This window comes from Streptomyces sp. NPDC025833, assembly GCF_055558055.1.
Genome location: NZ_JBVHNF010000007.1, coordinates 1 through 111,590, shown reverse-complemented (window position 1 = coordinate 111,590; position 111,590 = coordinate 1). Strand labels below are relative to the sequence as shown.

The following is a 111,590-nucleotide window of genomic DNA, read 5'->3' as shown; positions in this document are numbered from 1 at the left end:
GTGCCGGGCCGTCGGCAGGTGCAGCCGCTGGGTGATCTCCTCGTGGGTGGCGCGGGTGGCCGTCGCGGTGAGGGCGATCCGCGGGACGTCCGGCCAGCGCTCACCGAGCACGGACAGGGTCAGGTAGTCGGGGCGGAAGTCGTGGCCCCACTGGGAGACGCAGTGCGCCTCGTCGATGGCGAAGACGGAGATCTTGCCGCGCGAGAGCAGCTCCTGCGTGCTGTCCAGGCGCAGCCGCTCCGGCGCCAGGTACAGGAGGTCGAGTTCGCCGGCCAGGAACTCGGCCTCGACCATGCGCCGCTCGTCGAAGTCCAGCGTGGAGTTGACGAAGCCGGCGCGGACGCCGAGCGCCCGCAGGGCGTCCACCTGGTCCTGCATGAGGGCGATCAGCGGCGAGATCACGACGCCCGTGCCGGGTCTGACCAGGGCCGGGATCTGGTAGCAGAGGGATTTGCCGCCGCCGGTCGGCATGAGGACGAGGGCGTCGCCGCCCGCCACGACATGCTCGATGATCGCCTGCTGCTCGCCCCGGAACGCCTCGTATCCGAAGACCCGGTGCAGTGTGGCCAGCGCCTCGCTGTCGGCCGTGCCCGGCCCCTCGGTCACCTGTGGCATTTCGCTGATCCCGCCCGTCGCGCCCATCGTCCTGTCCCCCGCCGGTCCCCCGTGTGCCGTCTCCCGACCGCTGCCTCCACCATAGGGGCCCGGACCGACAGCCCCGCAGTTGTCCACAGGTTCGCGCCCGCCTCCGGGGTCACTCCCGGTGACGCGGTGCGTGCTGTCGCGCGACGGCGGGCGGGCGTTCCGGCCGGCCCGGGCGCCCGCCACCTCGTCGTTCCGGGAACGTGCCGCTGCCCGGCCCCCCTCGGAGCGGGGGTGCCGGGCAGCGGCAGGTGTGAGGAACGTGTCAGCGCACGAACACTCCCGCCTGGCCCGCCAGGTCCAGGAAGTACTGCGGCGCCACACCGAGGACCAGGGTGACGGCCACGCCCATGCCGATCGCAATCATGGTCAGCGGCGACGGTACGGCGACGGTCGGGCCCTCCGGTTTCGGCTCGCTGAAGAACATCAGCACGATCACGCGGATGTAGAAGAACGCGGCGATGGCCGAGGAGATCACACCGACCACGACCAGCGGGACCGCGCCGCCGTCCGCCGCCGCCTTGAACACGGCGAACTTCCCGGCGAACCCGGAGGTCAGCGGGATGCCGGCGAAGGCCAGCAGGAACACCGCGAACACGGCCGCCACCAGCGGGGAGCGGCGCCCGAGACCGGCCCACTTGGAGAGGTGGGTCGCCTCGCCGCCCGCGTCGCGCACCAGTGTGACCACCGCGAACGCGCCGATCGTCACGAAGGAGTACCCCGCCAGGTAGAAGAGGACCGACGACACGCCGTCCTTCGACGTGGCGATGACACCCGCCAGGATGAATCCCGCGTGCGCGATGGACGAGTACGCCAGCAGCCGCTTGATGTCGGTCTGCGTGATGGCGACGATCGCGCCGCCCAGCATGGTGATGATCGCCACGGCCCACATGACCGGCCGCCAGTCCCAGCGCAGCCCGGGCAGGACGACGTACAGCAGGCGCAGCAGAGCGCCGAACGCGGCCACCTTCGTCGCGGCCGCCATGAAGCCGGTGACCGGGGTGGGAGCGCCCTGGTAGACGTCGGGGGTCCACATGTGGAACGGCACCGCGCCCACCTTGAACAGCAGGCCCATGACGAGCATGGCGGCGCCGATCAGCAGCAGCGCGTCGTTGCCCATGGTGTTGGCCAGGGCCGGGTCGACGTCGGTGACGGTGCCGTCGACGACCTGGGCGATGCGCGCGTACGACACCGAGCCCGCGTAGCCGTACAGCAGCGCGATGCCGAACAGGGTGAACGCCGAGGCGAACGCGCCCAGCAGGAAGTACTTGACCGCGGCCTCCTGCGACATGAGCCGCTTGCGGCGGGCCAGCGCGCACAGCAGGTACAGCGGGAGGGAGAGGACCTCCAGGGCGACGAACAGGGTCAGCAGGTCGTTGGCCGCGGGGAAGATCAGCATCCCGCCGACCGCGAAGAGGAGGAGCGGGAAGACCTCGGTGGTGGTGAAGCCGGCCTTCACGGCCGCCTTCTCGCTGTCGCTGCCCGGTACGGAGGCGGCCTGCGCGGCGAAGGAGTCGACGCGGTTGCCGTGCGCCACCGGGTCCAGGCGGCGTTCGGCGAAGGTGAACAGGCCGACCAGTCCGGCCAGCAGGATCGTGCCCTGGAGGAAGAGGGCCGGGCCGTCGACGGCGATCGCGCCCATGGCGGCGATGTGCGCCTTGGTGGTGCCGTACCCGTCGGCCGCGAGGGCGACGACCGCGGCGAACGCGGCGCACAGGGCGACGGCGGACACGAACACCTGCGCGTGGTAGCGGGACCTGCGCGGCAGGAACGCCTCGATCAGCACCCCGATCAGCGCCGCGCCGATGACGATCAGCGTCGGCGACAATTGTCCGTATTCGATCTTCGGCGCGTCGATCTTCGAGATCGGTTCGGCCGCGTTCGTCCACAGGCTGTGGACGGCTGGTGCGCTCACTTGGCCGCCTCCACCTCGGGCTTGGGGTCCGTCTTGTGTACGTCCGACATGGTCTGTTTGACCGCCGGGTTGACGATCTCCGTGACGGGCCTCGGATAGACGCCCAGGAAGACCAGCAGGACGATCAGCGGCGCGACGACGAGCACCTCGCGCACGCGGAGGTCGGGCATCGTGGAGACCTCCGGCTTCACCGGTCCCGTCATCGTCCGCTGGTACAGGACGAGGACGTAGAGCGCGGCGAGGACGATGCCGAGGGTCGCGATGATCCCGATCACCGGGTAGCGGGTGAACGTGCCGACCAGGACCAGGAACTCGCTGACGAACGGGGCGAGACCCGGCAGCGAGAGGGTGGCGAGGCCGCCGATCAGGAAGGTGCCGGCGAGCACCGGGGCGACCTTCTGCACGCCTCCGTAGTCGGCGATGAGCCGCGAGCCGCGCCGGGAGATGAGGAAGCCGGCGACCAGCATCAGCGCGGCGGTGGAGATGCCGTGGTTGACCATGTAGAGGGTGGCGCCGGACTGGCCCTGGCTGGTCATCGCGAAGATGCCCATGACGATGAAGCCGAAGTGCGAGATCGACGCGTAGGCCACCAGGCGCTTGATGTCCCGCTGGCCGACGGCGAGCAGCGCGCCGTAGATGATGCTGACGAGCGCCAGGACCAGGATGACGGGCGTCGCCCACTTGCTGGCCTCCGGGAAGAGCTGGAGGCAGAAGCGGAGCATCGCGAAGGTGCCCACCTTGTCGACGACCGCGGTGATCAGGACGGCGACCGGAGCCGTCGACTCCTGCATGGCGTTGGGCAGCCAGGTGTGCAGCGGCCACAGCGGCGCCTTCACCGCGAAGGCGAAGAAGAAGCCGAGGAACAGCCAGCGTTCGGTGCCGGTCGCCATGTGGAGGGAGCCGCTCGCGCGGGCCTGGGCGATCTCCTGGAGGCTGAAGTTCCCGGCCACCACGTACAGGCCGATCACGGCGGCCAGCATGATCAGGCCGCCGGCCAGGTTGTACAGGAGGAACTTCACCGCGGCGTACGACCGCTGCGTGGCGGCCGTCTCCTCGCCGTGCTCGTGGGCACGGTCCCCGAAGCCGCCGATGAGGAAGTACATCGGGATGAGCATGGCTTCGAAGAAGATGTAGAAGAGGAAGACGTCGGTCGCCTCGAACGAGATGATCACCATCGCCTCGACGGCGAGGATCAGCGCGAAGAAGCCCTGGGTGGGGCGCCAGCGGCGGCTGCCGGTCTCCAGCGGGTCGGCGTCGTGCCAGCCCGCGAGGATGATGAACGGCATCAGTACGGCGGTCAGCGCGATCAGCGCCACGGCGATGCCGTCGACGCCCAGCTCGTACCTGACGCCGAAGTCCGCGATCCAGGCGTGGGACTCGGTGAGCTGGTAGCGGGCACCCTCCGGGTCGAAGCGGACCAGCACGGTGATCGCCAGGACGAGCGTGGCGGCCGAGACGAGCAGCGCCAGCCACTTGGCGGCGGTGCGTCGCGCGGCCGGTACGGCGGCCGTGGCGACGGCCCCGAGCGCCGGGAGCACCGCCGTCGCTGTCAGCAGGGGAAAGGACATCGGTATCAGACCGCCCTCATCAGCAGGGTCGCGGCGACGAGGAGTGCCGCACCGCCGAACATCGAGACCGCGTAGGAGCGGGCGAAGCCGTTCTGGAGCCGGCGCAGCCGCCCGGAGAGGCCGCCGAAGCCGGCCGCCGTGCCGTTGACGACACCGTCCACCAGGGTGTGGTCGAGGTAGACCAGGGAGCGCGTCAGGTGCTCGCCGCCGCGCACCAGGACCACGTGGTTGAAGTCGTCCTGGAGCAGGTCGCGGCGGGCCGCGCGGGTGAGCAGGGAGCCGCGCGGGGCGACGGCCGGAACGGGCTTGCGGCCGTACTGGGCCCAGGCGATGGCGACGCCGACGACCAGGCAGACCATGGTGGCGCCGGTGACGGTGGTGGCGCTGAGCGGGGAGTCGCCCTCGCTGTGCCCGGTGACCGGCTCCAGCCAGTGCAGGAAGCGGTCGCCGATGCTGAAGAAGGCGCCGCCGAAGACGGAACCGACGGCCAGCACGATCATGGGGATCGTCATGACCTTCGGCGACTCGTGCGGGTGCGGCTCGCTGTGCTCGCCGCCGGTCTCGGCGGCGGGCTCGGCGCTCGGCGCCTGCGGGGAACGGGTGGGCCGGTCGCGCCAGCGCTCCTCCCCGAAGAACGTCATCAGCATCACGCGCGTCATGTAGAAGGCGGTGACGGCCGCGCCCAGCAGGGCCGCGCCGCCGAGGATCCAGCCCTCGGTGCCGCCCTTGGCGAACGCCGCCTCGATGATCTTGTCCTTGGAGAAGAACCCGGACAGGCCGGGGAAGCCGATGATGGCGAGGTAGCCGAGGCCGAAGGTGATGAACGTGACCGGCATGTACTTGCGCAGGCCGCCGTAGCGGCGCATGTCGACCTCGTCGTTCATGCCGTGCATCACGGAGCCGGCGCCGAGGAACAGCCCGGCCTTGAAGAAGCCGTGCGTCACCAGGTGCATGATCGCGAAGACGTAGCCGACGGGGCCGAGTCCGGCGGCGAGGACCATGTAGCCGATCTGCGACATGGTCGAGCCGGCCAGCGCCTTCTTGATGTCGTCCTTGGCGCAACCGACGATCGCACCGAACAGGAGCGTGACCGCGCCGACGACGGTGACGGCGAGCTGTGCGTCGGGGGCGGCGTTGAAGATCGCGCCGGAGCGGACGATCAGGTAGACGCCGGCGGTCACCATCGTCGCGGCGTGGATCAGGGCCGAGACCGGCGTCGGGCCCTCCATGGCGTCCCCGAGCCAGGACTGCAGCGGCACCTGGGCGGACTTGCCGCAGGCGGCGAGGAGCAGCATCAGGCCGATCGCGGTGAGCTTGCCCTCGGAGGCGTCACCGGTGGCGCCGAGGACCGGGCCGAAGGCGAAGGTGCCGAAGGTGGTGAACATCAGCATGATCGCGATGGACAGGCCCATGTCGCCGACGCGGTTGACGAGGAACGCCTTCTTGGCGGCGGTGGCCGCGCTGGGCTTGTGCTGCCAGAAGCCGATCAGCAGGTACGAGGCGAGGCCGACGCCCTCCCAGCCGACGTACAGCAGCAGGTAGTTGTCGGCGAGGACGAGCAGCAGCATCGCCGCGAGGAACAGGTTCAGGTAGCCGAAGAAGCGGCGGCGGCGCTCGTCGTGCGCCATGTACCCGACCGAGTACAGGTGGATGAGCGAGCCGACGCCCGTGATCAGCAGGACGAACGTCATCGACAGCTGGTCCAGCCGGAAGGCGACGTCCGCCTGGAACCCGCCGACCGGGATCCACGTCCACAGGTGCTGGGTGAGCGTGCGGTGCTCGGCGTTCCTGCCGAGCAGGTCGGCGAAGAGGATCAGGCCGAACACGAAGGAGGCGGTCGACAGCAGCGTGCCGATCCAGTGGCCGACGCGGTCCAGGCGCCGGCCGCCGACCAGGAGGACGGCCGCTCCGAGCAGGGGCGCCGCGATGAGCGGCGCGATCAGGTTCTCCACGATTCTTCCGACCCCTTACAGCTTCATCAGGCTGGCGTCGTCGACCGAGGCCGAGTGGCGGGCGCGGAACAGCGAGACGATGATCGCGAGGCCCACCACGACCTCCGCGGCGGCGACGACCATCGTGAAGAACGCGATGATCTGGCCGTCGAGGTTGCCGTGCATCCGGGAGAAGGTGACGAACGCGAGGTTGCAGGCGTTCAGCATCAGCTCGACGCACATGAAGACCACGATGGCGTTGCGCCGGACGAGGACGCCGGTCGCACCGATCGTGAACAGCAGGGCGGCGAGGTAGAGGTAGTTGACCGGGTTCACTTCGACGCCTCCTCGGGCCGCGTGGACGTCTTCGGTGCGACCGCCCCGCGCTCAAGGCGCTCCTCCGCGCGCTGCTCCAGCGCCCGCAGGTCGTTGAGCGCCTGAGTGGAGACGTCGCGGATCTGGCCGCGGTCGCGCAGCGTCTTGCTGACGGTCAGCTCGGACGGGGTGCCGTCGGGCAGCAGGCCCGCGACGTCCACGGCGTTGTGCCGGGCGTAGACACCGGGGGCGGGCAGCGGCGGGATGTGCTTGCCCTCGCGGATGCGCTGTTCGGCCAGCTCGCGCTGGGTCTTGGCGCGCTCGGTGCGCTCGCGGTGGGTGAGCACCATGGCGCCGACGGCGGCCGTGATGAGCAGGGCGCCGGTGATCTCGAAGGCGAAGACGTACTTCGTGAAGATGAGGGAGGCGAGGCCCTCCACGTTGCCGTTCGTGTTGGCCCGGCCGATGCCGTCGAAGTCCTTCAGGGAGGCGTTGGCGATGCCGGCGAACAGCAGGACGCCGAAGCCGACCCCGCACAGGAGGGCCAGCCAGCGCTGGCCCTTGATGGTCTCCTTCAGGGAGTCCGCGGCCGTGACGCCGACGAGCATCACCACGAACAGGAACAGCATCATGATCGCGCCGGTGTAGACGACGATCTGCACGATCCCGAGGAAGTAGGCGCCGTTGGCGAGGTAGAACACCGCCAGGACGATCATGGTCCCGGCGAGGCAGAGCGCGCTGTGCACGGCCCTCCGCATGAAGACGGTGCACAGGGCGCCGATCACCGCGATCGTGCCGAGCACCCAGAACTGGAACGCCTCACCGGTGGAGGTGGTGTAGGCGGCGAGTGGCGTCGTCATCGGCCGATCACCTTCTCCGAGGCCGGCTCGTCCTCGCCGGAGGTGGCGGCGGCCTCCTGCGGGGCCTCGCCCTTGGAGACGGCGACCTGCCGGACGGTGCCGGGCGCGGCCTGGGTCACCAGGCCGCGGTAGTAGTCCTGCTCGTCCGTCCCCGGGAAGATGGAGTGCGGCGTGTCGACCATGCCCTCTTCGAGGCCGGCGAGCAGTTGTTCCTTGGTGTAGATGAGGTTGGCGCGGCTGGAGTCGGCCAGCTCGAACTCGTTCGTCATCGTCAGCGCGCGCGTGGGGCACGCCTCGATGCACAGGCCGCACAGGATGCAGCGGGCGTAGTTGATCTGGTAGACGCGGCCGTACCGCTCGCCCGGCGAGTAGCGCTCCTCGTCGGTGTTGTCGGCGCCCTCCACGTAGATGGCGTCGGCGGGGCAGGCCCACGCGCACAGCTCGCAGCCGACGCACTTCTCCAGGCCGTCCGGATGGCGGTTGAGCTGGTGCCGTCCGTGGAACCGCGGAGCCGTGGTCTTCTTCTGCTCCGGGTACTGCTCGGTCAGCCGCTTCTTGAACATGGCCTTGAAGGTCACGCCGAAGCCGGCGACGGGGTTCTGGAAGCCGGGGTTGGTCTGCCCGGACTCCTGAGGCTCCTCAGCCATCGGACGCCTCCTTTCCATCCGTGGTTCCGTCACTGACAGTGTCCGGCCCGCCACTGACGATCAGCTCCCGCTCGCGGTGCGGGCGGCGCCTCGGCACCGGCGGCAGCTCCTGCCCGGGCAGCGGCGGTACGGGGAACCCGCCCGCCATCGGGTCGAAGGCGACCTCCTCGGCGGCGGGCCGCTCGGCCGTCCTCGCCTTCTCGCGGAACATGTCGGCGACGAAGGAGAGGAGCAGCAGGGCGAGGACGCCGCCGCCGACGTAGAGGGCGATGTCGGCGAAGTCGTAGTTCTCGTTGCGCAGGGCGCGGACGGTGGCGACCAGCATCAGCCAGGTCACGGACACCGGGATGAGGACCTTCCAGCCGAGCTTCATGAGCTGGTCGTAGCGGACGCGGGGGAGCGTGCCGCGCAGCCAGATGAAGAAGAACAGCAGGAGCTGCACCTTGACGACGAACCAGAGCAGCGGCCACCAGCCGTGGTTCGCGCCCGCCCAGAAGCCGCTGATCGGCCAGGGGGCGCGCCAGCCGCCGAGGAACAGGGTGGTCGAGACGGCCGAGACGGTCACCATGTTGACGTACTCGGCGAGCATGAACATCGCGAACTTGATGGACGAGTACTCGGTGTTGAAGCCGCCCACCAGGTCGCCCTCGGACTCCGGCATGTCGAAGGGGGCGCGGTTGGTCTCGCCGACCATCGTGACGATGTAGAGGATGAACGAGACCGGCAGCAGCAGGATGTACCAGCGGTCGTGCTGCTGCTCGACGATGGTGGACGTCGACATCGACCCCGAGTAGAGGAACACGGAGGCGAACGCGGCGCCCATGGCGATCTCGTAGGAGATCATCTGCGCGCAGGAGCGCAGGCCGCCGAGGAGCGGGTAGGTGGATCCGGAGCTCCAGCCCGCCAGCACGATGCCGTAGATGCCGACCGAGGCGACCGCGAGGATGAAGAGCATCGCGATCGGCAGGTCGGTGAGCTGCATCGCGGTGCGGGTGCCGAAGATCGAGACCTCGTTGCCGGCCGGTCCGAAGGGGATCACCGCGATCGCCATGAAGGCCGGGACGGCCGCGACGATCGGCGCGAGGACGTAGACCACCTTGTCCGCGCGCTTGACGACGAGGTCCTCCTTGAGCATGAGTTTCACGCCGTCGGCGAGCGACTGGAGCATGCCCCAGGGGCCGTGCCGGTTGGGGCCGACGCGCAACTGCATCCAGGCGACGACCTTGCGCTCCCAGACGATGGAGAACAGCACGGTCACCATCAGGAAGGCGAAGCAGAACACCGCCTTGACGACGACCAGCCACCAGGGGTCGTGGCCGAACATCGAGAGGTCTTCAGCGGCGAGGTACGTGCTCATGCCTCCACCTCCTTGGGGGCCTCTCCGGCGGGTGCCGGGCCGATGCGGACGAGGGAGCCGGGGCGCGCTCCGGTGTCGGAGGCGACGCCGGTGCCCGTGGAGTTCAGCGGGAGCCAGACGACGCGGTCGGGCATGTCGGTGATGTGGAGCGGCAGTTCGACCGTGCCGGCGGGGCCGGTGACGGTCAGCGGGTCGCCTTCCGCGACGCCCGCCTCGGCGGCCGTCGCGGCGGACACGCGCGCGCGTGCGGCGTGCCGGGTTCCGGCGAGCGCCTCGTCGCCGTCCTGGAGGACGCCCTGGTCGAGCAGGAGCCGGTGCCCGGCGAGCACGGCCTCGCCGACGGCGGGCCGGGGCAGGACGCCCGCGGTCTTTGCGGGCTGGGCGGCGCGGGGGCCGGACCAGGGTCCGAGCCGGTCGATCTCCGCGCGCGTGGTGCGCAGGTCCGGCAGGCCCAGGTGGGCGTCCATGGCGTCGGCGAGCATGTGGAGCACGCGGGTGTCGGCCGGGGCGAGCCGGCGGGTCATCTGGTCGGGCTTGAGCGCGGCCTCGAAGAAGCGCACCCGGCCCTCCCAGTTGAGGAAGGTGCCGGCCTTCTCGGCGACCGCGGCGACCGGCAGGACGACGTCGGCTCGTTCGGTGACCTCGCTGGGCCGCAGCTCCAGGGAGACCAGGAAGCCGACGTCGTCCAGGGCCGCACGCGCGCGTGCCGGATCGGGGAGGTCGGCGACCTCCACGCCGGCGACGACGAGCGCGGCGAGTTCACCGGTCGCGGCGGCCTCGACGATCTGGTGGGTGTCGCGGCCGTGGCGCAGCGGGAGTGCGGCCAGCCCCCAGACGGCGGCGACCTCCTCCCGCGCGCGCGGGTCGGTCGCCGGGCGGCCGCCCGGCAGCAGCGCGGGCAGGGCGCCCGCCTCGACGGCGCCGCGTTCCCCGGCCCGCCGGGGGATCCAGACCAGTTCGGCGCCGGTCGCGGTCGCGGCGCGCAGGGCGGCGGTGAGGCCGCCCGCCACGCCGGCCAGCCGCTCCCCCACGACGATGACCGCGCCCTCGGCGCGCAGGGCCTCGGCGGCGGCGGTGCCGGGCTCCTCCAGGCCGACGCCGCTCGCGAGGGCGTCCAGCCACTCGGTCTCGGTGCCCGGGGCGGCCGGCAGCAGGGTGCCGCCGGTCTTCTCCAGGCCGCGGGTGGCGTGGGTGGCCACCGCGAACACCCGCTGCTTGTGCTTGCGCCAGGCCTTGCGCAGCCGGAGGAAGACGCCGGGGGCCTCCTCCTCCGACTCGAAGCCGACCAGCAGGACGGTGGGCGCCTTCTCCAGGGCGGTGTACGTGACGCCCGTACCGTCGATGTCGCGGCCGTGGCCGGCCACCCGGGCCGCCAGGAAGTCGGCTTCCTCGGCGCTGTGCACGCGCGCGCGGAAGTCGATGTCGTTGGTGTCGAGCGCCACGCGCGCGAACTTGCTGTAGGCGTACGCGTCCTCGACGGTCAGCCGGCCGCCGATGAGGACGCCGGCCCGGGAGCGGGCGGCGGTCAGCCCGCGCGCGGCGGCCTGGAGCGCCTCGGGCCAGGACGCGGGTTCGAGGACGCCCTCGGCGTTGCGGACGAGCGGGCTGTCGAGGCGGTCCCGGCCCTGCGCGTACCGGAACGCGAAGCGCCCCTTGTCGCAGATCCACTCCTCGTTGACCTCGGGGTCGTTCGCGGCGAGCCGCCGCATGACCTTGCCGCGCCGGTGGTCGGTGCGGGTGGCGCAGCCGCCGGAGCAGTGCTCGCAGACCGACGGCGAGGAGACGAGGTCGAAGGGGCGGGAGCGGAACCGGTAGGCGGCCGAGGTGAGCGCGCCGACCGGGCAGATCTGGATGGTGTTGCCGGAGAAGTACGACTCGAACGGGTCGCCCTCGCCGGTGCCGACCTGCTGGAGCGCGCCCCGCTCGACCAGTTCGATCATCGGGTCGCCCGCGACCTGGTTGGAGAAGCGGGTGCAGCGGGCGCACAGCACGCAGCGCTCGCGGTCGAGCAGCACCTGTGTGGAGATCGCCACGGGCTTCTCGTAGGTGCGCTTCTTCCCTTCGAACCGGGACTCGGCGTTGCCGTGGGACATCGCCTGGTTCTGCAGCGGGCACTCGCCGCCCTTGTCGCAGACCGGGCAGTCCAGCGGGTGGTTGATGAGCAGCAGCTCCATCACACCGTGCTGGGCCTTCTCGGCGACCGGCGAGGTGAGCTGCGTCTTCACGACCATGCCGTCCGTGCACGTGATCGTGCAGGACGCCATCGGCTTGCGCTGGCCCTCGACCTCGACGATGCACTGGCGGCAGGCGCCGGCCGGGTCCAGGAGGGGGTGGTCGCAGAACCGCGGGATCTCGATGCCGAGCTGTTCGGCGGCCCGGATGACCAGGGTGCCCTTGGGCACGCTGATCTCGGCGCCGTCGATGGTCAGCGTGACGAGGTCCTCCGGCGGGACCGCCGCCTCTCCCCCTCCCGTGGGGGCGCTGGTGGTCACGGTCATGCGTTCACCTCCGGGCGATCCGCCCAGGCCGTCGACTTGGCCGGGTCGAAGGGGCAGCCCCGGCCCGTGATGTGCTGCTCGTACTCCTCGCGGAAGTACTTCAGCGAGGAGAAGATCGGGGATGCGGCGCCGTCACCGAGGGCGCAGAAGGACTTGCCGTTGATGTTGTCGGCGATGTCGGCGAGCTTGTCGAGGTCGGAGTGGACGCCCTTGCCGGCCTCGATGTCCCGCAGCAACTGCACCAGCCAGTACGTCCCTTCGCGGCAGGGCGTGCACTTGCCGCAGGACTCGTGGGCGTAGAACTCGGTCCAGCGGGTGACGGCCCGCACCACGCAGGTCGTCTCGTCGAAGCACTGCAGGGCCTTGGTGCCGAGCATGGAGCCGGCGGCGCCGACGCCCTCGTAGTCGAGGGGGACGTCGAGGTGCTCGTCGGTGAACATCGGGGTCGAGGAGCCGCCCGGCGTCCAGAACTTCAGCCGGTGGCCCGGCCGCATGCCGCCGCTCATGTCGAGGAGCTGGCGCAGGGTGATGCCGAGCGGTGCCTCGTACTGGCCGGGGCTGGCGACGTGGCCGCTGAGCGAGTAGAGCGTGAAGCCCGGGGACTTCTCGCTGCCCATCGACCTGAACCAGTCCTTGCCGTTGTTCAGGATGGCGGGAACCGACGCGATCGACTCGACGTTGTTCACCACGGTGGGGCAGGCGTAGAGCCCTTCGACGGCGGGGAAGGGGGGACGCAGCCGCGGTTGCCCGCGGCGGCCTTCGAGCGAGTCGAGCAGTGCGGTCTCCTCACCGCAGATGTACGCGCCCGCGCCCGCGTGCACGGTGAGCCGGAGGTCGAGCCCGCTGCCCAGGATGTTCTCGCCGAGGTAGCCGGCCGCGTAGGCCTCGCGCACGGCCTCGTGCAGCCGCCGCAGTACGGGGACGACCTCGCCACGCAGGTAGATGAAGGCGTGCGACGACCTGATGGCGTAGCACGCGATCACGATGCCCTCGATGAGGCTGTGCGGGTTCGCGAAGAGGAGCGGGATGTCCTTGCAGGTGCCCGGTTCCGATTCGTCGGCGTTGACCACCAGGTAGTGCGGTTTTCCATCACCCTGCGGAATGAACTGCCACTTCATTCCGGTGGGGAACCCCGCGCCGCCGCGGCCGCGCAGTCCGGAGTCCTTGACGTACGCGATCAGGTCGTCCGGCGACATGGCGAGCGCCTTGCGGAGGCCCTCGTACCCCTCGTGCCTGCGGTAGACGTCGAGCGACCAGGACCGGTCCTCGTCCCAGAAGGCCGACAGCACGGGTGCGAGCAGCTTCTCGGGGCTCGGGTCCTTGACCTCGGGTACCACGGTCATCACTCCCCCTCCTCGGCGGTGGGCCCTGCCGGGTGGGCGGGGTCGGAGGCCGATGTGTCCTGCGGCGCGTCATGGGAACTGAGGTGCTCGGCCGGCGACGGCTCGTGCACCCTGTCCTGCGGTCCCCCCTGCGGACCTCCGCGCGGATGGACCACGCGCGCGGGTGCGGCCTCTCCCTTCGCCAGGCGGAGGCCCACCAGCGACGCGGGTCCCGCACTGCCGCTCTCCTCGACGGCCCCGGGCCGCTCGTCGGGGAAGCCGGCCAGGATCCGCGCGGTCTCCTTGAACGTGCACAGCCGGGCACCGCGCGTGGGCTCCACGGGCCGTCCCGCGCGCAGGTCGTCGACCAGGCGCTTGGCGCTGGCCGGGGTCTGGTTGTCGAAGAACTCCCAGTTGACCATCACGACGGGCGCGAAGTCGCAGGCCGCGTTGCACTCGATGTGCTCCAGGGTGACCTTGCCGTCGCCGGTGGTCTCGCCGTTGCCGACGCCCAGGTGCTCCTGGAGGGTCTCGAAGATCGCGTCGCCGCCCATCACCGCGCACAGCGTGTTGGTGCAGACGCCGACCTGGTAGTCGCCGGAGGGCTTGCGCCGGTACATGGTGTAGAAGGTGGCGACCGCGGTGACCTCGGCCGTGGTCAGGTCCAGCATGTCCGCGCAGAACCGCATGCCGGTGCGCGTGACGTGGCCCTCCTCCGCCTGCACGAGGTGGAGCAGCGGCAGCAGGGCGGACCGGGAGTCGGGGTAGCGCGCGATCACCTCGCGCGCGTCCGCCTCCAGCCGGGCCCGGACGTCGTCCGGGTAGGCGGGCGCGGGCGGTTCGGGCATGCCCAGGCTGACGCCCCGCTCGGAAGAAGAGGTGGTCACCGGTCGACGCCTCCCATCACGGGGTCGATGGACGCGACGGCGACGATGACGTCGGCGACCTGGCCGCCCTCGCACATCGCCGCCATGGCCTGAAGGTTGGTGAAGGACGGGTCGCGGAAGTGGACCCGGTAGGGGCGGGTGCCGCCGTCGGACACGGCGTGCACGCCGAGTTCGCCCTTGGGGGACTCGACGGCCGCGTAGGCCTGTCCCGGCGGGACGCGGAAGCCCTCGGTGACCAGCTTGAAGTGGTGGATCAGGGCCTCCATGGAGGTGCCCATGATCTTCTTGATGTGGTCGAGGGAGTTGCCGAGTCCGTCCGGGCCGAGGGCGAGCTGGGCGGGCCAGGCGATCTTCTTGTCGGCGACCATGACGGGGCCGGGCTGGAGCCGGTCCAGGCACTGCTCGACGATCCTGAGGGACTGGCGCATCTCCTCCAGGCGGATGAGGAAGCGGCCGTAGGCGTCGCACGTGTCGGCGGTCGGGACGTCGAAGTCGTACGTCTCGTAGTCGCAGTACGGCTGCGTCTTGCGCAGGTCGTGCGGCAGGCCGGTGGAGCGCAGGATCGGGCCGGTGGCGCCGAGGGCCATGCAGCCGGCCAGGTCGAGGTAGCCGATGTCCTGCATGCGGGCCTTGAAGATGGGGTTCCCGGTGGCGAGCTTGTCGTACTCCGGGAGGTTCTTCTTCATCTTCTTCACGAACTCGCGGATCTGGTCCACCGCGCCGGGCGGCAGGTCCTGGGCGAGTCCGCCGGGCCGGATGTACGCGTGGTTCATGCGCAGGCCGGTGACCAGCTCGTAGATGTCGAGAATCATTTCACGATCGCGGAATCCGTAGATCATGATCGTGGTGGCGCCCAGCTCCATGCCGCCGGTGGCGATGCACACCAGGTGGGAGGACATCCGGTTCAGCTCCATCAGGAGCACCCGGATGATCTTGGCACGTTCGGTGAGCTGGTCCTCGATGCCGAGGAGCTTCTCGACGGCGAGGCAGTAGGCGGTCTCGTTGAAGAAGGACGTCAGGTAGTCCATGCGCGTCACGAACGTGGTCCCCTGCGTCCACGTGCGGTATTCGAGGTTCTTCTCGATGCCGGTGTGGAGGTAGCCGATGCCGCAGCGGGCCTCGGTGACCGTCTCGCCCTCGATCTCCAGGATCAGGCGGAGCACCCCGTGGGTGGAGGGGTGCTGGGGGCCCATGTTGACGACGATGCGTTCGTCGTCGGCGCGGGCCGCGGACTGGACGACCTCGTCCCAGTCCCCACCGGTGACCGTGTAGACGGTGCCCTCGGTGGTCTCGCGTGCGGACGCGGCCGACGCGGCGGATGCTGACTGCGTGCTCACGAGTACGACCTCCGCTGGTCCGGAGCCGGGATCTGGGCGCCCTTGTACTCGACGGCGATGCCGCCGAGGGGGTAGTCCTTGCGCTGCGGGTGGCCCTGCCAGTCGTCCGGCATCATGATCCGCGTCAGGGCCGGGTGTCCGTCGAAGAGGATCCCGAAGAAGTCGTAGGTCTCGCGTTCGTGCCAGTCGTTGGTCGGGTACACGGAGACCAGCGACGGGACGCGCGGGTCGCTGTCGGGGGCGCTGACCTCGAGCCGGATCAGCCGGTTGTGGGTGATCGAGCGCAGGTGGTAGACGGCGTGCAGTTCGCGGCCCTTGTCGTTCGGGTAGTGCACCCCGCTGACGCCGGTGCACAGCTCGAAGCGCAGGGCCGGGTCGTCGCGCAGGGTGCGGGCGACGGTGGGCAGGTGCTCGCGCTCGATGTGGAAGGTCAGCTCGTCGCGGTCGACGACCGTCTTCTCGATGGCGTTGCCGGGGACGAGTCCCTGCTCCTCCAGGGCGCCCTCCAGCTCGTCGGCGACCTCGTCGAACCAGCCGCCGTAGGGGCGGGCCGCCGGTCCCGGGAGGCGGACCGAGCGGACCAGGCCGCCGTAGCCGGAGGTGTCGCCGCCGTTCGCGGCGCCGAACATGCCGCGCTGGACGCGGATCTCCTCGCCTCCCTCGCCGCGCCGGCCGGGGAGGTTGGCGGCCGAGAGGTCCTTCTCGGGGTTCGCCCCGTTCACCGGGCCGTTCGCGCCGTTGGTGCCGTTCGCGCCGCTCACCGCAGCAGCCCCTTCATCTCGATCGTGGGCAGGGCCTTGAGCGCCGCCTCCTCCGCCTCGCGGGCCGCTTCCTCGGCGTTCACGCCGAGCTTGGAGGACTGGATCTTCTGGTGGAGCTTGAGGATCGCGTCCATGAGCATCTCGGGCCGGGGCGGGCAGCCGGGGAGGTAGATGTCGACCGGGACGATGTGGTCGACGCCCTGGACGATCGCGTAGTTGTTGAACATGCCGCCCGATGAGGCGCAGACGCCCATGGAGATCACCCACTTGGGGTTGGGCATCTGGTCGTAGACCTGCCGCAGGACGGGCGCCATCTTCTGGCTGACCCGGCCGGCGACGATCATCAGGTCGGCCTGGCGCGGCGAGCCGCGGAAGACCTCCATGCCGAAGCGGGCGAGGTCGTAGCGTCCGGCGCCGGTCGTCATCATCTCGATGGCGCAGCAGGCCAGGCCGAAGGTGGCCGGGAAGACGGACGCCTTGCGCACCCAGCCCGCGGCCTGCTCGACGGTGGTGAGCAGGAATCCGCTCGGCAGCTTTTCTTCGAGTCCCATGTCGTTAAAGGCCCCTCAGTCCCATTCCAGGCCGCCGCGCCGCCATACGTACGCGTACGCGACGAAGACGGTGAGCACGAAGAGCAGCATCTCCACGAGCCCGAAGATCCCCAGGGCGTCGAAGGTGACGGCCCAGGGGTAGAGGAAGACGATCTCGATGTCGAAGACGATGAAGAGCATCGCCGTCAGGTAGTACTTGATGGGGAAGCGCCCGCCGCCGGCCGGCGTGGGGGTCGGCTCGATGCCGCACTCGTAGGCCTCGAGCTTCGCGCGGTTGTACCGCTTCGGACCGATCAGCGTGGCCATGACCACGGAGAAGATCGCAAAGCCTGCCCCGAGCGCTCCCAGTACGAGGATGGGCGCATACGCGTTCACCGCTCCTCGCTCCTCTCAGTCGGCACTGACTGCTGGCGGTTGCACTGGGCTCACACCCGCCCCACCGGTCCCACGAGCCCCGCTCGTCCCGGGCGAAGATCGAGAACATGTGAAGCAGGTCACAAGCCCAACTGCCTCGCATCTTATGCCCGACACTCTGTGATCTGCGACACGGGGTATTCCACAAGCTTTGTGATCTCCACCACCTGACGAAGGATCATGAAGTCGGATGATGGGTGATCTTCACACCCGAAGCGTTCACTTGATCACCAGAAGTGACAATCTCGCCGGTCGTCGCAGGCCGGAGGGGTCGTCTCAATATCAAGAGACTTCCCGCGCATGCAAATTGGCCTTGGACCGGGTGTCCTGATAGTGGCCCCCGTTCACACATCGGGGGGACGCGCGCGACCGATGTGGACGGGTCCGGGGCGCGTGCGCGCGTTCACGAAGTCCTGGCGCGCGGGACGCCGCCGTTCCGGTAACCGTTCCGTGACCTCCGCCACACCCGTGCGAGGTCCAGGAGAACCGGGCTTGGCCAACCACCCCAACCGGTGGTAGGCGTGGGGCAATTCGGACGTAATGATCAAAGACCGTGATCAAGGGCTTGATCACGGTCGCCCGCAATGTCCGTTACGGCGTCAATAAAGAGCGACACGCCGGGATTCCGGGTCACGGTTCAACAACTGTGGCGCAGCACACGTTTCTTGAAGATGTGAAGGAGCCCCTGGTACCGGTTGTTCCCATGTCCCACACCGCTCACATACGCAGCCACCGGAAGCCCCGCCGCAACGCGCCGGCCCTCGCCGTGCGGGCCGGAGTTGCCGGTGGCGTCCTCGGCACCCTGGCCGTCGCCGGCGCGTCCGGCTCGGCCGACGCCGCCGAGCCGGTGACGCAGACCCTCGAACTGCCCACCCTGACGGCCGATCTGGCCGCCCAGGCGGCGCAGTCGGCCGACGCCACCGAGCAGGCCGCCGCGCACTACCAGCTGCAGGCCGAGCGTGACGCGGCCGCCGCGAAGGCCGCCAAGCAGGCGCAGGCGGACCTCGCCGCGGCCAAGAAGAAGGCCGCGGAGGCCAGGAAGAAGGCCCAGGAGGAGGCCCGCAAGGAGGCGGCGGCCCGCGCCTCGCGCGCCGCCGAGCGGGAAGCGCTCACCACCACGGCGCAGACCACCTCGACGACCACGACCACGTCGACGTCCTCGTCCGAGTCCTCGTCCTCGTCGGACTCCACTCCGGCGTCCACCCCCGCCTCCGACTCCACCGGCTCGTCCACGGCGACCGGTTCGGCCGCCGCGATCGTCAGCTTCGTGAAGGCGCAGATCGGCAAGGCGTACATCCCCGGCGCCACCGGCCCCTCCGCCTACGACTGCTCCGGCCTGACGCAGACCGCCTTCAAGCAGGTCGGCATCAGCCTGCCGCGCGTCTCCCAGGACCAGTCGACCGTCGGCACCCAGGTCTCGCTGAGCAACCTCCAGCCGGGCGACATCCTGTACTGGGGCAGCGCGGGCTCGGCGTACCACGTCGCGGTGTACGTCGGTGACGGCATGTTCGTGGGCGCGCAGAACTCGTCCACCGGTGTCGTGGAGCGTCCGCTGTCCTACGACCCGCCCACCGGCGCCGTGCGGGTGCTCTGAGCACTCCCCGCACCTTCCCGCGCACGTAAGGGCCGCAGCCGCTCGGGGGCAGCGGCCCTTACGTCGTCCCCCGCGCGGCATCCCCGGCGCCCACCGGCCCGCCGGGTCTCCAGTCGGCACGCGCGTGCTCCCCGGCGCACCTCCCGCGGCGCGCCCGCGCCTCACGGGCGGCTCCCCGCGCGTCTCCGGCACGCCCAGGCGCTCCCCGGACGCCTCCCGGGCCCCCGAGCGCCTACCGCGCCTCTCCCAGGCCGCCCAAGCGCCTCGCGCGGCTCCCGCGCCTCCCGGGCCCCCGGAGCGCCTCGCGCGCCTTCCAGGCCGCCCCAACCGCCTCACGCGGCTCCCGCGCTTCCCAGGCGCCTCACCCGCCCTCCACGCCCTCCCGGGCGCCGTGACGGCTCCCGCGACCCCGGACGCCGTACGCGGCGGCCCACGGCCCGCGGAAGGCCCGGCGCCCGCCCGGGCGGCCCCGCCGGCCGCTTCCCCCGTCACGCCCCCGGTGCCGGGCTCGGTGACGACGGTGCCCAGGCCGGGCCGGCGGGACGCGGCGCGCGCCTGCCGGGTCGCCGAGGGGGCCGTGTCCAGCGCCCGACCGGCCCCCGGCCCGTGGTCACGCCTTCGGGGCCACCTTGCTCAGGCCGTTGATGATGCGGTCCATCGCGTCGCCGCCCGTGGGGTCGGTGAGGTTCGCGAGGAGCTTGAGGGTGAACTTCATCAGGACCGGGTGCGTCAGACCCCGCTGGGCGGCGATCTGCATGACCTTCGGGTTGCCGATGAGCTTCACGAAGGCGCGGCCGAGCGTGTAGTAGCCGCCGTAGGTGTCCTTGAGGACGCGCGGGTAGCGCTGGAGGGCGATCTCGCGCTGGGCGGGCGTCGCGCGCGCGTGGGCCTGCACGATGACGTCGGCGGCGATCTGGCCGGACTCCATGGCGTAGGCGATGCCCTCGCCGTTGAAGGGGTTCACCAGGCCGCCGGCGTCGCCGACGAGCAGCAGTCCGCGCGTGTAGTGGGGCTGGCGGTTGAAGGCCATGGGGAGGGCGGCGCCGCGGATCGGGCCGGTCATGTTCTCGGGGGTGTAGCCCCAGTCCGCCGGCATGGAGGCGCACCACGCCTTGAGGATCTCGCGCCAGTCCAGCTCCTTGAAGGCGGCGGAGGTGTTCAGCACGCCGAGGCCGACGTTGGACGTGCCGTCGCCCATGCCGAAGATCCAGCCGTAGCCGGGCAGCAGGCGCTCCTGGGGGCCGCGGCGGTCCCACAGCTCCAGCCAGGACTCCAGGTAGTCGTCGTCGTGGCGCGGGCTCTCGAAGTACGTCCGCACCGCGACGCCCATCGGGCGGTCCTCGCGGCGGTGCAGGCCCATGGCGAGGGACAGCCGGGTGGAGTTGCCGTCGGCGGCGACGACGAGCGGCGCGTGGAAGGTGACCTCGCGCTTCTCCTCGCCGAGCTTGGCGGTGACGCCGGTGATGCGGCCGGTGCGGTCGTCGACGACGGGACCGGAGACGTTGCAGCGCTCGTGGAGCCGGGCGCCGGCCTTCTGGGCGTTGCGGGCGAGCTGCTCGTCGAAGTCGTCCCGCTTGCGGACGAGTCCGTAGTCCGGGAAGGAGGCGAGATCCGGCCAGTCGAGCTGGAGCCGGACACCGCCGCCGATGATGCGCAGGCCCTTGTTGCGCAGCCAGCCGGCCTCCTCGGAGATGTCGATGCCCATGGCGACGAGTTGCTTGACCGCGCGCGGGGTGAGGCCGTCACCGCAGACCTTCTCGCGGGGGAACTCGGTCTTCTCCAGGAGCAGGACGTCGAGACCGGCCTTGGCGAGGTGGTACGCGGTCGTGGAGCCGGCTGGCCCCGCGCCCACGACGATCACATCGGCGGTGTGGTCGGAGAGGGGCTCGGTCACGGCGGGATCTCCCCAAGGTTCGAAATCTGCGTGCCGACCGGCACTGGACATGGGCAGTCTATTCAGCAGAATTGATCACCCGGCTGAAGGGCTGCCCAGTGAACGGACGTCTCCCCGAGGTACGGCTGCGCGTTCCCACTCACGAGGACGCCGTCGCCTGGCACCGGATCTTCGCCGACCCGGAGGTCATGGAGTTCCACGGCGGCGCCCCCGCGGCCCTGTCGGTCTACGAGGAACTCACCGCGCGCCAGCGCCGGCACGACGCGGAACTCGGCTTCTGCCTGTGGACCGTGCTGGACGAGTCCGGCGGGGTCGTCGGCTTCACCGGCGCGCAGCCGTGGCGGCCGCGGTGGGGGCCGGTGGGCGAGACGGAGATCGGCTGGCGGCTCGGGCGGGCGGCCTGGGGCCGGGGGTACGCCACCGCGGCGGCCCGGGAGACCGTCCGGCGCGTGCGGGCGGCCGGACTGCCGGGTGTGGTGGCGATGGTGCGGCCGGGCAACGAGCGGTCGATCGCGGTGACCCGGCGGCTCGGCATGGTGCGGGCGGAGAGCTACGCCCACCCCACGCCGGACGACACGGCGCTGTGCTTCCGGCTCGATCTGCGGACCGACCCGGCGCCCGGCGACGACTCCCGCCTCGCACACGCTTGATAGCCACCCGTCACGGAACGGCACCCTTCGAGATGCCGGCCGGTGCACCCGGCGGCGGGGCCTCAGCTCTCCTTGAAGCCCCGGTGCAGCGCGACCACACCGCCGGTGAGGTTGCGCCACGCCACCTTCGACCAGCCGGCCTCGCGCAGCCGCCCGGCGAGCGCGGGCTGGTCGGGCCAGGCCCGGATGGACTCGGCGAGGTAGACGTACGCGTCCGGGTTGGAGGACACCGAGCGCGCGACCGGCGGCAGCGCCCGCATCAGGTACTCGGTGTAGACGGTGCGGAACGGCGTCCAGGTCGGGTGCGAGAACTCGCAGATCACCACGCGTCCGCCGGGCCGGGTGACCCGGTACATCTCCCGCAGGGCGGCGTCCGTGTCCTGCACGTTGCGCAGCCCGAAGGAGATCGTCACCGCGTCGAAGGTGTCGTCCTTGAAGGGCAGCCTCGTCGCGTCGCCCGCGGTGAACGGCAGCCAGGTGTGCCTCTTCTTGCCGACCTGGAGCATGCCGAGGGAGAAGTCGCAGGGGACGACGTAGGCGCCCGTCCGCACGAAGGGCAGCGAGGAGGTGGCCGTGCCCGCGGCGAGGTCCAGGACCTTCTGCGCGGGGCGCGCGTCGACCGCTCTCGCCACCTCCTTGCGCCAGCGCCGGTCCTGGCCGAGCGACAGCACGTCGTTCGTCAGGTCGTACCGTTCCGCGACGTCGTCGAACATCGAGGCGACTTCGTGCGGCTGCTTGTTCAGGGAGGCGCGGGTCACCCGTCCATTCTTGCAGCCCGGTCCCCGGGCGCGGGCCCCGGCTCCCCGCGCCGCCGGGCCCCCCGGGGGCCGCTCAGCGGCGCCGGAAAACCAGCCGTCCCGCCACGACCGTCGCCACGCACGTCCCCGTGCCGCGTGCGCGCAGTTCGGCCTCGTCGCGCACGTCGAAGACCGCGAAGCGGGCCGCGGAGCCCGGTTCGCGCGCGGGCGGCCGCTCGGGCGGCAGTCCGGCGGCGAGGGGGTCCAGGCAAGGGGTGCCGCCGGGCCGGCCCAGGCGGCCCACGACGCCGAGCCCGGTGCGGTGCACGGCGTCCCGCACCGCGCGCCTGCGCAGGGGCTCGCAGGCCGCCCCGACCGTGCCGTGGGCGAACATGCGCTGTGCCCCGCGCCGGGCGCTCGCGCCCCAGCGGGCGTCGTCGAGGGCGAGCGCGGCGAGCGCGTCGCCGGTCAGCGGCTCGGTGCCCAGGGTGTCGGCCTCCCGGGGGTCCGGGTGGTAGGCCTCCTCCAGCAGTTCGGTGCCGTGGAGGTTGACGAAGCCGGGCGTGAGGATGCCGGGCCAGGTGCGCACGCGCGCCTGCGGGTGCGCGGCGGACAGCTCCTCCAGGAGGCCGACGGCCTCGGTCCACTCGCCCTTGACGAGCAGGGCGTGGCCCCGGGAGTCCGCGTGGATCGTCAGCACGGCGGCCCTAGTTGGACGCGAGCAGCTTCAGCTCGGGGTGGGCGGTGCCGCCCGCGATGGCGGTGGAGGAGATGTGCGAGACCACGCGGTCGTCGACGGGGTCGTCCGCCGGGTCGTCGTGGACGACGAGGTGCTCGTACGTCGTGGAGCGCTGCGCCGGGACGCGGTCCGCCTTGCGGATCAGGTCGATGATCTCCATGCGGTTGGAGCGGTGCTTGGCGCCGGCCGAGGAGACCACGTTCTCCTCCAGCATGATCGAGCCGAGGTCGTCCGCGCCGTAGTGCAGGGAGAGCTGGCCGACCTCCTTGCCGGTGGTCAGCCAGGAGCCCTGGATGTGGCGGACGTTGTCCAGGAAGAGGCGGGCGATGGAGATCATCCGAAGGTACTCGAAGAGCGTGGCCTGCGTCCGGCCCTTCAGGTGGTTGTTCTCCGGCTGGTAGGTGTACGGGATGAAGGCGCGGAAGCCGCCGGTGCGGTCCTGCACGTCCCGGATCATCCGCAGGTGCTCGATGCGCTCGGCGTTGGTCTCGCCGGTGCCCATGAGCATGGTGGAGGTGGACTCCACGCCCAGCCGGTGCGCCGTCTCCATGATCTCCAGCCAGCGCTCGCCGCTCTCCTTGAGGGGCGCGATGGCCTTGCGGGGCCGCGCGGGCAGGAGTTCGGCGCCGGCGCCGGCGAAGGAGTCCAGGCCCGCCTCGTGGATGCGGGTGATGGCCTCCTCGACCGGGACCCCGCTGATCCGGGCCATGTGGTCGACCTCGGACGCGCCCAGCGAGTGGATCACGAGCTGCGGGAAGGCGTCCTTGATGGCCTTGAAGTGCGTCTCGTAGTACTCGACGCCGTAGTCCGGGTGGTGGCCGCCCTGGAACATGATCTGGGTGCCGCCGAGTTCGACGGTCTCCGCGCAGCGGCGCAGGATGTCGTCGAGGTCGCGGGTCCAGCCCTTCTCCTTGTCCTTGGGGGCCGCGTAGAAGGCGCAGAACTTGCACGCCGTGACGCACACGTTCGTGTAGTTGATGTTCCGCTCGATGATGTACGTGGCGATGTGCTCGGTGCCCGCGTACAGGCGGCGGCGCACGGCGTCGGCGGCGGCGCCGAGGGCGTGCAGGGGCGCGTCGCGGTAGAGGCCGAGCGCCTCCTCGGGCGTGATGCGTCCGCCCGCCGCGGCTCGGTCGAGCACGGACTGGAGGTCGGCCTTCTCGGTCACCGGGCGTCCCTTTCGTCAAGCGGTGGGGGCAGACCGAACCAGCCTACGTCAGCCGTTTCGGGGCGAAGACGTCAGGCCGCGTACGCGCCGATCAGCAGCCCGAGGAGGGTGCCCGCGAGGAGGAACGGGCCGAAGGGCACGGCCGTCCTGCGGTCCGCCCGCCGGGCGAGGACGAGCGCGCCGCCGTACAGCGCGCCGAGCAGGAACGCGGCGAAGGTGCCGAGCAGCACGGTGGGCCAGCCGTACCAGCCGAGTACGGCGCCCGCCCCCACGGCCAGTTTCACGTCGCCGAAGCCCATGCCGCCCGGGTTGATCAGGTGCAGCACGAGGTGGCCGGCGCCGAGGGCGAGCGCGCCGTACAGCGCGGTGGGCCAGTGGCCGGCGTGTTCGGGCAGCAGGGCGGTGAGGCCGAGCAGGGCGAGGGCGGCGGCGGCGAGCGGGAGGGTCAGCGGGTCGGGCAGCCGCCGCACCCGGAGGTCGACGGCGGCGAGCAGCACGCCGACGGGCGCGAGCAGCAGCCAGACCGCGAGTTCGGGCCGGGTGCCGGTGGCCGCGGCGAGCACCGCGCAGACGAGCGCGCCGGCGGTGGCCAGGGGCACGGCGGAGGGAACCCGGGCCGGAACACGGGAGGACGCGTCCGGCCCGCCGGGGGCGGGCGGGGAGGGGTACGGCACGTCCGCCGCCGGGGTGCCCGGCGCACCGCTCGACGCCCCGCCGGCCGGCTCCCCCTTGCTCACGCCCCCGCCGGCCGGCTCCCCCTTGTCCGCGCCCTCGTCGGTCGCGCACCGCCGTCCGCACCGGGCGGCGCCCAGCCAGCCGCGTACCGGGTGGCCGTCGGGGCACCGGTCCCGCCAGGGCTCGCCGGCGGGGACGGAGAAGCGGTAGGCGGCGCGGGGCAGCAGCGTGCCCGCCAGCGCTCCCCAGGCCGCGGCGGCGAGCACCAGCGGTCCGGTGTCCGTCGCGTCCACACTTCCCCCCGTCGTCCGTGTGGCTGCCGAGGCCGCCGCCCGCCGGGCGGTCCGGCGCCCGGTGCGCAGCAGCGTAGTGACGGCGGGCTACGGCCGCAGCAGCTCCACCTTCACGTCCGCCGGGAAGCCGGTCGTCGGCCCGACGCGGCGGGCGAACTCGGCGACGGCCTCCAGTTGCGGGGCGCCGAAGCTGAAGTCGAGCGTGGTGAAGTACTGCGCCAGCGTCGCCTCGTCGAACGCCTCCCAGCGCGCGGCCTGTTCGGCGACCTTGCCGACCTCCTCCAGGGAGAGGTTGCGGGAGGCGAGGAAGGACTCGTGGGCCTTGCGGGTGATGACCGGCTCGCGCTCCACGTAGTCCCGGCGGGCCGCCCAGACCGCGAAGACGAACGGCAGGCCGGTCCACTCCTTCCACAGCGCGCCCAGGTCGTGGACCTGGAGCCCGTAGCGCGGGCCGTCGACGAGGTTGGCGCGCAGGGCCGCGTCGCCGATGAGGACGGCGGCCTGTGCCTCCTGCATCATCAGGCTGAGGTCGGGCGGGCAGGTGTAGTAGTCGGGCCGGACGCCGTACCGGTCGGCGAGCAGGAGCTGGGCGAGCCGGACCGAGGTGCGGGAGGTCGAGCCGAGGGCGACCCGGGCGCCGTCCAGCCGGTCCAGCGGGACCTGGGAGACGATCACGCACGACATCACCGGGCCGTCGCAGCCGACGGCGATGTCCGGGAAGGCGACGAGGTCGTCGGCGTTGCGCAGGAACTCGACGAGGGTGACGGGCCCCATGTCGAGGTCGCCGCGCACGATCTGCTCGCTCAGCTTCTCCGGGGTGTCCTTGGTCAGCTCGAAGTCGAGGAGGGTGCCGGTTCTCGCGAGCCCCCAGTAGAGGGGCAGGCAGTTCAGGAACTGGATGTGGCCGACACGCGGCCGGGTGCGAGACATGTCCACATCGCGAGACTAGTCCCCTTGTCGTACGGTGCCGGGACCGGCCCCGCCGCCAAACGGGCTAGCGAAGGTTCAAACGTCCGGGTGACGTGATCTTGACCCCTATCGCCTTCGGCTGCCCCCGTGCTAAGCTCGCCGCAAGTTGCAGTTTGGTTTCCCTTGCAGTACAGAGCCTGCGGAGCATGTGACCGCGGGCTCTCGTCGTTTTCAGACGAATGCAGTTGTGCAGCACCGTACGCACGTGCAGGTTCTGGAGCAGGGCAACCCTTTTGAGCCCAAGGAGGGCTTATGGCTACCGGAACCGTTAAGTGGTTCAACGCCGAAAAGGGCTTTGGCTTCATCGCCCAGGAGGGCGGCGGCCCCGACGTCTTCGTTCACTACTCCGCGATCAACGCCTCCGGCTTCCGCTCCCTTGAGGAGAACCAGCAGGTGAGCTTCGACGTGACCCAGGGCCCGAAGGGTCCGCAGGCGGAGAACGTCACCCCCGTCTGAGTCACCGCCTGATCGCAGAACCTGAGTGCAGTACCCAAGGAGCCCCGCGCCTTCCGGCGACGGGGCTCCTGCCTTTTCCCGCCCGGGCCTCCGCCGGCCCGCACCGGTCATAATTAATCTGTCATAATTAATACAGCCAAAAATAGGCCCTAACTATACCTGAACAAGGTGCTTGTCCGGCTAACCCTTCACCCATTTGCCACGCATCCATCATCGAATGGCGGCGGTTATTCGCAACATGACGAAGGAAACGCGGGGGCGGACAGGCGAACCTCTCTCAGGGCGGCCCTGTCCGACTGCACGGCAGCCCATGCGGCTCGGCTCCCACACCTACCTGCCCGCACCGAACACCGTCGGGCCCACCAAGGGAGTTCTGGCCAAGGGCGGCCTCCTCGTCACACTGGAGGTGACCGAGGAGATCCTCCAGGAATTCATGGACGCCATGAATTCCCTGGAAAGACATGTCTCAAGACGGTGGGCGACTTCCGAGACGTGGCTCTGCGGCTCTCCGGCGGAATGAGCGAACCGGCCATGCATCCAGAATACATGGGATATCACCCGGATCCCGCCGTCGATTACGCGGCCGGCTACCCGGCCGCCGAGGTCCGCCACCCGGCGCCGCCCGACTCCTACTCCCTGCCGCTGATCCCCCCGGACTCCGCCTGGGACCCGGCGGAGGAGCTGGCCTTCATGCTGCGGGACAGCATGGAGCGCCAGCCGAGGATCCCGGCGGCGCGCACCGAGGACGAGCACGAGAACCCGGGTGACCCGGACGGGAAGAACCACCGCGACGCCCTGGTGGAGATCACGGCGGACCTGCCCCCGGTGCACATTCCTTCCCGCGGCCATCGAAAGGTCCGGGTAAGGCGGCGCGCGAGCGCGATTCGTGTCGCGAGTTATACGGCCGCCGCCCTGGCCACCACGATCGCTTCCGCCGTCAGTATCTTCGGCGGGCTGGTCGCCTACGATCCGCTGCGATTCGTGGCGACCACGCGAATCCACAGCGACATGGTCTCCTGGTGGCCCCTTCTCGTATTCGGCCCCTGGCTGGTCGCGTCGCTCTCCATTCTCCGCGCGTCGCTCCACCAGCGCCGGGCCTTTCACTCCTGGTCCGTGCTCCTGATCTTCTCGTTGATCGCGATGTCCCTGTGTGTCGCGGAGGCACCGAGGAACATCGTCGACACCGCGGCCGCCGCCCTGCCGAGTTTCGCCTCCCTCGCCTGTTTCCAGCAGGTGGTGCGCCAGATCACCCTCACCAGGCCACCGCGGCGGTCCCTGCCCCGGCACCGGGTGCGCTCCGGCGAGGCCGCCGACGAGCCGAAGGGCCGGGCCGCGGCGGACGGCGGGCCGCCGGGGCCCGGTGACCGGGTCCGGCCGCACCCCGCGGGCCGGGCGGAGGGCCGATGAAGGACTCCGTCACGGTGCACACGCCCCTCCCGGACGTCGCCCTCCTCCTGCCCCGGCAGCAGATGGCCCTGGACTGCGCCCTGTGCGGACGCCCGCTGGGCGTGAACGGGCGGGTGCTGGGCGAAGTGCGGCACCGGGGACTGCTGTTCCGGCTCTGGGGCTGCGTCCTCGGCTGCCGGCCGACCCCGTAGCCGCGGCCCCCCGGGCGGGCGGCCGGCGCGGTCCGCTACGTTGCCTGCCCATGACCGACGCCGAGGACTTCCTGACCGCCGCCCGCACCTTCTACGACACCGTCGCCGAGGACTACGCCGGGCACTTCCGGGGTCAGCTCGTCGAGAGGCCGCTGGAGCGGGCGCTGCTCGGCGCGTACGCCGAACAGGTCGGCCCCGGCGGGACGGTCGCCGACGCCGGCTGCGGCCCCGGCGAGATCACCGCCCACCTGGCCGGCCTGGGCCTGGACGTGCACGGGGTGGACCTGTCCGCGTCCATGGTCGCCATCGCCCGCCGCGAGCACCCCGCCCTGCGTTTCGAGCGGGGCTCGATGCTGGAGCTGTCCGCAGCGGACGGTTCGCTGGCCGGGGTGGTGTCCTGGTACTCCAGCATCCACGTCCCGGTGGAACGACTCCCGTCGCTGTTCGCCGAGTTCCACCGCGTGCTCGCACCCGGCGGCCGCCTCCTGCTCGCCTTCCAGGCGGGGGACGTGCCGCTGCGGCTCGACCGCCCCTGGGGCCGGGACGTGGTGCTGGACTTCCACCGGCGCCGCCCCGAGCGGATGGGCGAGCTGCTGACCGAGGCGGGTTTCGCCGTCCACTCCAGCACCGTGCGGGAACGGGTGGAGGCGCACGGCGAGTCAGCCCCGCAGGCGTTCCTTCTCGCCCGCAAGGAAGGCTGACCAGGCGACGGGCGACACGGTGAGCCTGGCGGCGGCGGGCCGCTTGGAATCACGGACGTGAACGGCGGTTGCCTCGGCGGCGACCTCGACGCAATCGCCGCCCTCACCGTCGCTGTAGCTGGACTTGAGCCAGTTGTACCCGAGTTCGACGCAATCGCCGCCCTCGCCGCTGCTGTAGCTGGACTTGAACCAGGTCAGGTCCTCGAAACTCATAGCTCCTCCAGCTTCTGCGTCATGAGCTTTCGGGACTCCAAGGGGCTGAGTGCCATCGCGCGCATGATCCCATAGCGGTCGGCGATCTTCCGGACCTCCTCCCGGTCCGTGACGAGCTGAGGGAAGCCTTGCGCTTCCAGGTAGGCCACTGACCCATGCCCCTTGGGCACCAAGAGGTTGAACGCGCTGCCCAAGCTGGGGTGTTCCTCGACGCGGGTCGGCATCACCTGGATCTCCACGTTCTTCATGCCGCTGACGTCCAAGAGGTGGCGCAGTTGATCCGCGTGGATGCGCGGCCCGCCGATCGGCCGGTCGAGCACCACCTCTTCGAGGATGTAGCTCACGATGGGCGGCGGCCACCTCTCGAACACCTGCTGGCGTGAAAGACGGTCGGCCACCCGCTTCTCGATCGTCTCCTCGCTGAGGAAGGGCCGTCGCTTGGCGAACACCACCCGTGCGTACTCCTCGGTCTGCAACAGGCCCTGTACGGCGTGATTGGAGTAGTGGTGGAGTTCCACCGCCTCCGCCTCCATCGCCGCATAGCTCCGGTACCACTCCGGATGCCGGGTGCGCGCTCTGGCCATGGCCTCCTCCACCTGGGGGATGATCTCCGTGAGCAGCCCGCCCGTCTTGAAGATCTCGTCCGCCCGCCGCAGGAACTCCGGCCTGGGCGTCCGTACTCCCCGCTCCATGGCCGAGATCTGGTCCGGCCCGTACCCCACCAGATCGCCGAACTCGCGCTGGCTCAGCCCCGCCCGCTCCCGCAGCAGCTTCAACTGCCTGCCGATCACGGCGAAGACCGCCGCCGCCCCGTTCGCCTCGGCCGGAGTCTCCGGCCTCCGCTCCTCAGTCACCGCACCCTCCGACAAACCGTACGTCACACCGACCGCGCCCGTACGGCTACGCAGAGTCGCCGGGTCGCCCCTGGTCAGGGTAGGGAGAACCGGCCACTCTCGGTGAGGTGAACGTAGAAATCTCCACCCCCGGGACCGAACTCGTCCAGCGGCTCAGCGCGACCCCCCGCGGTGCCCGGCTGGCCCGGCGGCTGACCGGTGCCGCGCTCGCCACCTGGGGACACCCCTACGACGGCGACCTCAGCCAGAGCGCCCAGCTCGTCGTGGCCGAGCTGGCCGCCAACGCCGTCACCCACGGTCGCGTCCCCGGCCGGGACTTCGAGCTGCGGCTCGGTCTGCGCCCCCACGAGAACACCCTGCGTATCGAGGTGAGCGACGCGCGCGGTGACCGCACCCTGCGCCACGTGGACGGCGGCCCGCTCGACGAGCACGGCCGCGGGCTCGTCATCGTCCAGGTGCTGGCGTCCGACTGGGGCGTCACGGCGCGGGACGTCGGCAAGACCGTCTGGGTGGAACTGCCGCTCAGCGCAGGGCGGCGACCGTGTCCGCGAAGGCCCGGGCCGGCGGACTGAGCGCGTCCCAGCGGCGGACGGCCCAGCCGACGGTCAGGGGGCGCAGGCCGGGCAGGGGGACCAGGCGCACCGGGCCGTCGCCGGGGACGGGCAGCCCGGGTACGGCGGGGACGACCGCCCGGCCCACGCCCAGTTCGGCCAGGAGCAGCGCGGTGTCCCAGTCGGCGACGCTCGGCTCGTGCGCGAGCAGCACGCCCCGCTCCGCGCACGCCGCTTCGAGGTGGGCGGCGGAGGTGGAGTTGGGCGGGAGCCGGATGAGCCGGGTGCCGGACAGCTCCGCGGGGTCCAGGTGCGGGCGGGCGGCCAGCGGGTCGTCCGCGTGGACGGCGAGCAGCCACGGCAGTTCCACGACGGTGCGCTGCTCGATGCCGCGGACCGGCGGGCCGATGGTGATCCAGGCCAGGTCGAGCGTGCCGTCGGCGAGGGCGTCGAAGCTGCCCCGGCCGGAACTGACCGTGCGGAACTTCAGGTTGACGTCGGGATGGCGGCGGCGGAACGCGACGACCGCGTCGGACATGAAGTGCCGGACGGTCGTCGCGCCGGTGGCCAGGCGGACGTGCCCGCTGTGGCCGTCGACCAGGTCGCGCAGGCGCCGTACGGCCAGGTCCAGGCCGTTGATGCCCTCGGCGGCGGCGGCCTCCAGCAGGCGCCCGGCCCGGGTCGGGACCACCCCGCGCGGCTGGCGCTCCAGCAGGGCCACACCCGTCTCCCGCTCCAGCCGGCGGACGTGCTGGCTGACGGCGGACTGGGTGCAGCCGAGGTCGCGGGCGACCGAACTCAGGCTGCCCGCACGGCACACGGACACGAACACCCGTAGATCGTCGAGGGTCACAACACCCAAGCTAACACTTGGGTTTGACAAGCAAACCCAAGGATTGACTGGATGGTGGGGGCGTACCAGGATCTCCCGTGGGCCGCGACCGACCCAGGCGGCAACCCGCTCCACGCCCCCCGCGGGGTCCGGACCGACGCGGGACCGGCGGGAGCGGGTGCCGACCGCCGGCTAGGGCGCGTACAGGCTCTCCACCTCGGTCGCGAAGTCCCGCATGATGCGGTCGCGGCGGAGCTTCATCGAGGGGGTCAGGTGCCCGGCCGCCTCCGTGAAGTCGACCGGCAGGACGACGAACCGGCGGATGGTCTCCGGCCGGGAGACCAGCTTGTTCGCCTCGTCCAGCGCCCGTTGCAGGACGGCCGTCAGTTCGGCGTCGTCGGCGAGGAGTTCGGGCGGCACCGGGTGCTTGCCGAGCATCCGGCGCCAGTGGGTGGTGCCGTCGGGGTCGAGCGTGATGAGGGCCGACACGTACGGCCGGGCGTCGCCCACCAGCATCACCTGGGAGATCAGCGGGTGCCGGCGCAGCCAGTTCTCCAGCGGGGCCGGGGCCACCGACTTGCCGCCCGCCGTGATGAGCAGTTCCTTCTTGCGGCCGGTGATGGTCAGATAGCCCTCGTCGTCCAGTGCGCCGAGGTCGCCGGTGGCCAGCCAGCCGTCACGGGTCGCGGGGACCACTCCCCCGGCCTGCGGGTCCCAGTAGCCGCGCAGCACGTGGTCGCCGGCGAGGAGGATCTCGCCGTCCGCCGCGATCCGCACGCGGGTGCCGGGCATCGGCCAGCCGACCGTGCCGAGGCGGGGTCTGAGGGGCGGGGTGACCGTCGACGCGCCGGTGGTCTCCGTGAGGCCGTAGCCCTCGAAGATCTCGATGCCCGCGCCCGCGTAGAACGCGGCGAGGGGCCGGCCGAGCGGGGAGCCGCCGCAGATCGCGTACCGGACCCGGCCGCCCATGGCGGCGCGCAGGCGGCGGTAGACGAGGGGGTCGTAGAAGGCGCGCTGGGCCTTCAGGGCGCCGCCGGGGCCGCCGGCGCCGGTCTGGCGGGCCTCCAGCGCCTCGCCGTAGCGCCGGGCCACGTCCGCCGCCCGGTCGAACACCGCGGACCGGCCGCCCGCCTCGGACCTGGCCCGCGCGGAGTTGTAGACCTTCTCCAGCATGTAGGGGATGGTCAGCAGGCAGGTCGGCCGGAACGCGGCCAGGTCCGGCAGGAGGTCGTCGGGGGCCAGGCTGGGGGCGTGGCCGAGGCGGACCCGGGCGCGGACACAGGCGATGGCCACCATCCGGCCGAAGACGTGGGACATGGGCAGGAAGAGCAGGACCGACGGCTCCTCGCCCCGCGCCTTGAAGACCGGGTGGAGGAGTTCGATGGCGTTGTCGACCTCGGCGAAGAAGTTGCCGTGCGAGAGGGCGCAGCCCTTGGGCCGGCCGGTGGTGCCGGAGGTGTAGATCAGGGTGGCGAGCGTGTCGGGGCCCAGCATGCCCCGGCGCACGCCCACTTCGCCGTCCGGCACCGCCGCGCCCGCGTCGGCGAGCCGGGCCACGTGGTCCTTCTCCATCACCCACAGGTGGCGCAGGTCGGGCAGGCGCGGGAGTTCGGGGCCGAGGGCGGCGGCCTGGGCGGCGGTCTCCGTGACGAGGGCGACCGCGCCGCAGTCGTGCAGGATCCACCGGGTCTGGAAGACGGACGAGGTGGGGTAGACGGGGACCGTCACCAGTCCGGCCGCCCAGGCCGCGAAGTCGAGCAGGGTCCAGTCGTAGGTGGTGCGGGCCATGACGGCGATCCGGTCACCGGGTCGCAGCCCCTCGGCGACCAGGCCCCGGGCGACCGCCTGCACCTCGGTGGCGAACCGGGCGGCCGTCACGTCCGTCCACCGGCCGCCGGGCAGCTTGCGGCTGAGCACGACCGCGCCGGGGTCCGCCTCCGCGTTCCGGTACGGCAGGTCGGCGAGGGAACCGTGGGTGACCGGGGGCGCGAACGCGGGTACGGCGGCCTCCCGCACCGCGCCGTCCAGCCGCCGCACCTCCGGCTCGACGAGCACCGGACAGCCGTCGTAGTCGACGGCGGAGACGGCGGGAAGGGCGGAGACCGGGGCACCGGAGGAGACGGGGACGGTCGGGAACGGGGTGGACACGGGCGGCTCCTCTGGCGTGCGTGCGCCGGCGGCGACCCTCGGGGAAACAGGGGTTACCGCTGTTCAGGCAGGTGATCGTACGACTCCGCTGTGAGGGGGGTGTGCGGGTTCCGGAAGGGTCCGGGGCCGGGGGTGTGCAGCCTCGGGGGTCGCGGGCGGGACGCGTGCGGCGCGGGGCGGCCGGGGGCGTGCGGGATCTCCGTCACCCCGTGTGCGCACTGACTTTACCTCCGGTAACCTTACTCCCCGGTAAGCAAATCGGACCCGAGTCGCGCGGGAGTCGCCCATGACCGGCCCGGCGGATGCCGTCACCCTCACCGCGGCGCCCGCGCTGGCGCCGCTGCTGCTCCGGGGCGCCCTGCGCTCCCCGTTCAGGCGGCCGGCCCCGGACGCGGACTTCCCGCGCGCCCGGCTGGTGCTGCCCCGGCTGCGCGTCGACCCGGTGCGGCTCGCCGCCTACGAGCGGGTCTGCGGCTTCCCGACCGGCGAGCCGGACCTGCCGGTCACCTATCCGCACGTCCTCGGCTTCCCGCTGGCCATGCGGCTGATGAGCGACCGGGACTTCCCGCTGCCGCTGCCGGGGCTGGTCCACACGTCGATCGGGATCGTCCGCCGGGGCGCGCTGCCGGCCGACGCGGAGTACGACCTGTCGGTGCGGATCGAGGGACTGGCCCCGCACCGGCGCGGCACGGAGGCGACGGTGGCGACCGGGCTGCGGCTGGGCGGTGAGACGGTGTGGGAGTCCCGCAGCACGTACCTGGCCCGGCACGGCGGCACCACCGCCGAGGAGCCGGCCCGGCCGCGGAGCGACTTGGCCGGACCGCCCCCGGTCGCGGCCCCGCACGGCGCCCCGGAGGGCGACCCGCGGTCCCGGCGGCCTTCCGGCGACGCGCAGGGCGCACCCGGCCCCGACGCGGACGCGGACGGATGGGGTCCGGACGGATGGGGTTCGGACGGAGCGGGCGGGGCCGGGGGCGAGGGGCCGGCGTCGGCCGTCTCGGCCCGGTGGCGGCTCGGCGGGGACGTGGGGCGGCGGTACGGCGCCGCCTCCGGGGACCGCAACCCCATCCACCTGCACCCCCTCACCGCCCGCCTGTTCGGCTTCCCGCGGGCCGTCGCTCACGGCATGTGGACGGTGGCCCGCTGCCTGGCCGCCCACGGCACACCCCAGGCGGCCGAGGTCCGGGCCCGGTTCCGGGCACCCGTCCTGCTGCCGGGCACGGTCACCTACGACGCCGACGGCACCGGGCGCTTCGCGCTGCGGGGCCCGGACGGCAGGCTGCACGTGTCCGGCGGGGTACGGGCGCTGCCCGGCACCGGACCGGACCCGGCCGTCCGGTGAGACAACACCCGCACCGCCTGACGCGGTTGACAGCACCTGGGGGTCTCGTACGCTGCCCCGCGTGATGAGACGCGTCGCACGGGGTGGGGGGTCGCCGCCATGACGGCGGCGCTGCTGGGAGCGGTTCGAGGAGCCGCTGGAGCAGGCCCGCGAACAGTGCGAGCGGGTGATGGCGGACCTGCGGGAGCACTACCGGCGCTGACCGGGCTCCGGCTCGTCCCGGCGGGCCTCCTCGGCCGGCGGGACCCACACGTCGCCCCGCATCAGACCGCCCAGCCCCGACCAGGCGAAGTCCATCAGCGTGGTCGCGGCCTGCCGGGCGGTGACACCGGGCGTGGTGTTGGCCCAGGCCGCGAGCGACTCCGCGGCACCGACCAGCGCCTCCGCCAGCCCGGCCACCTCGCGCTCGGGCAGGTCGGGGTCCCGGTGCGCCTCCCGGGCCGCCACCGCGATCAGCCGGGTGACGAACGCGACCAGCTCCGCGCGCATCGCGGCGACCTCGGCCGCGAAGGGCGCACCGTGCGTACGGGCCTGGAGGTGCAGCACCGACCAGCCGTCGGGATGCTCGGAGGTGTGCGCGAAGAACGCCCGCAGACCCTCCCAGAGCTGGCGGTCGGCGGGCAGCCCCGGCCCCACGGCCGCGCGGACTGCCTCCGTGAGCGCGGCGGCCTCACGGCGTATGCAGGCGGTGAAGAGGTCTTCCTTCGAGTTCAGGTACAGATAGACCAACGGTTTGGACACGCCCGCGAGTTCGGCGATCTCGTCCATCGACGCGGCCATGTACCCGCGCTGCCCGAAGATCCGTACGGCGGCGTCGAGCATCTGCCGCTCCCGCACCGCCCTCGGCATCCGTTTGGTCTTGACGGCACCCATGGGGTCAAGACTAGTGGGGCGCGGCAGCCCCGCCCCGTGCCCGTGACGCGTCGTCGGCCAGGTCCTCCTGGCTGCGGTTGGCGTCCAGGTTGGCCTTCATCCGGTCGACCCTGCCGACGATCCGCACGGAGGCGCGGTCCCGCTCCTTGCGCAGCGCCACCCAGCTGATCGGCGCCGACAGGATCAGGGAGAGCAGCAGCACCCACAGCAGGTTGGAGTCGCCGAAGCCGCGCGGGAAGATGCCCGAGTAGACGGCTCCCCAGACGATCACGAGGCAGCCCGCGAAGATACCGAGGCGCATCAGCGTGTAGCGGAGCATCTCAATCCACTCGTCCGATTCCAAAAGGGGTCATCGTCCAGTGAAGCACGCCCCGCGGACGATCGTGCAGGGGGGTCAGCCGAGCGGCAGCAGCATGACGACCTCGTCGCGGTCGTCGCCGGGCGCGACCCGGATGGCGTCGGGCACCCGGCCGACCTCCTTGTAGCCGCAGGAGGCGTAGAAGCGCTCCAGGCCGTGCCCGCCCCGGCAGGTCAGCCGGATCGCCTCGACGCCGTCCAGCCCGCGCGCCGCGTCCGCCGCGGCGGCCAGCAGGTCGCGGCCGTACCCCCGGCCCTGGTGCCGGGGGTGCACCATCACCGTGTACAGCCACACCCAGTGGGTCATCAGCCGGTGGGCGTTGCGGGTGAGGAACGCGGTGGCGGCCGGCCGCCCGGCGCCGTCGCGGCCGACGAGCAGCCGGGTGCGGCCCTCGGCCATCTGCGCGAGGTGCCGCACCAGTTCGGGCCGTATCTCCTCGCGGGTCACCGGGGGGACGAAGCCGACGGAACCGCCCGCGTTCGAGACGTCCGCCCACAGGTCGAGGAGGTCGTCGCGGAGGGCGGGGGTGACGGCCGGATCCAGGGTGAAGGCAAGTGACACGGGGCGAGCCTACCCATTACCGATCACCGGTCGCGGGCCGCTCCCCCCGGGCCGGGGTCACACCCGCATCGGCTGCGGCGAGTCGCGGCGGGCCGGGTCGGAGCCCTCGTACTCGCGGATGATCTCGTAGCGCGTGTTGCGCTCCACCGGGCGGAAACCGGCGTCGCGGATCAGCTCCAGCAGGTCCTCACGGGTCAGCTTGTTCGGCGTGCCGTAGTTGTCCGCGTCGTGGGTGATCTTGTACTCGACGACCGAGCCGTCCATGTCGTCCGCCCCGTGCTGGAGGGCGAGCTGCGCGGTCTGCACGCCGTGCATCACCCAGAAGACCTTCACGTGCGGGACGTTGTCGAAGAGCAGCCGGGAGACGGCGAAGGTCTTCAGCGCCTGTGCGCCGGTCGCCATCTGCGTGCGGGCCTGGAGGCGGTTGCGGATCTTGCCGTCCTTCATGTCCACGAAGTCGTGCTGGTAGCGCAGCGGGATGAAGACCTGGAAGCCGTTCGTCTCGTCCTGCAGCTCCCGCAGCCGCAGCACGTGGTCGACGCGGTGGCGCGGCTCCTCGATGTGGCCGTACAGCATGGTGCACGGGGTCTTCAGACCCTTCTCGTGCGCCAGCCGGTGGATGCGGGACCAGTCCTCCCAGTGGGTGCGGTGGTCCACGATGTGCTGCCGGACCTCCCAGTCGAAGATCTCCGCGCCGCCGCCGGTGAGCGACTCCAGGCCCGCGTCGATCAGCTCGTCCAGGATCTCGGACGCCGACAGGCCGGAGATCGTCTCGAAATGGTGGATCTCCGTCGCCGTGAACGCCTTCAGCGAGACGTCCGGCAGGGCGGCCTTCAGCTCGCGCAGCGACCGCGGGTAGTAGCGCCAGGGCAGGTTCGGGTGCAGGCCGTTGACGATGTGCAGTTCGGTGAGGTTCTCCGACTCCATCGCCTTGGCGAGCTTGACGGCCTCCTCGATGCGCATCGTGTACGCGTCCTTCTCGCCCGGCTTGCGCTGGAACGAGCAGTAGGCGCAGGAGGCCGTGCACACGTTCGTCATGTTGAGGTGGCGGTTCACGTTGAAGTGGACGACGTCACCGTTCTTGCGGGTGCGCACCTCGTGGGCGAGGCCGCCCAGCCAGGCCAGGTCGTCCGACTCGTACAGCGCGATGCCGTCCTCGCGAGTCAGCCGCTCACCGGAGCGGACCTTCTCCTCCAGCTCGCGCTTGAGCCCGACGTCCATGCCAACACCTTTCTCCGACAGCCCGACCAACGGTATCCCTAGACCTCTTCGGGCAGCTCCCCGACCCGGTTCTCCCACTTCGTGGACAGCACGATCGTGGTACGGGTCCGCGAGACGCCCCGGGTCCCGCTCAGCCGCCGGATGGTCCGCTCCAGGCCGTCGACGTCCGACGAGCGCACCTTGAGCATGAACGAGTCGTCGCCGGCGATGAACCAGCAGTCCTCGATCTCCGGCAGGTCCCGCAGCCGCTGGGCGACGTCCTCGTGGTCGGCCGCGTCGGACAGCGAGATGCCGATCAGCGCCGTGACCCCGAGACCGAGGGAGGCCGAGTCCACCGTGGCGCGGTAGCCGGTGATGACCCCGGCCGCCTCCAGCCGGTTGATGCGGTCGGTGACGCTGGGGCCCGACAGGCCGACCAGACGCCCCAGCTCCGCGTACGAGGCCCGGCCGTTCTCTCTCAGGGCCTGGATGAGCTGCCTGTCCACCGCGTCCATGCGTGAGAAGCCTTCCGGTGAAAGTTCCTGAAGTGATGAGAGGTAGTGCTACTCGCCCGCCGCGCCGCCGCCCAGCTCGCCCCGCCAGCGCCGGTACAGGCCGTGCTCCACGCCCGCGACGTCCAGCACCCGCCCGGCGACGAAGTCCACCAGGTCCTGGATGTGGGTGGCGCCCGCGTAGAAGGCCGGGGAGGCCGGCACCACCGTGGCCCCGGCGTCGTCCAGCGCGACGAGGTGCCGCAGGGTCTGGCCGTTCAAGGGGGTCTCCCGTACGGCCACGGCCAGCGTCCGGCGCTCCTTCAGCGTGACGCTCGCCGCGCGCTGGAGCAGGTCCTTGGACAGACCGAGCGCCACACCGGCCACACACGCGGTGGAGGCGGGCACGATGAGCATGCCCTTCGCCGGGTACGACCCCGAGGACGGCCCGGCCGCGAGATCGCCCGCGTTCCAGTACCGCACCCCGCTCACGTCCACGTCGAAGGTACCCGGCTTGCCGTCGGCGCCGCGGGCCAGCCACGCACGCAGGTCGTCCTGCCAGTGCGCGTCCCGGAACGAGATCCCCGTCTCGTCCAGCAGCGTGAGCCGGGAGGCCCGGCTGACCACCAGGTCCACCGCCTCCCCCGCCGCCAGCAGCGCCCGCAGCACGGCAGCCGCGTACGGGGTACCGGAAGCTCCGGACACCCCCACGATCCAAGGCACGCGCTGCGTTTCTCCTGCGTTCACACCTTGAGCGTACCGGCGGGCCCGGACGTGCTCAGGCCGGGTGGGGTCCCGGCCCTCAGACGGTCAGGCCGCGCACGAGGAGATCGAGCAGCGCGCACACGAACAGGGCAATGCCGATGAAGCCGTTGACCGAGAAGAACGCCCTGTTGAGGCGGGACAGGTCGTGCGGGCGGACGATGGTGTGCTCGTACCCGAAGGCAGCCGCCACGACCACCAGGCCCAGCCAGAAGAAGGCGCCGGCGTGGGTGGCCAGGCCGTACCAGACGAACAGGGCCGTGGTGACGGCGTGGCAGACGCGCGCGCCCCGGATGGCGGCCGGGATGCCGAAGCGGGCCGGAACCGACCGGACGCCGATCTCCCGGTCGGTCTCGACGTCCTGGCAGGCGTAGATCAGGTCGAAGCCGCCGATCCAGATGCCGACGGCCAGACCGAGGATCACCGCCGTCCAGGACCACTCGCCGCTGATCGCCAGCCAGCCGCCGATCGGGCCCATGGCCTGGGCGAGACCCAGGATGGCCTGCGGGAAGTCGGTGAACCGCTTCCCGTAGGGGTAGACCACCATCGGGACCACCGCGACCGGGGCGAGGGCCAGGCACAGCGGGTTGAGCAGGGCCGCGGCGCCGAGGAAGACCACCAGGGCGATCAGGGCGCCCGTCCAGGCGTGCCGCACCGACATCGCGCCGGTCACCAGCTCGCGCTGGGCGGTGCGCGGATTGCGGGCGTCGATCTCGCGGTCGATGATCCGGTTGACCGCCATGGCGAACGTGCGCAGGCCGACCATGCAGACGGTGACCAGGAGCAGCCTGCCCCAGTGGACGTTGCCGTCCCGCTCGTACATCGCCGTGAGGGTGGCGATGTAGGCGAACGGGAGCGCGAAGACCGAGTGCTCGATCATCACCAGGCGCAGGAACGCCTTGGTGCGGCCGGGCCGCGGGAGTGCCGCCGAGGCGCCGCTCACAGTCCGTACTCCTTCCAGCGGCGGTCCACCAGGGCCGCCGTATCAGGGTCCGACAGGACCATCTCCGGCCACCCGCCGTCGCGCGTGTACCCCTCCTCCGGCCACTTCCGCGTGGCGTCGATCCCCGCCTTGCCTCCCCAGAACTGCTGGTAGGAGGCGTGGTCCAGGTGGTCGACGGGGCCCTCGACGACGGTGAGGTCGCGGGCGTAGTCGGTGTTGCCGAGGGCCCGCCAGGCGACCTCGTGCAGGTCGTGGACGTCGCAGTCGGAGTCCACCACCACGATCAGCTTGGTGAGGGACATCATGTGCGCCCCCCACACCGCGTGCATCACCTTCTGCGCGTGCTTCGGGTACTTCTTGTCGATCGAGACGATCGCACAGTTGTGGAAGCCGCCCGCCTCGGGCAGGTGGTAGTCCACGATGTCCGGGACGATGATCTTCAGCAGGGGCAGGAAGAAGCGCTCCGTGGCCCGGCCGAGCGGACCGTCCTCCGTCGGCGGGCGGCCGACCACGATCGACTGGAGCAGCGGGCGCCTGCGCATCGTCACGCAGTCGATCCGCAGGGCCGGGAAGGGCTCCTGCGGGGTGTAGAAGCCGGTGTGGTCGCCGAAGGGCCCCTCGGGGAGCATCTCGCCCGGCTCCAGCCAGCCCTCCAGGACGACCTCCGCGTTCGCGGGCACCTGGAGCGGGACCGTCTTGCAGTCGACCATCTCGATCCGCTTGCCCGCGAGGAACCCGGCGAACAGGTACTCGTCGATGTCGCCGGGGAGCGGGGCCGTGGAGGCGTACGTCACGGCGGGCGGGCAGCCGAACGCGATGGCGACCGGGAGGCGCTCGCCCTTGCGCGCCGCGACCTGGTAGTGGTTGCGGCTGTCCTTGTGGATCTGCCAGTGCATGCCGATCGTGCGCTTGTCGTGGCGCTGGAGGCGGTACAGGCCCAGGTTCCGGACGCCGCTCTCGGGGTCCTTGGTGTGGGTCAGGCCCAGGTTGAAGAAGGAGCCGCCGTCCTCGGGCCAGGTGAAGAGGGCCGGGAGCCGGTCGAGGTCGACCTCGTCGCCGTGCAGCACGACCTCCTGCACGGGCGCGTTGTCGGACTTCACCTTCCGCGGCGGCACGTGCGCCATCGCGCCCAGCTTCCCGAACGCCTCGCGCACGCCGACGAAGCCGTGCGGCAGCTCGGGCCGCAGCAGACCGCCGATCTTCTCGGAGATCTCGCCGTACGACTTCAGGCCCAGCGCCTTCAGCAGGCGGCGGTCGGTGCCGTACACGTTCATGGCGAGGGGCATGTCCGAGCCGCGCACGTTCTCGAAGAGCAGGGCGGGACCGCCGGACTTCTGCACCCGGTCGACGATCTCCCCGACCTCCAGGTACGGGTCGACCTCGGCCTTGACGCGCTGGAGGTCGCCCTCGCGCTCCAGGGCCCGGAGCAGGGAGCGAAGATCGTCGTAAGCCATGGGGCCCAGTATCGCCGACGTACCGCTTTGTCCTCGCGCCCACCCCCGTCCGCCCGCGCATAACGACTTGCCACCGCGCGCGCCGGACGGCATTAATGGTCCCCCGCTCCGAGCGGGACCATCCGACCTCTGGGGGAGACATGGAGACCGGCCGACCACCCGAGCAACCGCCCCGCACCCCGCCCACCGCGCCGTCGGCCCCGCCGCCCGCCGCGCCCGGCGAGCCGCCGGCGCGGACGTACGCCGGGGCGCCCGTGCCGGACGTGCCGCCGCCGGCCCGGACCGCGCCGCCGGCCTTCGTCGAGGTGCGGGTCAGCGAGCGGATCCTGTGGATCGGCTCGGCCGTCTACCCGCTGCGCAATATCGCCCGCGTCTACACCTTCACCATGCGGCCGCGGCGCAAGGAGGCGGTGCTGCGGTTCCTGCGGTACACCACCGGGGCGCTGGTCGTCGGGTTCATCGCCATGCTGCCGAGCCTGCCGTCCCTGGCCTTCGGGGGCGCCGACTCCGGCGCGGCCGGCTACGTGGCCTGGGTGTGGTTCCTCGCGCTCGCCGCCACCGTCTACTTCCTGGTCGACATGCTGTCCGTGGTGACCGCGACACCGCACCACGTCCTCGCCGTCGAGACGTCCGGCGCCTCCACCGCGCTGGTGACCAGCCGCGACGCCCGGTACCTGGACGAGCTGGTCGGCCGGATCTCGTACGCCATCGACCACCCCGAGAGCGAGTTCCGGGTGACGGTGGAGCGCCTCACCGTCTCGGCGGACAACTACTACTTCGGCGACAACGTCAACATGTACGGCGGCAGCGGGAACACGGGGGTCGCGCGATGACCGGCAACAGCTACCACTACGGCGACAACGTGAACATGTACGGCGGCCAGGGCAACCAGGGCATCGTCAAGACCTGGACGGGCACCGGCGCGGCCCAGGACCCTGCCCTGCTCGCGGCCCTCGACCGGCTCCAGCGCCTGATCGACGAGCTGCGCGAGCAGGTCCCGGCGCCCAGCGCCCGGCTGCTGGAGGAGTCCCGGCCCGCGCTGAGCACCGAGGCGGCCGTCCCCGCGCAGGAGCGGCACCGCGCGCTGATGGCGGTCGCCGGGATCGCCGCCACCGTCGGCGCGATCGGGCAGCCGGTGGCCCAGGCGGTGCAGGCGGTCGTCGGCCTGCTCACCTAGGGGGTCTCGTCCGGGGCGGCGGATTCCGCCCGGCGCGTTGCCCCGGCGTCCGGCCGGGGAACGGTACCGGCATGGACCAGCGACAGGCCCGTACCTGGCTCGCCACCGCCGTCGCCGAGGCACGCGCCGGGCTCGCCGAGGGCGGCGTCCCGATCGGCGCGGCCCTCTACGGCCCCGACGGGACGCTGCTGGGGCGCGGCCGCAACCGCCGCGTGCAGGACGGCGACCCCTCCGCGCACGCGGAGACGGCCGCCTTCCGCGCGGCGGGCCGGCGGCGCTCCTACCGCGGCACGACGATGGTGACGACGCTCTCGCCCTGCTGGTACTGCAGCGGCCTGGTCCGCCAGTTCGGCATCTCGCGCGTGGTCGTCGGCGAGGCCACCACCTTCCACGGCGGGCACGACTGGCTCGCCGGGCTCGGTGTGGAGATCGTGCTGCTGGCGGACGCCGGGTGCGTGGAGCTGATGCGGGCGTTCATCGACAGCCGGCCGGACCTGTGGCACGAGGACATCGGGGCGTGAGCCGTCCCGCCGCCCCCGTCCGCCCGGTCACCGACGGTTAATCACTTCCGCGTTCGGCCCGCCATCCGTTCCGTTGAAATGGACCGGACGGGCATGTCCCGGCCGCGTCCCACGGCATTGCCTTGCAGGGGGCCCGCAACGAGGGGCCCCTTCTGCGATGGGAGACGCGTGCGAATCACTGACATCCAGCGCTGCGAGGTCCGGCCGGGACGGCTCGTCGAGTGGACGCTGAGCCCGGCGACCGTCGCGGCGGCGGCGGCACTCCCGGACGACTCCCGGCCGCCCGCCTACATCCAGGAGTCGCACATCAGGACCGCCCGGTGCGTCCGGGAGGACGGGCTGTTCGTGCCGACCTGGCTCGGCGCCGCCTTCGACCTGCCCGGCCCGGTCGACCTGGACGCGCTGGAACGGGCCCTGCGCGCCTGGACCGTACGGCACGAGACGCTGCGCAGCGGCTTCCGCTGGACCGGTGACGAGCTGCGCCGGTTCACGCTCGACGCGTCCGACGTCTCCCTGTGCCGGCGGGAGCGGGGCGACTTCCCCGACGCGGACGGCCTCGTGCGCCACCTCCAGGACCGCTTCGACACGGCCGCGGACGCCCTGCGCTGGCCCAACCTGCTCTACACGGCGGTCGTCCGGGACGACGGCGCGAGCGTGTACCTGGCCTTCGACCACAGCAACGTCGACGCCTACTCCGTGCACCGCATCCCCGCCGAGGTCCACGAGCTGTACACCGCGGCCCGGACCGGCGCCGAGCCGGACGCCTGCGCACCGGCCGCCAGTTACGTCGACTTCTGCCGGCTGGAGCGGGCCCAGGCGGACGGCATCGACGGACGGCACGCGGTCGTCGACCGCTGGCGGGAGTTCATCCGCCGCTGCGACGGCACGCTGCCGGGGTTCCCGGTCGACCTGGGCCTGACCCCGGGCGGACCGCTGCCCGCGCAGCGGATGCTGTGCGAGCCGCTGGCGGACGCCCGGGAGGCGGCGGCGTTCGAGGCGTACTGCCGGCCCTACGGCGGCACCCTGGTCGGGATGCTGGCCGCGACCGCGCTCATCGTGCACGAACTCGGCGGCCGGCCGGTGTACCGGACGGTGGTGCCCTTCCACACCCGGGTGAAGTCCCGCTGGACCGACTCGGTCGGCTGGTACGTGGGCGGCGCCCCGATCGAGGTGCCCGTGCACCGCGCCCCCGCCTTCCCGGAGGTGCTGCGGGCGGTGCGCGCCGAACTCCAGGCGAACCGGTCGCTGGCCCGGATGCCGCTGCCCCGCGTGCTGAGCCTGCTCGGCGGGGACTTCCGGCCGACCTCGCCGGACCTGTACTCGATCGTGTCCTACGTCGACGCCCGTGCCACGCCCGGCGCCGAGCGGTGGGCGGAGCTGAAGGCGTACGGACTGCTCCGGGTGTCGTACGGCGACCAGGTGTGCGTGTGGGTGAACCGGCTGCCCGACGGGCTGTGGCTGGCGAGCCGGTACCCGGACACGGACGCCGCGGCGAAGAGCATGCGGCTGTACGTCGAGCGGCTGCGCGACCGGATCGCCTCGGTGGCCCACGGGAGCCTCCCCGCGGTTTCGTGACACAACGGTCACCGTTGGCTCTGGTGTGCGGCAACTCCCCCTTCCTACACTCCTGTTGAGGGGGAGATGCGGTGCACAGACGGTTGCACGGGCGGGGAGCACTCTTAGACGTCGATCCGGCGGGACTCGCGCCGCGGCTCGTGGGCCTGCGCCCGCACCAGCACCGCGCGCACCCCTGCGAACACCCGGACGAACCACCGTTCGTGGTGCTCACCGGGGCGCGGGGGCTCGGCAAGAGCGCGGTCCTCGGCGAGCTGCGCGACGCCTACCGGGGACACACGCCGGTCGCGCTGGCCACTGCGCGGAGGACCAGTTCCGGGCGCCGCCCGCGGACCGGCCCGCCGCCTCCTGGTCGCCGCTCGGACAGGCGCTGCTGGTGATCGCCGAACAGCTCGCCGAGCCGGTGACGGGTGCCGGGCGGATCACCTTCCCGCGGCTGATGACGGGCCTGGTCGCGGTGGCCGCCGGCGGCTGGGGCGACGCCGACTCGGAGCGCATCCGCCGGGAGGTCGAGCGGCTCCTGCTGCTGAACGAGAGCGGCGCGCGGCTCGGCGGGCTCGCCGGGCGGTGGGCCGGGAAGGTGGCGGCCAAGGTGGTCGCCGCGGCCACCGGCACCGGGCCGCTGGTGTCGGGGGCCATCGAGGCGACCCTGGAGTCCGTCGCCGAGGGGTTCACCAACCGCCGCCACCAGAAGGCGTCGGTGTGGTACCGCACCTATCCGAACGCGGGCGGCAACGCCCAGCGCGGACTGATCCTGCTGTCCCAGCACTTCCGGGACGGCGGCGGCTCCCGCGAGCACGCCGAGCGCTACCTGGTGCGGGCGCTGCTGGCCGACCTGACGGAGGCGTACACCGGGGTGCTGCCGCGGATGCAGCGGCTGGGCCGGCCGCTGGTGCTGCTGGACAACGCGCAGTCGGCGCCCGGGCCGGGGCTGGTGGCGGCCGTGCTGCGGGACCGCGCCGAGGGCGTCGGGGACCGGGTGGTGTTCGTCGCGGCCCGGTGCGGGGAGGGCCGTGAGGAGCTGCCGGGCGCGGTGCGCCGGGAGCTGCCCGAGGTGGCCCGGCGCTGCGACTGGGCGCCGGACGCGGCCCCTTCCTCGCGGGCGCTGCTGCTGGCGCTGGGACCGCTGAGCCCGGACGACACCCTGCACATCGTCGGCGCGGCCTGCGGGGACACGGCCGTCCCCGCGCAGCTCCCCCTCGCCACGCACCGGCTGACCGGCGGGAACCCGCTGGGCGTCCGGCTGCTCGCCGAGTCGGCCGCGCAGGCCCTGCCCGCGGCGTCCTCACTGGGCGAGCTGCTCACGGCCGGGGTGCGCTGCGCCGAGGACCGGCCCGCCGTGCCCGCCTACGAGGCGCTGCTGGACCGGCTGGTGCCGGCCGGCCTGCTGGACGAGCTGACCGTGCTGGCCGCCGCGCACGACCACGGCTCGGCCTGCGCGCTGGCCGCCGCGCTGCTGCCGGACACCTTCGGCCCGGCGAGCGTCCGGGCGCTGCAGACGCTGCTCGCCGAGGAGGGGCTGCCCACCGTGCCGGGCCGGTTCGTCGGCGACCCGTTCGTGCGCACCCTGCTGCTGCTCCGGCTGCACCTGCGGGACGCCGACCACGCGTCCTGGCGCACCGCGCACGAGACGCTGATCGCCCACCACCCCGGCGCCGGGCACGCCCGCTACCGGCTCCACCACGAGCTGGCGCTCGGGCGGCCGGAGGCGGCGGTCGACCACCTCCGGGACACCTTCCCCACCGCGGACCCCGCCGACTGGCTGCGCACCCTGCGCTTCGTCGCGTCCGCGCCCTACTTCCACGCGCACGACGCCGAGGGCCGCGACTTCACCGGCCGCGGTGACCGGCGGGCCGAGGTCGCGCTCGGCCGCACCGACGCCGGACCCGGCCCGCCGGAGGGCGTGGACGGCGTACTGCACCTGCGGATACGGCGGCTGCTGCACGCGGTGTGGCTGCTCGCGGACCCGCTGGTACTGCCCGACCCGCAGGTGTGCGACCGGCTCCGGTTCGAGCTGGAGCAGCTCTCCAACCTGCGGCCGGCGGGCAACGCGCTGCTGTGGCGGGTCTCCCGGGACTGGCCGGCGGCGGCACTGGCCGGGCGCCCGATGGACGGCCCGGGCGACGCGGCGGACGACCCGGAGAACCCGGACGACCCGAGCGGGGAGGCGTGATGGCACGCAGAGGTGTGGGCACGTGGCTGCGCGAGGGCGTCTGGGAGATCCCGCTGCGCCGCTACACCGCCCTGCTGGTGGCGGCGGTCCTGGTGGCCGGCCTGGTGGTCGCGGTCCGGTCGCTGCTGCACGAGGACCGCTCCTGCGGGCCGGGGGTGGCCCGGCCCGAGGGCAGCGAGGAGTGCGTGGGCGTGGCGACCGGGCCGTACGACTTCGGGACGCACGAGCTGCGGGACGTGGTGCGGGCGATCGGCCGGGAGAACGACCGGCTGAAGCCGGGGAGTTACGTGTCGGTGGCGCTGATGCTGCCGTACACCTCGACCTCGCAGACCACGCAGAACGACATCCGCCACCAGCTCCAGGGCGCCTACCTCGCCCAGTACGCCGCCAACCACGACGCCAACGGGGAGCACCCGCAGATCCGGCTGCTGCTCGCCAGCCCGGGGGCGACCGGGACGTACTGGCAGCGGACGGTGGAGCAGCTCATCGCGATGACGACGGGCGCGGACCGGCTGCGGGCGGTCGCCGGCATCGGGCAGAGCACCAACGCCAACAAGCAGGCCGTCCGGGAGCTGACCCGGGCCGGCGTCCCGGTGGTGGGCTCCTCCATCACCGCCGACGACCTCGCCAACGGGCAGCAGGCCAAGGACCCGTTCCCGGGGCTGGCCCGGGTGGCGCCGACCAACACCGACGAGGCCCGCGCGCTGGCCTCCTTCGCCAAGGTGACCGCGGGCAAGGCGCTGCTCGTGTACGACAAGCCCGGCGACCCGTACACGCGGACCCTCCAGCAGTCGTTCGCGGCGCTGATCAAGGGGTCGCCGTACGAGCCGCAGCCGTTCACGCCGCCCGCCGACCGCAGCGAGGAGGGCACGACGGCGAACACCTTCCGGCAGATCACGCACCTGGTGTGCGACACCTCCCGGGAGACGGACACGATCCTGTTCGCCGGCCGGCACACCCAGCTGCGCCAGTTCATCAACGCGCTGGGCGGGCGGGGCTGCCAGGACCGCAGGTTCACGCTGCTGACCGGTGACGAGGCGTCGTACCTGACCCACGAGAAGGACCTGGACCGCGGTGCGCTGCGGCACAACCTCTCCGTGCGCTACACCTCCCTCGCCCACCCGGACGCCTGGGCGAAGGCGTCGGCGCGGACGGGCGGCTCGGCGGCCGACTTCGCGGCGCTGCGGCGCCTGCTGGCGGCCGCGGACCGCGAGCCGGTGGGCCCGGTCGGCTCGGTCGCGCTGGACGACGGGCAGCTCATCATCGGCTACGACGCGCTGCGGCTCGCGGTGCACGGCATCCGGGAGGCGGTGCCGTCCGGCGGGACCGTCCCGGCGCTCGCGGACGTGGGCCTGCAGTGGCCGCAGGTGAAGGGCTCCCTGCGGGTGGACGGGGCGAGCGGCTGGATCTGCCTGGACGTGCACGGCAACCCCTACGACAAGGCGGTGCCGATCGTGGAGCTGACCCCCACGGGCGGCTCGCGCTTCGTGCGGATCGCCTGGCCGGAGGGGAAGCCGCCAGGACGGGAGTGCCTGCCGCCGTCCTAACGGGTCCCGGTCGGCGCGGGCGCCCTAGGTGAACTGGCCGGGGAGGGGGTCGGACGGCTCCGCGGGGGCCGCCGGGCCCGGTGCGGGGTGGTTCCGCGGGCCGTCGAGGATCTCGATCAGGCGTTCGAAGCGGGCGCGCCAGCTCCGCTCCGACTCGTCCTCGCCCTCCTCCGCGCCCTGGAACTCGTGGGTGAAGCGCAGCGCGCACCCCCGGTCGCCGTCCCGCTCCAGGTGGAACCGGATCCGCCCGGCCGCACCGAGGGTGTACTCGGCCATCCGGTCCACGTCCCACGCCGTGACCTGACCGCTGCCCAGGTCGCGCAGGGTGACCGCGCCGTCGAGCCGGGGCTCCAGAACGTCGGCGGCGGTGCACCACAGCCCGAGTCCCCCGGGCGTGGCCACCGCCGACCAGACGTCCTCCATGGACCGCGGAACACGCACCAGGAAGTGGAGTATGTGCGTGTTCCCGTGCGTCTGGCTGGTGCCCTGTTCGATGGAACCGCTCATGACACCAGTGTCACCGACCCGGCGGCTACACGCCCGCGTAGGAGTGCTTGCCGGTGACGAAGATGTTGACGCCGTAGTAGTTGAACAGCCAGCAGCCGAAGGCGATGAGGGCCAGGTAGGCGGCCTTGCGGCCCTTCCAGCCGGCCGTGGCCCGGGCGTGCAGGTAGCAGGCGTAGGCGACCCAGGTGATGAAGGACCAGGTCTCCTTGGGGTCCCAGTTCCAGTACCGGCCCCAGGCGTCGCCGGCCCAGATCGCGCCCGCGATGATCGTGAACGTCCACAGCGGGAAGACGGCCGCGTTGACCCGGTAGGCGAACTTGTCCAGGGAGGCGGAGGCGGGCAGCCGCTCCAGCACCGAGGACGCGAACCGGCCGGGCTCGCCGCCGGTCTGGAGCTTGTTCTCGTACGAGTCCTTGAACAGGTACAGGATCGTGGCGACCGCGCCGACGTAGAACACCGCGCCGCAGAAGATGGCGGTGGAGACGTGGATGTACAGCCAGTACGAGTGCAGGGCCGGCACGAGCTGGTCGCTGGCCGTGTACAGGACGGTGACCGCGAGGCCGAGGTCGAGCAGGACCGTGGTGGTGAGGAACAGGCCGAGCCAGCGCACGTTCTTCCGCAGGGCCAGCAGACCGAGGTACACGCCGACGGCGACCGTGGAGAAGGTGATGTTGAACTCGTACATGTTGCCCCACGGCGCCCGCTCCACGGAGGCCGCGCGGGCGACGACACCGGCCAGCTCCACGAGGAACGCGAGCACGGTGAGGGAGACGGCGACGCGGCCGTACAGGTCGCCCTGCTGGTCGCCGCCGTGCGCGCCGGGGCCGTCGGGCACGTCCCGGGAGCCGGACGCCGAGCGGACGACGACCTCCGGCCGCTCCAGCACGGCGGTGCCGCCGGCCCGCTTCACCGTGACGGCGGGGGCACCCGGCGTCCGCGCGGTCTCGGCGGTCAGCGCGGCGGCCGTGCGGCCCACCTTGCTGCGGCTGCCGAACAGCCACTCGGCGATGTAGGCGAAGAAGGCAAGGGTGTAGACGGCCATCGACGAGTAGATCAGCGTGTTGCTGAGACTCGCGAGATGTTCGTTGGTGGCGGCGGCGAGAGTCACTTCTCAGCCCCTTCGGCAGGTACGGCTTGAGGGTCGGGGGTTTCGGCGGGGTCGCCGGGGTCGGGAGCCCCCGGCGCCTGGTCGTAGAGGCGGCCGGCGAGGTCGCCCAGTTCCTCGGGCACCTTCGCGGATTCGCTGCGGCCCAGCCCGGCCATCTCGACCACCGTGACGCCGTCGGCACCGCGCACCGCGCGCACCCACACGCGGCGGCGCTGGATGAACAGGGACCCGGCGAGACCGAGGATCGCGGCGACGGCGCCGCCGAGCGCCCAGCCGCTGCCCGGCTCCTGGACGACCTCGAAGCCGGCCCACTCCTTGATGTCCTTCTCGAAGGTGATGGACCCGGCGCCGTTCGGCATCGTGAGCGTGTCGCCCGGCTTCAGCAGCTTCTTCAGGAGCTGGCCCTTGGCGTCCTTGAACTCCTTCATGTGGGTCTTGTCGAGCTGGTACACGCTCTGCGGGGCGCCCGCGTCCACGCCGAGGTCGCCGTGGTAGGCGTTCACCGCGAGCAGCGGGTTCAGCAGCGCCGGGAACTGCGAGAGCATCGTGCCGCTGCGGGCGTCGAACGTCGGCACGAAGAACGCCTGGAAGCCGAGCTGCTCCTTCTCGCCCCGGGCGTCGCGGTAGCCGTCCATGACCTTGACGACACCCTGCGAGCTGACGTTGCCGTCGAGCGGCAGCAGCGGCACGGCGTCGTGGTAGACGACCTTGCCCCGCCCGTCCCGGACGGTGATGACGGGCGCGTAGCCGTGGCTGACCAGGTAGACCTTGGAGTCGTCGATCCTCAGCGGCTCGTTGACCTTGACGGTGGCCGCCTTCTCCTTACCGTACGCGCCCTCGCTGTACCTGATCCTCGCCTCGAAGGTGCGCGGGGTGCCCTTGTTCGGGCCGCTCACCTCGTACGTGCCCTCGAAGTCCTTCAGGTCGAAGCTGAACGGGACCAGGTCGTCGGGCCGGAACAGGCTGCCGGACTTGAAGTCGTCGTACATCGGCAGCGCGTTCGCGAAGCCGTCGCCCTCCACCATCAGCTTGGTGCCGTCCGCCTTGTAGAGCTGGCCGGAGGCGAAGGCGACCAGCAGCACGATCAGGGCGATGTGGAAGAGCAGGTTGCCCAGCTCGCGCAGGTAGCCCTTCTCGGCGGCGACGGCGTCACCGGCGACGCGGGCGCGGAAGCGGCGCTTCCTCAGCAGGGCGAGCGCGGCCTCGCGGACCTTCTCCGGGTCGGCCCCGGTGCGCCAGGTGGTGTACGCGGGCAGCCGGTTCAGCCGCTTGGGCGCGCCCGGCGGACGGCCGCGGAGCTGGCCGACGAACTGCCAGGTGCGGGGCACGATGCAGCCGATGAGGGAGACGAACAGCAGGATGTAGATCGCGGAGAACCACACCGAGCTGTACACGTGGAACAGGCCGAGCTTGTCGTAGAGGGGACCCAGCGTCCCGTGGGCGGCGCGGAAGTCCTCGACCTTGCCCGCGTCGGCGCCGGTCTGCGGGATCAGCGAGCCGGGGATGGCGCCGAGCGAGAGCAGCAGGAGCAGCAGCAGCGCGACGCGCATGGAGGTGAGCTGCCGCCAGAACCAGCGTGCCCAGCCGATGACACCGAGGCCCGGCAGGCCCGCCGGTTCCTCCTGCGGGGCGGTGGAGAGGCGGGAACCGGCGGCTCCCAGGTCCTCCCGCTCCCGGTTGTCGCCGGTGTCGGTCTTGCTCATCGGTCAGATCCCCACATTGAAGCCGTCGGACCAGATCTGCATCTGCTGGATCAGGGCGCTCCAGGCCCCGGACAGCAGCAGCACACCGGTCACGATCATCATCGTGCCGCCGATGCGCGTCACCCACACATAGTGGCGCTTGACCCAGGCGAAGGCGCCGAGCGCCTTGCGGAAGCCGATCGCGGTGAGCACGAACGGCACGCCGAGGCCGAGACAGTAGACCACCATCAGCAGGGAGCCCCGCGCGGCGCTCGACTCGTTGATGGAGAGGATGTTCACCGAGGAGAGCGTCGGGCCCATGCAGGGCGTCCAGCCGACGCCGAAGAGGGCGCCGAGCAGGGGCGCCCCGAGCAGGCCGCCCGTCGGCCGCTTGTGGAAGCGGAACTCGCGCATGGTGAACCAGGGCAGCAGCCCCATGAAGAACACGCCCATGAGGATCATGAGCGCGCCGAGCACCCGCATCAGGGTGTCCTGGTAGTCGATCAGGCTGGCGCCGAAATAGCCGAAGAGCGCGCCGCTGGAGACGAACACGGCGCTGAAGCCCAGCACGAACAGGGAGGCGCCGGCGACCATCCGCCCCCGGCGCGCCTCGGCCAGGTCGGTGCCCGCGACGCCGGTGACGTAGGAGAGGTAGCCGGGGACCAGGGGCAGCACGCAGGGCGAGAAGAAGGAGACGAGCCCGGCGAGCAGGGCGATCGGCAGGGCGACCAGCAGGGCGCCGTGCAGGACCGTCTGGTTGCGGCCCGTCTCCGCGGCCAGCGTCAGCAGTGCGCTCACGTCACTTCTCCGCGAGGACCGGCTTGATCATGTCCGTCAGGCCCGTGTCGTCCAGCGCTTCCAGGGCCCGGGCCGCGACCCGGCCCTTCCGGTCGATGACGAGCGTGGAGGGGACGAGCTGCGGATTGAGCGTGCCCTTCTTGAAGCGGAGCATCAGCTTGCCCGTGGGGTCGTACAGGCTCGGGTACTCGACGCCGTGTTCCTTCTCGAAGGCGACGGCGGGGGTGGTGCTGGAGTCCCGGGTATTGATGCCGACGAACTGCACGCCCTTGTCGCGGTACTGCCGGGAGACCTTGGCGAAGTACTGGGCCTCGCTCCGGCACGGCCCGCACCACGAGCCCCAGACGTTGATGACGACGACCTTGCCCCGGTAGTCGGCGACGTCGAGGGCCCGGCCGTCGATGGTCTTGCCGGACAGGTCCGGGGCGTCGGCCCGCTCGCCGGCCGGGACGGTGTCGATGCCGTTGCTCCCGGTGACGAAGTGGGTGTCGCCACCGCCACCGGAGATGCCGCCCTTTCCGCAGGCGGACAGCGTCAGGGCCGCGGCGGCGGTCGCGGCGGCGAGCAGGACGGCGCGGCTACGGGTACTCATGTGAAAAGTTTCGCATGCCTGTTCCGGGGCTCTCGCCCGCCCCCCTGCCGGGTGGAAAACCGCATTTCAGGGCGTATTTACACGGGACATTTCGGGCAACTGCCCCCGGCATCGGTCCCCGTGCCGCCCGGCGCCGGGGCGCTCAGGCCGCGTCCGGGGAGGCCGGTGCCGTGTCCCGCAGGAACTCCTTCCAGCCCCCGGCGGGCCGCTGGCCGACGCCCAGCGTGCGCAGCTTGGCGAGCACCTCGGGCTTCTGGACGTCCAGCCAGTCCGCGAACTGGCGGAACGAGACCAGCCGCACGTCGGCGCCCTTCTCCTTCTCGCGCGCGATGTGCTTGAAGGCCTCTTCGACGGAGTCCATGTAGATGCCGCCGTTCCACTGCTCGAAGTGGTTGCCGACGAAGAAGGGCGCCCGGTTCGTCTCGTAGGCCCGCCGGAACCCCTGGATGTACGCCTGCGCGGACTGCTTGCGCCAGCCCGGGTAGTTGTACGCGGGCGCGTTGGTCGAGTTGACCGACTGGTTGGCGAGCATGTTGTAGTCCATGGACAGGACCTCGAACGAATGTCCGGGGAAAGGTATCTGCTGAAGGGGCAGGTCCCATATCCCCTTGCGCTTGTCCGGCCACACCTGACGGCCGCCCGGCGAGGAGGCGTCGTAGCGCCATCCCAGCTCGCGCGCCGTGGGCAGCAGGTTGTCCTGGCCGAGCAGGCACGGCGTACGGCCGCCGACCAGCTCCTTGTCGTAGTCGAACGGCAGGGACGGCAGGTCGCTCCAGCCGCTGTTGGTCCGCCACTCCTTCACGAACGCCTTGGCCTGCCGGATCTCGTCCCCCCACTGCCGCGGGGTCCAGTTGCCGACCGTGCCGGAGCCGGCGCAGAAGTGCCCGTTGAAGTGGGTGCCGATCTCGTGGCCCTCCAGCCAGGCCCGGCGCACGTTCTCCAGCGTGGCCTTGATGTGCTCGTCGGTGAGGTAGCCGATGTCGGAGGCGCCGCGGGGGTTGTTCGGGGGCTCGTACAGCCGCTTCTTCGACTCGGGCAGCAGGTACAGCCCCGAGAGGAAGAAGGTCATGCTCCCGCCGTGCTCCTTGGCCAGGTCCAGGAAGCGCGGGAAGAGGCCGTTGCCGACCTCGCCGGCGCCGTCCCAGGAGAAGACGACGAACTGCGGCGGGGTCTGCCCCGGCTCCAGCGGCTCCGGCCTGGCCGGCTGGTGCGGCTGCCCGCCGGTGAAGGAGGTGGAGCCGTCACCGATGGGCCGCGCCGGGCGCGCACCGCTCCCGGTCCCCCGGCCCGCACCGTCCCGGCCGGAACCGTACCCGTGGCCCTCGCCGTCCGAGGACGTGTGGGTCCCGCACCCCACGAGCGAGGCGGCCGCCGCCGCGCCCGCGCCGAGGCCGAGTGCCCCCCTCCGGGAGAGGGTCCGGGAGTAGGTGCGCATGGAAATCCCCGATCTTCGCTGCCTGCTGGTCACCCAGTCAGAGGGAGTGATGATCGGGGAGGTTCCGTCAACTTGTGTGCTTTTCGTAACGAACGCCGCGAAGGTACGCCAAGCCACCTTAAACGGACTGTCCGTGACGGCCGGTCAGCGTCGCCGGTGACGGCCGGTCAGGCCGGTCAGGCCGGTCAGGCCGGTCAGGCCCCGAAGGCCTTGCCCTGGGCCGTGCCCCCGCCCTTCTGCGGCCTGGCGCCGGCCCGCAGGTGGGCCGGGACCAGATCGATGGCGGGCTCGCTGTAGCCCACGGAGACGATCTTGTCACCCCGGTAGGTGAACGTCGTCAGGGAGGCGAGGGTGCACTGCCGCTTGCGCGGGTCGTGCCACAGCCGGCGCCGCTCGACGTACGACCGCACGATCCAGACCGGGAGCTGGTGGCTGACCAGCACCGCCTCGTGCCCGCGCGCCTGGTCCTTCGCCGCGTTCAGCGCGCCCATCATCCGCACGACCTGGTCCACGTACGGCTCGCCCCAGGACGGCCGGAACGGGTTGACCAGGTGCTTCCAGTTGTCCGGCTTGCGCAGCGCGCCGTCCCCGACGCCGAAGGTCTTGCCCTGGAAGACGTTGCCGGCCTCGATCAGCCGCTCGTCCGTGGCGAGGTCGAGCCCGTGCGCCTTGGCGATCGGCGTGGCCGTCTCCTGCGCCCGCTCCAGCGGGGAGGCGCAGACGTACGTCACGTCCCGCGGGGCGAGGTGCTCGGCGACCCGCTCGGCCATCTGCCGGCCCAGCTCGGACAGGTGGTAGCCGGGCAGCCTGCCGTACAGGATGCCGTCCGGGTTCTCCACCTCGCCGTGCCGCATGAGGTGGACGACGGTGATGTCCTTGGTGCCGCTCATCGCGCAGTGGCCTCCGCAGCCGCCCGGGCCGCCGCCGGAAGGGCGTCGGCGATCTTCTGGATGGCCCGCTCGTCGTGGGCCGTGGAAACGAACCAGGACTCGAAGGACGACGGCGGCAGGTAGACGCCGTTCGCCAGCAGCGAGTGGAAGAACGCGGTGAAGCGGTACGACTCCTGCCGCTTGGCGTCCTCGTACGTGCGCACCCGCCGGTCCGTGAAGAACACGGAGAACATGTTGGAGGCGGTCTGCACCCGGTGCGCGACGCCCTCCTTGGACAGCGCCTCGCTCACCAGCGTCCGGATCTGCTCGGAGACCGCGTCGACCCTGGCGTACGCGGCGTCGTCGAGCAGCCGGAGCTGGGCGAGGCCGGCGGCGGTGGCGACCGGGTTCCCGGAGAGGGTGCCGGCCTGGTACACCGGCCCGGCGGGGGCGAGGTGGGCCATGACGTCGGCGCGCCCGCCGAAGGCGGCGGCGGGGAAGCCGCCGCCCATGACCTTGCCGAAGGTCATGAGGTCGGGCCTGACGCCCTCGACGCCGTACCAGCCGGCGCGGCTGGTGCGGAAGCCGGTCATGACCTCGTCCGAGATGAAGAGCGCGCCGTTCTTGCCGCACGCGTCCTTCAGCCCCTGGTTGAACCCGGGGTCCGGCGGCACGACGCCCATGTTGCCGGGCGACGCCTCGGTGATCACGCACGCGATCTCACCGGGGTGCCGGTGGAAGGCCTCCTGCACGGCCTCCAGGTCGTTGTACGGCAGCACGATCGTGTCGCCCGCCTGGGCCCCGGTGACCCCCGGGGTGTCCGGCAGGGCGAACGTGGCGACGCCGGACCCGGCCGCGGCGAGCAGCGAGTCGACGTGCCCGTGGTAGCACCCGGCGAACTTGATCACCTTCGACCGCCGGGTGAACCCGCGGGCGAGCCGGATGGCGGACATGGTCGCCTCGGTGCCGCTGCTGACCAGGCGGACCTGCTCCACCGGCTCGACCCGGGCGACGATCTCCTCGGCGAGCTCCACCTCGCCCGCACCGGGCGTGCCGAAGGACGTGCCGCGGGAGACGGCGTCCTGGACGGCGGCGATGACCTCGGGGTGGGAGTGCCCGAGGATCATCGGGCCCCAGGAGCAGACCAGGTCGACGTACTCGCGCCCGTCGGCGTCGGTGAGGTAGGCCCCCTTGCCCGACACCATGAACCGGGGCGTACCGCCGACGGCGCGGAAGGCGCGCACCGGCGAGTTCACCCCGCCCGGCGTGACGACGGAGGCGCGGTCGAACAGCGCCTGTGAGGCGGGCGCGTCGTAGGGATAGGGCGTTTCGCTCATGGCACTCATGACGTGCGGCTTCTCCGGCTTCTCGGACTCCGGTTGCGGGGTGACCTCCTCAGGGTAGGCCGCGGCCGGCCCGGACCGCGGACGACCTCAAGATCAAATGCCCCGGTACGCGGCGGGGATCTGCGAGACTGAGAGCTGACACACAGACCCCGTACGCGCGTGATCGACAGGTCCGGGTGACCGGACCGGAAGATCCCTCGTGGACTGTTGTTCCACCGCACGTTTCGGCGGGCGGGCGTGGGGGAGGTCACTGACACGATGATCGGGTTGCGCGGCGGGGGCCACGCCTCCCAGAAAAGCAGTCGGGTGGAGATATGCATCGCGGTGGCGGACTGGGCGAGGGGACTGGCGACCTGGGTCCTCGACGTGCCCGGCGGGGAAGGCACCGACGCGACGCGGAGGAAACGACCGAAGCACGCCAGAAGGACACGCATCAGGCTGACGCACGCGAGGCACCGGGGCTGCGCGCCGACCGCCTCCGCGCGAGGAGTGGGAACGGTGGTCGGGTGGGGGTGACGTACAAGTACTTCGGCGCACCGGACGGCGCGACCGCGGCGCGCGTCCCCATCTCGATGCGTCCCGAGGAACTCGGCGGCGACGAGCTGGGCATGAACGGCATGTTCACCAAGATCAAGCCGGAGACGATGGCCGCGATGGTGCTGACCGGCATCGAGGGCGTCCCCCTGCACAAGGTGCCGCCCCTCGAACTGGTCGTCCTGCACCCCGACTACGCGGTCGTCAGACTCCCCATGACGGTGGTCGACCCGCTGCGCGGCATCGGCGAGGAGGCGGTGGGCGCCGCGGCGTTCATCTGGTCGACGGTCCCGGACCGCGGCGGCCCGCGGGACGCGTTCAACGTCTACCAGCTCCTCCACGAATGGCAGGACTTCAGCCACCGCCTGCACGAGGCGGGCCACCAGCCTTACTGCCTGGTGTGGCCCTGAGCCGGGACTCCGACGAGTCCCGGGTTCCCGGTGTCCGCTCCCCCGCGAAGGCGTCGCCGATCACCTCGCGGATCGAGGTGAACTTCCACACCGTTCCACGCCTCGTGCGGTAGCGGATCACTCACGCCCGGACGTCGAAGGAGCGCGCTCCTCGTCGGGAGTCAGCCGGTCGGCCAACGCCGCGGGTCCGATCTTGCTCAGGGCCCAGAGGCTGCTGATCCGCCGGCTCCACTGCCAGAGTGGGTCATGCGTATCCACGGCGGTGTGGAAAGGCAGCACGGGGATGCCGTGGGCATCGAAGGGACCCACGTCGAGGTAGCGCAAGCCACCGGAGCCGCACAGATAGTGGGTGCTGCCGACGGCCGCGGCGAGGTCGGCAAGGCGCTCGGACCGGCTTTGGCGGGTCGGGATCTCGCTGCTGTCCAGCACTTCCCCCGACCAGCCAAGGGCCGCGAGCAGAGCCACCGTTGATGTCTTCGCGACGCCTGCCACGCATTCCACGGTGCCGAGTGTCTCCAGGACCGCGTCCAGGACGTCCCGCACGGCACACCAGTGGCGGCTGCGGCCTTAGTACTGGCGCACGAGTAGTTCGACCGTCTTGCGCAAGCGGCGGGGATCGACGAGCCGCGCCTGGCTGATCAGTGTGGGGCGCCCATGCGGAAGGTGCGTCGGGAGCGTGAGCCACTGCTGCCGCCCGGGATCGTCCAAGGCGGCCATCCGGGCACGGTGCTGGAAATCGCGCCGGGCGAACTGCACGTCGGCCAGGACGATCCACCGGTCGGCGGCGAAGAGCTTCGCCAGCGTGGACAGCCGAGGGAACAGGTTCGGCTGGTGGATCGCGCACACTCTGCCCGGCGAGCCGGCACGAGGTGGCTCAGGTGCTGATGAGGCGGCTGTCGAAGCCGGCGCCCATGAGGCGCTCGTAAGCGTCATACACATCCCCCGGTACGTGCTGCTCGACGGCGAAGCCGAGCTTCGGGTATTCGATCACCCGTTGCAGGTCGCCGACGAGCATGTCGACGACGAGCTTCTCGTCGCCGATGGACTTGATGTAGTCGTCCAGATCCAGCGGCTCGGAGGCACAGACGACCTCTGCCTCGGGCCACAGCTTGCGGCAGGTCGCGTACGAGCGCCGCTCCATGTACGGCTTGGAGATCAGCAGTAGCGACTCCACCGCGACGCCGGCCACGGCCAGCAGCTCGCGGGAGAAGGTGATGTTCTGGCCAGTGTTGGCGGCCTTCGACTCCACCAGGATCGCTTCGTCCGGCACGCCCAGGCTCAGGGCATGCTCGCGGTAGTGGACGGCCTCGCCGCGCGGGAAGCGGGCGCGGGTGGTGGGGCTGTTGCCGCCGCTGAAGACCACGACCGGGAAGAGGCCGGCACGGTAGAGGTCGGTGGCTGCGGCAGCCACGCCCAGGTCGTGGCTGCCGAGGCCGATCGCAGCCGAGCAGGGCCGCCGATCGTGGCCCATCTGGTGGTAGTTCCAGATCATCGTCGCGTCGTGGAACTGCTCGTCGGTGATCTGGCGCTGCTCGTCCTGCGGCACTGGCACTCCCTGGCTCATCCCTGCCGGCCTCTTCGGATGCCCTCGATGCTGCGCATCTGGTGACTCAGCCCATGCTGCCGGGCCACCTGTGCCGCCTGGCCGAGGACGGACAACCCATCATTCCGGGTCGCCGTGTCCGACAGAAGGATGTGCCCGTAGGCAGTGTCCAGCCTCACCCGCTGCATCGGGGAGTCGACCGTGCCGGTGGTGCGCGCGATGTCGATGTGGTGCAGGGCCTGCTTGAGGTCGCCCGCGCCGCGATGGGCCAGGGCCAGCTTCTGGTGCGCGACCGACCAGTCCTCCGGCTCGCCCAGGTCCTCGAACGCACGAGTGGCAGCCGTCATCACGTTGGCGGCGTACTCGTTGTCGCCCTCCTTGCTCAGAGCCGTACCCACCCAGAGGCGGGCCCTGGCTCGGTCCCGGAGGCTCAAGCGCTCATCCCTGGCGAGGACGTCGTACTGACGCGCGGACGCTTCCAGCTCGCCGGACATCTCCTGGACAACGGCCAGAGAGAGCTCGACCTGGGCGACTCGGCGCGGGATGGCGAGCTCGGTGAACAGGCCACGCGCGGTCAGGTAGGAATGCCGCGCGGAGAGCGGACCGAGGATCACGCCCTGGTCACGTTGGAGGTCGCCGAGAAGCACCAGGGAACGGCCGTAGAGATAAAGGCCCTTGTCGTCCAGGTCATGCGGATCGTGTCGAGTCAGCCAGCGGTGCAACAGTGAGGTGGCGAAGGGGAAGTTCTGGCGGCTGACACACACCACGGCCCGCTCGATGTCCTCGCTCCAGGTTTCGTACTCCGCCGGCCGCACGCTCTTCCTGTCGGGCGACATCAGCGCCTCGAACCTGGCCTGAGCAGCGGAGTCCGCGCGGGCCAGTGCCGTGTCGAGAATGGCCTGGGTATCCGGGCGGGGCCGGGTTGCGGTCCCGAGGCTCTCCCACTTGGCGACCGTGCGCAGCGCGACACCGAGGTGCTCGGCGAAGCCGCGCGCGCTCATCCGCAGCGCGGTGCGCAGCGCCCTCGCCTCCCGGCCGGTCCATTGCTGCACGCTGTTCACGGACGACCTCCCTCCGTCACGTATGGAAACACTGTCGGTGCCGATGCGGGGCGGGAAGTGCAACGGAAGTGCAACAGCAGGTCATTTCGAGGCCGTTCACGAAGGCCGACGCTATGGGCATGGACGACGACCTCATCACCGAACGCCGCTCCGTCGCCTGCCACAGGGCTTCGACTTCCTGGCCGTGGCCCGCTTGCGGGCCACCGGCACGGCAGGAAGTCGGAGCGACCTGCCGGTCCGACACCTCACTGACCGTGCTCGTGTCCGCCTCGTGTGCGTGACCGGCGGGGTCGCCTCGACCGCACCGATCACGCCCTGCCCCGCGATTCGCGAAGGGGTCCCCCGGTCCGGTCGGCGGCCGCCACCAGGCCCGACCGACTTCTCGCATATGACCCGTGGAGGTTCCATGATCGACACGAACGCCGGCACCCGGAATCCACGGGCCAGAACAGCTCCGCGGCTCGTGGCCAGTCCGTTTCTCGCCCAGTATCTCCTCGTCCAGCCCGGCCGGGCGGCCGGCGTGCGTATCCCGGAAGCCCGCTACGAAGAGCTGCGGGCAGCGGGAGTGGAGAGCCGATCCGTTCCGGACTGGCTGGCTGAGGCGGCGAGGGAAGCGTGGGGGACCAAGTTGCCCGCGTCACCGGTCGGCGACGTCGTCCTCGTCCGTGAGCGATCCGGGTACGGGTACGGCAAGGCGTCATGGGAGATCAACCTCGGCTGTGACTACGACTGCGAGTTCTGCTACCTCGGGGAGAAGCGGTTCGAGGGCCTGGACTGGGCTGGTAAGCAGGTACTGCTGCAGACACTGAGGGACGCCGGTGTCCTGTGGTTGCAGATCACCGGCGGTGAGGCGCTGATCGACCGCGAGTTCGGCGCAGCGTACGAGTACGCCCACCAGCTCGGGATGATGGTCCAGGTCTCGTCCAACGGCTCCTCGCTGCGCAAGCAGCCGATCCGGGACCTGTTCGCCCGCCACCGGCCATACCGGCTGACCCTGAGCGTCTACGGCGCCACCGCCGAGACGTACGACAAGGTGACACGGAACCGCGGGGCGTTCGGCCGGTTCCTGATGGGCCTGGACGCCGCCCGCGAGGACAGGCTGCCGGTCCGCCTGAACGTGATCGTCTCGGACGGCAATGTGCACGAGACGGACGCGATGGTGGGCCTCGCGAGGTCGTACGGCTTCCCGCACCAGGTCTTCACGAACATGTCGCCCACGATCGATGGCGCGGGGAACCCGTTGGCGACACAGGCACTGGGCCATCTCAAAGCACGCAGCGTCTTCACCGGCTGCAACGCCGGCCACACGTTCTTCCACGTCAACCCGCACGGCATCGCGTCTGTCTGCAAGGTCGGCCGGGACCCGAGCGTGAACCTCATCGCCGAGGGCGTCGAAGCCCTCCCCCGGCTCGGCGCGATCGCCGAGTCCCTACAGCTCCGCACCGGTGGATGCTCCGGCTGCACGAAGGTCGGCACGTGTCGCACGTGCCGACCGCTGGCCAGGCTTTACCAGGAGGCGGGGGACCGACGAGAGCTCTACTGCCAGCATGGAGGTTACGGATCATGACTCCGCCCACCGCAATCCTGAACCCGCCCCGCGAACCGGTCATGCTCACCATCGCCCGGCGCCCGGCGGACACCCCGACCAGCGCCCTGCCGGTGCCGCTGATCGCCGCGTCGATCAAGGACGACGAGTTCCAGATCATCGCCGACCTGGATGAGGCCGCCGAGGGGGCCGAGTGCAGTTGCTCGGCCGGTGACGACCAGCCGTACTAGATCCGCCACGGGTGGCGCCCGCACCGCCCGCGCCCTCAGTGCCGTCCCGGCCGTACCCTGGCCGGGGCGGCATTTCCTTTACCCGAGCACTCCTGAGGATCCGCGCGTGTCCATGTCCCGCATCCCCTTCGAGCGGCTTCCCACCGGCATCCGCCGGGCCATCGCCGACAAAACCGGCGCCGTCCACCAGGCGGTGACTGTGCAGGGCGGCATGAACTCCGGCATCGCCTCCGTCCTGGAGACCGAAAGCGGCAGGGTCTTCGTGAAGGGCATCCCGGTCGGCCACCCCCAGGTCGGTGCACAGCGCCGCGAGGCGGAGATCGCCCCGCATCTTCCTGCGGCCTGCCCACGCCTGTACTGGCACCTGGAGTCCGGCGGCTGGAGTCTGCTCGGCTACGAGGTGATCGACGGCCGCCACGCCGACTACACGCCCGGCTCGCCCGACCTGCCGCTCGTGGAAACCGCACTCGTCGAACTGCAGGGCGTCACCGCACCCGCGGACGTCGAGATCAAGGACGCCGTCGACCGGTGGGCGGACTACGCGCCGCCGGGTTCGCTGCACTACTTCGAGGGCGGCACTCTCCTGCACACCGACTTCGCCCCCGACAACGTCCTGATCACCGGTGCCCGCGCACGTATCATCGACTGGGCCTGGCCGACGCGAGGAGCGGCCTGGATCGATCCCGGCGCGCTTGCCCTCCGGCTCATGGACGCCGGCCATTCCGTGAAGGAGGCCCTCGCCTTCGCACGTCGGTTCCCGTCCTGGCGGGACGCAAAGGCCGAGGCACTCGCGGCGTTCGGCTCAGCCACGGCGGCACTGTGGCGGGAGATCGCCGAAGCGGACCCGACGCCCTGGAAGTCGGGGATGGCGAAGCATGCGGCGGCGCTCGCTTCATCCGTGGCCGTAAGCCGCAGACGCTAGGTCGGTCCGGGTCAGGGTGTGTCGGTGTGGACCACCGTGATGTGGTGGTCGGGGCCCGGGTTCTCCAGTTCGTCCAGGGCGGCCACGGCCAGGTCCGGCACGCTGATCCACGACCGGCCGGCGGCCGTGGTGAGCAGGGTGTCGGTGCCGCGCCGGTAGCGGGCGGTGCGCGGGCCGGGTTCGAGCAGCGCCGGGGGGCTCAGGTAGACCCAGTCGGTGTGGGGATGCGCCTGGCAGAGCCGGAGTTGGGCCACGCCCGCCGCGGCGACCGGGCGCCACCGCGGTGGTACGTGGGCGGGGTCGTCGGCCACCAGGAGCCCGTCGGTGCCGGGACTGCGCAGGGCACCGGCGCCGCCCACCACCAGGACGCGGCTGCCGAGGTGCGCCGCGGTGTCCAGGACGGTGCGGGTGGTGCCGAGCAGGAACTCCTCGTCCACGGGGTGGGTGCGCACGGCCAGTACGACCGCCTGCGGCGCGGTGGCCGACAACGCCTCGCGGACGGCCCCGGGGTCGTGCGCGTCCACGGAGACCGGGACCACGCGCGGGCTCTCGCCGGCCGGCCTGCGGGACAGGGCCAGGACCCGGTGCCCACGCGCCGCGGCCTCCTCGACGACCCGGCCGCCCACCGTTCCGGTGGCGCCGAGTACCGCGATCGTCATGCCGTTCGTCATCGTGCCGACTCCTTCGCCGTGGTCTTCGGTGTGCTGGACGGGGCCCCGGGCGGGGCGGTCGGGGTTCTCGGCGGGCCGGGCTGGGCCGCCAGCATCGCCGCCAGGGCGAGGACGAAGCCGAGCGTCTGGAACAGGCTCAGGGATTCGCCCGTGGCCGTGCCGATGACCGTGGCGACCAGCGGGGACAGCAGGACGAGGGGAGCCGAGGCGCCGACCGGGAGGGCCGCGATGCCACGGAACCAGAGCGTGTACGCGATCAGACCGCCCATGCTCCCGAGCCACAGGTAGCCGCCGACCGCACCGGCGTCGACGCGGGGCGGCAGCCCTTCGGCCACCAGGGTCGTCGGCAGCAGGAGCAGTCCGCCCGCGGTGAGCTGCCAGGCGGCCAGGGTGAGCGGGCCCGCGCCCGCCGGCCGGCCCCAGCGCTTGGTGAGGACGACGCCGACGGCCATGGCCGCCGTACCGCCGAGGCCGGCGCAGATGCCGACGGCGTCCAGGCGGGCCTGCGGGCCGAGGACGACGAGTGCGACACCGGCCACGCCGAGCACGCCCCAGGTCCAGCGCCGGGCGGAGGGCCGGTCGTAAAGCACCGGGATGGCCAGGGCGGCGACCAGCAGGGGCTGGGTGGCGCCCAGGGTGGCCGCGACACCGCCGGGGAGGCGTTCGGCGGCCAGGAAGAGGAGGGGGAACAGGGCGCCGATGTTGAGTGCGCCGAGGACCGCCGTCTTCCACCACCAGTCCCCGCGCGGAAGCACCCGGGTGAGGGCCAGGCCGAGCAGTCCGGCGGGCAGCGCGCGCGTGAGGCCGGCGAACAGCGGGTGGCCGGGGGGCAGCAGGTCGGTGGTGACGATGTAGGTCGTGCCCCAGGCGGCGGGGGCGAGCGCGGTCAGGGCGACGGTGGCGGCCCGGCGCGCGGAGGGCGCGCGCGGTGGGTCCGGTGGCCGGCCGGCCGGGGTGGTGGAGGACATGCCGGGAAGTCTGGAGCGGCCCGGCGATGAAACCAAAGCATGGTTGCCATGGCAGCGATGAACGGCAAGCATGGTGCCGTGGATCTCCAGCAATTGCGGTACGTCGTCGCCGTCGCCGAGGCCCGCAACTTCACGCGGGCCGCCGAGCGCTGCGGTGTGGTGCAGTCCTCCCTCAGTCACCGGATCGCCGCCCTGGAACGGGAGTTGGGGGTACGGCTGTTCGCGCGGTCCAGCCGGCGCGTCGAACCGACCGGCGCCGGGACGGCGTTCGTGGCGAGCGCGCGGGAGTGCCTGGCCGCGGCGGACCGGGCGGTGGCGGACGCCTCGGCGGCGGCCGGCGTGGTCCGCGGCCGGCTCGCCGTCGGCGTGATCGTGACCTCCGCCGCCGTGGACGTACCGGAGCTGCTCCAGCGCTACCGCGCCCGGTACCCGGAGGTGCGGGTGCGGCTGCGGTCCGGGCGCAGCGACGATCTGGCGGCGGCGGTCCGGGACGGCGAACTGGACATCGCCTTCCTCGGGCTGCCGGAGGGCGAGCGGCCCTCGGGGGTGGAGAGCGTGGTCCTCGACGACGACGAGCACGTGCTGGCGGTGGCGGCCGGGCACCGGCTGGCCGGGGCGCCCCGGGTGACGCTGCGGGAGATCACCGGCGAGACGTTCGTGGACTTCGTGGCGGGAACGCCCGGCCGGGCCCAGTCGGACCGGGCGTTCGCCGCGGCGGGCCTGGCCCGCGACGTCGCGTACGAGGCCGGTGTGGCCGAGCTGATCATCCGGCTGATCGCGCGCGGCCTCGGGGTCGCGCTGCTGCCCTCGGCGTTCATCCGGCCGCTGGCCGCCGCGGACCCCGGGCTGGCGCTGGTCCCGGTGACCGACGGCCCGCGGCGCACCGAGTATCTGGTCTGGAGCCGTTTCAACCCCGGCCAGGCCACCCGCGCCATGCTGGACGTCCTCGGGGTACGGCCGCCGAACGCCTGAGCCCCGGACGGGCGTTCGGCCCGATGTTCGGACCGGGCTCGGCGTCCGTTCCCACCGGACCGGCGGGCCGACACCCCGGCCCGGAAGGGAAGTCAGCGGCCCGGTGGCGGGCGGGGCCGTCAGGGGGCGTCGAGGGGCGTGGGCAGGCTAGGTCCGGTGGGGGCCGCCGTGGCGGACAGCAGGCGCAGGGCCGCGTCGGACGGGGTGCCGGGTTCGGCCGTGTAGGCGATGAGCCGCTGGCCCGCGGAGCCCGGCAGGCTGAGGTTCTCGAAGCTCAGCTCCAGGGTGCCCACGGCCGGGTGGCGCAGCGACTTGCGTCCCGAGGCGCAGGTGCGGACCGGGTGGCGGGCCCACAGCGCGGTGAACTCGTCGCTCTGGATGGACAGCCGGCCGATCAGCTCGGCCAGCGCGCGGTCGTCGGAGTGCCGGCCGGCCACCAGGCGCAGGGAGGCGACCGCGAGGTGCGCCTCCTCGGCCCAGTCGGTGTACCGCTCCCGGTACCGCTCGTCCAGGAACAGCATCCGGACCAAGTTCGGCCGGTCCGCCGGGGTCCGCGGCGCCTGAGCGGGCAGGTGGCCGGCGAGCAGGGCGTGGCCGAGCGGGTTCCAGGCCAGGACGTCGTTCCGCCGGTCCAGGACGAGCGCGGGTACGTCCGTCATGGCCGCCAGCAACTGCCGGACCGAGGCGGTCGCGTGCTCGGCGCGGGACGCGGCCGGGCGGCGCCTGACGGCGGGGCGGGCCAGGTCCTTGAGGTGGGCGGTCTCGTCCCCGGTGAGCCCGAGGGTGCGGGCGATCGCGTCCAGCACGGAGTCGGAGACCCCGGCCGCGCGGCCCTGTTCGAGGCGGGTGTAGTGGGTGATGCTGACGCCGGCGAGCGAGGCCAGCTCCTCGCGGCGCAGCCCGGCCACCCGGCGCCGTTCCGGCGCGTTCGTGAGGCCGACGTCCTGCGGCCGTACGGCGGCGCGGCGGGACTTGAGGAAATCTCCCAGCTCGGACGGGGCGTCCACGGGTGCCTCCGGGGGGCGTCGGGGCGGTCGCCGTCCATCCTGCCCCGCGGACCGTGCCGCCCGGGAGTCCCGAGGGTGGTCCTGCGATGACCACCCTCGCGCCGACCGGTCACCGGGGGGTGCTGGCCGGCGCGGCGGAACCGGACGAGTGTCGTTCCCGGCGACTTCGCCTCCCCACCTCCGTCACCCCCTCCAGAAGGGACCACCTCGCCATGTCCGTCACGACGACCCGGCCGGCCGGTGCACCCGCCGTCCTGACCCCCCGGCTCCGGCTGGTGCTGGTGCTGCTGCTCGCGGCCCAGTTCATGCTGGCCGTGGACTTCTCCATCCTGAACGTCGCCCTGCCGGTGATCGGCGCCGGTCTGGGCTTCCCGCTCGGCGGCCTCCAGTGGATCGGCACGGCGTTCGCCCTGTGCGCGGCCGGGTTCACCCTGCTGTTCGGGCGGGTCGCCGATCTCTTCGGCCGCCGCCGGGTGTTCCTCGGCGGCCTCGTCGTCCTCGCCGCGGCCTCGCTGGCGGGCGGCCTGGCGCAGAGCCCCGACGTGCTCATCGTGGCCCGGGTGTTCCAGGGGCTGGCCACCGCCGCGGTGACCCCGGCCGGGCTCTCGCTGCTGACGACGTCCTTCCCGGAGGGGCCGCTGCGGGAGAAGGCGCTCGGCCTCAACGGGGCGCTGATGTCGGCCGGCTTCACCACGGGCGCGATCCTCGGCGGCCTGCTGACCGACCTGCTGTCCTGGCGCTGGGCGTTCTTCGTCAACGTCCCGGTGGCGCTCGCCGTGCTGCTGGTGGCGCCCGCGGTCGTCGCCGAGTCCCGGCCCGCCGAACGGCCGAGGCTGGACGTGCCGGGCGCCGTCACGGTCACGCTCGGGCTGCTGGCCGTCGTCCTGGGCCTGACCCGGGCCGGCGAGCTCGGCTGGGGCGCGCCGGGGAGCCTGCTGCCGCTGGCGGCCGGTGCGGTGCTGCTGCTCCTGTTCGCGGCCGTCGAGCGCCGGGTGTCCGCGCCGCTGGTGCCGCCGCACGTGCTGGGCAGGCGGTCGGTGGCGTGGGGCAACGTGGCCGGGCTGCTCGCGTTCCTCACCGAGACGTCGCTGGTGTTCCTGCTGACCCTCTACCTCCAGGAGGTGCTCGGCTTCTCCCCGCTGGCCGCCGGGCTGTCGTTCGGCGTGCTCGGCGCGGGGACCGTCGCCGGCGGAGCCCTCGCCCCGCGCTGGATCGGCCGGTTCGGCGCCACCCGGACGCTGCTGGCCGGCGGTCTGGTCCAGGCCCTGTTCACGGCGGCGCTGCTCGGGCTGGGTGCCGACCGCTCCTCGCTCTGGCTGCTGCTGGCCGCGACCTTCGCGGGCGGGGTGGGCAACATGCTGGTCATCGTCGGCTTCATGGTGACCGCCACCTCCGGGCTCGCCGACCACGAGCAGGGCCTGGCCACCGGTCTCGCGACGATGACCCAGCAGATCGGCATCACCATGGGCACCCCGGTGATGAGCGCCGTCGCCACCGCGGCCATGTCGGGCACGGGCGCCCTGGCCGTCCTCGGCGGGCTGAAGACCGCCATCGCGCTGAACGCGGCGCTCGTGCTCCTGGGCACTCTCGGCAGCGCGGTCTTCCTGCGGGAAAGGGCGCGGTGAGCCGCCGGTCAGTCCCGTCGCGACCGCGCCCACCGCTCGCACACGGCCGCGCCACTCCGTCCACGAACCCCCACCGGCGGGAACGGCTCCGGCAAGCGCAGGCGCGGCTTCGTCCGACCGCCGTCAGCAGTACGGCGCCTGGCCGGTGAGCGAGGCGGCCACCCGCATCCAGACCCCGAACTGCCGGTAGAGCGCGGGGAGCCGGCCGGTCGCGCGGATCGTGCGGCTGTCGTCGGCCGTCACCCCGGGCAGCCCGAGGAGGATGGTGGCGACCGAGGCGGACTGCCAGCGGACGGCCAGGGTGGCCTCGGCGGCGGAGCCCTCGGGGCGGCGCGGTGCGCGGCGCAGGGCCGACTCGACCCCGTCCTCGATGGCCCCGCGCGCCTGCGCCACCGGCCGCAGCTCGGCCGCGAACCGGCCGTGGGCGTACTTCACCGGGACGGTGGCGACCGACGCGTCCCACTCCGTCATCTCCGCGCACGCCGCGTCGTCACCCGTGAGGGCCACGACGGGCACGCCGAGGGCCGCCGCCGTCGCGTGGGCGAGCCCGATCTCACCGACCGGACGGCCGTCCAGCCACATGTCCTCGATCTCGTGGCCCATGAAGCTGTGGCTGAGCACGCCCGGCGCACCGGCCCGGGAGTGGTAGCCGACGCACAGGACCGCGTCGTACTCGCCGGTCAGACCCTCCAGCATGCCCATCCGCTTGGGGCTGCCGCGCACCAGGCGGACGGCCGGGTGCAGCGCCTCGGGCAGCAGGTTGCGCATCGGCCCGTGCGCGTCGTTGACGAGGACGTCCGCCGCGCCGGCCGCCAGCGCGCCCCGTACGGCGGCGTTCACGTCCTCGGCCATCATGGCGCGGCCCCGCTCGTAGTCCCGGCCGCCCGGCTGGACGTCCGCCGCGTCCACGAGCCCGGTGACACCTTCCATGTCCACGCTCAGGTAGATCCGCACGGCGTCGACCCTAGCCGACCCTACGTATTGTAGGTTCCCAACCGCCAGCCCCGACCGGGCTGTTGTCACGCCTGTTCGACGGGGGAATCATGCAGGACACCACCGAAGCGGCGCCCGGCGCCGAGATCTGCGCGCGCGGTCTCGCGCCGACGCTGGCCGTACTGGTCGTCAGCCTCGCCGTCGCCGCCGTCGGCGTGTACGAGCTGTGCGGCTTCGGCCTGCACAGCCTGGACCGGCGGCCGCACCTGTTCAGCGACGGTCTCGCGACCGGCGGGGTGATCGTCGCCACGGTGGCCGCGGGCGCGGCGCTCGGCGACCTGGCCTGGCTGCTGGCCGCGGCGCGGCGGCGCGACGCGGGCGGCTGAGGCAGGCGGGAGGGCGGCTGAGGCGGGCGGGCGGGCGGACCGGGTCCCCCGACGCCCCACGCCCCACCCCACGGCTCCCCGCGGGCCGGCGGGCACCCGGAGACCCAGGGGGGCCGTGCCCCGGCTGTGCGGCTCCCGTACACCCGCGCGTCGGCACCGGTACCCCTACAGGCTGTAGGGTCGAGGCCGCACCGTCCCCGTCCCCGAGGGTGACCCATGCCCGCACCGCAGACGACCCCGGCCCCGCCGCGGGCCGCCGCTCCCCGTACCCCGAGGCGCGTCGTGCGCCTCCTCTCGGCCCCCTTCCGCTCCGCGCCGGGCGACGACCGGCTGCGCGTCCGCGCCGCCGCGGCGACCGTCTGGTACCTGCGCCTGCTCGCCGTACTGAACATCGCCGCGGTCCTGTCGCTCCCCTTCCGCGAGGAGGTGCACGAGCACAACGCGGGCGAGTTCTTCACGCCCTACCTCGCCACCGCGGGACTGGGCTCGGCGGCCCTCGCCCTGTTCCTCGCGGTGGTGATGCGCCGCCGCAAACGCGCCGCCTGGCTCTTCAACCTCCTGCTCGCCGGCTCCCTGTTCGGGCTCTACGTCCTCGCCCTGACCCACCCCGCCTACCGCGCCCACGCCTTCAACTGGGTCTCCACCGCGCTCACCGGCCTGTTCGTCGCCGCCCTGCTGGCCGGCCGGCGCGAGTTCGACGCCGTCGGCGACCGCTCCAACCCGCGCCTGGCCCTCGCCGTCGGCGCGGGCGGCACCCTGGTCGGCGGCGGCCTCGGCACGCTGCTGGCACACGTGACGAACACGGTGCCCGGGGCCACCCTCACGGACGAGATCGCGTACACCCTGCTGCGCGGCATCAGCGTCGGACCGCTCGCCGACCGCGTCGCCGCGGTGCAGGCCCCCCGCTGGACGGACATGGCCATCAACGTCCTGACGGCCGCCGCCTTCCTGCTGGTCCTCTACGCCTGCTTCCGCGCCCCCCGCGGCGCCCGTCTGCTGGCGGCGGAGGACGAGGCCCGGCTGCGGGGCCTGCTGGACCGGCACGGCGACCGCGACTCCCTCGGCTACTTCGCCCTGCGCCGGGACAAGTCCGCCATCTTCTCCCCGAGCGGCAAGGCCGCCGTCGCCTACCGGGTCGTCGGCGGGGTCAGCCTCGCCTCCGGCGACCCGATCGGCGACCCCGAGGCGTGGCCCGGCGCCATCGACGCCTGGCTGGCCGAGGCCCGCCGCCACGCCTGGACCCCGGCCGTCATGGGGGCCGGCGAGGAAGCCGGCACCGTCTACGCCCGCCACGGCCTCGACGCGCTCGAACTCGGCGACGAGGCGATCGTCGACCTCGCCGACTTCACCCTCGACGGCCGGGCCATGCGCGTGGTCCGCCAGGCCCACAACCGGGTCCGCCGGGCCGGTTACACGGTCCGCGTCCGCCGCCACGAGGACATCCCGGCCGAGGAGATGGCCGTCCTGGTGGAGCGTGCCGACCGCTGGCGCGACGGCGCCACCGAACGGGGGTTCTCCATGGCCCTCGGCCGGCTCGGCGATCCCGCCGACGGCCGCTGCGTGATGCTGGAGTGCCGGGACGCGGACGGCGAACCGCGGGCCCTGCTCAGCTTCGTCCCCTGGGGCGAGCACGGCCTCTCCCTGGACCTGATGCGCCGCGACCGCGACGGCGAGAACGGCCTGATGGAGTTCATGGTGGTCGAACTCCTGCTGGGGGCGGGGGAGCTGGGCGTCGAGCGGGTCTCCCTCAACTTCGCGATGTTCCGCTCGGTCTTCGAGCGCGGTGCCCGGCTCGGTGCCGGGCCCGTGCTGCGCCTGTGGCGCTCGACCCTCACCTTCTTCTCCCGCTGGTGGCAGATCGAGTCCCTGTACCGGGCGAACGCCAAGTACCGCCCGGTGTGGGAACCCCGGTTCCTGCTGTTCGCCAAGAGCAGCGACATCCCGCGGATCGGCCTGGCGAGCGCCCGCGCGGAGGGCTTCCTCACCCTGCCGGGCCGTCCGTAACCGCCCCGGACGGACCCGAGCCGGCCCGCGCCCGGCCACCACCCGCCCGCCGCCCGCCGCACCCGCACCCGCACCCGCACCCGGCACGCACGTACCCACCCACCGGGCCCGTCCCTCAGGCGGGCCCGTTCCCGGTGGGGCCGCCGCCGACCGTGAACCCGATGACCGCGCCGCCGCCCTCGCGCCGGTAGGCGAACGGCGCTCCGCCGTGGGCCATGGCCACCTCGCGCACGATGGACAGGCCGAGGCCCGAGCCGGGCTGGGAGCGGGCGTCGGCGGCTCGGTAGAAGCGGTCGAAGATGCGCACGAGGTCGCCCTCGGCGATCCCGGGCCCCCGGTCGCGCACCTCCACGCGCACCGCGCCCGGCCGGGCCGGGCCGGTGATGCCGACCAGGATCGCCGCCTCGCCGCCCGGGTCGAACTTGGCCGCGTTCTCGACCAGGTTGGAGAGGGCCCGCTGGAGCATCCCGGGCCGCCCCTCGACCGTCGTGTCACCGCTGGTGTGCAGCAGGACGTCCCGGCCGGTGCGGCGCCGGGCCAGCCCGACGACGTCCTCGGCGATGTCGGCGAGGTCCACCCGCTGCGGCGGCTCGGCGTCGGACTGGCCGGCGGCGAGGTCGACCAGCTCGTTGACCAGGTCGGTCAGCTCCCGCGCCTCCTGGGAGAGGTCGGCGACCAGTTCCTCCCGGCTGGCGGGCGGTAGCTCGTCGATCCGGCGCAGCAAGGAGATGTTGGTGCGCAGCGAGGTGAGCGGCGTGCGCAGCTCGTGGCCCGCGTCCTGCACCAGCCGGCGCTGGTCCTCCTCCGACTGCGCGAGCCGCCCCAGCATCCGGTCGAAGGCGCGGCCCAGCCGCCCCACCTCGTCCAGGCCGGCCACCGGCACCTGGACGCCGAGCTGCCGGGTGCGGGCGACGTTCTCGGCGGCGGAGGTGAGGACGACCAGGCGCCGGGTGATCCGCCGGGCCAGCCACCACCCGAACAGTCCGGCCCCCACCACGACCGCCGCCATCAGGATCAGCGTCCGCTGCTGGAGCGCCCGCAGCAGGTCCTCGGTGTCGCTGAACTCCTGCGCCACCTGGACCGCGCCCCGCCCGTCGCCGAGCGAGACGGTGGCGATGCGGAACAGGTCCGCGTCCACCCGTACGTCCTTGTGCCGGACGACGTTCCCGGCCGGGTGAGCGAGGGCCGCCGCCCGGTCCCGGGAGGTGACGGGCAGCACCGGGCTGCCGTGGTCCACGATCTGCCCCTGCGCGCCGAGGACCTGGACGTCCGTGCGGGCCGGCCGGACCAGGTCGTGCCCGGGGCGGGAGGAGGAGAAGTCCTCCGGGCCCATGGTGTGCTGCCGCACCTCGTCCCGTACGTCCTGCACGACCTGGGTGAACACCGACTGCTGGTCGACGCGGACGAGCCGGGCGGCGGAGCTGTACGACAGGATGCCGACGAGGATCGTGACGGCCGCGGTGACGGCCGCGAAGGAGACGGCGAAGGTCGTGCGCAGGGAGACCAGGGAGACCAGCTTCGGCCGGGGCCGGACCGGCAGCCGCCAGCGGCGGCCCACTCAGTCCTCCCGCAGCACGTAACCCACGCCCCGCACGGTGTGGATCAGCGGGGCGGCGCCGGGTTCGTCCAGTTTGCGGCGCAGGTAGCCGACGTAGACGGCGAGGTTCTTGGAGCCGGGGCCGAAGTCGTAGCCCCAGATCCGGTCGTAGATCGTGGAGTGGTCGAGGACGATGCCCGCGTTGCGCACCAGCAGTTCCAGCAGCTCGAACTCGGTGCGGGTCAGCTCCAGCTCGCGCCGGCCGCGCCAGGCGCGCCGGGCCTGGAGGTCCATGCGGAGACCGGCGGCCTCCAGTTGCCGGTCGGAGCCCTGCGCCTCCCGTACGGGGGGCTCGGCACCCGCACCCGCGGCGGGCGCCGGGCTGGTGCGGCGCAGCAGCGCGCGCAGCCGGGCGAAGACCTCCTCGACGTCGAACGGCTTGACCACGTAGTCGTCGGCGCCCGCGTCCAGTCCCGCGATGCGGTCGGCGGTCTCCACCAGGGCGGTGAGCATCAGGATCGGGGTCCGGTCACCCTCGGCGCGCAGCACGCGGCAGACCTGGAGGCCGTCGATGCCCGGCATCATCACGTCGAGGACGAGGACGTCCGGCGGGTTGCGGTGGGCCTGCGCCAGGGCCTCCACGCCGTCGGCGACCGCCGTCACCTCGTAGCCCTCCAGCGACAGGGCACGCTCCAGGGCATGGCGGATGGCGCGGTCGTCTTCGGCGAGCAGCACAGTCTGGGACACGCTCCCAGTCTGCCAAGGCGGCCGGCGGCGCGGCCGGGGCCGCCGGGCCGACGATCACCTTTTTTACCGGGATCTCACCGTCGGCCCGGGCGCGCCCGGCCCTCAGCCACCGGAGGAGCCGAGCCGGGCGAGCTGCTCCCCGAAGGGCACGACCCGGAAGCCGTCGTCGGCGGCCGGCCGGGCCGCGGACAGCCCGGTCATCAGCGCCGCCAGCTCCCCCGCCGCCCGCTCGACCCGCTCCGGCAGCCCTTCGGCGCCCCAGTCCTCGGAGGCGGCGTACACGGCGGTCGGCACGACCACGGCCCGCAGGTAGGCGAAGAGCGGCCGCAGGGCGTGCTCCAGCACCAGCGAGTGCCGTGCCGTCCCGCCGGTCGCCGCGATCAGCACCGGCTTGCCGGCCAGCGCGTCCTTGTCGAGCACGTCGAAGAACGACTTGAACAGCCCGCTGTACGACGCGGTGAACACCGGGGTGACGACGATCAGCCCGTCGGCCGCCGTCACCGCGTCCTGGGCGGCGGCCAGCGCCCTCCCGGCGAACCCGTTGGTGAAGGCGTGCGCGATCTCGACGGCGAGGTCGCGCAGCTCGATCACCTCGACGTCCACCGGCGCCTGCCGGTGCACGGCGGCGGCCAGCCGGTCGCCCAGCAGCCGGGTGGAGGACGGGACGCTCAGTCCCGCCGACACGACGACGAGCCTCATGCCGCGGTCTCCTTCCGTGCGGTGGTCAGCAGCGACTGGTGGGTGGGCGCGTCCGGCACGTCCGCCGGGCGCCCCTTGGCGAACTCCTCGCGCAGCACCGGCACGACCTCCTCGCCGAGCATGTCGAGCTGCTCCAGCACGGTCTTGAGCGGCAGTCCCGCGTGGTCCATGAGGAACAGCTGGCGCTGGTAGTCGCCGGCGTACTCGCGGAAGGACAGGGTCCGCTCGATCACCTGCTGCGGGGAGCCCACCGTCAGCGGGGTCTGCTCGGTGAAGTCCTCCAGCGAGGGTCCGTGGCCGTAGACCGGCGCGTTGTCGAAGTACGGCCGGAACTCGCGCACCGCGTCCTGCGAGTTCTTCCGCATGAACACCTGGCCGCCGAGCCCGACGATCGCCTGCTCGGGCGTTCCGTGCCCGTAGTGCGCGAACCGCTTCCGGTAGAACTCGACCATCCGCTTGGTGTGCTCGGCGGGCCAGAAGATGTTGTTGTGGAAGAAGCCGTCGCCGTAGTAGGCGGCCTGCTCGGCGATCTCCGGGGAGCGGATGGAGCCGTGCCAGACGAACGGCGGCACACCGTCCAGCGGGCGGGGCGTGGAGGTGAAGCCCTGCAACGGCGTGCGGAACTTGCCCTCCCAGTCCACGACGTCCTCGTCCCACAGGCGGCGCAGCAGGGCGTAGTTCTCGACGGCGAGGTTGATGCCCTCGCGGATGTCCTTGCCGAACCACGGGTAGACCGGCCCGGTGTTGCCGCGGCCCATCATCAGGTCGACGCGCCCGTCGGCCAGGTGCTGGAGCATCGCGAAGTCCTCCGCGATCTTCACCGGGTCGTTGGTGGTGATCAGGGTGGTGGAGGTGGACAGCACCAGCCGCTCGGTGCGGGCGGCTATGTAGCCGAGCATGGTGGTCGGCGACGACGGCACGAACGGCGGGTTGTGGTGCTCACCGGTCGCGAAGACGTCCAGGCCGACCTCCTCCGCCTTCAGGGCGATGGCGACCATCGCCTTGATCCGCTCGCGCTCGGTCGGGGTGCGCCCCGTGGTGGGGTCCGGCGTGACGTCGCCGACCGAAAAGATCCCGAACTGCATGGTCGCTCACCCTCCAGGTTGTTGACCGTTCAACTATACCCCCACAACGGTCCCCCCTGCCCGGGTATTCCACCCCCCGCGACCACACCACCCACACCTGCTCCCACCTGCGGTGACGGCCGACAGACACGCAAGGCGACAGGGCGTACGCCCCTCCCGGCGCCTCGCGCTCCCGCCGCCGTACCGATGCGTGCCGCGCGGGCCGCCCGGCAGATGCCCGCCGGCAGGTGGCGGGGCCGGCCGGACGCCACCCGCGCCCGGGACCGCGTCCGCCGCGTGCGAAGCTGCCCCCATGCCCGTCCTCCGCTCCGCCGCCCTGTTCGTCGTCGCCGCGCTGTTCGAGATCGGCGGAGCCTGGCTCGTCTGGCAGGGCGTGCGCGAGCACCGCGGCTGGCTGTGGGTCACCGGCGGCGTCCTCGCCCTCGGCGCGTACGGCTTCGTCGCGACCTTCCAGCCGGACGCCCACTTCGGCCGCATCCTCGCCGCCTACGGCGGGATCTTCGTCGCGGGCTCGATCCTGTGGGGCGCGGTCGCGGACGGCTACCGCCCCGACCGCTGGGACATCACCGGAGCACTGGTCTGCCTGGCCGGGATGGCCGTGATCATGTGGGCCCCGAGGAACGGCGGCTGAGGGCGCGGACACCGCCGGCCTGCGGATCCGGCGCCGGCGGCGTCCGGGACGGGGGCGTCAGGCCCCGGGGTCGGCCAGGCGGCTGAGCAAGGCCACCGCGTCGTCGTGCACCACCGGCCGGAAGAAGCGCGCGTCGACGTCCTCGACGGCCGCGATCGCGCGCGGGGCCAGTTCGGCGCCGGCGTCGGTGACCCGCAGGCGTCTGGCGCGGGTGTCCGCGGGGTCGACCTCGCGCTCGATCAGCCCCTTGGCCTCCAGGACGCGCAGGACCTGCGAGGTCATCTTGACGTCGGTGCCGGCCTGGCGGGCCACGGCCTGCTGGTTGGGCCGCTCGCCGTGGGTGTTCAGCCACCAGGTGCAGGCGAGGAGGACGAACTGGACGTGGGTGAGGTCCAGGGGGCCGAGCGCCGCGGCGATGTCGCGCTGCCAGCGCAGCGTGGCGTGCCAGAGCAGGAAGCCGGGGCTTTCGCCGGGGCCGAGGGCCATCAGGCCGCCGCCAGTTCGGCCAGGGCGGCCATGGTCTGCGGCCAGTCCGCGGTGACGGCCGGGCCGATCCGCGGGCCGAGCTCGTCGGCGCCGGTGCCGGTGATCTCCATCCGGTAGGTCACCCGGGTGCGCAGCCGCTCGCCCCGGCCGAGCCGGTGGGCGGTGCGCAGGAGCAGCCCGCCGAACCGGGCCTCGTCCACGAACAGTTCGCCGACGTTCGCCTCGGCGACGACCAGGTGGACCGGGTCGTCGCCGGCCGGGGTCATCACGATCTCGGCGCCCGCCTCGAACGGGCCGCTGATCTCGATGCCCGCGATGTCGGCGTTCCAGGCTCCCCAGTTCTCGACATCGGCCCACAGGCCCCAGATCGCCTCGGGCGCGGCGTCGGTCTCGATGCTGTGCTCATACGTCCACACGGTGGCCTCCCGGACCAAGATTGTCTTTGGAGAGATTATCTGCGCGCAGACTATCTGTCCAGGCTCGCCCCCGGACTCGCGGAGCCGGTCCCCCGAGCCACCGCTTAGGGTGGAGCGAACGGCCCCCGAAGCAGTCACAGGAGCAGCCATGGCCACCGCCGCCCCGTCCGCCGCCGCCCGGATCGCCGTCGTCACCGGCGCGAGCAGCGGCATCGGCGCCGCCACGGCCCGGCGGCTCGCCGAGGCCGGCTACCGCGTCGTCCTCACCGCCCGCCGCGAGGACCGCATCGAGGCGCTGGCCGAGGAGCTGACCGCGGCCGGGCACTCGGCGGTGGCCTACCGGCTCGACGTGACCGACCGCGCGGCCGTCGACGAGTTCGCCACGGCCTTCAAGGCGGTCGGCGTCCTGGTCAACAACGCGGGCGGGGCCCTCGGCGCCGACCCGGTGGCCACCGGCGACCCGGCGGACTGGCGCACGATGTACGAGACGAACGTCATCGGCACCCTGAACCTGACCCAGGCCCTGCTGCCCCGCCTGGAGGCGAGCGGCGACGGCGTGGTCGTGGTCGTCTCCTCCACCGCGGGCCACGGCACCTACGAGGGCGGCGGTGGCTACGTCGCCGCCAAGCACGGCGCCCACGTCCTCGCCGAGACGCTCCGCCTGGAGATCGTCGGCCGGCCGGTCCGCGTCGTCGAGATCGCCCCCGGCATGGTCAGGACGGAGGAGTTCGCGCTCACCCGCTTCGGCGGGGACGAGGAGAAGGCGGCCAGGGTGTACCAGGGCGTCGCCGAGCCCCTCACCGCGGACGACGTGGCGGAGACCATCACCTGGGCGGTGACCCGCCCCAGCCACGTCAACATCGACCTGCTGGTCGTGCGCCCGCGCGCGCAGGCCTCCAACACGAAGGTGCACCGCGAGTCGTGACGCACGACGACTCCGCGGAGAAGCGCCGCCTGGCCCAGGAGACGAAGGACGAACGCCAGGTCTGGTACTTCCTCGCCTACTTCCTCTTCGGCATCCACTTCATCGCGTTCGTCATGATCTACGCCGTACGGCACGCGAAGTAGCGCACGGGCGGCGCCCCGCCGCCGGCCGGTGCCGGCCGCGGGGTCAGCCCTTGACGCAGACGACCTGCCGCAGCTTGGCGACCACCTCGACCAGGTCCCGCTGCTGGTCGATGACCTGGTCGATCGACTTGTAGGCGCCCGGGATCTCGTCGACCACACCGGAGTCCTTGCGGCACTCCACGCCCCGGGTCTGGTCCTCCAGGTCCTTCGTCGTGAACCGCCGCTTGGCCGCGTTGCGGCTCATGCGCCGGCCCGCGCCGTGCGAGGCCGAGTTGAAGGACAGGTCGTTGCCGAGGCCCTTCACGATGTACGACCCCGTGCCCATCGAACCCGGGATGATCCCGTACTCCCCGGAGCCGGCCCGGATCGCGCCCTTGCGGGTCACGAGCAGGTCCATGCCCTCGTACCGCTCCTCCGCCACGTAGTTGTGGTGGCAGGAGATCTCCGGCTCGAAGGCCGGCTTGGCCTTCTTGAACTCCTTGCGGACCACGTCCTTCAGGAGCGCCATCATCAGCGTGCGGTTGTGCCTGGCGTACTCCTGCGCCCAGAACAGGTCGTTGCGGTAGGCCGCCATCTGCGGGGTGTCCGAGACGAAGACGGCGAGGTCGCGGTCGACCAGGCCCTGGTTGTGCGGGAGCTTCTGGGCCACGCCGATGTGGTGCTCGGCGAGTTCCTTGCCGATGTTCCGGGAGCCGGAGTGCAGCATCAGCCAGACCGACCCGTCCGCGTCCACGCACACCTCGATGAAGTGGTTGCCGGAGCCGAGCGTCCCGAGCTGCTTCCAGGCACGCTCCTGACGGAACCTGACGGCCTCCGCCACCGTGCCGAACCGCCCCCGGAAGTCGTCCCAGCCGGCCGTGGCCAGCCCGTGGAAGTCCCCGGGCGCGACGGGGTCGTCGTGCATCCCCCGCCCCACCGGGATCGCCTGCTCGATCTTCGAGCGCAGCCGGGACAGGTCGCCCGGGAGGTCGTTCGCGGTCAGCGACGTCCGCACCGCCGACATCCCGCAGCCGATGTCCACCCCCACCGCCGCGGGGCACACCGCGCCCCGCATCGCGATGACCGAGCCGACCGTCGCGCCCTTGCCGTAGTGCACGTCCGGCATCACGGCCAGGCCCTCGATCCACGGCAGCGTCGCCACGTTGCGGAGCTGGCTCAGGGCCACGTCCTCGACCGTCGCGGGGTCCGTCCACATCCGGATCGGGACCTTCGCGCCCGGCATCTCCACGTACGACATGTCTTCCCCATTCCCCCGGACAGCACGAAAAGGCTCGAAAGCAACAAAGCACAAAAGCCACGCCAAGGTCGGTGAAAAAGGACGAGGGACCGGCGTCCACGGCAGTGCGTGCGATACACATTGTCTCCAGGGGGCGCCCCGCCGCGGCAAGCGAATAACCGGCGGGGACACTGGAGCACCGAGCGTGCACACACCGTCGAGAGGAGCCCGTCCGTGCAGCGGAAGGCGTACGTAACCGGCACCGCCGCCCTCCTCGCGGCCTTGCTGGCCGGCTGCACGAGCGGCTCCGGCGACCGGTCCGCCACGGACGACGCCAACCCGGGCGACGCCGGCACCGCCACGGTCGCCGCCCAGCCCGGCAAGTACCACACGCTCCCGGAGCCGTGCGGCGTCGTCGGCCACGACGCCCTGGACTCGCTGCTGCCCGGCATCCAGCAGATCACCGACCCCGTGCAGCGCGACCAGGCGTACCGGGGCGAGGCCGCGCTCACGTACGACACCGACCGCAAGGTCGGCTGCCACTGGAAGGTCGAGTCGGCCGAGGCGACCGACCGGCTCTCGGTGGACTTCGAGCGGGTGGTGTCGTACGACAACGCCGTCAGCGACGACGACCAGGCGCAGAAGCTGTTCCTGGAGAAGCAGACCGCGGCCGACCTGCCCGTGGTGAGCGACTCCCCGACGCCCACGGCGTCCGCGTCGGGCTCCGGCTCCCCGAGCGCGCCCGCCTCCCCGCCGGCGTCCGGCCCGTCGGGCAGGTCGAACGCGTCCTCGGTGGCCCTGGGGTCCTCGGCGTCCCCGGGGGCCACGGGGCCGGCGCCGGGATCGCCCACCGGGTCCCCGGACGACGGTTCCCCGGACACCGGTTCCCCGGACGCCGGTTCCGGCTCCCCGACCGCCGACCTCCAGCCCCGCACGCTCCTTGATCTCGGCGACGAGGCGTACCTGGACGACCAGCTCAGCACGTCCGGTTCGACGGCCGAACCGCGGACGGTGACTGTGGTGTTCCGCACGTCCAACGTGGTCGTCACCCTCCAGTACGAGGAGCAGCCGATGGCCGCCGGAACGGTTCCGGACAGCAAGGAAATGCAGGACAGGGCCCTGAAACTGGCGTCCCAACTGGCCGACGCGCTGGGCGGCTGACGGGTTCGGCGGCCGTACCGGGGCCCGCGCGGAAGGCGCCCCGACGGGCACCGCACCGCTCCCCCACCGATTACCGTGGCCCCGCAGGAACCCGCACGAACACCGAGCGTCACGAGTGAAGGAACCATGCAGCGAGCAGACCAGCGAGACGACCGTGCCCACCAGCGAGCCAGGCGCCTTGGCCGCGCCCTTGTCTGCGCCGCAGCCGTTCCCGCGGTCCTGATCACCGCCGCCTGCTCCGCGGACTCCGGCGACTCCAAGGCCGGGCCGACCGGGGAAAGCACCGGGCAGTCGGCGAGCGGCACGTCGTCGCCCCCGGCGAGCCCGTCGCCGACCGTCGCGCCCGCCGCGTACCGGGAACTGCCCCGGCCCTGCTCGGTGCTGACGAAGTCGACGCTGTCCGACCTGGTCCCCGCGGGCGGGAAGGCCGGCAAGAAGGGCAGCTCCGACGATCCCTCCTCGCGGGCGTCCTGCTCCTGGAACAGCCTGGACAACAACGGCGTCGAGGGCTCGCAGTTCCGCTGGCTGAACGTCTCCCTGCTGCGCTTCGACTCGGACACCCGGGGCCCCGCCGACGAGCAGGCGCACGCCTACTACTCCCAGCAGGTCAAGGACGCCCAGTCGGTGACCGGCGCGAAGGGCGTGAAGGTCGTGCCGCTGTCCGGGACGGGCGCGGAGGCGTCGACGGTGCGCTACGACCTGAAGAAGAAGGAAGGCCTGTTCAAGCAGCAGACCGTCGTCGCCCGGGTGGAGAACGTCGTGGTCAGCCTGGACTACAACGGCGCCGGTCTCGCGGGTGAGGACACCCCCGACGCCGACGACCTGGCGAAGGCCGCCCAGAAGGCGGCGAAGGAGGTCGTGAAGGCGGTCACCGCGGCCAACAGCGGTGCCGGCAAGGGGAGTTCCGCACCGTCGGATCCGGCGTCCGGGACGCCGTCCGAGTCGGCCTCCTCCAGCGCGTCCCCGTCCGAGTCGGCCGTCGGCAGCGCCTGAGCGGAGGCCGTAGCGGCCGACCGGCCACGCGTTCGGCGCACACGTGTGCCACCCTGTTGCGCGCAACAACTCGCAAGGGGAGGGGAGTACGAGTGGCCGCACCGCAGCTGACTCGGATGCACCGCGTACTCATCGGCGTGGTCGTGAGCGGCGCTCTGATCATCGCTGGGATCGGCTTCGCCGGTTCGTACGCGGCCGTGCGCGAACTGGCCGTCAAGAAGGGTTTCGGGAACTTCTCGTATGTGTTCCCGGTGGGTATCGACGCGGGCATCTGCGTCCTCCTCTCCCTCGATCTGCTGCTGACCTGGATCCGCATCCCCTTCCCGCTGCTGCGCCAGACGGCGTGGCTGCTGACGGCGGCGACGATCGCGTTCAACGGCGCCGCCGCCTGGCCGGACCCGCTCGGCGTGGGCATGCACGCGGTGATCCCGGTCCTGTTCGTCGTGTCGGTGGAGGCGGCCCGGCACGCGGTCGGCCGCATCGCCGACATCACGGCCGACAAGCACATGGAGGGGGTCCGCCTCACCCGGTGGCTCCTGTCGCCGGTCCCGACGTTCCTCCTGTGGCGCCGGATGAAACTGTGGGAGCTGCGCTCCTACGAGCAGGTGATCAAGCTGGAGCAGGAACGTCTCGTCTACCAGGCGCGGCTGCGTTCCCGGTTCGGCCGGGCCTGGCGCCGCAAGGCCCCGGTGGAGTCCCTGATGCCGCTCAGGCTGGCGCGGTACGGCGTCCCGCTGGCGGAGACGGCGCCCGCGGGCCTGGCGGCGGCGGGCATCGACCCGGTGCTGCTGCCGCCGGTGCCCGCGCAGGCGCAGCCGGTGGCCGCGGTCCCCGCGGTCGCGGCCGCGGCGGAGCGTCCCGCGGTGGCCGCGCCCGTCCCGGCGCAGGCGGCGCCGCACGGCGGACCGCCCCCGCAGGAGCCGCCCGCCGACGAGGAGAGCCCCTGGTTCCAGGCTCCGCGGGAGATCGAGTACCACGGCGGCTACGACCCGACGTACGAGCCGCCGCCGGAGCCGCAGTACGAGCCGGAGGAGCAGTACGAGGACTGGTACGACGAGCAGCCCCCGGAGCAGTTCCAGCAGCCCTCCCCGGAGGAGACCGGCAGCTTCCCCATCCCGGTGGGCCCGAAGCGCACCCGGGAGCTGGGCGAGGGCGGCGGCGTCCCCGAGCCGGAGCCGACCGAGGACGACTTCTACCAGGTCTTCCGCAAGTCGATCGACGGCAGCTACCCCACCGGGGCGCAGCTCAGGGAGGACGTGGCGGCGACCTTCGGCGTGACGCTCCCGGCGCGCGAGGCCGAGCGCCTGGTCAAGGTCTTCGCCGAGCGGCACTCCCAGGAACTCCAGGACGAGCACATCGCCTGACCGGGCGCGCCGCACCCCGGCACGCGGAACACACGAGAGGGGCCCTCCCGGAGGAGGGCCCCTCTCGTGTCGCCGGCTACGCGCCGAGCAGCTTGCGCACCCGGTCCTGTCCCACCGCGAGGAGCAGCGTGGGCAGCCGGGGACCGGTGTCGCGGCCGACCAGCAGGTGGTACAGCAGCGCGAAGAACGTCCGCTGGGCCGTCTTGATCTCCGGCGGGAGTTCCTTCGGCGTGGCGTCGGCGGAGAAGCCGGCCCGCACCTTCGGCACGCCGTACACGAGGTGGGTCAGTCCGTCGAGGGACCAGTGGTCGGCCAGCCCGTCGAGCAGCAGCCGTACGGACTGCCGGGAGGGCTCGTCGAGGGAGCCGAGCAGCTCGGCGTCCGGCTCGTCGCGCACGATGGTCCGCTGGTCGGCGGGCACGTGCGTGTTGATCCACGCCTCGGCCTTGTCGTACCGGGGGCGGGCCTCGTCCAGGGAGGCGAGCGGCTGCTCCGGGTCCAGCTCGGAGAGGATGCGCAGCGCCTGGTCCTCGTGGCCGGCGGTGATGTCGGCGACGGACGCGAGGGTGCGGTACGGCAGCGGCCGCGCCGTCTTCGGCAGCTCGGCGACGGCGGTGCCGACGGCCCGGGTGTACGCGGCCACGTCCGCCGGCAGCGCGGAGCCCTCGGCGACCTTGCCGGCGAGCTTGTCCCACTCGTCGTACAGCCGCTGGATCTCCTGGTCGAAGGCGATCTTGAAGGACTGGTTGGGGCGGCGGCGGGCGTACAGCCAGCGCAGGAGCTGCGGCTCCATGATCTGCAGGGCGTCGGCCGGGGTCGGCACGCCGCCGCGCGAGGACGACATCTTCGCCATGCCGGAGATGCCGACGAAGGCGTACATCGGGCCGATGGGCCGCTCGCCGCCGAAGATGCCGACGATCTGGCCGCCGACCTGGAAGGAGGAGCCCGGCGACGAGTGGTCGACGCCGCTCGGCTCGAAGACCACGCCCTCGTAGGCCCAGCGCATCGGCCAGTCGACCTTCCAGACCAGCTTGCCGCGGTTGAACTCGGCGAGCCGCACGGTCTCGGCGAAGCCGCAGGCGGCGCAGGTGTAGGCCAGCTCGGTGCTGTCGTCGTCGTAGGAGGTGACGGTGGTCAGGTCCTTCTCGCAGTTGCCGCAGTACGGCTTGTACGGGAAGTACCCGGCGGAGCCGGAGCTGCCGTCGTCCTCGGACGCGGCGCCCGAGCCCTCCTCGGCCTCCAGCTCGGCCTCGTCGACGGCCTTCTGCTGCTGCTTCTTCGGGGCCTTCTTCGTCCGGTACTGGGCGAGGACCGCGTCGATGTCACCGCGGTGGCGCATCGCGTGCAGGATCTGCTCGCGGTAGGCGCCGGAGGTGTACTGCGCGGTCTGGCTGATCCCGTCGAACTCGACGCCCAGCTCGGCCAGCGAGGCGGTCATCGCGGCCTTGAAGTGCTCGGCCCAGTTCGGGTGGGGCGACCCCTTCGGCGCCGGCACCGAGGTGAGCGGCTTGCCGATGTGCTCGGCCCAGGACTCGTCGACGCCCGCGACGCCGGCCGGGACCTTGCGGTAGCGGTCGTAGTCGTCCCAGGAGATCAGGTGCCGGACCCGGTGGCCGCGGCGGCGCACCTCGTCGGCGACGAGGTGCGGGGTCATGACCTCGCGGAGGTTGCCGAGGTGGATCGGGCCCGACGGGGAGAGGCCCGACGCGACGACGACCGGTTTGCCCGGGGCCCGGCGCTCCGACTCCTCGATGACCTCATCCGCGAAACGGGAGACCCAGTCGGTGGTCTCGGTGCTCTGAGCCACGATCGGCACGTCCTTCTTTCTGAACGGGGTGACGGGCCCATTCTCACAGACCGTCCGGCGACCGGGAAAACGGCTTTACCCCCCGTGGGATACTGGCCGGGACCATCCGCCCCCACGAGGAGAACGGCACCCCTTCCTATGGCCTCGGTCACGTCCCTCAGCGACAGCGTCCAGCAGCACCTCGCCTCCGCTCTCTCGGCCACCCTGCCGGAGGCCGCCGGCGCGGACCCGCTGCTGCGACGAAGCGACCGGGCCGACTTCCAGGCCAACGGCATCCTGGCCCTGGCCAAGAAGGCGAAGGTGAACCCCCGGGAGCTGGCGGCCCAGGTCGTCGACCGGGTGGCGACGGGTGACGTGATCGAGGGCGTCGAGGTGTCCGGCCCCGGCTTCCTCAACATCACGGTCGCGGACCGGGCGATCGTCGAGAACCTGGCCGCGCGGTACGCGGACGACACCGGCCGGCTGGGCGTGCCCACCGCGGCGAACCCCGGCACGACGGTGATCGACTACGCCCAGCCGAACGTGGCGAAGGAGATGCACGTCGGCCACCTGCGGTCCGCGGTGATCGGCGACGCGGTGGTGCAGCTCCTGGAGTTCACCGGCGAGCACGTGGTCCGGCGCCACCACATCGGCGACTGGGGCACCCAGTTCGGCATGCTCATCCAGTACCTGGACGAGCACCCGCACGAGCTGGACCACAAGGCGTCCACCGCGGACACCGCGGCCTCCGGCGAGGAGGCGATGTCGAACCTCGACCGCCTCTACAAGGCCGCGCGGAAGTTCTTCGACTCCGACGAGGAGTTCAAGACGCGGGCGCGCCGCCGGGTGGTCGACCTCCAGGCGGGCGAGCCGCACACGCTCGCCATGTGGCAGAAGTTCGTGGACGAGTCGAAGATCTACTTCTTCTCCGTCTTCGAGAAGCTGGACATGGAGGTCCGGGACCCCGACATCGTCGGCGAGTCCGGTTACAACGACATGCTGGCCGAGACCTGCCGGCTCCTGGAGGAGTCGGGGGTCGCGGTCCGCTCCGAGGGCGCGCTGTGCGTCTTCTTCGACGACATCAAGGGCCCGGACGGCAACCCGGTCCCGCTGATCGTGCAGAAGTCGGACGGCGGCTACGGCTACGCGGCCACCGACCTGTCCGCGATCCGCGACCGCGTCTTCCACCTGAAGGCGAACACCCTGCTGTACGTGGTGGACGCCCGGCAGGCGCTGCACTTCCGGATGGTCTTCGAGACCGCGCGGCGGGCCGGCTGGCTGAACGACGACGTCACGGCCGTGCAGCTCGCCTTCGGCACGGTCCTCGGCAAGGACGGCAAGCCGTTCAAGACGCGTGCGGGTGAGACGGTCAGGCTCCAGGACCTGCTGGACGAGGCCGTCGAGCGGGCCACGGCCGTGGTGCGCGAGAAGGCCGGGAAGGTGGGCCTGAGCGAGCAGGAGATCACCGAGAACGGCCGCTACGTCGGCATCGGCGCGGTGAAGTACGCCGACCTGTCCACGTCGGCCGTCCGGGACTACAAGTTCGACCTGGACCAGATGGTCTCGCTGAACGGCGACACGTCCGTCTACCTCCAGTACGCGTACGCCCGTGTCCAGTCCATCCTCCGCAAGGCCGGCGACGCCCGTCCGGCCGCGCACCCGGAGCTGGCGCTGGCCCCGGCCGAGCGCGCCCTGGGCCTGCACCTGGACCGGTTCGCGGAGACGGTGCTGGAGGGCGCGGCCTCGTACGAGCCGCACAAGCTGGCCGCCTACCTGTACCAGCTCGCCTCGCACCTGACGGCGTTCTACGACCAGTGCCAGGTGCTGTCCGCCGACAACCCGGCCGAGGTCGTGGAGAACCGCCTGTTCCTGGTGGACCTCACGGCCCGCACCCTGCACCGGGGCATGGCGCTGCTGGGCATCCGGACGCCCGAGCGGCTCTGACCCCGCCGGGTCCGCGCCTCACACCGACGGCCCGTCCCCGCCCGGGGGCGGGCCGTCGTCCGTCTGCGTGTCGAGGAGCTCCCGGGTCCGCCGTACCAGGGCGTGGCGGACCGAGTCCGGGCCGAGGACGCGCAGCGGGGTGCCGAGGCCCAGCAGGTAGCGGGCCAGGCCGTCCGGGTCCGGGCCGCCGATGTCGACGAGGGTGGCGCCGGGGCCGTCGGGCCGGTGGGTGCCGACCGTCGGGGGGACCCGGCGCAGCGCCTCGGCCATCGGGAGCGGGAGGCGGACGGTCGCGGACAGGGGGTAGGGGCCGTTCGCCGTGTTGTGGGCGACGAGCCGGGCCGGGTCCGGCGGGTCGGTGATCTCCACCGGCTGCCCGGTGGGCGTCAGCCGTTCGACCCGGTCGGCGCGGAAGGTCCGCCAGCCCCGGGCGACGTCCCGGGCGACGAAGTACCAGCGCCGGCCGGTGTGGACGAGCCGGTAGGGGTCCACCTCCCGGACCGTGCCGCGGCCCTGTCCATCGCGGTACGACAGCCGGGCGCGTTCGCCGCGCCGGCAGGCCGCGGCCAGGTCCAGCAGCACGCCCGGCCGCAGCCGCGGCTCCTCGGGCCACGGCAGCCGCACCAGGGCGTCGTCCCACTCCGCCAGCCGGGCGGCGACCCGCGGGGGCAGCACCTGGCGCAGTTTGAGCAGCGCGGAGAGCGCGGCCTGGTCCCCGCCGAGGGCGCCGCCGAGCGCGGCCTCCCGCAGGCCCACGGCCACGGCCAGGGCCTCCTCGTCGTCCAGGATCAGCGGCGGCACGCGGGCACCGGCCCGGAGCCGGTAGCCGCCCCAGGGACCGGGGTCGGAGTCGACGGCGTACCCGAGTTCCCGCAGTGCGGCGATGTCGCGGCGGACGGTGCGGTCGGTGACGGCCATCCGGTCGGCCAGTTCGGCACAGGTCCAGGAGGGCCGGGCGGCGAGCAGCGCGAGCAGGCGCAGCAGCCGGGCGGACGCGCTGAGCACGGGCCGAAGTCTGCCACACGGCCCCGCCCGACCAGGACCGGATCTGTCCGGGTCGTGTCCTACGGTCGCCCCATGAGCACAGAGACCTCCACGACCCCCGCGTTCCGCTACGCCGCCGTCACCTTCGACTGCGCCGACCCCGCCGAACTGGCGCGCTTCTACGGTGAGTCGCTGGGCATGACGGCCCTCCACTCCACCGACGACTTCGTCCTGCTCGGCAAGGAGGGCGCCACCGGGCTCGCCTTCAACCGGCTGGCCGACTACCGCCCGCCCACCTGGCCGGACCCGGCCCAGGAGAAGCAGGCGCACCTCGAACTGGGCGTGGACGACCTGGACGCCGCCGAGCGGCGGCTGCTCTCCCTGGGCGCCACCAAGCCGCAGTTCCAGCCGGGCGGGGAGCGCTGGCGGGTCCTGCTGGACCCGGCCGGCCACCCGTTCTGCATCACCACCCTGGTCTGACGCGCCCACCGCCGACTCGCCCCGGCCGCCGCCGAGTCGGCGCGGCCGGGGCACTGTCAGTGGCTGCCCCTACAGTCACCGGCATGGCGACTCTTCCCAACCCGCTGCCCCGGCTGGCCACCGATCCCAGCGGGCGCTCCCTCGGCCTGCGGCTGCCGCCCGGCAGGCTGGTGGACGACACGGACGACGGGCCCTGGCACGAACCCCTGCTGTGGCACGCGGAGAAGACCTCGGCGCCCGGCACCTGGAAGGCGCTGGGCGGACCGGCGTCCCGCGCGGGGCTGCTGCCGGTGCTGGTGGACCTGGCCGGCTCCCGGAGCGGCATGGCGGACTGGGTGCTGCTGCCCGGTGCGGCGTCCTACCCGGGGGACCACGACGCCGGGGCCGTGCTCGAGGAGTACTGGGCGGAGGAGACGGACGACCGGGACCTGGACGACATCGCGCCGTTCGGGACGGACTGGCCGGGGCTGGCGCCGGCCGGCGTCCTGGCCGCGGACCCGGCGACCCGGGCCGCGCAGGTGGCCGACGCCGTGCACGGCGACCCGGACACCTGGTCGGACTGGCTGGAGGAACCGCACCTGGCGCTGGTCCCGGCCCGCCGCTCCGCCGACATACCCGCGGCGATCGGCTGGACCGGCCCGCTGAACTACGAGGGGGACGTGGGCCGGGTCTGCGCGGTGCTGCGGTCCTGGGAGGACCGGTTCGGCGCCCGGGTCGTGGCACTGGGCCCGGACACGCTGGTGCTGTCCGTGGCGGCGCCGCCCGGTGACCGGGAGGACGCCGAGGTCCTGGCCGCCGAGCACTACGCCCTGTGCCCGGACGGCGTCGTGCGGAGCGGCCCGGGGAGCGTGCGGGCGTACGCCGCGGAGCTGGTGGGCGGGACCAGCTGGTCCTTCTGGTGGGACTGACCCCGCCCTGAGGCCCGGCGCGGCCGGCGCTCAGTTCGCGTCGGCCGCCGGCTGCCACTTCTGGCCGCCGAGGGGGAAGGCGTACGCCGGCCGCCCGGCCGCGCCACTGGTGCGGAACGGACGGCCGGCGTCGTCGATCACCAGCGTGCCGTGCCGGTCGCCGCTGGACCAGGCGAGCTCCAGGTACCAGCTCACGTCGTACGCGGTCGCGTCGGCCGTGATGTAGAAGACCTCGGGCTCGGACTGGCTCACCTTGAACGGGAAGTCGGGGCTGCCGGCCGCGGGGACGGGCGCGGGCCGCATCGCGTCCAGGGCGACCGAGAAGGAGTGGGTCGGCACCCCGCCGCCGCAGCCGACGCCCGGGTAGCCCATGGCGAAGTCGTTCCAGGGCAGCGGGGACCGCTTGCTCCCCATCCGCACGGACAGCCCTTCCAGCACGACGGTCTCGTGGCCGGTGCCCTGCACGGTGAAGGTGACGAACTGCTCCCCCGCCGACACCGCCTTGTGCACGTCCACCCAGGCGGGCGCGTCCTGCTCCAGCGGCGGCGGGGAGACCTCGGCCGGGGGCCGGTCGATCAGGTAGTGCTGGGAGCAGGGGTCCTGCCAGGAGTAGGGGCGGGTGTTGACCGTGAGGGGCGGCGCGGCGGACGTCCGCGCGGTCTCCGTGGCGCGCGGCGGCGGGGCCGCGGGCGTACCGCCGCCGGCGGTGGGGGCGGAGGCGGTGGCGGGGGTGGGGAGGGAGGGCTCGTCGTCGGGCGAGGCCGACGGGGAGGCGGAACGGCGCGGTGACGGGCTCCGGGGCGTCGGTGTCAGCGGGGCGCCGCCCCGGGCGGCGGTCCCGGCGGAGGCGGTGACCCCCTTGGCGTCGGCGTCCCGCTCCCCCGCGCCGGAGGACAGGTTCAGGGCGGCCGCCACCCCGCCGAGGAGCGCGGTGACGGCGAGGGCGGCGAGCAGTACGGTCCGGCGCCGCCGCCCCGGCCCGGCCGGAGTGGCCCGCGCCGGCTCCGTCCGCGGCCCGGGACCGGGCGCGGGCGCCGCCTCGGCGGCCGGCCCGGAAGTCCCCGGCTCCGGCTCCGGCTCGGGCTCGCCCGTGGGTTCCGGCTCCCCGTCCCGCGCGACCGGTGCGGGCTCGGCCGGTGCGGGCTCGGCCGGTGCGGGCTCGGCCGGTGCGGGGACGGCGGGTTCCGGGACCGCGGGGGCGGGGACCGCGGGGGGTGGCTCCTGCCCCTTCCGCCCCCGGCCCGCGTCCGCAAGCACCCACCGCCGGTGCAGTTCCACCAGCTCCCCCGGCGTGGCCTTGCACAGCCGGGCGAGGCGCTCCACGGGCGCGTAGTCCGTCGGTACGGCGTCCCCGTTGCAGTAGCGGTGGAGCGTCGACGTACTCATGTGGAGCCGCTTGGCGAGCGCGCCGTAACTGTGCCCGGAGCGGTTCTTCAACTCCCGCAGCAGCTCGGCGAAAGCGCTCTCGGACGTGCCCTCGGCCACCGTTTCTCCGTCCCCCTCGTCCCACCCGGGCGTTCCAGGGCAGGCCCATCCACGCAGGTCACAGCCGTGCGGGCGTTCCAGCGTCCCGGATCACCGGCAAGTGCTGGCCCCCGGGACGAGCCCGCCCACAGGCTGTTGGTCATCCAAGCACGACAACCGGCCCAGCCCGAAAGAGGACTTGCCATGCGTATGCGCCATGTTCGTCTGCTCGCCGCCACCGGCACCGCCGTGGCCGCCCTCGCGCTCACGGCGTGCGACAACGGCACGGGCCCGAAGGACGAGGGCGCCCCCCGCCCCGCGCCGGAGACGATCGCCTCGGACCCGGCAGGGGGCACGGCAACCGGCGCCCCCACCGGAAACGGAAGCGGGAACGGCGGCGAAAGCGGTAGCGGCACCGAAGGCGAAAGCGGCAGCGGCGCCGTCGGCGGCACGGCGAGCGGCGCGACCGTGGCCCGCACCCAGCCGCCCGCCGCCCGGCCGAACTCCCCGGAGGCTTCCGGCGGCGGCCGGAGCAGCCGCGCCGGCACCTCCCGGGTGCTGTGCAACGGCACCAACACCAAGGCCACCGCCCAACCGCTCAGCCGGCCCCTCAACCACATGCTGCTGACGGTGAAGAACACCGGGAGCAAGACCTGCGACCTGCCGTACTGGCCGGTCCTGCGCTTCGACGAGATGCAGTGGGTGCCGCAGGCGGACGAGGCCACCCAGCCGCAGGCCGTGGTCTCCCTGGCGCCGGGCGAGTCGGGGTACGCGATGGCGCGGCTGTCGGCCGCCGACGGCAGCGGCACCGGCGGCACGACCGCCCACAAGCTGACCCTGGCCTTCCAGGGCTACACCCCGAACAGCAACGGCGGCCCGTCCGCGATCCCGGCCCTGCCCGCCGCGGGCGTCTACTACGACAGCGCGCTGAAGGTCACGTACTGGCAGCAGGACCTGGGCTCCGTCAGCGACTGGTGAGCGGTTCGCCGGCTAGCGCAGCCACCGGGCCGCCTCGGTGGCCCAGTAGGTGAGGATGTTCCGGGCCCCGGCCCGCTTGATGCCCGTCAGGGTCTCCAGGATGGCCCGGTCGCGGTCCACCCAGCCCTTCTCGGCGGCGGCCTCGATCATCGCGTACTCGCCGGAGATCTGGTAGGCGGCGACCGGGACGTCCACCGCGTCCGCGACCCGCGCCAGGATGTCCAGGTACGGTCCGGCCGGCTTGACCATGACCATGTCGGCGCCCTCGGCCAGGTCCAGCTCCAGCTCCCGCAGGGACTCGCGCCAGTTGGCCGGATCCTGCTGGTAGGTCTTCCGGTCGCCCTGGAGCGAGGAGGCGACGGCCTCCCGGAAGGGGCCGTAGAACGCCGAGGAGTACTTGGCGGTGTAGGCGAGGATGGAGACGTCCTCCCGCCCGATCTGGTCGAGCGCGTCGCGGATCATGCCGATCTGGCCGTCCATCATCCCGCTCGGCGCGACGACGTGGGCGCCCGCGTCGGCCTGCACCTGCGCCATCTCGGCGTACCGCTCCAGGGTGGCGTCGTTGTCGACGCGCCCCTGCCCGTCCAGCACCCCGCAGTGCCCGTGGTCGGTGAACTCGTCCAGGCACAGGTCGGACATGACGAGCAGGTCGTCGCCGACCTCGGCCCGCACGTCGCGTAGGGCGACCTGGAGGATCCCGTCCGGGTCGGTCCCGGCGGTGCCCTGGGCGTCCTTCGCGGACTCCTCCGGCACACCGAAGAGCATGATCCCGGAGACCCCGGCCTCCACCGCCTCCAGCGCGGCCTTCCGCAGGCTGTCCCGGCTGTGCTGCACGACACCGGGCATCGCCGAGATCGGCACCGGCTCGCCGACGCCCTCCCGGACGAACGCCGGGAGGATGAAGTCGGCGGGGTGCAGCCGCGTCTCGGCGACCATCCGCCGCATGACGGGCGAGGTCCGCAGCCGCCGGGGACGCGTACCGGGAAAAGATCCGTACTTCGTCATACCTCCCACGCTACGCCCGCCCCACCCATGCCTTTGCCGACGCACAGTCGGCGCGACCGCCCCGGTGACACGGTGCTCGCCCCGGCGCGCCCCGGCGGCGGCGAGCCGGCCCCGGAACCGCTCCCGTCGTCGTGGCGTGCCGCGGCCGTGCCCCGGAAAGCGCGAAGCGGGGTGCCCCCGGAAGGGCACCCCGCTTCGCTGCGCTCAGGTCGTCGAGCGGCGTCTGCGCGCGCCCGGCCGGCGCTCGCTCGGCCGGGTCACCGGGTCGCCGGCCTCGACCGCGGCGGCGCGGCGCTTCATGCCGAAGTCGGCCAGCGCCTCCGCCAGCTTGTGGACCGACGGCTCCGGGGCCATCACGTCCACCCGCAGCCCGTGCTCCTCGGCGGTCTTGGCCGTCGCCGGGCCGATGCAGGCGATCACCGTCACGTTGTGCGGCTTGCCCGCGATGCCGACCAGGTTGCGGACCGTCGACGAGGACGTGAAGAGCACCGCGTCGAAGCCGCCGCCCTTGATCGCCTCCCGGGTCTCGGCCGGGGGCGGCGAGGCGCGGACCGTCCGGTAGGCGGTCACGTCGTCGACCTCCCAGCCCAGCTCGATCAGGCCGGCCACCAAGGTCTCGGTGGCGATGTCGGCCCGCGGGAGGAACACGCGGTCGATCGGGTCGAAGACCGGGTCGTACGGCGGCCAGTCCTCCAGGAGGCCCGCCGCCGACTGCTCGCCGCTCGGCACCAGGTCCGGCTTCACGCCGAAGGCGATCAGCGCCCTGGCCGTCTGCTCGCCCACCGCGGCCACCTTGATGCCGGCGAACGCGCGGGCGTCGAGGCCGTACTCCTCGAACTTCTCCCGGACGGCCTTCACCGCGTTGACCGACGTGAAGGCGATCCACTCGTAGCGGCCGGTGACCAGGCCCTTGACCGCCCGCTCCATCTGCTGCGGGGTGCGCGGGGGCTCCACCGCGATCGTCGGGACCTCGTGCGGCACGGCGCCGTAGGACCGGAGCTGGTCGGAGAGCGACGCCGCCTGCTCCTTCGTACGCGGCACGAGCACCTTCCAGCCGAACAGCGGCTTGGACTCGAACCACGACAGCTGGTCGCGCCGGGCGGCGGAGGATCGCTCGCCGACCACGGCTATCACCGGCCGGCCGCCGTCCGGGGACGGCAGGACCTTCGCCTGCTTCAGCGTCTGCGCGATCGTGCCGAGCGTCGCCGTCCAGGTGCGCTGGCGGGTCGTCGTACCGCCGACGGTGACCGACAGGGGGGTGTCGGGCTTGCGGCCCGCCGAGACCAGCTCGCCCGCCGCCGCGGAGACGGAGTCCAGGGTCGTCGACACGACCACCGTGCCGTCCGAGGCGCCCACCTCCGCCCAGCAGCGCTCGGAGGCGGTACGGGCGTCCACGAACCGGACGTCCGCGCCCTCGGCGTCCCGCAGCGGCACGCCGGCGTACGCGGGCACGCCGACCGCGGCCGCCACACCGGGGACGACCTCGAAGGGCACCCCGGCGGCGGCGCATGCGAGCATCTCCTCGGCCGCGTACGTGTCGAGCCCGGGGTCCCCGGTCACCGCACGGACGACCCGCCTGCCGCCCCGCGCGGCCTCCATGACAAGATGAGCGGCATCCCGGGCAGCGGGCGGCACGGCGACGGGTGTTGACGTACCGTCAACGACCGTGAGCTGGGGCGTGCCCGTGCCCGGCGGCGAGACCGAGGAGGGATCGGCGTCCGTCTGGACGACGGAGACCCCCTGTCGGGCGTGCGTCCGGATGACGTCGAGCACCTCGTGCTCGGCGACCAGGACGTCCGCGTTCGACAGCGCCTCCACGGCGCGCAGAGTCAGCAGTCCCGGATCCCCGGGTCCGGCACCGAGGAAGGTGACGTGCCCGTGCTCCGGACCGGCGGCAGGAAGGGTGGTGGGGCTCAATGTGCTCGCTCCCCCATAAGACCGGCCGCGCCCTGGGCGAGCATCTCGGTGGCGAGTTCGCGACCGAGTGCCATCGCCTGGTCGTGCGTCTGGGGCACGGGACCGGTGGTGGACAACTGCACCGTGCGCGAACCGTCGGTCGTGCCGACGATGCCGCGCAGGCGCATTTCCTTGACAAACTGTTCGCCGGCGTGGGGGTCCCCCCGCTCGAGCGGAGCCGAGAGTGGGGGAAGGTCGGCCAGCGCACCCACAGGTGCGCTGCAACCGGCCTCCAGGGCGGCGAGCAGTGACCGTTCGGCGGTCACGGCGGCCCGCGTGAACGGGTCGTCGAGCTCGCCGAGCGCCGCGATCAGGTCAGTGTCGTGGGCGGTGTTCCCCGCCCTGCACTCGATCGCCAGGGCCCCCTGGCCGGGGGCGGGCAGAACCGTGTCGACCGACAGGAAGTCGGTCACCTCGTCGCTCCGGCCGAGCCGGTTCAGTCCGGCGGCGGCCAGCACGACGGCGTCGAGCTCACCGTCCCGGACGTACCGGATCCGGGTGTCGACGTTGCCGCGGATCGGGACCGTCTCCAGGTCCAGGCCGTGGGCGCGGGCGTACGCGTTGAGCTGCGCCATGCGGCGCGGCGAACCGGTGCCGACGCGCGCTCCGCGCGGCAGGTCGGTGAACTTCAGGGCGTCCCGGGCGACGAGCACGTCCCGCGGGTCCTCGCGCACCGGTACGGCGGCCAGGGCCAGCTCCTCGGGCTGCGTGGTCGGGAGGTCCTTGAGCGAATGAACCGCGAAGTCGACCTCGCCCCGCACCAGCGCGTCGCGCAGCGCCGTGACGAACACGCCGGTGCCGCCTATCCGCGCCAGGTGCTCGCGGGTGGTGTCGCCGTACGTGGTGATCTCGACCAGTTCGACCGGCCGTCCGGTCACCCGGCGGACGGCGTCCGCCACCTGCCCGGACTGGGCCATGGCGAGCTTGCTCCGCCTGGTGCCCAGCCTCAGTGCCTTGTCAGTCATGCCGGTCGGTCCTTCGTTTCTGTGCCGTCCACGGCCCGGGAGACGGCGGCGACCGTCTCGGGGTCGAGGTCGAAGAGGGTGCGCAGCGCGTCCGCGTACCCGGCGCCGCCGGGCTCGGCCGCGAGCTGCTTGACCCGTACGGTCGGTGCGTGCAGCAGCTTGTCGACGACCCGGTGCACGGCCTGCCGGATCTCGCCGCGCTGGCGTTCGTCCAGGCCGGGCAGGCGGCCGTCGAGCCGCGCGATCTCACCGGCGACGACGTCGGCGGCCATGGTGCGCAGCGCGACCACGGTCGGCGTGATGTGCGCCGCCCGCTGTGCCGCGCCGAAGGCCGCGACCTCGTCGGAGACGATACGCCGGACCTGGTCCACGTCGGCCGCCATCGGTGCGTCGGCCGAGGCCTCCGCCAGCGACTCGATGTCCACCAGGCGGACCCCGGCCAGCCGGTGCACGGCCGCGTCGATGTCGCGGGGCATGGCCAGGTCGAGGAGGAAGAGGAAGGGCGCCGGACGCTCGGCCACCGGCTCCGGCCTACGCCGCTCGGGGATGCGCCCCACGGTCGCGGCGGTCGCGGCGAGCGCGGTGATCAGCCCGGCGTCCGCCTCGGGGGTACGGCGCTCCCGGCGGTCGACGGTGCCGCCGGCGGCCCAGGCCGCGTGCTGCTCCAGGGTGGCGGCGTCCATGCCGGCCACGGCGGCCTCGCCCATGACGGAGAAGCCGGGCTGCGCGGCGGCCAGGTCCAGCGGACAGTTCTCGTCGGCGCCCGCGGGCGGCGCCGGCGTCTTGGCCTGCGCGGGCGTACGGGGCGCGCCGGCGATCCGGGCGGCGGGGGCGCCGGTACGGCCCTCGACCGCCTGCGCGACCACCTCCGCCGTGAGCACCAGACCCGTCGCCCCGGTACAGGAGACGACGACGTCGGCACGTGTCAGTTCGTCGGCGACGGCGGCCATCGGCACCGCGCGGGCGGTCACCGTGCCCGTGTCGTCGCCCTCGCCGAGGATCTCCGCGAGCCGGGCGGCGCGCTCGAAGGTGCGGTTGGCCACGACGATCTCGGTGACACCGGCGCGCGCCAGCGTGGCGGCGGCCAGGGACGACATCGAACCGGCGCCGATGACCAGCGCCGTCCGCCCTGCGGCCCAGACCCGCACGTCGCCGCCCGCGGCGAGCTGCTCCAGGCCGAAGGTGACCAGGGACTGGCCGGCGCGGTCGATGCCGGTCTCGGAGTGGGCGCGCTTGCCGACCCGCAGCGCCTGCTGGAACAGGTCGTTCAGCAGCCGGCCGGCGGTGTGCAGGTCCTGGGCGCGGGCCAGGGAGTCCTTGATCTGGCCGAGGATCTGGCCCTCGCCGACGACCATCGAGTCCAGTCCGCAGGCCACCGAGAACAGGTGGTGGACGGCCCGGTCCTCGTAGTGCACGTAGAGGTAGGGGGTCAGCTCTTCCAGGCCGACCCCGCTGTGCTGGGCGAGCAGCGTGGACAGCTCGGCGACACCGGCGTGGAACTTGTCCACGTCGGCGTACAGCTCGATGCGGTTGCAGGTGGCGAGCACCGCGGCCTCGGTGGCGGGCTCGGCGGCGACCGTGTCCTGGAGCAGCTTGGTCTGGGCGTCCACGCTCAGCGCGGCCCGCTCCAGGACGCTGACCGGGGCGCTGCGGTGGCTGAGTCCGACGACGAGGAGGCTCATGCCGGCATCACCGCGGGGACGTCCCCGTCGGGTCCCTGGTCGGCGGACGTGTCACGGGCGGTGGCGGCGGGCACGGCGCCGTCGCCCGCGGCGGTCTCCTCGCCGGCCTTGCGCTGCTCGTGGAAGGCGAGGATCTGGAGCTCGATGGAGAGGTCGACCTTGCGCACGTCGACGCCGTCCGGGACGGACAGCACGGTCGGCGCGAAGTTCAGGATCGAGGTGACACCGGCGGCCACGAGCCGGTCGCAGACCTGCTGGGCGGCGCCCGCCGGGGTGGCGATGACGCCGATGGAGACGCCGTTGTCCTTGATGATCTTCTCGAGCTCGTCGGTGTGCTGCACCGGGATGCCCGCGACCGGCTTGCCGGCCATCGCCGGGTCGGCGTCGATGAGCGCGGCGACGCGGAAGCCGCGGGAGGCGAAGCCGCCGTAGTTGGCCAGGGCGGCGCCGAGATTGCCGATGCCGACGATCACGACCGGCCAGTCCTGGGTCAGGCCGAGCTCGCGGGAGATCTGGTAGACGAGGTACTCCACGTCGTAGCCGACACCGCGCGTCCCGTACGAACCCAGGTACGAGAAGTCCTTGCGCAGCTTGGCGGAGTTGACCCCCGCCGCCGCGGCCAGCTCCTCGGAGGAGACCGTGGGCACCGAGCGCTCCGACAGAGCGGTCAGGGCTCGGAGGTACAGCGGAAGCCGGGCGACGGTGGCCTCGGGAATCCCTCGGCTGCGGGTCGCCGGTCGGTGTGTTCGGCCAGTTGCCACGGTGCTCCTGCGGGTAGAGCGGGGCTGTAGGCGGTCATACGTCCCCAGACCGCCCCGTCGGAAGCAGGCTATGTCTTTGTGAACGCGTGCACAAAGATGGTGTCCGATTTGCCCGGCAGAAGTGACCGGCGTCACGCCGATTTCGCGCCCCTGGCGGGAACCGGCGCACACGCACCGGGACTCCTTCGTTACTGGGGGCAAAACTGCACACTCTCCTCATAAATCCCGCCCCCGAGACCGAACTACCATCGATCCTAAGCGACTTTCCGGTCGGTTTGGACTACTCGGTCAGTGCCCGGCGCAGCCGCTCCTCGTTCACGCGCCAGAAGGTGTGCTGCTCGCCGTCGATTAGGACGACCGGGATCTGCTCCCAGTAGCGGTCGTGGAGCTCCCGGTCCTCGGTGATGTCCTTCGGCTCCCACGGCACGCCGAGGTCGGCGCACACCTTCTCCACCACCCGCTGCGCGTCGTCGCACAGGTGGCAGCCGGGCTTGCGGACGAGCGTGACCAGCCGGGCGCGCGGCTCGGCCCTGCGTCGGAAGAGCGGACTCATACGGACCATTCTCGCGCGCTCCGCGGCCGTTCCGGATCGCTTCCCCACCACGCCTGTCGACCGGTGTTCACACCGTGCCGACCTCTCCGCCCCGGAACCACCGAACAGACTGGCTATGCTCGCGTCATGGCCGCTCTCGGATGGCTCACTAGCCGTAGGCGCTCCGCCACGGCGCGGAGCGTGTTGGCAGGCGAGGCCTCGGCGGAGGCCGCCCGCAAGTCCTCGCGGGAGATCCCGCCCGCGACGCCGGACGAACCCCAGTTCCCCGTGATGGGCGACGACCGCGCCGCCGCCTTCTTCGACCTCGACAACACGGTGATGCAGGGCGCCGCGCTGTTCCACTTCGGCCGGGGGCTGTACAAGCGGAAGTTCTTCGAGACCCGCGACCTGGCCAGGTTCGCCTGGCAGCAGGCGTGGTTCCGGCTGGCCGGCGTCGAGGACCCCGAGCACATGCAGGACGCCCGCGACTCGGCCCTGTCGATCGTCAAGGGCCACCGGGTCGCCGAGCTGGAGTCCATCGGCGAGGAGATCTACGACGAGTACATGGCCGGCCGCATCTGGCCCGGCACCCGCGCCCTGGCCCAGGCCCACCTGGACGCGGGCCAGAAGGTCTGGCTGGTCACCGCGGCCCCCGTCGAGATCGCCCAGGTCATCGCCCGCCGCCTCGGCCTGACCGGCGCCCTCGGCACGGTGGCCGAGTCGGTCGACGGCGTCTACACCGGCAAACTGGTCGGCGAGCCGCTGCACGGGCCCGCCAAGGCGGAGGCGGTCCGCGCGCTGGCCGCGGCCGAGCGGCTGGACCTCCCCCGCTGCGCGGCCTACAGCGACAGCCACAACGACATCCCGATGCTGTCCCTGGTCGGCCACCCCTACGCCATCAACCCGGACGCCAAGCTCCGCCGGCACGCCCGGGAGCAGGACTGGCGGCTGCGCGACTACCGCACGGGCCGCAAGGCCGCGAAGGTCGGCATTCCCGCGGCGGCCGGGGTCGGCGCGGTGGCGGGCGGCACGGCGGCCGCGATCGCCCTGAGCCGGCGCCGGCGCTGACCGGACCGGCCCGCCCGGCCCGCCGGGGCCGCCGGGGTCGGCTTGAACGGGGCCGTGTACATCACCTTTTTCAAGACGCACCGCACTTCACCGAAACACGCCCTTTTTCGGTCAACGAGCGATCATCTTGCGTAACTTGACCTGCCAGCAAACGGTTACAGATACGACGCATTCGATGATTTGAACAACTCGGTGTAGCAGCGCCTGTACGAAGCGTTATTCTCCTCAGACGCAAACCGGTACCCCTCCGTCGCTACGACGGGTGAACGGTCCCGCACTGTACGTGATGGAAGCTCTGCCTCTGGGAGTCCCGTGTACCCACACGTCGGGGTTGACGCCTCGGGCCTGGCCACGCTGCGCGCATCAGTCGCGACGGTCAAGGAGACGCTGCGCGGCCTCGTCCCCGCCGCGTACGCCGTCCCCGCCTTCGCCGCCGCCGCGCCCGCCGGCCCGTGCTACGCACTGGCCGAGGGCGCCGCCGTCGGCAGACGAGGGCGTGCCACCGGCGCGGCGTCCCCCCGCCGTCCGGCCGCCGACAGCGACAGCGCCCGCATGATGGACCTGGTCGAACGCGCCCAGGCGGGGGAGGCCGAGGCCTTCGGACGCCTCTACGACCAGTACAGCGACACCGTCTACCGGTACATCTACTACCGCGTGGGCGGCCGGGCCACCGCCGAGGACCTCACCAGCGAGACCTTCCTGCGCGCGCTCCGCAGGATCGGCACCTTCACCTGGCAGGGCCGCGACTTCGGGGCCTGGCTGGTCACCATCGCCCGGAACCTGGTCGCCGACCACTTCAAGTCGAGCCGCTTCCGGCTGGAGGTGACCACCGGCGAGATGCTCGACGCCAACGAGGTCGAGCGGTCCCCGGAGGACTCCGTCCTGGAGTCCCTGTCGAACGCGGCCCTGCTCGACGCGGTACGGCGGCTCAACCCGCAGCAGCAGGAGTGCGTGACGCTCCGCTTCCTCCAGGGCCTCTCGGTCGCCGAGACCGCCCGGGTGATGGGCAAGAACGAGGGCGCCATCAAGACCCTCCAGTACCGCGCCGTGCGCACCCTCGCCCGGCTGCTGCCCGACGACGCCCGCTGACCGCGGGCCCGCGGCGGCCACGGTGGGCGACCGTCAACTGACGTTCCGTGAGAGCCGGTTGACTTTCCGATCCGGTCGTCCGCCGCGCGTAACCCAAGTGCCGCGCCAGTCGTTGTGCGGGATACAGGCTCCCTGTGGTCACGTCCTGGCCGACTCTCGATCGCCCGATCGAGTGGACGGCCGTGGGCGTGCCACCCTCAGGACCCCCTGGGGAGCCGACCGTCATGACGAGAGGAGGTGCCGCCAGTGATCGCGAACGTATCGGCGCACCGGCGGGCGAACGCCTTCGCCCAGGCCCTGGAGGAGCAGTCCGACCGGGCCCCGGCGGCCGAGCGGTCCGCAGCACCGGCGGGATCACCGCCGGCCGCCGAGGACCGGACCGGGCACGGCGAGCTGCTGGCCCTGGCGACGGGTCTGGGCGCGCTGCCCAGGCCGCAGCTCGACCCGGAGGTCAAGGTCGTCCAGCGGGCCCGGCTGGTGGCCGCGATGGAAGCCATGCTCCAGGAGGACACGGGGGCGGCGGACGCGTCGGTACCGGAACAGCGTGCGTACCGCTCCAAGGGCGCGCACCGGGCGAGCCCGCTGGGCAGGCTGCGGCCACGGACCAGGCTGACCAAGGGCCTCGCGGCCGGCGGTCTCAGCGTGGGCGTGGCGGCCGGGGCCTTCGGCGGGGTCGCCGCCGCCAGCTCCGACGCCCTTCCCGGCGACTCGTTGTACGGGCTGAAGCGCGGCATCGAGGACTTCAAGCTCAACTACCTGACCGACGGCGACGACCAGCGCGGCCAGACCTACCTCGACCAGGCCTCCACCCGGCTCAGCGAGGCCCGCCGGCTGCTGGACCGCGGCCCGGGCGGCCACCTGGACCACGAGTCCATCGGCGAGATCCGCCGCACCCTGTCCGGGATGCGGCACGACGTCTCCGAGGGCCACCGCCTGCTGCACGCGGCCTACCAGGCCGACCCGGACTCCCTCGGCCCCATCCAGGCGCTGTCCGCCTTCTCCCGGTCGCACCGCGAGGTCTGGAGCGCGGTCAGCGACAAACTCCCCGTCCAGCTGGGCGACATGAAGCAGCAGGTGTCCTCGGTCTTCGACGCCATAGACCAAGAGGTCGCCCCGCTCCAGTCCCTGCTCCCACCGCCCCCGGCCCCGTCCGCCGGCGGCCGGCGGCCCGGCGGCACCGGCACCCCGTCGAGCGGGGCCTCCGGCAGCCACCGGTCGACCGCGCCCAGCTCCACCGGCCACCCCCCGTCCACCGGCCGGCACACCGGCGCCGGCACCCCGAGCGGCCCGGCCACCGGAACCGCCGGCGACGGCCTGCTCGGCGGCGACACGGGCGGCCTGCTCGAACCGCCGAAGACCGGGACCGAGACCGGCTCCCCGTCCGTCGGCAAACCCCCGACGGGCCAGCCGGACGTCACCATCCCGCCGCTGCTGCCCGACCTGCTGCCCGGCCTGGGCATCGACGGCGAGGACGCGGGCTGACCGGGTACGACGACGGCGGTGGGGGCGCCCCCTTCCCGAGCGGGGCGCCCGCACCGCCGTACCCCGGACGCCGTACCCCGGGTCAGAAGAACACCGACCTCCGCTGCACCAGCAGCTTGTAGAGGGTGTGCTGGATCTGCTCGCGGACCTGGTCGGTCAGGTTGAACATCAGCATCGGGTCCTCCGCCGCCTCCGGCGGATAACCGTCCGTCGGGATCGGCTCCCCGAACTGGATGGTCCACTTGGTGGGCAGCGGCACCGCGCCCAGCGGTCCCAGCCAGGGGAAGGTCGGCGTCAGCGGGAAGTACGGGAAACCCAGCAGCCGGGCCAGCGTCTTGGCGTTGCCGAGCATCGGGTAGATCTCCTCGGCCCCGACGATCGAGCACGGGATGATCGGCACCCCCTGCCGCAGGGCCGTCGAGACGAACCCGCCCCGGCCGAACCGCTGGAGCTTGTAGCGCTCGCCGAAGGGCTTCCCGATGCCCTTGAAGCCCTCCGGCATCACCCCGACCAGCTCGCCCTGGCCCAGCAGCCGTTCCGCGTCCTCCGCGCAGGCCAGCGTGTGCCCCAGCTTGCGGGCCAGCTCGTTGACCACCGGCAGCACGAAGACCAGGTCGGCCGCGAGCAGCCGGAGGTGACGGTCGGCCGGGTGGTGGTCGTGCACCGCCACCTGCATCATCAGGCCGTCCAGCGGCAGCGTCCCGGAGTGGTTGGCGACGATCAGCGCCCCGCCCTCGGCCGGGATGTTCCCGATGCCCTTCACCTCGACCCGGAAGTACTTCTCGTACAGCGGCCGCAGCAGCGACATCAGGACCTGGTCGGTCAGTTCCTCGTCGTACCCGAAGTCGTCGACCTGGTAGTCCCCGGTCAGCCGGCGCCGCAGGAAGGCCAGCCCGGCCGCCACCCGCCGCTCCAGACCGCCGTCTCCCCGTTCGTCGGTGCCCGGCGGTTCCGGCGGCTCCTGCGTGCGGTCCGCGGGCTCGTCCTCCCGCGTCCGCTCCCGGCCCGGCAGCGGCTGGACCGCGCCGGCCTCGCCCGGCTCCCCGAGCGCGCCGCGCCGGCCGCTCCCGCCGCGGCGCCGCACCGGGCGCTGTGCGGCGCTCCCGCGGGACCGGTCGTCGTCGAACGGAATGACCTCGGCGTCCGCCATCCTTGCCGCTCTCCTCACTTGGCGCTGTGCGTCTGGGACCGGCCGCCCGCCCTCGCGGCCAGCGCGGTGATCCGGTCGACGGCCCCCGCGAGGGTCTCCGGCGGCAGCGGCCCGGGGCCCTGGCCGCGCGCGAAGTCCGCGAAGGCACCGGCCGTCGTGTAGCGGGGCGTGAAGCCCAGCGTCTCGCGCATCTGCACCGTGTCCACCACGCGTCCGTGGGTCAGCAGCCGGATCTGCTCCGGCGAGAAGTCCGTCACGCCGAGCGTGCGGACCAGGGAACCGGCCCAGGTGACCGCGGGCAGCGGCAGCGGCACGGTGGGCCTGCCGAGCCGACGGGCGCACTGCGAGAGCAGCAGGACACCGTCCCCGGCGATGTTGAACGTGCCGCTGTTCAGGGTGGACCGGCGCGGTTCGTGCGAGGCGATGCGCAACACCTCGATGACGTCGTCCTCGTGCACGAACTGCAGCCGCGGGTCGTAGCCGAACACGGTCGGCAGGACGGGCAGCGCGAAGTACGAGGCGAGCGGGGTGTCCGCGGCCGGGCCGAGGATGTTGGCGAACCGCAGCACGCACACGGCGACGTCCGGGCGCCGCCGCGCGAACCCGCGCACGTACCCCTCCACCTCGACCGTGTCCTTCGCGAAGCCGCCGCTGGGCAGCGACTTGGCCGCGGTGGTCTCGGGGAACACCGCCGGGTCGCGCGGCGCGGACCCGTAGACGTTGGTACTGGACTTCACCACCAGGCGCCGCACGGCCGGCGACTTCTGGCAGGCGCCGAGCAGTTGCATGGTGCCGATGACGTTGGTCTCCTTGACCGTGGCCCGGCTGCCGCCGCCCAGCGCCGTGCCGGTCACGTCCATGTGGACGACCGTGTCCGCACCCGTCTCGGCGAGCACCCGGGCGATCGCCGGCTGGCGGATGTCGGCCTGGATGAAGTCGGCTCCGCCCAGGTGGTGCGCCGGTGGCACGGCGTCCACCGCGATCACGCGGTCCACCTCCGGGTCCCGCTGGATCCGCCGCACGAACCGGCCGCCCAGTTGCCGGGCCACTCCGGTGACGAGCACGATCTTCCCCAAGACCAGCGCCTTCCCTTCCCGCGTAACCGGTGTCCCGCGTTCCCCGTCTGCGGCCAACCTAGCCGTTCGACGTCGCGCTGTGACGGCCCGCGGTGCACGGGCACGGGGAATTCCCCCCGTCGGACACGCCGGACATGCCTGTGGCCCCCCACCGCTGACGGTGGGGGGCCACAGGGCCGCGCTCTCGCGGCGCCGCTCGCTGCGGGGCCCGCTGACGCGGGGCCCCGAGCGGGTTACTTCTTGTTGCGGCGCTGAACGCGCGTGCGCTTGAGCAGCTTGCGGTGCTTCTTCTTCGCCATCCGCTTGCGCCGCTTCTTGATAACAGAGCCCACGACTACCCTCGCTCACTTCTCATGTCTCGGTTGTTTGGGCGCCATGGGCCCACACGACCTACGAGGGGCTAGCCTACCCAACCGAGCGCCGAGGTCGTAATCGAGGGGGCACCCCCGGATCACCCGGGGGTGGCCGTCAGGCCGTCTCCACCCCCACATAGCTGTCGCGGAGGTACTCGTGTACCGCTTGCTCCGGGACGCGGAACGACCGTCCCACCCGGATCGCGGGCAGATGACCGCTGTGCACCAGGCGGTACACGGTCATCTTCGACACTCGCATCACCGAGGCGACCTCCGCCACGGTAAGGAACTGAACCTCGTTCAGAGGCCTCTCGCCAGCTGCAGCCATGACACACCTGAACCTTCCGCACTCGACGGCCACCGGCTTCCCCTTCCGGTGACTCTTCGTCGTTGCGTGCTCACTCCCCAGACTAGGGGCGGGTGATGCGAGTGGGGAAGAGGTGCACCCGTCGGCGGCCTACTGTGACAGAGACGCGCGATTGAGTACGTAGCGGATCAGCGGACGGTAGTGACTAGACCGCAGTGCGTCATCAACCGGAACGACGACGGACACCCGTCCCTCGGCCTGACCCACGAACAGCGCGGGGTCGTCCGCGTCGGCCAGCCCGATGGCCTCGAACCCCAGCTGACCAGCCCCGCAGACCCACCCGTGGTCGCCGACGACCAGGTCGGGCAGGGGTCCGCCGGCCTCCGCGGCCGCGTCCAGCGCGACCCGAACCGGGAGCGGCGAGTGGCTGTGGGCACCCGGCTCACAACCGGGGCGCCCGCTCGCCGGTTCCCGCACCAGGGCAACCCCCCGTACGTAGTCGAGGCGGTGGGTGCGTAGACCGAACCGGGTCAATATGTCGACACAACGGCCCTGCGCCGGGGTGAGGACCTCACATCCCGCCGCCGACATCGCCTCGGCCAAAGCGGCGTAGAAGCCCAGCAGCGGCCGCGGGTGCCCGGTGCCGAACAGCACGCGCGCACCGCGCCGGGCCGCCTCCGCGATCCGCCCGGCGAAGGCGTCCAGCGCGGCGAGCGTCCGCTGCGGATCGATCACGTCCGGCCCCGAGGTGTGCCGGGGATCGGCCGAGACCCCGCACCGGTCCGCCATCAGCCCCAGCAACTCCCGCATACCCCAGGCGCCTTCGGGATCGATCCCGATCAGTGCGCGCGGGTCCCGGGCGGCGAAGAGCCGGTAGCTCCGCAGGCTCTCCTCGCGCGGCGTGGCCACCACCCCGGCCAGCCGGACGGCCACCAGGTGCGCGCGGAGACGGTCGGCAGTCAACACGGATGCGATAGTGGCCCATCAGGGTGACCTCGGGGACCGGAAACGGCCAATTGCGCACGGCCGGCCCAATCACCCGCCCGTACGGTGGCCCCCGAGCGGCCTCAGGGCAGCAGCCCCCGCAGCGGGAAGACGGCCCGCCGGGTCGCGAGCACCGCCTGGTCGACGCGGTCCGCGGGGTCGTAACCGGCCTCCCACGTCCCGTACTCCACCGGCCACCGGCCGTCCGTCATCCGCTGCGGCCCCAACTGCCGGGTCCGCGCGTACGCGTCCTGCCGCCACCCCTCGGGGATCATCGTCTCCGGCGGCACCGGCCTGCCCGCCGCGATCCCCACCAGGTGCGTCCACGAGCGGGGTACGACGTCCACCACCGCGTACCCGCCCCCGCCCAGGGCGATCCACTTCCCGTCCGCGTGCGTGTGCGCCAGCTCGTGGCACGCCGTCTGCACCGCCCGCTGCGCGTCCAGCGAGACGGCCAGGTGCGCGAGCGGGTCCTCGAAGTGCGTGTCGGCCCCGTGCTGGGAGACGAGCACCTGCGGCCGGAAGTCGGCGAGCAGCTCCGGCACCACGGCGTGGAACGCCCGCACCCAGCCCGCGTCCCCCGTCCCGGCCGGCAGCGCGACGTTCACCGCGGCGCCCTCGCCCGCGCCGGCCCCCGTCTCCTGCGGCCAGCCGGTCTGCGGGAACAGCGTGCCGGGGTGCTCGTGCAGCGAGATCGTCAGCACCCGCGGGTCCTCCCAGAACGCGGCCTGCACCCCGTCCCCGTGGTGCACGTCGACGTCCACGTAGGCGACCCGCTCGGCCCCCAGCTCCAGCAGCCGCGCGATCGCGAGCGCCGCGTCGTTGTAGATGCAGAAACCCGACGCCCCGCCCGGCATCGCGTGGTGCAGCCCGCCCGCGAAGTTCACGACGTGCTCGGCGTCCCCCCGCCACACCGCCTCGGCCGCGCCCACCGACTGACCGGCGATCAGCGCGGACACCTCGTGCATCCCGGCGAACGCCGGATCGTCGGCGGTGCCGAGCCCGTACGACCCGTCGGCCGACGCCGGGTCGGCGGACGCGGCCTTCACGGCGTCGATGTAGTCCTCGCGGTGGACCAGCCGGAGCGTCGACTCCCCGGCCGGTTTCGCCGCGACGACCCGCAGCTCCCGGTCGAGCCCGAGGGCACCGACCAGCCGGCGGGTCAGCTCCAGCCGGACCGGGTCCATCGGGTGGTTCGGACCGAAGTCATAGCCCGTTACTGCCTCGTCCCACATCAACTGTGCGCGGCCGCTCATGCCCGCCACCGTATCGGTCCGGTTCAGCCGCGAACGACCTGGCGTACCCCAGTGTCACCAGCACCAACACCATCGGCACCAGCATGGCGCCCCGATAGCTCCAGGCGTCCCCCAGGGCGCCCACCAGCGGCGAACCGACGAGGAAGCCGACGTAGTTGAAGATGTTCAGCCGGGCGACGGCCGCGTCCGAGGCCCCGGGGAAGAGCCGGCCCGCCGCCGCGAAGGTCTGCGGCACCAGCACGCACAGCCCCAGGCCCAGCAGGGTGAACCCGAGCATCCCGGTCCAGGCGCCGGGCGCCACGGCCACCACCGCGAACCCGACGGCCGCCACCAGCGTCCCCAGCCGCACGACGGTCGCCGCCCCGAACCTGCGCACGCCCAGGTCCCCGAGGGTCCGCCCCACCAGCGTGGTCACCATGTACACGTTGTACGGCACGGTCGCGAGCTGCTCCGAGCTGCCCAGCACGTCCTTCAGGTACTTCGCGCTCCAGTTGGAGACGGTCGAGTCACCGATGTACGCGAACGTCATCACCAGGCACAGCGGCAGCAGCAGCTTGAAGACCACGCCCCCGCCCGGCGCCGCGCCCCGGGCCGCCGGCGCCGGCTCGCCGTCGACGTAACCCCGGCCGGCCAGCAGGGTCCCCGGCAGCAGTACGGCCACCACCGGCAGGTACGACACCCACAGGGCCAGGTGCCAGTGCGCCCCGGCCCAGGCCAGCGACGCGCCCAGGATGCCGCCCAGGCTGTAGGCGGCGTGGAAGCTGAGCATGATGCTGCGCCCGTAGGAGCGCTGGAGGCTGACGCCGAGCATGTTCATCGACGCGTCCAGCGCGCCCACCGCCAGACCGAACACGCCCAGCGCCACCGCCACGGCGGCCATCTGCCCCTGTCCGCCGGCCCCGACCCCGAGCAGCGCCAGCAGCACGACCGGCTGGGACCAGCGCAGCAGCCGGCTGGGCCGGACCCGCTTCACCAGCTGCTCGGTGGTCACGCTGCCGGCCCCGGCGAGGATCGGCACGGCGGCCAGGAAGACCGGGAGCAGCGCGTCGGAGATCTCGTACCGGTCCTGGATGGCCGGGATGCGCGTCACGAGCAGGGCGAAGGTGACGCCTTGGGCGAAGAAGCCGAACGCCAGCGAGGCCCTGCCACGCCGCAGCACATCAGTCATGGCGGCGAGATTAGGGCCCCGGGCTACCTGTGGGTAGATCCAGTCAAAGATGAATCTCTCTCATCTTTGGTGGAGGGTGAGTCTCCGTCAGGCGGCGACGGCCAGCGCCGGTCGCTCGGGGCGGCCGGTGTCCGCCCCGGTCTCCGTCCCTGCCTCCACCCCGGTCCCCGCCTCTGCCTTCAGCATCCGCTTCATCGGCTCCACGGCGAGTCCGCCGCTGAGCAGGAAGCCGAGCACCATGGCGGCGATCATGAAGACGCTGCCCAGCCACACCATGGTGTCCACCGCGACGGTGTAGGCGCCCACGGACCGCGCGACGCACTCGGTGAGCAGCACCAGGCCCCAGACGATCGAGAAGGCGTTCTCCTTGCGCCGGAAGTCCGCGGAGCCGGCCGCCGCACCGGAGGCCAGCCGCTGCCACGCGGCCTCCCTGGCGGGGTCGCCCTTGACGAGGAAGGGCTTCATGCCGGCGGTCATCATCGGCTTCCCGAGCCGGACGGAGACCAGGATGCCGATGGCGACCGCGCTGCTGACCACGCTGTCCTTGGCCAGCATCAGCCGCGGGTCGCCGGAGACGAAGCTCAGCAGGAGCGAGACCACGTTCACGGCGAGGATGAGACCCGCCAGGCCGTTGGTGCGCCGCTCGGCGACCAGGCTCCACACGGTCCGGGCCGCGGGCACCGCGCTGCTCCAGGCGAGTGCCGCGAAGGTGCTCGTCCCGACGCCGTTCCTGAGGACGTAGTAGGAGCCGAGCGGCACCGCCACGTCGATGAGCAGCGGCTTGAAGTTGTCCAGCACGCCGGGCTTGCGGACCTGGGACCCCGTGTTCTTCGTCATGCCCTCAGCCTCGCGCCCGAGGGGGGTCCGGCAGTAGGAACGAACGTCCGGAGGTCCGCATGACAAATGTCAGCCGGGACGGCCGCCCCGGGTCATGTCAGCAGGTCGGTCAGCTCGCCCATGTCGGCGAAGAGCCGGCGGGCGCCGGCGAGCCGTGCGGCCGGCGTCATGGCGGTGAACCCGTACACGTCCATCCCGGCCGCCAGGGCCGCCTGGACGCCCAGCGGGGAGTCCTCGACGACCGCGCACCGCTCGGGGGGCACCCCCATGGCCCGGGCGGCGTGCAGGAAGAGGTCGGGCGCGGGCTTGCCCCGGCCGACGTCCTCGGAGCTGAAGACGCGCTCCCGGGGGAACCAGCGGTCGAGTCCGGTCGCCCGGTGGCCCACCCTGATCCGGGCGTGGCTCCCGGAGGAGGCGACGCAGTACGGCACCCCGTCCGCGGCCAGCTCCTCCAGGACGCCGGCCGCCCCGGCCACCGGCTTCAACTCCCGTTCGAACGCCGCGAAGACGCGCGCGTGGAAGACGTCGTCGAAGTCGTCGGGCAACCGCTGCCCGGTCCGCTCCAGCACCAGCTCGTGGACCCGGTGCATCGCGGAGCCCATGTAGTCGCGGATGGAGTCCTCGTACGACGTCGGGTGCCCCAGCTCGGTCAGATAGGCGGCCAGGTGCCGGTTCGATATGGGTTCGCTGTCCACGAGGACGCCGTCGTTGTCGAAGATGACCAGGTCATAGCGCATGCTCGTGAGCCTAGCCGCGCTGTCACGAGCCGGGCCGTCCGGCGGTCGCGCGCGTACGGACCGGGGTCAGTCGAGGCCGCAGGTCCGGCCGTCGGCCGTGATCGTGTGCCGCTCGACCCTGCCGGACGGGCCGATGCTGTAAACCTGCCCGTCCGGCAGGGTCAGCGCGCTGTGCGCGGCGACTTCGGTCTCGGTCCTCCCCCCGGCCGCGGAGAAAAGGGCCAGCCTGCCGTCGGAGAGGAGAACACCGCAGTTGCGGAAGATCCCGATCTCGCCGGCGCTCGTGACCGTGGTCTCCTCGAAGGCGGCGGACCGGCCGTCTGCCGTGATGGAGATGTCCTGGGTCGCTGTGTCGGAGTTCGCGGAGAACGCTCCGAGCATGGTCGAGGTGTCGGAACTCGCGCAGTCGCTGGCGAACCGTTGGGTGTTCCGGATCGCCTTGCCCGTCGTCAGGCTGAACTCGGACGCCTTGTCGCCCAGCGTCCACATCGTGCCTTGTTCCGGGGAAAGGCAACCGACGCTTCCGGGAAGTCCGGTGAACACCTTCGAAGGAGAAAGGTCCGGCCCGGTCAGCGGAAACCGGAACGCGCTCCAGTCGGTCGCGTTCTTCTCCTGGACGGACACCAGCAGTGCGCTGTTGTCCGTCGATACCCTGCCCATGGCATCCTCGACGCCTTTGGCGAAGGTCTTCTTGTGAACCTTCCCCTGGTCCGACCAAATGACGGCGGATTCCGAGGTGGCCACCCAGTTTTCCTTGTTCCTGGCCCAATGGACGATCATGGTCTTGTCCGTGAAGGACCGGGTCGCGGTGCCGGATCCGCGCTTCCAGATCACGTGGCTTTCGGGTGCCGACTTGTTCATGTCCGCGGTGGCCGACAGGACAGCGTCCGGACATGCCGAGGCGCAGTGGACGTCTGTGGGGAAATACCGGCTCTCCTGCCACACCTTCTTTCCGTCTCGGGTATACCCCTGCAAGACCTCGCGTTCGGTGTCGAAGGTGATGTATCCGTGGGCGTCCCCGTCCACCAGTACGGCACTGCTCGAGGTCGCGGGCGTATCGGCCCGGTGCCCGGAGGCGGTGGCCGAGCAGCCGGCGAGCAGCGTCGCCGACACGGCCGCGGCGACGAGCGTGCGGAGGTCCCTGTTCGGTGCCATGCGGTTTCCCCGTCGAAGGATCGCGCGTGAGCGGCCGCAGCCGCTCACGCGCGATTGTCTGCGGCTGTCAGAAGGCGAAGGACTTCGACTTGCAGTTGACGGGCCAGCCGTTGATTCCGTTCATGTTGTACCAGCCCTCGGCGACGAGGCGGGTCTTGCCCTTCTTGGTGACGGGACGCTTACTCACCGGGAACTGGGTGGAGAAGGCAATCAGGTCCCACCGCGCCTCGCCCTTCTTACGCTGGTCCACACCCTTGCGTGAGGATCCGTCCAGCAGGTAGGACACGATCTGGAAGTCGGAGCGGTTCTTCTTGAAGCCGTGGCTCTTCGGGTAGTAATAGCGATCGGTGTGCTGCCAGGTGGTGCTGGTCTTCTTCACGTAGTACGTGCGGGCCGTGATCTGCGCGTCCGAGGTGGGGTTGATCGAGGCGGAGCAGATCGTGTCCTTCGAGGCAGCGACGGCCTCGGGGGTGGCAAGGCCCGCCAGCATGACGCCGGCCGCCACCGGAGCAATTGCCGTGGCCACAGTCTTCTTTGTGATGCGCAAGAGAAATCCTTTCCCGTTTCTTGGTCGACTTGATCTTTGCCCACGAGCAAGTCGAGGGTCAACGGGATTGAGGTTTTCCTGAGCTAGCCTCTCGGTTTTGAGTGATGACCCATCAACTCAGGTGCGCTTTCCGGCTGTTCCTACAGAGCCCAGGGGGACGGCCGCCGGGTGGTCTCGCGGGCCGGCTGGGTCCTGCTGGTGGAGAGGGGCGGACCGTCCCGAGACTGTGAGCCCGAACGCAGAAAACCCCCGCATCGTTTCGATGCGGGGGTTTTCCCAAAATTTGTTCGGCGGCGTCCTACTCTCCCACAGGGTCCCCCCTGCAGTACC

At 72.4% G+C, this 111,590-nt stretch carries 110 protein-coding genes and 1 pseudogene (1 of these 111 running past the window's edge); 35 read left to right on the top strand and 76 right to left on the bottom strand.

Annotated elements, in window-relative coordinates; all coding sequences use genetic code 11:
- The 15 genes from recQ to ACZ4K2_RS13830 form a co-directional block, all read right to left on the bottom strand.
- On the bottom strand, positions 1-642 hold the beginning of the coding sequence (gene recQ, locus ACZ4K2_RS13900) for a DNA helicase RecQ (protein WP_467476811.1). The gene continues 1,362 nt to the left of window position 1, outside the view; only the first 642 of its 2,004 coding nucleotides appear in the window; the start codon lies at positions 640-642; its stop codon lies beyond the left edge, outside the window.
- A 265-nt stretch (positions 643-907) separates the two neighbouring features.
- Positions 908-2,557 (bottom strand): NADH-quinone oxidoreductase subunit NuoN, encoded by a 1,650-nt coding sequence (gene nuoN, locus ACZ4K2_RS13895; RefSeq protein ID WP_467476809.1) that lies wholly within the window; start codon positions 2,555-2,557, stop codon positions 908-910.
- Positions 2,554-4,125, bottom strand: a complete 1,572-nt coding sequence (locus ACZ4K2_RS13890) for an NADH-quinone oxidoreductase subunit M (RefSeq protein WP_467476808.1) — start codon at positions 4,123-4,125, stop codon at positions 2,554-2,556. Before ACZ4K2_RS13890 ends, nuoN begins: the two co-directional genes overlap by 4 nt.
- A gap of 5 nt (positions 4,126-4,130) precedes the next feature.
- On the bottom strand, positions 4,131-6,077 hold the full coding sequence (gene nuoL, locus ACZ4K2_RS13885) for an NADH-quinone oxidoreductase subunit L (protein ID WP_467476806.1): 1,947 nt from the start codon (positions 6,075-6,077) through the stop codon (positions 4,131-4,133).
- Between the two features lie 15 nt (positions 6,078-6,092).
- Entirely contained in the window at positions 6,093-6,392 is a 300-nt protein-coding gene (gene nuoK, locus ACZ4K2_RS13880; protein ID WP_467476803.1) for an NADH-quinone oxidoreductase subunit NuoK, read from the bottom strand.
- Positions 6,389-7,231, bottom strand: a complete 843-nt coding sequence (locus ACZ4K2_RS13875) for an NADH-quinone oxidoreductase subunit J (protein WP_467476800.1) — start codon at positions 7,229-7,231, stop codon at positions 6,389-6,391. The genes nuoK and ACZ4K2_RS13875 overlap by 4 nt, the downstream gene beginning before the upstream one ends.
- Positions 7,228-7,878, bottom strand: a complete 651-nt coding sequence (gene nuoI, locus ACZ4K2_RS13870; protein ID WP_467476797.1) for an NADH-quinone oxidoreductase subunit NuoI — start codon at positions 7,876-7,878, stop codon at positions 7,228-7,230. Before nuoI ends, ACZ4K2_RS13875 begins: the two co-directional genes overlap by 4 nt.
- On the bottom strand, positions 7,871-9,235 hold the full coding sequence (gene nuoH / locus ACZ4K2_RS13865; protein WP_467476795.1) for an NADH-quinone oxidoreductase subunit NuoH: 1,365 nt from the start codon (positions 9,233-9,235) through the stop codon (positions 7,871-7,873). Before nuoH ends, nuoI begins: the two co-directional genes overlap by 8 nt.
- Positions 9,232-11,733 carry an NADH-quinone oxidoreductase subunit G gene (locus ACZ4K2_RS13860; RefSeq protein WP_467476793.1) on the bottom strand — a complete coding sequence of 834 codons (2,502 nt, stop codon included), beginning with the start codon at positions 11,731-11,733 and terminating at the stop codon, positions 9,232-9,234. The genes nuoH and ACZ4K2_RS13860 overlap by 4 nt, the downstream gene beginning before the upstream one ends.
- On the bottom strand, positions 11,730-13,076 hold the full coding sequence (gene nuoF, locus ACZ4K2_RS13855) for an NADH-quinone oxidoreductase subunit NuoF (protein WP_467476791.1): 1,347 nt from the start codon (positions 13,074-13,076) through the stop codon (positions 11,730-11,732). Before nuoF ends, ACZ4K2_RS13860 begins: the two co-directional genes overlap by 4 nt.
- Positions 13,076-13,942, bottom strand: a complete 867-nt coding sequence (nuoE, locus tag ACZ4K2_RS13850; protein WP_467476788.1) for an NADH-quinone oxidoreductase subunit NuoE — start codon at positions 13,940-13,942, stop codon at positions 13,076-13,078. The genes nuoF and nuoE overlap by 1 nt, the downstream gene beginning before the upstream one ends.
- Positions 13,939-15,279, bottom strand: coding sequence for an NADH-quinone oxidoreductase subunit D (locus ACZ4K2_RS13845; protein WP_467476786.1), 1,341 nt, complete (start codon positions 15,277-15,279; stop codon positions 13,939-13,941). Before ACZ4K2_RS13845 ends, nuoE begins: the two co-directional genes overlap by 4 nt.
- Positions 15,276-16,040 carry an NADH-quinone oxidoreductase subunit C gene (locus ACZ4K2_RS13840; protein WP_467476783.1) on the bottom strand — a complete coding sequence of 255 codons (765 nt, stop codon included), beginning with the start codon at positions 16,038-16,040 and terminating at the stop codon, positions 15,276-15,278. The genes ACZ4K2_RS13845 and ACZ4K2_RS13840 overlap by 4 nt, the downstream gene beginning before the upstream one ends.
- Positions 16,037-16,591 (bottom strand): NuoB/complex I 20 kDa subunit family protein, encoded by a 555-nt coding sequence (locus tag ACZ4K2_RS13835; RefSeq protein WP_007383964.1) that lies wholly within the window; start codon positions 16,589-16,591, stop codon positions 16,037-16,039. Before ACZ4K2_RS13835 ends, ACZ4K2_RS13840 begins: the two co-directional genes overlap by 4 nt.
- A gap of 15 nt (positions 16,592-16,606) precedes the next feature.
- On the bottom strand, positions 16,607-16,966 hold the full coding sequence (locus ACZ4K2_RS13830; RefSeq protein WP_003992243.1) for an NADH-quinone oxidoreductase subunit A: 360 nt from the start codon (positions 16,964-16,966) through the stop codon (positions 16,607-16,609).
- A 742-nt stretch (positions 16,967-17,708) separates the two neighbouring features.
- On the opposite strand from ACZ4K2_RS13830, the gene ACZ4K2_RS13825 reads away from it, so the two are divergent.
- Complete coding sequence (locus ACZ4K2_RS13825; protein WP_467476781.1) at positions 17,709-18,599, top strand: C40 family peptidase; 891 nt, start codon at positions 17,709-17,711, stop codon at positions 18,597-18,599.
- A gap of 610 nt (positions 18,600-19,209) precedes the next feature.
- On the opposite strand, the gene ACZ4K2_RS13820 is transcribed toward ACZ4K2_RS13825, so the two are convergent.
- Positions 19,210-20,544: a geranylgeranyl reductase family protein gene (locus ACZ4K2_RS13820; protein WP_467476779.1), complete on the bottom strand. Its 1,335-nt coding sequence runs from the start codon at positions 20,542-20,544 to the stop codon at positions 19,210-19,212.
- Between the two features lie 47 nt (positions 20,545-20,591).
- Between ACZ4K2_RS13820 and ACZ4K2_RS13815 the strand changes: the two genes are divergently transcribed.
- The gene (locus ACZ4K2_RS13815; protein ID WP_467476776.1) at positions 20,592-21,143 is read left to right on the top strand and encodes a GNAT family N-acetyltransferase; all 552 of its coding nucleotides are present in this window, start codon (positions 20,592-20,594) and stop codon (positions 21,141-21,143) included.
- Between the two features lie 62 nt (positions 21,144-21,205).
- Here ACZ4K2_RS13815 and ACZ4K2_RS13810 read toward each other — a convergent pair whose 3' ends face one another.
- From ACZ4K2_RS13810 to ACZ4K2_RS13790, 5 genes are all read right to left on the bottom strand, one after another.
- Positions 21,206-21,901 carry a demethylmenaquinone methyltransferase gene (locus ACZ4K2_RS13810; protein ID WP_467476775.1) on the bottom strand — a complete coding sequence of 232 codons (696 nt, stop codon included), beginning with the start codon at positions 21,899-21,901 and terminating at the stop codon, positions 21,206-21,208.
- Between the two features lie 73 nt (positions 21,902-21,974).
- Positions 21,975-22,580, bottom strand: coding sequence for a hypothetical protein (locus tag ACZ4K2_RS13805; protein WP_467476773.1), 606 nt, complete (start codon positions 22,578-22,580; stop codon positions 21,975-21,977).
- 7 nt (positions 22,581-22,587) lie between these two features.
- Positions 22,588-23,787: a cyclic dehypoxanthinyl futalosine synthase gene (gene mqnC, locus ACZ4K2_RS13800; protein ID WP_467476771.1), complete on the bottom strand. Its 1,200-nt coding sequence runs from the start codon at positions 23,785-23,787 to the stop codon at positions 22,588-22,590.
- 71 nt (positions 23,788-23,858) lie between these two features.
- Positions 23,859-24,755: a prepilin peptidase gene (locus ACZ4K2_RS13795; RefSeq protein WP_467476770.1), complete on the bottom strand. Its 897-nt coding sequence runs from the start codon at positions 24,753-24,755 to the stop codon at positions 23,859-23,861.
- An 87-nt stretch (positions 24,756-24,842) separates the two neighbouring features.
- The gene (locus ACZ4K2_RS13790) at positions 24,843-25,691 is read right to left on the bottom strand and encodes a menaquinone biosynthetic enzyme MqnA/MqnD family protein (protein WP_467476768.1); all 849 of its coding nucleotides are present in this window, start codon (positions 25,689-25,691) and stop codon (positions 24,843-24,845) included.
- A 285-nt stretch (positions 25,692-25,976) separates the two neighbouring features.
- Here ACZ4K2_RS13790 and ACZ4K2_RS13785 point away from each other — a divergent pair, with 285 nt between their 5' ends.
- The 4 genes from ACZ4K2_RS13785 to ACZ4K2_RS13770 all read left to right on the top strand — a co-directional run bounded on the left by ACZ4K2_RS13785 (position 25,977) and on the right by ACZ4K2_RS13770 (position 28,479).
- A complete protein-coding gene (locus ACZ4K2_RS13785; protein WP_003992177.1) occupies positions 25,977-26,180 on the top strand; it encodes a cold-shock protein in 204 nt (67 codons plus the stop codon).
- Between the two features lie 546 nt (positions 26,181-26,726).
- Complete coding sequence (locus ACZ4K2_RS13780) at positions 26,727-27,587, top strand: DUF2637 domain-containing protein (RefSeq protein WP_467769955.1); 861 nt, start codon at positions 26,727-26,729, stop codon at positions 27,585-27,587.
- Positions 27,584-27,778: a hypothetical protein gene (locus tag ACZ4K2_RS13775; protein ID WP_467476764.1), complete on the top strand. Its 195-nt coding sequence runs from the start codon at positions 27,584-27,586 to the stop codon at positions 27,776-27,778. Before ACZ4K2_RS13780 ends, ACZ4K2_RS13775 begins: the two co-directional genes overlap by 4 nt.
- Positions 27,779-27,828: 50 nt before the next feature.
- Positions 27,829-28,479 (top strand): class I SAM-dependent methyltransferase, encoded by a 651-nt coding sequence (locus tag ACZ4K2_RS13770; protein ID WP_467476762.1) that lies wholly within the window; start codon positions 27,829-27,831, stop codon positions 28,477-28,479.
- On the opposite strand, the gene ACZ4K2_RS13765 is transcribed toward ACZ4K2_RS13770, so the two are convergent.
- Together ACZ4K2_RS13765 and ACZ4K2_RS13760 are read right to left on the bottom strand one after the other, a co-directional pair.
- Complete coding sequence (locus tag ACZ4K2_RS13765; protein WP_467476759.1) at positions 28,438-28,692, bottom strand: DUF397 domain-containing protein; 255 nt, start codon at positions 28,690-28,692, stop codon at positions 28,438-28,440. The genes ACZ4K2_RS13770 and ACZ4K2_RS13765 overlap by 42 nt on opposite strands.
- A complete protein-coding gene (locus ACZ4K2_RS13760) occupies positions 28,689-29,546 on the bottom strand; it encodes a helix-turn-helix domain-containing protein (protein WP_467476757.1) in 858 nt (285 codons plus the stop codon). The genes ACZ4K2_RS13765 and ACZ4K2_RS13760 overlap by 4 nt, the downstream gene beginning before the upstream one ends.
- A 107-nt stretch (positions 29,547-29,653) precedes the next feature.
- Here ACZ4K2_RS13760 and ACZ4K2_RS13755 point away from each other — a divergent pair, with 107 nt between their 5' ends.
- Positions 29,654-30,118: an ATP-binding protein gene (locus ACZ4K2_RS13755; protein ID WP_467476755.1), complete on the top strand. Its 465-nt coding sequence runs from the start codon at positions 29,654-29,656 to the stop codon at positions 30,116-30,118.
- Here ACZ4K2_RS13755 and ACZ4K2_RS13750 read toward each other — a convergent pair.
- Both ACZ4K2_RS13750 and ACZ4K2_RS13745 read right to left on the bottom strand, forming a co-directional pair.
- Positions 30,069-30,950 (bottom strand): LysR family transcriptional regulator, encoded by an 882-nt coding sequence (locus ACZ4K2_RS13750; protein ID WP_467476753.1) that lies wholly within the window; start codon positions 30,948-30,950, stop codon positions 30,069-30,071. The genes ACZ4K2_RS13755 and ACZ4K2_RS13750 overlap by 50 nt on opposite strands.
- A 171-nt stretch (positions 30,951-31,121) precedes the next feature.
- A complete protein-coding gene (locus ACZ4K2_RS13745; RefSeq protein ID WP_467476751.1) occupies positions 31,122-33,077 on the bottom strand; it encodes an AMP-dependent synthetase/ligase in 1,956 nt (651 codons plus the stop codon).
- Positions 33,078-33,363: 286 nt separating this feature from the next.
- Here ACZ4K2_RS13745 and ACZ4K2_RS13740 point away from each other — a divergent pair, with 286 nt between their 5' ends.
- Positions 33,364-34,419 (top strand): MaoC family dehydratase, encoded by a 1,056-nt coding sequence (locus ACZ4K2_RS13740; protein WP_467476749.1) that lies wholly within the window; start codon positions 33,364-33,366, stop codon positions 34,417-34,419.
- A gap of 189 nt (positions 34,420-34,608) precedes the next feature.
- On the opposite strand, the gene ACZ4K2_RS13735 is transcribed toward ACZ4K2_RS13740, so the two are convergent.
- The 8 genes from ACZ4K2_RS13735 to ACZ4K2_RS13700 form a co-directional block, all read right to left on the bottom strand.
- Positions 34,609-35,292 (bottom strand): TetR/AcrR family transcriptional regulator, encoded by a 684-nt coding sequence (locus tag ACZ4K2_RS13735; protein WP_467476747.1) that lies wholly within the window; start codon positions 35,290-35,292, stop codon positions 34,609-34,611.
- 10 nt (positions 35,293-35,302) lie between these two features.
- Positions 35,303-35,611 carry a DUF4229 domain-containing protein gene (locus ACZ4K2_RS13730; protein ID WP_467476746.1) on the bottom strand — a complete coding sequence of 103 codons (309 nt, stop codon included), beginning with the start codon at positions 35,609-35,611 and terminating at the stop codon, positions 35,303-35,305.
- Positions 35,612-35,686: 75 nt separating this feature from the next.
- The gene (locus ACZ4K2_RS13725) at positions 35,687-36,211 is read right to left on the bottom strand and encodes a GNAT family N-acetyltransferase (RefSeq protein WP_467476744.1); all 525 of its coding nucleotides are present in this window, start codon (positions 36,209-36,211) and stop codon (positions 35,687-35,689) included.
- 57 nt (positions 36,212-36,268) lie between these two features.
- Positions 36,269-37,432 carry an aminofutalosine synthase MqnE gene (mqnE, locus tag ACZ4K2_RS13720; RefSeq protein ID WP_467476742.1) on the bottom strand — a complete coding sequence of 388 codons (1,164 nt, stop codon included), beginning with the start codon at positions 37,430-37,432 and terminating at the stop codon, positions 36,269-36,271.
- A gap of 38 nt (positions 37,433-37,470) precedes the next feature.
- Complete coding sequence (locus ACZ4K2_RS13715) at positions 37,471-37,926, bottom strand: Lrp/AsnC family transcriptional regulator (RefSeq protein WP_467476740.1); 456 nt, start codon at positions 37,924-37,926, stop codon at positions 37,471-37,473.
- Positions 37,927-37,974: 48 nt separating this feature from the next.
- Entirely contained in the window at positions 37,975-38,625 is a 651-nt protein-coding gene (locus ACZ4K2_RS13710) for a UbiX family flavin prenyltransferase (RefSeq protein ID WP_467477017.1), read from the bottom strand.
- Positions 38,626-38,704: 79 nt separating this feature from the next.
- Positions 38,705-39,607 (bottom strand): menaquinone biosynthesis prenyltransferase MqnP, encoded by a 903-nt coding sequence (mqnP, locus tag ACZ4K2_RS13705; protein ID WP_467476738.1) that lies wholly within the window; start codon positions 39,605-39,607, stop codon positions 38,705-38,707.
- Complete coding sequence (locus ACZ4K2_RS13700) at positions 39,604-41,061, bottom strand: menaquinone biosynthesis decarboxylase (protein WP_467476736.1); 1,458 nt, start codon at positions 41,059-41,061, stop codon at positions 39,604-39,606. The genes mqnP and ACZ4K2_RS13700 overlap by 4 nt, the downstream gene beginning before the upstream one ends.
- A 140-nt stretch (positions 41,062-41,201) precedes the next feature.
- On the opposite strand from ACZ4K2_RS13700, the gene ACZ4K2_RS13695 reads away from it, so the two are divergent.
- The 4 genes from ACZ4K2_RS13695 to ACZ4K2_RS13680 all read left to right on the top strand — a co-directional run bounded on the left by ACZ4K2_RS13695 (position 41,202) and on the right by ACZ4K2_RS13680 (position 44,334).
- Positions 41,202-41,894 carry a DUF6232 family protein gene (locus ACZ4K2_RS13695; protein WP_467476735.1) on the top strand — a complete coding sequence of 231 codons (693 nt, stop codon included), beginning with the start codon at positions 41,202-41,204 and terminating at the stop codon, positions 41,892-41,894.
- A complete protein-coding gene (locus ACZ4K2_RS13690) occupies positions 41,891-42,238 on the top strand; it encodes a hypothetical protein (protein ID WP_467476733.1) in 348 nt (115 codons plus the stop codon). Before ACZ4K2_RS13695 ends, ACZ4K2_RS13690 begins: the two co-directional genes overlap by 4 nt.
- 71 nt (positions 42,239-42,309) lie before the next feature.
- Entirely contained in the window at positions 42,310-42,759 is a 450-nt protein-coding gene (locus tag ACZ4K2_RS13685; RefSeq protein ID WP_467476730.1) for a nucleoside deaminase, read from the top strand.
- 168 nt (positions 42,760-42,927) lie between these two features.
- Positions 42,928-44,334, top strand: coding sequence for a condensation domain-containing protein (locus ACZ4K2_RS13680; RefSeq protein ID WP_467476726.1), 1,407 nt, complete (start codon positions 42,928-42,930; stop codon positions 44,332-44,334).
- 104 nt (positions 44,335-44,438) lie between these two features.
- Here ACZ4K2_RS13680 and ACZ4K2_RS13675 read toward each other — a convergent pair whose 3' ends face one another.
- The gene (locus ACZ4K2_RS13675; RefSeq protein ID WP_467476724.1) at positions 44,439-44,612 is read right to left on the bottom strand and encodes a hypothetical protein; all 174 of its coding nucleotides are present in this window, start codon (positions 44,610-44,612) and stop codon (positions 44,439-44,441) included.
- A 98-nt stretch (positions 44,613-44,710) separates the two neighbouring features.
- Between ACZ4K2_RS13675 and ACZ4K2_RS13670 the strand changes: the two genes are divergently transcribed.
- Positions 44,711-46,507: a hypothetical protein gene (locus ACZ4K2_RS13670; RefSeq protein WP_467476722.1), complete on the top strand. Its 1,797-nt coding sequence runs from the start codon at positions 44,711-44,713 to the stop codon at positions 46,505-46,507.
- A complete protein-coding gene (locus tag ACZ4K2_RS13665) occupies positions 46,507-48,054 on the top strand; it encodes an ABC transporter substrate-binding protein (protein WP_467476720.1) in 1,548 nt (515 codons plus the stop codon). The genes ACZ4K2_RS13670 and ACZ4K2_RS13665 overlap by 1 nt, the downstream gene beginning before the upstream one ends.
- A 24-nt stretch (positions 48,055-48,078) precedes the next feature.
- Here ACZ4K2_RS13665 and ACZ4K2_RS13660 read toward each other — a convergent pair whose 3' ends face one another.
- The 8 genes from ACZ4K2_RS13660 to hemL form a co-directional block, all read right to left on the bottom strand.
- Positions 48,079-48,561: an SRPBCC family protein gene (locus tag ACZ4K2_RS13660; RefSeq protein ID WP_467476719.1), complete on the bottom strand. Its 483-nt coding sequence runs from the start codon at positions 48,559-48,561 to the stop codon at positions 48,079-48,081.
- Positions 48,562-48,586: 25 nt separating this feature from the next.
- Positions 48,587-49,669, bottom strand: a complete 1,083-nt coding sequence (ccsB, locus tag ACZ4K2_RS13655; protein ID WP_467476717.1) for a c-type cytochrome biogenesis protein CcsB — start codon at positions 49,667-49,669, stop codon at positions 48,587-48,589.
- Entirely contained in the window at positions 49,666-51,372 is a 1,707-nt protein-coding gene (resB, locus tag ACZ4K2_RS13650; protein ID WP_467476715.1) for a cytochrome c biogenesis protein ResB, read from the bottom strand. The genes ccsB and resB overlap by 4 nt, the downstream gene beginning before the upstream one ends.
- A 3-nt stretch (positions 51,373-51,375) precedes the next feature.
- Positions 51,376-52,149, bottom strand: a complete 774-nt coding sequence (locus ACZ4K2_RS13645) for a cytochrome c biogenesis CcdA family protein (protein ID WP_467476713.1) — start codon at positions 52,147-52,149, stop codon at positions 51,376-51,378.
- A gap of 1 nt (position 52,150) precedes the next feature.
- Positions 52,151-52,741, bottom strand: a complete 591-nt coding sequence (locus ACZ4K2_RS13640) for a TlpA family protein disulfide reductase (protein ID WP_467476711.1) — start codon at positions 52,739-52,741, stop codon at positions 52,151-52,153.
- Between the two features lie 142 nt (positions 52,742-52,883).
- Entirely contained in the window at positions 52,884-54,176 is a 1,293-nt protein-coding gene (locus tag ACZ4K2_RS13635) for a polysaccharide deacetylase family protein (protein WP_467476709.1), read from the bottom strand.
- A 194-nt stretch (positions 54,177-54,370) separates the two neighbouring features.
- The gene (locus ACZ4K2_RS13630; RefSeq protein WP_467476707.1) at positions 54,371-55,066 is read right to left on the bottom strand and encodes a histidine phosphatase family protein; all 696 of its coding nucleotides are present in this window, start codon (positions 55,064-55,066) and stop codon (positions 54,371-54,373) included.
- Positions 55,063-56,382: a glutamate-1-semialdehyde 2,1-aminomutase gene (hemL, locus tag ACZ4K2_RS13625; protein ID WP_467476705.1), complete on the bottom strand. Its 1,320-nt coding sequence runs from the start codon at positions 56,380-56,382 to the stop codon at positions 55,063-55,065. Before hemL ends, ACZ4K2_RS13630 begins: the two co-directional genes overlap by 4 nt.
- 515 nt (positions 56,383-56,897) lie before the next feature.
- On the opposite strand from hemL, the gene ACZ4K2_RS13620 reads away from it, so the two are divergent.
- Complete coding sequence (locus ACZ4K2_RS13620; RefSeq protein WP_067057744.1) at positions 56,898-57,335, top strand: hypothetical protein; 438 nt, start codon at positions 56,898-56,900, stop codon at positions 57,333-57,335.
- A 117-nt stretch (positions 57,336-57,452) separates the two neighbouring features.
- On the opposite strand, the pseudogene ACZ4K2_RS13615 reads toward ACZ4K2_RS13620, so the two are convergent.
- The 3 genes and pseudogenes from ACZ4K2_RS13615 to ACZ4K2_RS13605 all read right to left on the bottom strand — a co-directional run bounded on the left by ACZ4K2_RS13615 (position 57,453) and on the right by ACZ4K2_RS13605 (position 59,939).
- Positions 57,453-58,181, bottom strand: a pseudogene (locus ACZ4K2_RS13615) (WbqC family protein).
- A 28-nt stretch (positions 58,182-58,209) separates the two neighbouring features.
- A complete protein-coding gene (locus ACZ4K2_RS13610; protein WP_467476703.1) occupies positions 58,210-58,899 on the bottom strand; it encodes a YdcF family protein in 690 nt (229 codons plus the stop codon).
- Entirely contained in the window at positions 58,896-59,939 is a 1,044-nt protein-coding gene (locus tag ACZ4K2_RS13605; RefSeq protein ID WP_467476701.1) for a helix-turn-helix domain-containing protein, read from the bottom strand. Before ACZ4K2_RS13605 ends, ACZ4K2_RS13610 begins: the two co-directional genes overlap by 4 nt.
- A gap of 406 nt (positions 59,940-60,345) precedes the next feature.
- Here ACZ4K2_RS13605 and ACZ4K2_RS13600 point away from each other — a divergent pair, with 406 nt between their 5' ends.
- From ACZ4K2_RS13600 to ACZ4K2_RS13590, 3 genes are all read left to right on the top strand, one after another.
- A complete protein-coding gene (locus tag ACZ4K2_RS13600) occupies positions 60,346-61,506 on the top strand; it encodes a radical SAM protein (RefSeq protein ID WP_467476699.1) in 1,161 nt (386 codons plus the stop codon).
- The gene (locus ACZ4K2_RS13595) at positions 61,503-61,715 is read left to right on the top strand and encodes a hypothetical protein (RefSeq protein ID WP_467476697.1); all 213 of its coding nucleotides are present in this window, start codon (positions 61,503-61,505) and stop codon (positions 61,713-61,715) included. Before ACZ4K2_RS13600 ends, ACZ4K2_RS13595 begins: the two co-directional genes overlap by 4 nt.
- A 112-nt stretch (positions 61,716-61,827) precedes the next feature.
- Positions 61,828-62,637 carry a phosphotransferase family protein gene (locus ACZ4K2_RS13590; protein WP_467477014.1) on the top strand — a complete coding sequence of 270 codons (810 nt, stop codon included), beginning with the start codon at positions 61,828-61,830 and terminating at the stop codon, positions 62,635-62,637.
- Between the two features lie 11 nt (positions 62,638-62,648).
- Here ACZ4K2_RS13590 and ACZ4K2_RS13585 read toward each other — a convergent pair whose 3' ends face one another.
- Positions 62,649-63,308, bottom strand: coding sequence for an NAD(P)-dependent oxidoreductase (locus tag ACZ4K2_RS13585; RefSeq protein WP_467476695.1), 660 nt, complete (start codon positions 63,306-63,308; stop codon positions 62,649-62,651).
- Positions 63,305-64,276 (bottom strand): EamA family transporter, encoded by a 972-nt coding sequence (locus ACZ4K2_RS13580; RefSeq protein WP_467476693.1) that lies wholly within the window; start codon positions 64,274-64,276, stop codon positions 63,305-63,307. Before ACZ4K2_RS13580 ends, ACZ4K2_RS13585 begins: the two co-directional genes overlap by 4 nt.
- Before the next feature lie 39 nt (positions 64,277-64,315).
- Between ACZ4K2_RS13580 and ACZ4K2_RS13575 the strand changes: the two genes are divergently transcribed.
- Positions 64,316-65,248 (top strand): LysR family transcriptional regulator, encoded by a 933-nt coding sequence (locus ACZ4K2_RS13575; protein ID WP_467476690.1) that lies wholly within the window; start codon positions 64,316-64,318, stop codon positions 65,246-65,248.
- A gap of 119 nt (positions 65,249-65,367) precedes the next feature.
- On the opposite strand, the gene ACZ4K2_RS13570 is transcribed toward ACZ4K2_RS13575, so the two are convergent.
- A complete protein-coding gene (locus tag ACZ4K2_RS13570) occupies positions 65,368-66,255 on the bottom strand; it encodes a helix-turn-helix transcriptional regulator (protein ID WP_467476687.1) in 888 nt (295 codons plus the stop codon).
- A 212-nt stretch (positions 66,256-66,467) separates the two neighbouring features.
- Between ACZ4K2_RS13570 and ACZ4K2_RS13565 the strand changes: the two genes are divergently transcribed.
- Complete coding sequence (locus ACZ4K2_RS13565; RefSeq protein WP_467476685.1) at positions 66,468-67,880, top strand: MFS transporter; 1,413 nt, start codon at positions 66,468-66,470, stop codon at positions 67,878-67,880.
- Between the two features lie 123 nt (positions 67,881-68,003).
- Here ACZ4K2_RS13565 and ACZ4K2_RS13560 read toward each other — a convergent pair whose 3' ends face one another.
- Positions 68,004-68,834 carry a M55 family metallopeptidase gene (locus ACZ4K2_RS13560; protein WP_467476684.1) on the bottom strand — a complete coding sequence of 277 codons (831 nt, stop codon included), beginning with the start codon at positions 68,832-68,834 and terminating at the stop codon, positions 68,004-68,006.
- 89 nt (positions 68,835-68,923) lie between these two features.
- Here ACZ4K2_RS13560 and ACZ4K2_RS13555 point away from each other — a divergent pair, with 89 nt between their 5' ends.
- Positions 68,924-69,199, top strand: coding sequence for a hypothetical protein (locus ACZ4K2_RS13555; protein WP_467476681.1), 276 nt, complete (start codon positions 68,924-68,926; stop codon positions 69,197-69,199).
- 216 nt (positions 69,200-69,415) lie between these two features.
- Positions 69,416-71,203, top strand: a complete 1,788-nt coding sequence (locus ACZ4K2_RS13550) for a phosphatidylglycerol lysyltransferase domain-containing protein (RefSeq protein ID WP_467476678.1) — start codon at positions 69,416-69,418, stop codon at positions 71,201-71,203.
- A 115-nt stretch (positions 71,204-71,318) separates the two neighbouring features.
- Here ACZ4K2_RS13550 and ACZ4K2_RS13545 read toward each other — a convergent pair whose 3' ends face one another.
- The 4 genes from ACZ4K2_RS13545 to ACZ4K2_RS13530 form a co-directional block, all read right to left on the bottom strand.
- On the bottom strand, positions 71,319-72,761 hold the full coding sequence (locus tag ACZ4K2_RS13545; protein ID WP_467476676.1) for a sensor histidine kinase: 1,443 nt from the start codon (positions 72,759-72,761) through the stop codon (positions 71,319-71,321).
- Positions 72,762-73,475, bottom strand: a complete 714-nt coding sequence (locus ACZ4K2_RS13540; protein WP_467477011.1) for a response regulator transcription factor — start codon at positions 73,473-73,475, stop codon at positions 72,762-72,764. It lies immediately after the preceding gene.
- A gap of 114 nt (positions 73,476-73,589) precedes the next feature.
- Positions 73,590-74,186, bottom strand: a complete 597-nt coding sequence (locus ACZ4K2_RS13535; RefSeq protein WP_467476674.1) for an FMN reductase — start codon at positions 74,184-74,186, stop codon at positions 73,590-73,592.
- Positions 74,183-75,271: an LLM class flavin-dependent oxidoreductase gene (locus ACZ4K2_RS13530; protein WP_467476672.1), complete on the bottom strand. Its 1,089-nt coding sequence runs from the start codon at positions 75,269-75,271 to the stop codon at positions 74,183-74,185. Before ACZ4K2_RS13530 ends, ACZ4K2_RS13535 begins: the two co-directional genes overlap by 4 nt.
- Before the next feature lie 292 nt (positions 75,272-75,563).
- On the opposite strand from ACZ4K2_RS13530, the gene ACZ4K2_RS13525 reads away from it, so the two are divergent.
- Positions 75,564-75,902: a YnfA family protein gene (locus tag ACZ4K2_RS13525; protein WP_467476671.1), complete on the top strand. Its 339-nt coding sequence runs from the start codon at positions 75,564-75,566 to the stop codon at positions 75,900-75,902.
- A 57-nt stretch (positions 75,903-75,959) separates the two neighbouring features.
- On the opposite strand, the gene ACZ4K2_RS13520 is transcribed toward ACZ4K2_RS13525, so the two are convergent.
- The gene (locus ACZ4K2_RS13520) at positions 75,960-76,388 is read right to left on the bottom strand and encodes a MarR family winged helix-turn-helix transcriptional regulator (RefSeq protein ID WP_467476669.1); all 429 of its coding nucleotides are present in this window, start codon (positions 76,386-76,388) and stop codon (positions 75,960-75,962) included.
- Positions 76,388-76,804 carry an SRPBCC family protein gene (locus ACZ4K2_RS13515; RefSeq protein ID WP_467476667.1) on the bottom strand — a complete coding sequence of 139 codons (417 nt, stop codon included), beginning with the start codon at positions 76,802-76,804 and terminating at the stop codon, positions 76,388-76,390. Before ACZ4K2_RS13515 ends, ACZ4K2_RS13520 begins: the two co-directional genes overlap by 1 nt.
- A gap of 148 nt (positions 76,805-76,952) precedes the next feature.
- Here ACZ4K2_RS13515 and ACZ4K2_RS13510 point away from each other — a divergent pair, with 148 nt between their 5' ends.
- Entirely contained in the window at positions 76,953-77,729 is a 777-nt protein-coding gene (locus ACZ4K2_RS13510; RefSeq protein ID WP_467476665.1) for an SDR family NAD(P)-dependent oxidoreductase, read from the top strand.
- Entirely contained in the window at positions 77,726-77,872 is a 147-nt protein-coding gene (locus tag ACZ4K2_RS13505) for a hypothetical protein (RefSeq protein ID WP_467476663.1), read from the top strand. Before ACZ4K2_RS13510 ends, ACZ4K2_RS13505 begins: the two co-directional genes overlap by 4 nt.
- A gap of 43 nt (positions 77,873-77,915) precedes the next feature.
- Here the strand turns inward: ACZ4K2_RS13505 and ACZ4K2_RS13500 are convergent, their stop codons facing one another.
- Complete coding sequence (locus ACZ4K2_RS13500) at positions 77,916-79,109, bottom strand: RtcB family protein (RefSeq protein WP_467476660.1); 1,194 nt, start codon at positions 79,107-79,109, stop codon at positions 77,916-77,918.
- 213 nt (positions 79,110-79,322) lie between these two features.
- On the opposite strand from ACZ4K2_RS13500, the gene ACZ4K2_RS13495 reads away from it, so the two are divergent.
- The 3 genes from ACZ4K2_RS13495 to ACZ4K2_RS13485 all read left to right on the top strand — a co-directional run bounded on the left by ACZ4K2_RS13495 (position 79,323) and on the right by ACZ4K2_RS13485 (position 82,606).
- Complete coding sequence (locus ACZ4K2_RS13495; protein WP_467476657.1) at positions 79,323-80,249, top strand: DUF3558 domain-containing protein; 927 nt, start codon at positions 79,323-79,325, stop codon at positions 80,247-80,249.
- Positions 80,250-80,375: 126 nt separating this feature from the next.
- Positions 80,376-81,242 (top strand): DUF3558 family protein, encoded by an 867-nt coding sequence (locus tag ACZ4K2_RS13490; RefSeq protein ID WP_467476654.1) that lies wholly within the window; start codon positions 80,376-80,378, stop codon positions 81,240-81,242.
- 116 nt (positions 81,243-81,358) lie between these two features.
- Positions 81,359-82,606: a DUF2637 domain-containing protein gene (locus ACZ4K2_RS13485; protein ID WP_467477009.1), complete on the top strand. Its 1,248-nt coding sequence runs from the start codon at positions 81,359-81,361 to the stop codon at positions 82,604-82,606.
- 76 nt (positions 82,607-82,682) lie between these two features.
- Here ACZ4K2_RS13485 and lysS read toward each other — a convergent pair whose 3' ends face one another.
- Positions 82,683-84,422, bottom strand: coding sequence for a lysine--tRNA ligase (lysS, locus tag ACZ4K2_RS13480; RefSeq protein WP_467476651.1), 1,740 nt, complete (start codon positions 84,420-84,422; stop codon positions 82,683-82,685).
- A 129-nt stretch (positions 84,423-84,551) separates the two neighbouring features.
- Here lysS and argS point away from each other — a divergent pair, with 129 nt between their 5' ends.
- Positions 84,552-86,336 (top strand): arginine--tRNA ligase, encoded by a 1,785-nt coding sequence (gene argS / locus ACZ4K2_RS13475; RefSeq protein WP_467476648.1) that lies wholly within the window; start codon positions 84,552-84,554, stop codon positions 86,334-86,336.
- Positions 86,337-86,354: 18 nt separating this feature from the next.
- On the opposite strand, the gene ACZ4K2_RS13470 is transcribed toward argS, so the two are convergent.
- Complete coding sequence (locus tag ACZ4K2_RS13470) at positions 86,355-87,341, bottom strand: helix-turn-helix transcriptional regulator (protein ID WP_467476646.1); 987 nt, start codon at positions 87,339-87,341, stop codon at positions 86,355-86,357.
- A 72-nt stretch (positions 87,342-87,413) separates the two neighbouring features.
- On the opposite strand from ACZ4K2_RS13470, the gene ACZ4K2_RS13465 reads away from it, so the two are divergent.
- Both ACZ4K2_RS13465 and ACZ4K2_RS13460 read left to right on the top strand, forming a co-directional pair.
- Positions 87,414-87,800 (top strand): VOC family protein, encoded by a 387-nt coding sequence (locus ACZ4K2_RS13465; RefSeq protein ID WP_467476644.1) that lies wholly within the window; start codon positions 87,414-87,416, stop codon positions 87,798-87,800.
- Between the two features lie 83 nt (positions 87,801-87,883).
- On the top strand, positions 87,884-88,708 hold the full coding sequence (locus ACZ4K2_RS13460; protein WP_467476641.1) for a DUF4253 domain-containing protein: 825 nt from the start codon (positions 87,884-87,886) through the stop codon (positions 88,706-88,708).
- Positions 88,709-88,738: 30 nt separating this feature from the next.
- Here the strand turns inward: ACZ4K2_RS13460 and ACZ4K2_RS13455 are convergent, their stop codons facing one another.
- A complete protein-coding gene (locus ACZ4K2_RS13455; protein ID WP_467476639.1) occupies positions 88,739-90,193 on the bottom strand; it encodes a helix-turn-helix domain-containing protein in 1,455 nt (484 codons plus the stop codon).
- A gap of 189 nt (positions 90,194-90,382) precedes the next feature.
- On the opposite strand from ACZ4K2_RS13455, the gene ACZ4K2_RS13450 reads away from it, so the two are divergent.
- Complete coding sequence (locus ACZ4K2_RS13450) at positions 90,383-91,150, top strand: DUF4232 domain-containing protein (RefSeq protein ID WP_467476637.1); 768 nt, start codon at positions 90,383-90,385, stop codon at positions 91,148-91,150.
- A 12-nt stretch (positions 91,151-91,162) separates the two neighbouring features.
- Here the strand turns inward: ACZ4K2_RS13450 and hemB are convergent, their stop codons facing one another.
- The 6 genes from hemB to ACZ4K2_RS13420 all read right to left on the bottom strand — a co-directional run bounded on the left by hemB (position 91,163) and on the right by ACZ4K2_RS13420 (position 98,072).
- The gene (gene hemB, locus ACZ4K2_RS13445) at positions 91,163-92,155 is read right to left on the bottom strand and encodes a porphobilinogen synthase (protein WP_467476635.1); all 993 of its coding nucleotides are present in this window, start codon (positions 92,153-92,155) and stop codon (positions 91,163-91,165) included.
- Positions 92,156-92,359: 204 nt separating this feature from the next.
- On the bottom strand, positions 92,360-94,072 hold the full coding sequence (locus ACZ4K2_RS13440; protein WP_467476633.1) for a bifunctional uroporphyrinogen-III C-methyltransferase/uroporphyrinogen-III synthase: 1,713 nt from the start codon (positions 94,070-94,072) through the stop codon (positions 92,360-92,362).
- Entirely contained in the window at positions 94,069-95,076 is a 1,008-nt protein-coding gene (gene hemC, locus ACZ4K2_RS13435; RefSeq protein WP_467476631.1) for a hydroxymethylbilane synthase, read from the bottom strand. The genes ACZ4K2_RS13440 and hemC overlap by 4 nt, the downstream gene beginning before the upstream one ends.
- Positions 95,073-96,758, bottom strand: a complete 1,686-nt coding sequence (locus ACZ4K2_RS13430) for a glutamyl-tRNA reductase (RefSeq protein ID WP_467476629.1) — start codon at positions 96,756-96,758, stop codon at positions 95,073-95,075. Before ACZ4K2_RS13430 ends, hemC begins: the two co-directional genes overlap by 4 nt.
- A complete protein-coding gene (locus tag ACZ4K2_RS13425) occupies positions 96,755-97,519 on the bottom strand; it encodes a redox-sensing transcriptional repressor Rex (RefSeq protein WP_467476627.1) in 765 nt (254 codons plus the stop codon). Before ACZ4K2_RS13425 ends, ACZ4K2_RS13430 begins: the two co-directional genes overlap by 4 nt.
- 280 nt (positions 97,520-97,799) lie before the next feature.
- Entirely contained in the window at positions 97,800-98,072 is a 273-nt protein-coding gene (locus ACZ4K2_RS13420) for a glutaredoxin family protein (RefSeq protein ID WP_467476624.1), read from the bottom strand.
- A 126-nt stretch (positions 98,073-98,198) separates the two neighbouring features.
- On the opposite strand from ACZ4K2_RS13420, the gene ACZ4K2_RS13415 reads away from it, so the two are divergent.
- The 3 genes from ACZ4K2_RS13415 to ACZ4K2_RS13405 all read left to right on the top strand — a co-directional run bounded on the left by ACZ4K2_RS13415 (position 98,199) and on the right by ACZ4K2_RS13405 (position 101,690).
- A complete protein-coding gene (locus tag ACZ4K2_RS13415) occupies positions 98,199-99,119 on the top strand; it encodes an HAD family hydrolase (RefSeq protein WP_467476622.1) in 921 nt (306 codons plus the stop codon).
- A gap of 312 nt (positions 99,120-99,431) precedes the next feature.
- Complete coding sequence (locus ACZ4K2_RS13410; protein WP_467476620.1) at positions 99,432-100,208, top strand: ECF subfamily RNA polymerase sigma factor, BldN family; 777 nt, start codon at positions 99,432-99,434, stop codon at positions 100,206-100,208.
- 246 nt (positions 100,209-100,454) lie between these two features.
- Entirely contained in the window at positions 100,455-101,690 is a 1,236-nt protein-coding gene (locus tag ACZ4K2_RS13405) for a DUF5667 domain-containing protein (protein ID WP_467476618.1), read from the top strand.
- An 82-nt stretch (positions 101,691-101,772) separates the two neighbouring features.
- Here ACZ4K2_RS13405 and ACZ4K2_RS13400 read toward each other — a convergent pair whose 3' ends face one another.
- The 11 genes from ACZ4K2_RS13400 to ACZ4K2_RS13350 form a co-directional block, all read right to left on the bottom strand.
- Positions 101,773-102,840, bottom strand: coding sequence for a lysophospholipid acyltransferase family protein (locus ACZ4K2_RS13400; protein WP_467476616.1), 1,068 nt, complete (start codon positions 102,838-102,840; stop codon positions 101,773-101,775).
- A gap of 14 nt (positions 102,841-102,854) precedes the next feature.
- Positions 102,855-103,916 carry an NAD-dependent epimerase/dehydratase family protein gene (locus ACZ4K2_RS13395; RefSeq protein WP_467476614.1) on the bottom strand — a complete coding sequence of 354 codons (1,062 nt, stop codon included), beginning with the start codon at positions 103,914-103,916 and terminating at the stop codon, positions 102,855-102,857.
- Positions 103,917-104,149: 233 nt separating this feature from the next.
- Positions 104,150-104,248, bottom strand: coding sequence for a 30S ribosomal protein bS22 (locus ACZ4K2_RS13390; RefSeq protein ID WP_003948845.1), 99 nt, complete (start codon positions 104,246-104,248; stop codon positions 104,150-104,152).
- A 136-nt stretch (positions 104,249-104,384) separates the two neighbouring features.
- Positions 104,385-104,597: a helix-turn-helix domain-containing protein gene (locus tag ACZ4K2_RS13385; RefSeq protein ID WP_121791081.1), complete on the bottom strand. Its 213-nt coding sequence runs from the start codon at positions 104,595-104,597 to the stop codon at positions 104,385-104,387.
- Between the two features lie 129 nt (positions 104,598-104,726).
- Entirely contained in the window at positions 104,727-105,542 is an 816-nt protein-coding gene (locus ACZ4K2_RS13380; RefSeq protein ID WP_467476612.1) for a phosphatase, read from the bottom strand.
- A gap of 101 nt (positions 105,543-105,643) precedes the next feature.
- Positions 105,644-106,816 (bottom strand): acetoin utilization protein AcuC, encoded by a 1,173-nt coding sequence (locus tag ACZ4K2_RS13375; protein WP_467476610.1) that lies wholly within the window; start codon positions 106,814-106,816, stop codon positions 105,644-105,646.
- The gene (locus ACZ4K2_RS13370; protein WP_467476608.1) at positions 106,767-107,984 is read right to left on the bottom strand and encodes an MFS transporter; all 1,218 of its coding nucleotides are present in this window, start codon (positions 107,982-107,984) and stop codon (positions 106,767-106,769) included. The genes ACZ4K2_RS13375 and ACZ4K2_RS13370 overlap by 50 nt, the downstream gene beginning before the upstream one ends.
- Positions 107,985-108,071: 87 nt before the next feature.
- On the bottom strand, positions 108,072-108,821 hold the full coding sequence (locus ACZ4K2_RS13365; protein WP_467476606.1) for a VC0807 family protein: 750 nt from the start codon (positions 108,819-108,821) through the stop codon (positions 108,072-108,074).
- A gap of 92 nt (positions 108,822-108,913) precedes the next feature.
- Positions 108,914-109,558, bottom strand: a complete 645-nt coding sequence (locus ACZ4K2_RS13360; RefSeq protein WP_467476604.1) for an HAD family hydrolase — start codon at positions 109,556-109,558, stop codon at positions 108,914-108,916.
- Between the two features lie 66 nt (positions 109,559-109,624).
- The gene (locus ACZ4K2_RS13355; protein WP_467476602.1) at positions 109,625-110,713 is read right to left on the bottom strand and encodes a hypothetical protein; all 1,089 of its coding nucleotides are present in this window, start codon (positions 110,711-110,713) and stop codon (positions 109,625-109,627) included.
- Between the two features lie 67 nt (positions 110,714-110,780).
- A complete protein-coding gene (locus ACZ4K2_RS13350; protein ID WP_467476600.1) occupies positions 110,781-111,239 on the bottom strand; it encodes a hypothetical protein in 459 nt (152 codons plus the stop codon).
- Positions 111,240-111,590 lie beyond the last annotated feature (351 nt).

Bases quoted from the DNA above. Each gene is read 5' to 3' on its own strand.
- ACZ4K2_RS13890 (WP_467476808.1), bottom strand. From the start codon at position 4,125: ATGTCCTTTCCCCTGCTGACAGCGACGGCGGTGCTCCCGGCGCTCGGG.
- ACZ4K2_RS13875 (WP_467476800.1), bottom strand. From the start codon at position 7,231: ATGACGACGCCACTCGCCGCCTACACCACCTCCACCGGTGAGGCGTTC.
- nuoI (WP_467476797.1), bottom strand. From the start codon at position 7,878: ATGGCTGAGGAGCCTCAGGAGTCCGGGCAGACCAACCCCGGCTTCCAG.
- nuoH (WP_467476795.1), bottom strand. From the start codon at position 9,235: ATGAGCACGTACCTCGCCGCTGAAGACCTCTCGATGTTCGGCCACGAC.
- ACZ4K2_RS13860 (WP_467476793.1), bottom strand. From the start codon at position 11,733: ATGACCGTGACCACCAGCGCCCCCACGGGAGGGGGAGAGGCGGCGGTC.
- nuoF (WP_467476791.1), bottom strand. From the start codon at position 13,076: ATGACCGTGGTACCCGAGGTCAAGGACCCGAGCCCCGAGAAGCTGCTC.
- ACZ4K2_RS13835 (WP_007383964.1), bottom strand. From the start codon at position 16,591: ATGGGACTCGAAGAAAAGCTGCCGAGCGGATTCCTGCTCACCACCGTC.
- ACZ4K2_RS13825 (WP_467476781.1), top strand. From the start codon at position 17,709: ATGTCCCACACCGCTCACATACGCAGCCACCGGAAGCCCCGCCGCAAC.
- ACZ4K2_RS13820 (WP_467476779.1), bottom strand. From the start codon at position 20,544: ATGTCCAGTGCCGGTCGGCACGCAGATTTCGAACCTTGGGGAGATCCC.
- ACZ4K2_RS13785 (WP_003992177.1), top strand. From the start codon at position 25,977: ATGGCTACCGGAACCGTTAAGTGGTTCAACGCCGAAAAGGGCTTTGGC.
- ACZ4K2_RS13780 (WP_467769955.1), top strand. From the start codon at position 26,727: ATGGGATATCACCCGGATCCCGCCGTCGATTACGCGGCCGGCTACCCG.
- ACZ4K2_RS13775 (WP_467476764.1), top strand. From the start codon at position 27,584: ATGAAGGACTCCGTCACGGTGCACACGCCCCTCCCGGACGTCGCCCTC.
- ACZ4K2_RS13770 (WP_467476762.1), top strand. From the start codon at position 27,829: ATGACCGACGCCGAGGACTTCCTGACCGCCGCCCGCACCTTCTACGAC.
- ACZ4K2_RS13765 (WP_467476759.1), bottom strand. From the start codon at position 28,692: ATGAGTTTCGAGGACCTGACCTGGTTCAAGTCCAGCTACAGCAGCGGC.
- ACZ4K2_RS13740 (WP_467476749.1), top strand. From the start codon at position 33,364: ATGACCGGCCCGGCGGATGCCGTCACCCTCACCGCGGCGCCCGCGCTG.
- ACZ4K2_RS13735 (WP_467476747.1), bottom strand. From the start codon at position 35,292: ATGGGTGCCGTCAAGACCAAACGGATGCCGAGGGCGGTGCGGGAGCGG.
- ACZ4K2_RS13730 (WP_467476746.1), bottom strand. From the start codon at position 35,611: ATGCTCCGCTACACGCTGATGCGCCTCGGTATCTTCGCGGGCTGCCTC.
- mqnE (WP_467476742.1), bottom strand. From the start codon at position 37,432: ATGGACGTCGGGCTCAAGCGCGAGCTGGAGGAGAAGGTCCGCTCCGGT.
- ACZ4K2_RS13715 (WP_467476740.1), bottom strand. From the start codon at position 37,926: ATGGACGCGGTGGACAGGCAGCTCATCCAGGCCCTGAGAGAGAACGGC.
- ACZ4K2_RS13700 (WP_467476736.1), bottom strand. From the start codon at position 41,061: ATGGCTTACGACGATCTTCGCTCCCTGCTCCGGGCCCTGGAGCGCGAG.
- ACZ4K2_RS13695 (WP_467476735.1), top strand. From the start codon at position 41,202: ATGGAGACCGGCCGACCACCCGAGCAACCGCCCCGCACCCCGCCCACC.
- ACZ4K2_RS13690 (WP_467476733.1), top strand. From the start codon at position 41,891: ATGACCGGCAACAGCTACCACTACGGCGACAACGTGAACATGTACGGC.
- ACZ4K2_RS13685 (WP_467476730.1), top strand. From the start codon at position 42,310: ATGGACCAGCGACAGGCCCGTACCTGGCTCGCCACCGCCGTCGCCGAG.
- ACZ4K2_RS13665 (WP_467476720.1), top strand. From the start codon at position 46,507: ATGGCACGCAGAGGTGTGGGCACGTGGCTGCGCGAGGGCGTCTGGGAG.
- ACZ4K2_RS13660 (WP_467476719.1), bottom strand. From the start codon at position 48,561: ATGAGCGGTTCCATCGAACAGGGCACCAGCCAGACGCACGGGAACACG.
- resB (WP_467476715.1), bottom strand. From the start codon at position 51,372: ATGAGCAAGACCGACACCGGCGACAACCGGGAGCGGGAGGACCTGGGA.
- ACZ4K2_RS13640 (WP_467476711.1), bottom strand. From the start codon at position 52,741: ATGAGTACCCGTAGCCGCGCCGTCCTGCTCGCCGCCGCGACCGCCGCC.
- ACZ4K2_RS13635 (WP_467476709.1), bottom strand. From the start codon at position 54,176: ATGCGCACCTACTCCCGGACCCTCTCCCGGAGGGGGGCACTCGGCCTC.
- ACZ4K2_RS13630 (WP_467476707.1), bottom strand. From the start codon at position 55,066: ATGAGCGGCACCAAGGACATCACCGTCGTCCACCTCATGCGGCACGGC.
- hemL (WP_467476705.1), bottom strand. From the start codon at position 56,382: ATGAGCGAAACGCCCTATCCCTACGACGCGCCCGCCTCACAGGCGCTG.
- ACZ4K2_RS13610 (WP_467476703.1), bottom strand. From the start codon at position 58,899: ATGAGCCAGGGAGTGCCAGTGCCGCAGGACGAGCAGCGCCAGATCACC.
- ACZ4K2_RS13600 (WP_467476699.1), top strand. From the start codon at position 60,346: ATGATCGACACGAACGCCGGCACCCGGAATCCACGGGCCAGAACAGCT.
- ACZ4K2_RS13595 (WP_467476697.1), top strand. From the start codon at position 61,503: ATGACTCCGCCCACCGCAATCCTGAACCCGCCCCGCGAACCGGTCATG.
- ACZ4K2_RS13590 (WP_467477014.1), top strand. From the start codon at position 61,828: ATGTCCCGCATCCCCTTCGAGCGGCTTCCCACCGGCATCCGCCGGGCC.
- ACZ4K2_RS13585 (WP_467476695.1), bottom strand. From the start codon at position 63,308: ATGACGAACGGCATGACGATCGCGGTACTCGGCGCCACCGGAACGGTG.
- ACZ4K2_RS13580 (WP_467476693.1), bottom strand. From the start codon at position 64,276: ATGTCCTCCACCACCCCGGCCGGCCGGCCACCGGACCCACCGCGCGCG.
- ACZ4K2_RS13575 (WP_467476690.1), top strand. From the start codon at position 64,316: ATGGTTGCCATGGCAGCGATGAACGGCAAGCATGGTGCCGTGGATCTC.
- ACZ4K2_RS13565 (WP_467476685.1), top strand. From the start codon at position 66,468: ATGTCCGTCACGACGACCCGGCCGGCCGGTGCACCCGCCGTCCTGACC.
- ACZ4K2_RS13555 (WP_467476681.1), top strand. From the start codon at position 68,924: ATGCAGGACACCACCGAAGCGGCGCCCGGCGCCGAGATCTGCGCGCGC.
- ACZ4K2_RS13550 (WP_467476678.1), top strand. From the start codon at position 69,416: ATGCCCGCACCGCAGACGACCCCGGCCCCGCCGCGGGCCGCCGCTCCC.
- ACZ4K2_RS13535 (WP_467476674.1), bottom strand. From the start codon at position 74,186: ATGAGGCTCGTCGTCGTGTCGGCGGGACTGAGCGTCCCGTCCTCCACC.
- ACZ4K2_RS13530 (WP_467476672.1), bottom strand. From the start codon at position 75,271: ATGCAGTTCGGGATCTTTTCGGTCGGCGACGTCACGCCGGACCCCACC.
- ACZ4K2_RS13525 (WP_467476671.1), top strand. From the start codon at position 75,564: ATGCCCGTCCTCCGCTCCGCCGCCCTGTTCGTCGTCGCCGCGCTGTTC.
- ACZ4K2_RS13520 (WP_467476669.1), bottom strand. From the start codon at position 76,388: ATGGCCCTCGGCCCCGGCGAAAGCCCCGGCTTCCTGCTCTGGCACGCC.
- ACZ4K2_RS13510 (WP_467476665.1), top strand. From the start codon at position 76,953: ATGGCCACCGCCGCCCCGTCCGCCGCCGCCCGGATCGCCGTCGTCACC.
- ACZ4K2_RS13500 (WP_467476660.1), bottom strand. From the start codon at position 79,109: ATGTCGTACGTGGAGATGCCGGGCGCGAAGGTCCCGATCCGGATGTGG.
- ACZ4K2_RS13490 (WP_467476654.1), top strand. From the start codon at position 80,376: ATGCAGCGAGCAGACCAGCGAGACGACCGTGCCCACCAGCGAGCCAGG.
- ACZ4K2_RS13485 (WP_467477009.1), top strand. From the start codon at position 81,359: ATGCACCGCGTACTCATCGGCGTGGTCGTGAGCGGCGCTCTGATCATC.
- argS (WP_467476648.1), top strand. From the start codon at position 84,552: ATGGCCTCGGTCACGTCCCTCAGCGACAGCGTCCAGCAGCACCTCGCC.
- ACZ4K2_RS13465 (WP_467476644.1), top strand. From the start codon at position 87,414: ATGAGCACAGAGACCTCCACGACCCCCGCGTTCCGCTACGCCGCCGTC.
- ACZ4K2_RS13460 (WP_467476641.1), top strand. From the start codon at position 87,884: ATGGCGACTCTTCCCAACCCGCTGCCCCGGCTGGCCACCGATCCCAGC.
- ACZ4K2_RS13450 (WP_467476637.1), top strand. From the start codon at position 90,383: ATGCGCCATGTTCGTCTGCTCGCCGCCACCGGCACCGCCGTGGCCGCC.
- hemB (WP_467476635.1), bottom strand. From the start codon at position 92,155: ATGACGAAGTACGGATCTTTTCCCGGTACGCGTCCCCGGCGGCTGCGG.
- hemC (WP_467476631.1), bottom strand. From the start codon at position 95,076: ATGACTGACAAGGCACTGAGGCTGGGCACCAGGCGGAGCAAGCTCGCC.
- ACZ4K2_RS13430 (WP_467476629.1), bottom strand. From the start codon at position 96,758: ATGAGCCTCCTCGTCGTCGGACTCAGCCACCGCAGCGCCCCGGTCAGC.
- ACZ4K2_RS13420 (WP_467476624.1), bottom strand. From the start codon at position 98,072: ATGAGTCCGCTCTTCCGACGCAGGGCCGAGCCGCGCGCCCGGCTGGTC.
- ACZ4K2_RS13415 (WP_467476622.1), top strand. From the start codon at position 98,199: ATGGCCGCTCTCGGATGGCTCACTAGCCGTAGGCGCTCCGCCACGGCG.
- ACZ4K2_RS13400 (WP_467476616.1), bottom strand. From the start codon at position 102,840: ATGGCGGACGCCGAGGTCATTCCGTTCGACGACGACCGGTCCCGCGGG.
- ACZ4K2_RS13385 (WP_121791081.1), bottom strand. From the start codon at position 104,597: ATGGCTGCAGCTGGCGAGAGGCCTCTGAACGAGGTTCAGTTCCTTACC.
- ACZ4K2_RS13375 (WP_467476610.1), bottom strand. From the start codon at position 106,816: ATGAGCGGCCGCGCACAGTTGATGTGGGACGAGGCAGTAACGGGCTAT.
- ACZ4K2_RS13370 (WP_467476608.1), bottom strand. From the start codon at position 107,984: ATGACTGATGTGCTGCGGCGTGGCAGGGCCTCGCTGGCGTTCGGCTTC.
- ACZ4K2_RS13365 (WP_467476606.1), bottom strand. From the start codon at position 108,821: ATGACGAAGAACACGGGGTCCCAGGTCCGCAAGCCCGGCGTGCTGGAC.
- ACZ4K2_RS13360 (WP_467476604.1), bottom strand. From the start codon at position 109,558: ATGCGCTATGACCTGGTCATCTTCGACAACGACGGCGTCCTCGTGGAC.
- ACZ4K2_RS13355 (WP_467476602.1), bottom strand. From the start codon at position 110,713: ATGGCACCGAACAGGGACCTCCGCACGCTCGTCGCCGCGGCCGTGTCG.